This window comes from Anaerosalibacter bizertensis (assembly GCF_009696605.1).
Taxonomy (GTDB): Bacteria; Bacillota; Clostridia; order Tissierellales; family Sporanaerobacteraceae; genus Anaerosalibacter; species Anaerosalibacter bizertensis.
Genome location: NZ_VULR01000004.1, coordinates 57672 through 162490 on the forward strand (window position 1 = coordinate 57672; position 104819 = coordinate 162490).

Here is a 104819-nt window from a genome sequence, read left to right on the forward strand (position 1 = left end):
CCCATAATACCAATTATAATTTTATTGAGAGGATTTGCAATAGGTTTTACAGTAGGTTTTTTAGTTAACGAATTTGGAATAAAGGGATTATTATTTGCGTTATTTTCTATACTTCCACAAAACTTATTTGTAATTCCAGGAATCATTTCAATATCTTCAATTGGAATGGTCAATTCATTAAATAGTATTAGAAGGAAAAGACTTCAATCAACCTATAACCATAAGTTGACCAACTTTATAAATTATTCTGTAATAATATTTATATTTTCTATTATTATAATGATTGGTAGTTTAGTTGAGGCTTATATAACTCCTATTTTCATGAGACTTATAACGGATTATATTTATTGATCCAAATATAATAATTATTTAAAGGATTTTAAGAGATTATGTTGAATTTATAAATTATAGCTATTTTTTTACAGTTATAAAGGAGAAAATTATATGGATGTTTTTATTAACCAATTTTTAGACTATATTAAAAATGAAAAAGAGTTATCTAGAAACACACAGGAATCTTATTTACGAGATATTAACCAATTTAATAATTATTTAAGTAAATATAGTTCCGTAGATTTAATAAATGTAAATAAAACAATTGTAATAACATATTTAGTTTATTTACAGAAGAACAGTAAATCCGCCTCTACTATTTCGCGAAATTTAGCTTCATTAAGGTCTTTTTATCAATATCTATTAAATAATGGTGTAACTAATATAGATCCAACAAATAATCTTCATTCACCAAAACAAGAGAAAAAAGCTCCTAATATACTAACTCTAAAAGAAGTAGATAAGTTATTATCAATACCTAAGCCTAACAAATTTAAAGGAGCTAGAGATAAAGCAATGTTAGAGCTTTTATATGCAACTGGACTTAGGGTATCAGAAATAATATTATTAGATATAGATAATATCAACTTTAAGTTTAGCAATATCACATTAGAAGAAAACTCAGATATAAGAATAATACCATTAGGTAGAACTGCTTTGAATTATTTAAAGATATATATTAATAAATACAGAAATGAAGTATTAAAAGATACTGAAGAAAAAGCCCTTTTTATAAACTATCAAGGAAAAAGATTGACAAGACAAGGGCTTTGGAAAATAATAAAGTATTATACTGATAAAACAAATATTAATAAAAAAATAACACCTAATACTTTAAGGGATTCTTTTGCAGTACATCTTTTGCAGAATGGGGCAGATTTAAAATCTGTTCAAAAAATTTTAGGACATTCTGATATATCTACAACTCAGAAATACTTTTTTGCAATAGATGATAAAAAACTAAAGGAAGTCTATAATAATACACATCCAAGAGCTTAGGGGGGTTAATATGAATTTATTAGAAAAAATAAATGAAAGTGCAAACTATATACTATCTAAAGTTGAATTCAAACCAAGTATAGGAATAATACTCGGTTCTGGATTGGGGGATTTGGCCGAAAAAATAGAGAATCCTGAAGTAATTAAATATGATGATATACCTAATTTTCCTATATCAACTGTAGAAGGTCATAAAGGTAGATTGATATTAGGGGAATTGGAAAATAAAAAAGTTATTGCTATGCAAGGAAGATTTCATTTCTATGAAGGATATCCATTAGAAGATGTTACTTTTCCAATTAGAGTTATGAAGGCTATAGGAATAGAAATTATTATAGTTACTAATGCTGCAGGAGGAGCAAATAAAGATTATAAGCCAGGAGATTTAATGCTTATTACGGATCATATTAATTTTACAGGTAGAAATCCTTTAATGGGGAAAAATATAGATGATTTAGGTCCTAGATTTTTAGATATGACATCTTCTTATGATAAACAACTAATAGAAATTGCTAAAAACTCAGCTAAATCTATAGATGTAGATTTAAAAGAAGGAGTTTATATGTGGTTTACAGGACCAACATATGAAACACCTTCAGAAGTTAGATTGGCAAGAACTCTAGGTGCAGATGCAGTTGGTATGTCAACAGTTCCCGAAGTAATTGTTGCAAGACATGGTGGAATGAAAGTTTTAGGAATTTCTTGTATAACAAATATGGCAGCAGGTATATTAGATAAACCTTTAAATCATGAAGAAGTTGTTGAAACATCTGAAAAAGTTAAAGGGACTTTTGAAAAATTAATAAGGAAAATAGTTAGAAACATTTAGTATAGATTGAGGTGATAGTATGTCTATTAGAATGTATGACATAATTAAGAAGAAAAGGGATGGAAAAGAACTAACAAGGGAAGAAATTGATTTTTTTGTTCAGGGTTATACTAACAATAGAATACCAGATTACCAAGCAGCTTCTCTTTTAATGGCTATATATTTTAACAAAATGAATAAGAGAGAAACTTTAGACTTAACTAAGGCTATGATAAATTCAGGAGAAACTGTTGATTTATCTCAAATCAACGGCATAAAAGTAGATAAACATAGTACAGGTGGTGTAGGTGATAAAACTACTATAGCATTAGGTCCCATGGTAGCAGCATGTGGAGTTCCATTTGTTAAAATGTCAGGAAGAGGATTAGGCCATACTGGAGGTACTTTGGACAAGTTAGAATCAATAAAAGATTTTAAGGTAGAGTTGAGCAAAGAAGACTTTTTTAATATTTCTAATGAGATTAATATTGCTCTTTGTAGTCAAACAGCAAATATTACTCCGGCAGATAAAAAACTTTATTCTTTAAGGGATGTAACTGCTACAGTAGAAAATATTTCATTAATAGCTAGTAGTATAATGAGTAAAAAATTAGCTATAGGATCAGATGCTATTATACTAGATGTAAAAGTTGGCAGTGGTGCTTTTATGAAGGACTTAGATAGTGCTATTCTATTAGCAGAAGAAATGGTAGAGATAGGAATAGGTTTTGGTAGAGAAACCATAGCTTTAATTACTAACATGGACGAACCTTTAGGATATGCAATAGGGAATGGTTTAGAGATAAAAGAAGCGGTTGAAACTTTAAAAGGAAAAGGACCGAAAGATTTTTATGAATTATGTTTATCCTTAGGGTCAAAGTTATTAGTTTTAGCTAAAAAGTCTTCTAATGAGAAAGAAGCTAGAGAAATGTTAATAGAAGTTGTTGAAACAGGAAGTGCTTATGAAAAATTATTAGAACTAGTAGAATATCAACATGGAGATATTAGATATATTGAAAATACAGAATTACTTCCTAAGGCAGAGTATATATTAGAAGTTAAAAGTGATGATGAAGGATATATAAAAAGTATGAATGCTGAAGAAATTGGAAAATGTGCACTAATTCTAGGGGCGGGAAGAGAAACAAAAGAATCTGAAATAGATTTATCAGCAGGGATTGTATTGAATAAAAAAGTTGATGAAAAGGTTAGTAACGGTGATGTACTTGCATATATACATGGAAATGATAAAGAAAAGGTAGAAGAAGTAAAGGAAATGCTAAGAGATATTATAAAGATTGGCAAAAAAAATGAAATGTCAAAAAAGCTAATTTATGGGGAAGTAACAAATAAAAAAACGAAGCTTTATTAAAGCTTCGTTTTTTTATTTTTGTAAAAAATTGATTTGAATAACTTAATATTTAATAGGTTAATATAAGTATAAATATTTAAGATTGGAGGTAGTAATGTGAATTTTTTTAAAAAAAACAGAAAATATATTAGTTTTTACCTAAGTGTATTAATATTTTTATTGCCAATAAGTAAGAGTTTTGCAGAAAGTAAACTTGATATAGATGCTAAGTCAGCCATACTTATAGATTCTTCTTCAGGAGAGATTATATATGAGAAAAAAGCTCATGAGAGACTTCATCCGGCTAGTATCACTAAGATAATGGTTTTATTATTATCTATTGAATCTATTGAAAAAAACGAAATAAATCTTGAAGATGAGGTAACTATATCTGCTAATGCAGCAGGAATGGGTGGAAGCCAGATTTATTTAGAAGAGGGAGAGGTTCAGAGTGTAGAAGAGCTTCTTACAGCTATCTGTTTGCGTTCAGCTAATGATGCAAGTGTAGCGATGGCTGAGTATATATCAGGTAGTGAAGAATCTTTTATAAATAAAATGAATGAGAGAGCCAAAGAACTAGGCATGAAAAATACATCTTTCAAAAATGCAACAGGACTTCCTGCAGAAAACCACTATACATCTGCTTATGATATAAGTATAATGGCAAGAGAACTTTTAAAATACCCTAAAATTCACGAGTGGTTGACAATTTGGATGAAAGAAATGAAGGTAGGAAAAGATAAAGAAATAGTTCAAGGATTAGTAAATACTAATAGGCTTATAAAAGAATATGAAGGCGCCAATGGTATAAAAACAGGTTCTACTCAAGATGCAGGATTTTGCTTGGCAGCTTCAGCAGAGAGAGGAAATTTAAAACTTATTTCAGTAGTATTAGGATGTGAAACCTCAAAGATAAGATTTGATGAAAGTAAAAAGCTCTTAGATTATGGATTTTCAAATTATGATTCTGTTACTATAGGTAGAAAAAATGATATTATAGATAAAGTGGTGGTCCAAAAAGGAAATGTAGAAAAAGCAGATGTTGTTTTAGAAAGAGATGCATATATACTTTTACCCAAAGATTCTAAAGCAAAAGTAGAAAAAGAAATCATATTACCCAAATCTATTAATGCACCTGTAGATAAAGGTAAAAAAGCAGGAGAAATGGTTTTAAGTGTTGATGGAAAAGAGATTCAAAAAATAAACTTATTGATTGATAATACAATAGATAAAGCAGGATTTAAAAATATGTTTAAGAAAAGTTTCAATAAATTTTTAACTCAATAGATATAATTAGCTAGATATATTGTATTTTTTTAGAATTAATTATACAATATATCTAGCTTTATTTTGAGAGTGAGGGTTATATATGGTTTTAGAAAAGTTAATTTCTCTGCCAGGTCTATTAATAGCTATAATATTTCATGAGTTAGCCCATGGATATACTGCTTATAAATTAGGAGATCCTACTGCGAAAGAATCAGGAAGATTGACGATTAATCCATTAAAACATATTGATGTAGTAGGATTTTTATTTATGTTGATTTTTAGATTTGGATGGGCTAAGCCTGTACCTATTAATCCAAGTTATTTTAAGCATAGAAAAAGAGATACTATATTAGTGTCATTAGCAGGTCCTATGACAAATTTTATAATAGCTATAATATCTGCACTAATAATATCTGCTAACTTTATTGAAAATGCCATTATCATAGATATTCTAGTAATAACTTTGTGGTATAATATTATGTTAGGGGTGTTCAACTTATTACCTTTTCCTCCTTTAGATGGTTCAAAAATAATTGCAAGTATTCTTCCTGAAAAGTGGGAATATAAATTTTACAAATATGAAAGGTATTTCTATTTAATATTAGTTTTTTTAATTATAAGTGATACTATAGATAAAATACTAGGACCTTTAATAAATATGAGTCTAAATATTTTATTGAAAATAGTTATTTAAAGGAGTTTTTATATGAAATATAAAGTTGTTCTAAATACTTTTGAAGGGCCTTTAGATTTATTATTGCATTTAATAGAAAAAGCTAAAGTTGATATTTATGATATACCTATTAGTGAAATAACAGATCAATATATGGAATATTTGAATAAAGCTGAAGAAATTGATATGGAAATAACCAGTGAGTTTTTAGTCATGGCCTCTACTTTATTAGAAATTAAATCTAAAATGTTATTACCTTCTGTTAAGGAAGATAATGAAGGAATTCAGATGGAAATGGAAGAAGTAGATCCTAGAATGGAATTGGTAAAAAGATTAGTTGAATATAAGAAATATAAAAAAGCAGCTGAAAAACTTAAGGATTATGAACAAAGACAAAATAAAGTTTTTTATAAACCTAAGGAAGAAATTTCTCAATATATAACAGAAGATGTGGAAGAAGACACAGTATTAGATGATATTGAACTAGAGCAATTAGCAGATATATTAAATAATATACTAAAGAAAAGAAAGATAAAAGCAGAACCTATAGATATTAACGAGATACAAAGAGATGAAATTACTCTTGAAGAGTGCATGGAGGATTTAAAATTTAGATTAAATGTAGAAAGAAAAATTGAATTTAGTCAATTATTTGATGAAAATACCACAAATTCAGAAATTATAATAACTTTTCTATCAATTTTAGAGCTTGCGAAATTAAAGTATATTAGAGTAAAACAAAAGAATAATTTTTCAGATATTATTTTAATTAAAAAACCACTTGAAGGGGTGGCTAGTAATGGATAAAAAAGAAATTAAATCAATTATTGAAGCACTTTTATTTATTTGGGGAGATCCCTTGTCTTTAAAGGATATTTCTTATGTTCTAGAAATAGATGAAAAAAAAACTAAAGAAATAATACATGAAATGATTGATGAGTTTAATTTTGATAGAAGAGGAATTAAGATAATTCAAATAGAAGATAGTTATCAATTAGGTACGAGAGCTGAACATTTTAAATGGATAGAAAAGCTAAGCATACCAAAAACAAAGAAGAATTTATCTAATGCTGCTTTGGAAACATTATCCATAATTGCTTATAGACAACCTATAACAAAAAGTGAAATAGAAGCTATCAGAGGTGTAAGATGCGATAAAGCTTTAGATACTTTACTTGAAAAAGAAATTATTGAGGAGAAAGGCAGATTAGAAAAAACAGGAAGGCCTATAATATATGGTACTACCAAACAATTTTTAAAATATTTTGGATTAGGAAGTTTAAATGAATTACCATCATTGAATGATTTTAAAACCAATAATTAAGGAAAATAATACATTTGTTTGTGTTATTTTCTTTTTTTATGGAAATAATAGTTATTAGCCTTTCACATTATAATGAGGTGAATTTATGAATTGGTTTTTAATTGTTTTAATTATAGTACTGATATTAATAATATTATTATTTTGGCCTTTGTACATAGTTATTGATTTTAAGAAAAAAGAAAATAACACATTTAATATTCAATTAACAGCATTAAAAGGACTAATTAAATATAAAATTTATAATGAAAAAAAAATGTTGAAACGTAAAAAACAAAACAAGAATGTTAAAAACAAAAAATTACAGATAAAAAAGTACTTAGCAAATTATAACCAGTACAAAAAAATAATTTCTTTTTTTTTGAGAAAAGGAAGTTTAAAGAAATTATATTGGGTGACTAGTGTTGGAACAGAAGATGTAGCTTTAACTGGTATATATACGGGAATTCTTTGGGCCATAAAAAATTCTATTATTTCTATTTTTATAAACAAAACAGAAGTTGATGAAATTTATATAAACGTACATCCAGATTTTAATAATAAAAAATTTGAAATTACATTTAATTGTATAATTAAATGTAATTTGGTTTATATTATTATTGTAAGTTTATATGGATTTAGTATAAAAAAGGTGGTGAATAAAGATGCCAGAACATCCAATAGAAGGATTAATGAAAACTACAATGAATAGTATAAAGGAAATGGTAGATGTAAATACAATAGTTGGAGATCCTGTTCAATCACCAGATGGATTAGTTATTATACCTATTTCAAAGGTATCTTTTGGCTTCGCATCTGGCGGAACTGAATTTAATGATATGACTAGAAGAAACAAAAAAGATGATTATAGTACTGAAGAAAAACAATTGCCTTTTGGAGGTGGAGCTGGAGCTGGAGTATCGATTCAACCAATAGCATTCATGGTAGTGGGAAATGAACAGATAAAAATGTTACCAGTAGATGAAGGAAGTAATGCAATAAACAATGTTCTTGATTTAGCAGGAAAACTTGCTACTGATCTTATGAACAAAAATAATACTAACAATGAAATTAATAATATTGAAACTAGTTAAGAAGCAGAAAACATCTGCTTCTATTATTTAATATAAGAGAATAAAAACATATGACTGGAGGGTAAAATTTGAAATTTAAAACTGTTATTATATCTCTTATAATTTTATTTTTAATAAATTCTATATCATACAGTAGTCCTGAAATAGATGCAGAAAGTAGTGTACTTATAGATGTAAAATCTGGTAGAATTCTTTACACTTTAAATCCTCATAAAAAGCTACCAATGGCTAGTACAACAAAAATAATGACAGCTTTAGTTGCATTAGAAAATGGAAAATTAGATGAAAAGATTAAAGTAAAGAAAGAATTTGTGGGAGTAGAAGGATCAAGTATATATATATATGAAGGAGAAGAAATAAGTTTAAAAGATCTATTGTATGGTTTAATGCTTAGATCTGGAAATGATGCCGCCATGTTAATTGCAGATAATGTTGCTGGAGATACAGATAAGTTTATTGAATTAATGAATAACAAAGCAAAAGAGATAGGAGCTTTGAATACAAACTTTACTAATCCTCATGGCTTAGAAGATGAAAACCATTATACAACTGCTTATGATTTAGGACTTATTACAAGAGAAGCATTAAAAAATGATGATTTTAAAGAAATAGTGAGTAGTAAATCATGGACAGCAGATAGAGATAAGAACAATTATTTCTATAATAAAAATAAAACTTTATGGCAATATGAAGGTGGAGATGGAGTGAAAACTGGATATACAAAACGGGCTGGAAGATGTTTAGTTTCAAGTGCTACTAGAAGTGGTATGCAATTGGTTTCTATAGTTTTAAATGATGGAAATTGGTTTAATGATTGCTATAAATTATTAGATTATGGTTTTGATAATTATAAGCCTTATTTTTTATATGATGAAGGACAATTTATAAAAAATATAAAAGTAGAAGATGGCAGTAAAGAATATTTGCCAGTAGTTACAAATACATCTTGTATTTTACCACTTAAGGAGAAAGAAAAAGAAAACATTAAAATAACTATAGATTTACCTGAAAAAATAACTCCGCCTATAAAGGAAGGAAAGGTACTTGGGAAGATATCCGTATATTTAAATGGAAAACTAATATATGCAAGTGATTTAATTTCAAAAGAAGAGGTAAAAGAATTAAATTTCTTTACAAAACTAAAAAAGAGCCTATAGGCTCTTTTTTATTGCCTTAAAATAGTAACAAAATATCTTTAAATTAATATTTTATTAATAAGTGATAAAAGAGGAGGAGGTTTTATGGGTAATCTTTTCAAATGTATAGATGCAGGAACAAAATATTGTCCTTGTATTCTAGCAGAGACTAAGGATTGTGTGTCTTGCTCCCAGTTACAAGGAGGAGAATTTTGTGATTGTGAATGGAACGGATTGTGTATTTTAAATGAGTATTATATGAATAATAAAAAAGCAAAAAAAAACAGGAGAAATTATAAAGGGGCTTTAGTTAATAAGGAAAAAATAGATGACAAATTATATTTGTTGAAAATTGAAACGGATAAAGATCTTGTACAAGAATTAAATAGATCAGGTTCTTATGTATTTATAAGAGGAGAAGGAGAAGAAAGTCATTTTGATGTACCTATGTCTATATTAGACACTGAAGAAAACAAGTATATAAGAATATTATATAAGCTTAGAGGATGTAAGACAAAAACTTTGAACAATAGTAGTGAATATATAATAAGAGGACCTTATTGGAATGGTATATTAGGAATTAAATATTTAAAAGAAATTAAAAATTCTAATTGTCTAATAATATCAAAAGGTATGGGGCAAGCATCTGTAGGTTTAGTAATTAAGGAGATGTTTAGAAATAACAATAAAGTGATATTTGTTTTGGATAAAGGTGATTTAGATAAAGTCTATATAGACAATTTTATAAATGATAAGAAAATAAGAATATTAAAATATGATATAGAGAATGAAAAAGAAAAAATCTTAAAGTTAATTGAAGAAAAAAATATAAAGTTATTATTTAGTGCTGGTTCAGATCTATTACATGAATCAATAGATGAAGTGCTGAAATATGCTAACAAAGATATTAAACTTATGACAACAAATAATTCTAAACTCTGTTGTGGTGAAGGAATATGTGGTTCTTGCACTAACAGGACTAAAGAAGGACAAAGAGTAAAGCTTTGTAAAGGGAAGGTTAATCAAAAAATATTTTATTGATAGAGGTGATTTAATTGGATACTGTAGTTATAATAGGTGGAGGATGGGCAGGATGTGCAGCAAGTATATCTGCTAGAAAAGCAGGAGCAAAAGTAGTTTTAATAGAGAGAACAGACATGCTTCTTGGCTTGGGGAATGTTGGAGGAATAATGAGAAACAATGGTAGATTTACCGCTACAGAGGAAAATATATACTTAGGAGCAAATGAATTATTCGAAATAACGGATAAACTATCAAGACATAAAAACATAGAATTTCCAGGCCACAAACATGGAAGTCTTTATGATGTAACAAAAGTTGAGCCGGAAGTAAAGAAACTTTTGGATTCTTTAGATATAGAAGTTATTACTAGAAAAAGGGTTGTAGATGTTATAATGGATAAGAACACTATTAAAAGTATAGTACTTGATGATGAGAGTATTATTGATGGAGATGCATTTATAGATACTACAGGTTCAACAGGACCTATGGGGAATTGTCTTAAATATGGCAATGGATGTTCTATGTGTATTCTTAGATGTCCTACTTTTGGACCTAGAATAAGTATTAGTCAAAAAGCAGGAGTTAAAGATCTAATAGGAAAAAAAAGTGATGGTAGTTATGGAGCTTTTAGTGGTTCTTGTAAATTGAACAAAGATTCACTAAGCGAAAATATTAGAAAAGAATTAAATGAAAAGGGAGTAGTCATAGTTCCAGTACCTATAGAAAAAATAGATATGAGCAAATTATCTAAAAAAGTATGCCAACAGTATGCCTTAAAAGAATATGCAGAGAATTTAATTTTATTAGATACTGGTCATGCTAAACTTATGACATCTTTTTATCCGCTAGAGGATTTAAGAAAAATTAAAGGGTTTGAGAATGCCCGATATGAAGATCCTTATTCTGGTGGCGTAGGAAACTCTGTAAGATACTTATCTATGGCACCTAGAGACAATACTATGAAAGTAATAGGAGTAGATAATCTATTTTGTGGAGGAGAAAAGTCGGGTTTATTTGTAGGGCATACTGAAGCAATTTCAACGGGAAGTTTAGCAGGACATAATAGTGTTAGATTTATTAAAGAAAATAAACTTTTAGAAATCCCTAGAAATATAGCTATAGGAGATATTATTGCATATGCCAATGAAATGATTAAGGATAAAAAAGGCCTTATGAAAAGATATACTTTTGCTGGAGACAATTATTTTGAAAGAATGAAAAGATTGAGTTTATATACTACTGATAAAGAGATAATAAGAAAAAGAATAGAAGATAGTGGATTACTTAATATTTATGATAGATCTTTTATTTAAATTTGAAAATATACAATAAAGTATTAGAATATAGATAGGCTTTAGATAAGAAAGGAGTTTAAAATGAGATTACAAAAGTACATGGCTCTTTGTGGTATAGCTTCAAGGAGAAAATCAGAGGAAATTATTTTGGAAGGAAGAGTAAAGGTAAATGGGAAAGTTATAAATGAATTAGGAGTGAAGATAGAGCCAGGGAGAGACATAGTAATTGTTGATGGTAAAAATATTAAAATGGAAGAGAAAAAAGTGTATATAATGCTTAATAAACCTATTGGATATGTAACTACCGTTAAAGATGAGTTTAATAGGAATAAGGTTATAGATTTAATTGATGGAGTTGAAGAAAGAATATATCCAGTGGGAAGATTAGATTATGATACATCTGGATTGTTGCTTTTAACAAATGATGGGGAAATGACTTATAAATTAACCCATCCAAGCAATGAAGTTAAAAAAACATATATTGGAAAAGTTAGAGGGGTTCCTACTGAAGCAGAACTTGAAAAGTTTAGAAATGGATTGAAGATTTATAATTATATTACTGCGAAGGCAGAAATTAAGATTCTAAAAAAGAGCAAGGACTCTTCATTATTAGTTATGGAAATACATGAAGGAAGAAACAGGCAGATAAGAAAGATGTGTGCTGCTATAAATCATCCTATAATTAAATTAAAAAGGGTAGCCATTGGTAAGCTGAAATTAGGGGATTTAAAATTAGGAGATTGGAGATATTTAAAAAACAAAGAAGTAGAATATTTAAAAAAACTTTAATATTTTAACTTCGGTAAATATTTAAAACCGAAGTTAAAATATTAAACATTTTTCATAATTATGATTTTGTATTTAAAAGCATCTTATTTCTAATATAATGAAAATAGACAAAACTATATTTTTCAAAAAATACTATATATAACATGGAGTTGACATTAAATGGGTTATAGATATTTTATAAATGCTGTAGAGTTGGCAAAAAAAATAATGAAAGATACTATTTTTCCAGGAGATATTACTATAGATTGCACTGTAGGAAAAGGGAATGATACTCTATTATTAGCTAAATTAGTAGGACCTTTGGGTAAAGTTTATGGATTTGATATTCAATTAAATGCTTTAGATTATACTCAAGAGAAGCTTAAAAAAGAAAATTTAATAGATAGGGTTAAACTTATTTACGATGGTCATGAAAATGTTTTGAATTACATAGAAGATGAAAAAGTTAAACTTGTAATATTTAATTTAGGTTACTTACCAACAGGAGATCATAATGTTGTTACAAAGCCTGAAACAACTATTAAGGGAATAAAAGGTTCTTTAAAGTTATTGTGCAAGAATGGTATTCTTCTTATAGCTAGTTATATAGGCCATAATGGAGGCTTAGAAGAAAAAGAAAGAGTAGAAGAATTTTTAAATAATCTTGACCAAAAAACTTATAGTGTTTTAAAGTTTCAATTTGTCAACCAGATTAACAATCCGCCAATACTATATGGCGTAGAAAAGCTTTAAATAGGAGGGGTAAAGTTGTCAGGTGTAAAAATAACAGAAACTATATTAAGAGATGCTCATCAATCATTAATAGCTACTAGAATGAAAACAGAAGAAATGCTGCCTATTCTCGAAAAATTGGATCGAGTTGGATATTACTCTTTAGAAGTATGGGGTGGAGCTACTTTTGATTCTTGCTTGAGATTTTTAAAAGAAGATCCATGGGAACGACTTAGAGTTTTAAGAAAAAACTTTAAAAATACTAAACTACAAATGTTACTCAGAGGCCAGAATTTGTTGGGATACAAGCATTATCCTGATGATGTTGTAGAAGAGTTTGTAAAAAAATCTATAGAAAATGGTATAGATATAATAAGAATATTTGATGCATTAAATGACACTAGAAATTTAAGAACTGCTGTAGAAGCAACTAAGAAATCAGGAGGACATGCTCAAACAGCAATATCTTATACAGTAAGTCCAGTTCACAATATTAATTATTATGTAAACTTAGCTGTAGAAATGGAAAATATGGGGGCTGATTCAATATGTATAAAGGATATGTCGGGCATATTACTTCCATATGTTGCAGAAGAATTGATTAAACAGATAAAAAAAGAGATTCACATACCTGTCCAAATTCATTCACACTTCACTAGTGGAATAGCAAATCAAACCTATATGAAATCAATAGAAGCTGGTGCAGATATAATAGATACTGCAATTTCTCCATTTGGAATGGGTACAAGCCAACCTGCAACTGAACCTATGGTAGCTTCTTTAAAAAATTCTCCTTATGATCCGGGATTAGACATGGACCTATTATTAGAAATCTCCGAGTATTTTAAAGATATAAAAGAAAAATATATAAATGATGGGGTATTGGACCATAAAGTACTTGAAGTGAATGCTAAGACTTTGAAATATCAAGTGCCAGGAGGAATGCTATCTAATTTAGTATCCCAATTAAAAGCTCAAGGAGCTTTAGATAGGTTTGAAGATGTTTTAGAAGAAGTTCCAAAGGTGAGAGAAGATTTAGGTTATCCTCCATTAGTGACTCCTATGAGTCAAATGGTAGGAACTCAATCTGTATTCAATGTTGTTTTAGGCGAGAGATATAAAATGATACCTAAAGAAGTTAAAAACTATGTTAAAGGACTGTATGGAAAGCCTACTATTCCTATAAAAGATGATATTAAAAAAATAATAATTGGGAATGAAAAAGTTTTTACAGGACGTCCTGCAGACTTATTAGAGCCTGAATTAGATACTTTGAAAGAAAATATTAAAGAGTACATAGAACAAGATGAAGATGTGTTATCTTATGCACTATTTCCTCAAGTTGCATTAGATTATTTTAAGTATAGAGAAGCTAAAAAATATAAAATAGATACAAATTTATTAAATGAAGAATTTAAAACTTACCCTGTATAAAGAATTAAAAAGCCTTAGGGCTTTTTAATTCTTTATAACAATAAAACACTATTACATGAAGTAAAACTTGCAAAATAATAATAATAAACAATAAAAATGAAATAAATCTTGCAAATACTTATTCAATTTGTTATTATTTAAGTAAAGAAATATTTATAATAAGGGGGAAAGTAAGGTGCCTGAGAAAACGTTTAAAATGCTACAAATAAATGAAAAGTGGTGTAAGGGTTGTGGCATATGTGTAGCATTTTGTCCCAAAGATGTTCTTGATATCAAAAGTGGAAAAGTAATAATCAAAGATATAGATGCATGTATTAAATGCGGTCAATGTGAGTTAAGATGTCCAGACTATGCTATTTATTTAGGAGGTGAAGATGATGAAAAATAAAAATGTAAAATTAATGCAAGGTAATGAAGCGTGTGTAGAAGGGGCTCTTGCAGCAGGTATGAGATTTTATGCAGGATATCCTATAACTCCGTCTACAGAAATAGCTGAAATTTCTGCAGCTAAACTTCCTAGGATTGGTGGAAAGTTTATTCAAATGGAAGATGAAATAGCAAGTATGGGAGCTGTAATAGGTGCTTCTTTAACTGGATTAAAATCTATGACCGCAACTAGTGGACCAGGTTTTTCATTGAAACAAGAAAATATAGGATATGCTGCAATGGCGGAAATTCCTTGTGTTATAGTAAATGTTCAAAGAGGAGGACCTAGTACCGGACTACCTACATCACCAGCCCAAGGGGATGTAATGCAAGCTAAATGGGGAACTCATGGAGATCATCCAATGATAGCTTTAAGTCCATCCTCTGTTAAAGAGACTTATGAAGTTACTATTAAAGCTTTCAATTTATCGGAAAAGTATAGAACGCCAGTTATAATATTAATGGATGAAGTAATTGCTCATATGAGAGAAAAAATAGAAATACCTGATAAAGATGAATTGGAAATAATCAATAGGACAAAACCTGGAGATAATTTTGAAAATTATAATCCTTATGAAGTTAAAGAAGGGAAGCTGGTTCCTCCAATGGCAAGTTTTGGTGAGGGCTACAAATTTCATATAACTGGATTGGTTCATGATAAAACAGGTTTTCCAACTAATAAATCAGATGTGGCAGAGGATTTAATAAATAGACTAGTTAAAAAGGTGGAAAAAAACACTAAAGATATAGTAGAATATGAAGAATATTTTTTAGAAGATGCAGACATAGCTATATTAGCCTATGGCGGAACAGCTAGATCAGTTAAAAGTGCTGTAGATATTGCGAGAGAAGAAAACATCAAAGTTGGAATGTTTAGACCTATTACAATTTGGCCTTCTCCTGAAGAGCAAATCCGTAAACTAGCTAAAAAGGTTAAAAAAATAATAGTAGTAGAAATGAATTTAGGTCAATATTATCTTGAAGTTGATAGGATTGCTAATAAGTTAACAGAAGTACATAAATATGGTAGAGTTAATGGAGAATTGATAACTCCTGACGAAATTATATCCTATATTAAGGAGGTATAGAAATTGCCTAGTGAATTAATAAATAATTATTTTAGAACTAATAGTTTACCACATATATGGTGTCCAGGTTGTGGAAATGGTATAGTTACACGTTCAATTGTTGAAGCTATAGATAATTTAAATTTGGATAGAGATAAAGTTTGTATTGTTTCTGGAATAGGTTGTTCATCAAGAGCTTCAGGCTATTTAGACTTTAATACATTACATACAACTCATGGAAGAGCTCTTACATTTGCTACTGGAATAAAGATGGCTAATCCTGATTTAGAAGTTATAGTGATTACTGGAGATGGAGATTGTTCCGCAATTGGAGGAAACCATTTAATACATGCTTCAAGAAGAAATATAGATATTACTACTATAGTTTATAATAATAACATATACGGAATGACAGGAGGACAATACTCCCCCACAACTCCTAAAGGGGATAAAGGCACTACAGCACCTTATGGAAGTATTGATACTGATTTTGATCTTTGTAGTTTAACTGCTGGAGCTGGTGCAACCTATGTAGGAAGAGCTACGGTATTTAATCCAAAACTAATTGTGAAATTAATAGAAAATGGTATAAAGAATAAAGGCTTTTCTTTTATAGAAACTGTAACAACATGCCCAACTTATTATGGAAGGAAAAATAAGAAAGGCAGTGCTGTAGATATGATGAGATATTTAAAGGATAATTCTATTAATATAGAGGCAGCTAAAAATTTAGAAGCTGATAAATTAAAGGATAAAATTATAGTTGGAGAATTATATAAAAACATTAGACCTGAATATACAGATGAATATACTAAAATAGTAGATTCTTTTTAAAAGGAGGGTAATTTCATGGTGCAAAAAGAATTAAGATTAAGTGGTTCAGGAGGCCAAGGATTGATATTGGCAGGTATTATTTTAGCAGAAGCAGCTCTTTCAGATGAAAAAAATGTAGTTCAATCCCAATCCTATGGTCCAGAAGCTAGAGGTGGAGCAAGTAAAGCAGAAGTCATTATTAGTGAGAAAGAAATAAACTATCCTAAAGTAAGAAATTGCGATGTTTTATTAGCATTGACTCAAGTTGCATGTGATAAATATATAGATTCCTTAAAAGAAGGTGGATCATTAATTTTAGATAGTAGTGTAAAAAATAAACCTGATAGGAAAGATATAGATATTTATAATGTGCCAATATTAGAGACTGCGGAAAAAAAATTGCATAAACCAATGGTTGCAAATATGGTAGCATTGGGAAGTTTAAATGGACTTATTAAAATTGTAAATGATAATTCTTTAGAGACTGCTGTATTAAATAGGGTTCCAAAAGGGACTGAAAGAATAAATAAAACTGCATTGGAAGAAGGTCTAAATTTAATAAGAGAATATAAGGGAGAATACTATGAAAGACAATATAGATCTAATGAAATTAATGCAACAGAACTTTGCCAGGCTAAGTAAAGGACAAAAATTAATTGCGGAATATATTATGGAGAATTATGATAAAGCAGCTTTTATGACAGCTGCAAAACTAGGCGAAACAGTAGGAGTAAGTGAATCAACTGTAGTGAGATTTGCAGATACTTTAGGTTATAATGGATATAGAGAATTGCAAAATGAATTGCAAGAGGTTATTAAAAATAAATTGACTACAGTTCAAAGAATATCTTTAGTTGATGACTATTCTAATAAAGAAAATTTATTGAAAAAAGTTTTTAAGAAGGATATGTCTAATATAAATAAAACTATAGATGAAATCGATTATGAAATTTTTCAAGAGGCAGTAAATGAAATTTTAAATAGTGAAAAAGTGTATGTACTAGGATTAAGGAGTTCATCTTTTTTAGCAGGTTATTTAGGATTTTATCTGAATTTTATATTAGAAAACGTAACTGTTGTAACTGCAGGACCTAGTGATATTTTTGAACAATTATTAAAAGTTACTAACAAGGATATAGTTATTGGAATTAGTTATCCAAGATATTCAACCAGAACTTTAGAGGCTTTGAACTACGTTAAAAGAAAAGGTTGTAAAGTTATAGGAATAACAGATAGTTTGATTTCACCTGCTGCTCAAATATCAGATATAACACTTCTTGCTAGCAGCAATATGGTTTCTTTTGTTGATTCATTAGTAGCCCCAATGAGCTTGATAAATGCATTGGTAATTGCTATTGGAATGGAAAAGAAAGACGATATAACTAAATACTTTGAAAGTTTAGAAGATATTTGGAAAAAACATAGTGTATATAACTCTAACAATAAAAATAAGGGAAATATTAAAAACAGATAGAGTTAAATTTCTTATCTACTCTATCTGTTTTTAATATTTTATATCATAATAAATCTTATCATAATTGATAAACTATTATTGCCTAAATTTCTAAAAATATATTATAATAATATTAATACAATATAAAAAGGAGAATAAAAAATGAGAAAACTATATTTAGTAAGACATGGTGAATCTGAATGGAATATTTTAAAAAAAGTTCAAGGACAGAAAGATGTTAATTTAACTAAAAAAGGAGAACAGCAAGCTGAAAAAATTGCAAATAGATTATATAATGAAAATATAGATATAATATATTCTAGTGATTTAAAAAGAGCATTTGAAACCGCGAAAAAGATAGGCCACAAATTAAAATTAGATGTGAACCCAGATAAAAGCTTTAGAGAAATTAATTTTGGAATTTGGGAAGGTATTTCAACAAAAGAGCTTTCTGATAACTATAGTGAAGAACATCTTTTATGGATGAAAGAACCTCATAAATTAAAACTAGAAGGAGCAGAAACTTTAGAAGAGCTACAAAATAGAACAATTAAAGGAGTTAATAGAATATCTAAACTAAACCCAAATAAAAACATTTTAATAGTATCTCATAGTGCTGCAATTAAAACTATTATCTTAGGATTATTAGATATGGATATTAGCTATTATAGTAAGATGTCTTTAAATAATGTTAGTTTAAGTATTATTGAATTTAGAGATTATAATAATGTATTAAAATTATTTAATGATACTTGTCACCTTAGGGAGGAAAAATAATGGAGGAAAAGATAGCAGTAATAGGCGGAGGACCATCTGGAATGGTGGCTGCTGGATTTGCAAGTTCCAGACATAAAAATGTAAAATTATTTGAGAAAAATAATAAATTAGGCAAAAAACTTTTCATAACAGGAAAAGGACGTTGCAATATTACAAATAATACGGATATAGAAAATTTTTTAGACAATGTTACAACTAATAAGGACTTTTTATACAGTGCATTGTACAGCTTTACTAATACAGATATATTATCTCTCTTATCTAATTATAATCTTAAAACTAAAGTTGAAAGAGGGGGCAGAGTATTTCCAGTATCAAATAAATCAAGTGATGTCATAAAAGCTTTTGAAAAATTTTTAACGGAAAAAGATGTAAACATAATTTTAAATAAGGAAGTCAATAAAATTATATACAAAAATGGTTTTTTTGTATTGGAATTTAAAGATGGTTCTAATGAAAGCTTTGATAAAATAATAATTGCAACGGGAGGCAAGTCGTATCCTGTAACTGGTTCTACTGGGGACGGGTATAGGTTTGCAAGATACCTAGGACATTCAATTATAGATTTAAAACCTGCATTGGTACCTTGCGAGGTTCAAGAGAATTGGGTTAAAGATATACAGGGTTTAACTTTAAAAAATATTAGTATTTCTGCTTTTATTGATAATAAAAAAGTTTATGAAAATTTTGGAGAAATGCTCTTTACTCATTTTGGAATAACAGGACCAATAGTTTTAACTATGAGCAATATAATAAATAAATATATAGAACAAAAAAGAAAAATAAACTTTTTTATAGATTTAAAACCTGCTCTTTCATTAGAAAAACTTGATAATCGTATTTTAAGAGATTTTGAAAAATATAATAATAAGCAAGTAAAAAATGGATTAAAGGATCTATTACCCCAAAATCTTATACCAATTGTATTAAAACTATCAGGTATTGCTGAAGAAAAAAGCATTAATCAAATAACTAAAGAGGAAAGAAATAGACTTACAAAAACTATCAAGAACATAGAATTAAATTTTCTGAAATTTAGGCCGTTAGATGAAGCTATTGTTACTTCTGGAGGGGTTTCTACCTTAGAAATAGATCCTTCCACTATGGAATCTAAACTAATTCCTGGATTGTTTTTTGCAGGTGAAGTTATTGACGTAGAAGCATTAACAGGAGGTTATAATTTACAAATTGCATATTCAACTGGCTATTTAGCAGGTATTAACTGTTAGAATAATATCTAATTTTATATCTATACATTATTTATATATATATTACATAAACTTATAATATATAAATTAATGTATAGGAGGCTTCTATGGATAACTTATTTAAAAAGATCGAGTTATTTATTTTAACTTTAGCTATAATGAGCTTAATAGTTTTAGTATGTATACAATTTATAAATATAAAAGATGACAATATAATAAATACAACTAAGTTTAATGATGGCATCAAATATGTTCCTTTAAATAATATGAAAGAAATGGATAGTGGTATTTTAATATTAAAGCTTATAGATAGCGAACAAGAAGATATTAAAGTGTTAGTAAATGGAGAAGTAGTAAGTGATTTTTTAAAGAAAGATGAAATTGAAATAAATGTTTCAAATAATGATTTAATTGAAATAGATGGAACAAGGTATATGGAAAAAAATACAATAAAAGTAATTGGTATCAGTAAAAATATTGAAAGTCCTAAACTAAATACAACTGTGTCTACATCCCAAAGCATAGAAATATTAGGAAAAGTAAAATTAAAATAGCTTGAGAGATTGATATTTTTAATATATAATAAAAAAAGGATAGTGGTATAAATGAGTATTGTTGCTATAAGAGGGGCAATCACTGTAGAAAATAATGATTCCGAAGATATAATAATAAACACAGTAAATTTATTAAAAGAAATAGAGAAAAGAAATCATTTAAATAAAGATAAAGTAATTAGTATCTTATTTTCTTCTACTAGTGATTTAAATAAGGAGTATCCTGCAAAAGCTGCAAGAAATATTGGATATAAAGATTCTGCATTGATGTGTTTTAATGAAATGAAAGTTGAAGGAAGTTTAGAAAAATGTATAAGAGTAATGTTATTGTATAGTTCTAATATAGATCAAAAAGACGTAAAACATGTTTATTTGAAAGGAGCAAAATCTTTAAGACCTGATTTGAATAAATAAAAAGCAGCAAAACCACCAAATGGTGGTTATAGTTTTACATAAGGAGGATTTAAACTATGGATAATAAATGTGACAGTATTTCTATTGCTATAGATGGACCAGCAGGAGCAGGGAAAAGTACAATATCTAAGTTGGTTGCTAAAAAACTAAATATAGAATATGTTGATACAGGAGCAATGTATAGAGCTTTCACTTTAAAATTATTAGAAGAAAAAATAGATTTAACTGATGAGTTTAAAATTTTGGAAGAATTAAAGAATACTTCTATAGATTTTATAGATGGCCATATTTATTTAGATTCCAAAATTGTAGACAAGCAGATTAGAGATAATATTGTTAGTCAAAATGTATCAAATATAGCAAAGATTAAAGAAGTAAGGGAAGGCATGATAAAATTACAGAGAAAAATTGCTGAAGGTAAAGATATTATAATGGATGGTAGGGATATAGGCACTGTAGTATTACCAAATGCAAAATTTAAGTTTTTTATTATTGCTTCTATTGAAGAAAGGGCTAAAAGAAGATATAAAGATTTAATTAAAAAGGAAGAAAAAAATATTTCTTTGGAAAAAGTTAAGAAAGAAATAGAAAAACGTGATAAAATAGATAGCACTAGAGCTATTGCCCCCCTAAAAAAATCTGTAGATGCTATTGAAATAGATACAACTAATAAATCAGTAAATGAATGCGTTAAATTAATAGTTGATATAGTTGAAGGGAGGTAAGAAATGCCATTTTTTTATAGACTCTGTTATTTTATTGGTAACGTTGTTTTTAGAATTATATTTAGATTTAAAGTAACGGGAAAACATAATATTCCTAAAGAAGGAAAAGTTATTTTATGTTCTAACCATATTAGTGATCTAGATCCTCTAATATTAGGTTTAGCTATTCCTAGAAATATACGATTTATGGCTAAAAAAGAGCTGTTTGAAAATAAATTTCTTGGTGGACTAGTAAATGCTTTAGGGGCTTTTCCAGTAGATAGAGAAGCAGCAGATTTGTCTGCAATTAGAAATTCTCTAAATGTTCTAAAAAATGACGAAGTACTAGGGATATTTCCTGAAGGAACAAGGGTAACTGAAGAAAATATCGAAAATGCTAAACCTGGCATTGCTTTAATAAGTATAAAAGCTAAAGCACCGGTGATTCCCATATATATTGAATCTAAATATAAAGTTTTTAGCAAAATCAAAATAAATATAGGTGAACCTATATATTTTAATGAATATTATGGAAAAAAACTTAAAACAGAAGATTACAAAATTCTTAGTCAAGAAATAATGAAATCAATTTACTCTTTAAAATAATTATTTTAGGAGGATATAGAATTGAAAATTATTATAGCTGATAATGCAGGTTTTTGTTTTGGTGTGAAAAGAGCTATGGATATGAGCATGGAAGTATTGAATGAAAACAATGATTCTATTCATTCTTTAGGACCTCTTATACATAATAGACAAGCAGTTGATAAACTAAATAGATTAGGCCTTAGAGTAGCTAATTCAATTGATGAGATAGAAAATGGTAAAGTTATTGTAAGATCCCATGGAATTCCTTATGAAATATATGAAAAAATTAGTAAAATGGATTTAGAATTGATTGACTGTACATGTCCTTATGTTAAAAGTATTCATAAAAAAGTAAATGAATATTGGAGAAAAGGTTATAAGATTGTTATTATTGGAGATAAAGATCATCCAGAAGTTATAGGTATAAATGGATGGTGTAATAATGAAGGTATAGTTATTAATACTGAGGATGAAGCAACAAACTTACCTAATTTAAATAAAATCTGTATAGTTTCTCAAACAACAAATACTTTGGATAAATTTAATACATTATCAAAAATAGTTTCACAAAAATCGAGTAATGTAGAAATATTTAATACTATATGCAATGCTACTAATTTAAGACAAAGTTCTTGCAAAGAAGTTGCCAAAAAAGTTGAAGCAATGATAGTAATTGGCGGATATCATAGTTCAAATACAAATAAATTAGTAGAAATTAGCAAAAAATACTGTCAAAATGTATACCATATTGAAACGGTTAATGATTTATCTTTTAAAGAACTTTCAAAATATGAAGCAATAGGATTAACAGCAGGTGCTTCAACACCTGATTGGATTATTAAGGAGGTAATTGAAAAAATGGAAAATATAAATAATGATGAAATGATGAAAGCCATAGAAGATTCAATGGTTTATTTACAACGTGGAAGTATTGTTAAGGGAAATGTTATTCTTGTTACAGACAATGAAGTGATGGTAAATGTAGGCTATAAGTCTGATGGTATTATAGAAAGAACAGAGCTTTCAAATGATCCCAATATTTCTCCTAAAGAGCTTTTTAAAGAAGGAGATGAAGTTGATGTCTATGTAATTAAATTAGATGATGGTGAAGGAAATGTTGTATTATCAAGTAAAAGAGTAGAAGATGTTAAAAATTGGGATGAAGTTGAAAAAATCTATGAAAATCAAGAAAAAGTAGAATGCAAAGTTATAGAAGTAGTTAAAGGTGGTGTTATAGCATCAGTTAATGGATTAAGAGGTTTTATACCTGCTTCCTTATTATCTGTAAAGTATGTTAGAAACTTAGATGAATATAAAGGAAAAACTCTTTTAGCAAAGATAATAGATTTTAATAGAAATAAAAATAAAATAATATTATCTAGAAAAGAAATAGAAAAAGAAGAAATAGAGGAAATAAAAAATAAAGTATGGGACAGTCTTGAAATAGGTAATATTATAGAAGGAGAAGTAAAACGAATTACAAACTTTGGTGCTTTTGTAGATATAGGTGGCATTGATGGTTTAGTTCATATTTCAGATTTGTCTTGGAATAAGATTAAACATCCTTCTGAAGTAGTAAGCGAAGGAGAAAAAATTAAAGTCGAGGTTTTAGATTTCAATAGAGAAAATAATAGAATTTCTTTAGGTTTAAAACAAATTTTACCTAGACCTTGGGATGTATTTATGGATAGTTGTAAAGTTGGAGATATTGTTAAAGGTGAAATTGTCAATTTATTAGATTTCGGGGCATTTGTAAGATTAGATTCAGGTGTAGATGGTTTAGTTCATATATCTCAAATTTCTAATGAACATGTAAACAGACCTTCTGACAAATTAAAGGTTGGAGAAAAAGTTAAAGTTAAAATTATGGACATAGATGAAGAAAAAGAACGTATTAGCCTTAGTATTAAAGAAGCATTGGAAGAAGACAAAGATGAATATATTATAGAAAATAAAGAAATTGATAGTACAATAGAGGAAAGAATGAAAAATAAATAAAAAAAGTTTGGGGATAATGTATAAAAAAAATTAATTTGTCAAAGATATTAAATGACCTCACAAAATACATCAAGACCCCCTTTACATTAATCTGTGGCTTTATTTGCCACAGTTCTTTTTTATTGCTAAAATGTTAGATATACACAATACTGGAAAGGGGTTTATCTATGGATAAATATGAAATATTTAAACAAGAAGTAGAGAAATTAATAGGCATTAATTTAAATTTATATAAGGAAAAGCAAATGAAAAGAAGAATAACCTCTTTGCTTGCTAGAAATGATTTTAAAGATTTTGATGATTATTTAATAGGTTTAAAAAAAGATGAAAATCTATTAAATGAATTTGTAAATTATCTCACTATAAATGTTTCGGAATTTTACAGAAATCCAAATCAGTGGAAAGTTTTAGAGGATGATATTATTCCAACTTTTATAAAAAAATGGGACAACCCTCCTAAAATATGGAGTAGTGCTTGTTCTACAGGAGAAGAACCATATTCAATAGTAATGTTATTGAGCAAGTTTTTTGATTTGAAAGATATAAATGTTTTAGCAACAGATATAGACTTAGAAGCCATAAATAAAGCTAAAATTGGTATCTATAATAAAAAATCATTAGAAAACTTACCTAAAGAATTTAAAAGAAAATATTTTACACCTTTACAAAATACATATAAGATTAAAGATGAAATAAAACAATGTGTAACATTTAAAAAAATAGATTTATTAAAAGATTCCTTTACTAAAAATGTAGACTTAATTATGTGCAGAAATGTAATGATATATTTTACTGAAGCTGGAAAAGAATTATTATATAAAAAGTTTCATAATAGCTTATCAGATGAAGGAATATTGTTCGTTGGTAGTACTGAACAAATAATATTGCCTAATAAGCATAATTTTGAGCCTGTTAAAACTTTTTTTTATAAAAAAATTAGGGAGTCTAATTAATTCAAGTTATGATATAATATTATCAAAAAGGGGGTACGCTTAATGAATTCAAAAGAATTTATTGAAATTTTATCTAATTCCAATGGAGTTTCTGGTTATGAATACAGAATTAAAGATAAAATTATTTCTGAGTTTAACAAATATTCTGATGAAATAGAAACTGATAATCTTGGTAATGTGATAGCTATAAAAAAAGGCAATTTAAATAAAAATAAAAATAGAATTAAAATTATGCTTGCAGCACATATGGATGAAATTGGTTTAATAGTTACAGATATTGAAAAAGACGGTCTTTTAAGATTTGCAACAATTGGAGGAATAGATCCTAGAACCCTTCTAGGACAGGAAGTCTTAGTCCATGGAAAAAAAGATTTATTTGGTATAATAGGTGCAAAACCTCCACATTTACAAGAAGAGTCTGAAAGAAATAATCCAGTTAAATTAGAAAATATGTATATCGATTTAGGTTTAAAAAAAGAAGACATTTTAGAACTTATAAAAATAGGAGATAGTATCACTATCAAAAGAAATTTAATTAAATTACAAGGTAATAAAGTATCGGGTAAAGCTTTAGATGATAGGGCTGGAGTAGTTGCATTATATGAATGTATTAAAAAATTACATAAACTTAATCATTATTCTGATATATATTTTGTCTCTACTGTTCAAGAAGAAGTAGGTTGTAGAGGAGCTACTACAAGTGCATATAGTATTAACCCAGATATAGGCATTGCAATAGATGTAGGTTTTGGTTCTACGCCTGAACTTCCAAAAGAAGACACTTTAGATATGGGAAAAGGTCCAGGAATTACTTTAGGAGGCAATATTCATCCAGGTCTTAGGAAGAAATTAGTAGAGATAGCTAAGGAATATAATATACCATTTCAATTAGAAGTAGAACCTGGACCAACTGGAACAGACGCAAGAGCCATCCAAATTACTAGACAAGGAATACCTACATTATGTATTTCTATTCCTTTAAGATATATGCATACTTCAGTTGAGGTCATAGATTTAAAAGATATAGAAAATACGGCAAAATTACTTGCATTTTTTGTAGCTTCAATTTCAAATGAAAATTTGGGGGGGTTATTATGCTACTAAAAAAATTAACTGAAGCTTCTGGTGTTTCAGGAAACGAAAAAGAAGTTAGAGATATAATTATTGAAGAAATAAAGGAATATGTAGATAATATACAAGTAGATAAAATAGGTAATATTATTGCTTATAAAAAAGGAAGAAAAGACTCACCAAGATTAATGATAACTGCCCATATGGACGAAGTAGGTTTTATTATAACCGGCATAAATGATTCTGGTCTTTTAAAGTTTACAACTGTTGGAGGAATTGATCATAGAATTCTTGTATCTAAACCTGTAAAAGTAGGTAAGAAAGAAATACCAGGCGTTATAGGAGCTAAGCCAATACACTTGCAAAAAAAAGAGGAACGTCTAAAAACATTAAGTTTAGACCAACTTTATATTGATATAGGCGTTAACAGTAAAGAAGAAGCAGAAGGTTTGGTTTCTATAGGAGATTATGTAACATTTTATAGTGAATATGTAGAGTTTGGAAATGACTTGATAAAAGCAAAAGCTTTGGATAATAGGGTGGGATGTAATCTTCTTATAGATTTACTCAAATCTAATACAGATTTAAGCTTTTATGCTGTATTCACTGTAATGGAAGAAGTTGGTTTAGTAGGAGCTGGTCCGGCTGCTTATACTGTAGAACCTGAAATCAGTATAATTTTAGAAGGAACTCTTTGTTCAGATGATCTAGATACTGAGGAACATTTAATTCCTACTAAATTAAAACAAGGACCTGCTATCTCTTTGTTAGATAGAACTACATTATTTAATATTGATTTCAGAAAATATATAGTTAATATTGCAGAAAAAAATGGTATACCTTATCAATTTAGAAAAACTAGCTTTGGAGGAAATGATTCGGGAAAAATACACCAGGCTAAAAGTGGTTCCACTACAGCAACTATATCAGTACCATGTAGATACATACACTCACCTATATCAGTTATGGCAAAAGAAGATTATAAAAATACCTATAAACTCTTAAAATTTATATTAAGTGAAATTGAAAAGGGGGATTTTTAAATGAACTTTAATAGTGAATTAGCAAAAAAGCTAGTAAATATATATTCACCATCAGGTGATGAAAACAATATTAGAGAATTTATAAAAGATGAAATTAAAGATTTTGTAGACGAAGTTGAAATAGATTCACTGGGAAATTTAATAGCTAGAAAAAAAGGAAAAGGTAAAAAAATAATGCTTGCAGCTCATATGGATCAAATAGGACTTATGGTAACAGATATTGATGATAAAGGATTTTTAAGATTTACAAATATAGGAGGAATTTCCCCTGTACTATCTCTTGGTCAAAAAGTTATTTTTAAAAATGGAACTGTTGGAGTAATATTTGCAGAACCTGTAGATAATATAGGAAAATTAAAACTTGAAAATATGTTCATAGATATTGGAGTACTAAATAAAGAAGAAGCAGAGAAAAAAGTAAGCATAGGAGATATTTGTGTTTATGAATCAGGCTTTTCTGAAAATGATAATGTGATTTTTTCAAAATGCTTAGATGACAGAATAGGATGTTTTGTCCTTATAGAAACTCTAAAAAGAGTGAAAAATAGTGACAATGATTTATATTTTGTATTTACTGTTCAAGAAGAAGTTGGTCTTAGAGGAGCTAGGACTTCTGCTTATAAAATAAATCCAGATTTAGGCATTGCAATTGATGTTACTTCAAGTGGTGATACTCCAAAAGCCAAAAGATTTGCTGTTTCATTAAATAAAGGGACAGCTATTAAAGTAAAAGATAATTCTATACTTACTCATCCTAAGGTAAGAGAACTTATGGCTGAAGTTGCAGAAGAAAATAGTATACCTTACCAAATGGAAGTTTTAGAATTTGGAGGTACAGATTCTGGAGCCATTCATTTAACTAGAGAAGGAATTCCTACTGGCGCAATTTCTATACCTACTAGATATGTTCATTCAACTGTAGAAATGTCTTCTAAAAAAGATATTAATTATTCTGTAGATTTATTAGTAAAATTGTTGGAAAAAACTATTTAAAAATAGGGACTGAATCATCAGTCCCTATTTTTTTACCCTATTTGACAAAATAGCTAAATTAGATACATTTATATAATTTATTATGTCAATAAATGAACTAAAAAACATCTATTATATAAAAAGGAAATAAGAACTTTTTAAAGAATAGTATTATATAGGGTAATAATATTAAGGGGGCGGAATATATGGCAGATATAGATTTAGAAAAAGAACATACTATTTCTGAAGTATCTAAAATAACTGATTATCCTCCGCATGTTTTAAGGTATTATGAAAAAGAGTTTGAGCTTGATATTCCAAGAAATGATTCTAATCACAGATATTACACTTATAAAGAAATAGAATTACTTCAATATATAAAGTCATTACAAGAAAAAGGTTTTAGCAATAAACAAATTAAATTAATAATAAAATCTCCTGAAATTCTTGCTAATAATCAAGAAGAGGCAGTAACTACAACAACATACGGATTGCAAAAAATTGATGTTAATAATTTATCACAAGAAATCAGTAATGAATTAAGTCAAGTAATTACCTCAAAACTTACTGAAGAAATAAAAGTTATTTTAAATTTTAATCAAGAAAATGGAGATAAATTAATTATGGGACTAAAAAATGAGATTGAACAATTGAGAAAAGAATTAACTAGTAAGGAAAGAGATGTTCTAATTTGTGAAAATGCTAAACTAAAATTGAAGGTAAAAGAAAAATCTTATGAAGTGGCAGGATTAAAAGAAAAAGTTAAGAGAATGGAATCTTCTAATAAAGGTTTTTTCAAAAAAATATTTGGCTCTAAGAAAATATAATTTATTAAACATATAACGATTACTTTATAATCCTTATTGTTTATACATTAAAATAGGAAAATGCAATAATTTGTAGGACAAGTTGCAAGATTCTGAAAATACTATTGAATTTTTATTAAATACATGATATGATTTTGTAAAAGGAAAAAGGGGAAGAGGTATATGGGTAAAAAGCCAAATAAAAACACTAAATTAAAATCTAATATAGTGTTAAGAAAATGTGGAGCGGTAAGCTGTATAAACAATATTCAAGGATTCTGTGATTTCGCCAAATGTGAACTATATGAACGATCATTGGCTCAGGAATATTAAGTATAAAAAAATGAGTAGATAAATACCTACTCATTTTTTTATACTATTTTTTATCAGGATAAACTTTTAATGCTTCTTTTAGGATTCCCATAGCTTTTTTAAGATCTTCTACATTTAAACAGTAAGATATTCTTACTTCATCTCTCCCTAAACCTTCAGTTGCATAAAATCCTTCAGCAGGTGCTAACATAACGGTTTCGTTGTCAATGTCAAACTCCCTTAATAACCATATAACAAACTTTTCAGCATCCTTTACTGGCAATTTAGCAATATTATAAAAAGCACCATGAGGCTGTTCACAAACCACCCCATCCATTTCTTTTAATGCACCATAGACAACATCTCTTCTTCTTCTATACTCTTCTTTTGTTTCTTCAATATATTCATCGGCCACATTAATAAAGTTAGCAGCTCCAACTTGTTCAATAGTAGCTACACAAAGTCTACCTTGGCATAGCTTTAATATTTGCTTCATTAAATCTTTGTTCTTAGAGGCGATACAACCAATTCTAGCACCGCAGGCACTAAATCGTTTTGAAACACTATCTGTTAAAATAACCCTATCAGAAATATCTTTTAAATTAGCAAAGCTCATATATTCTAATCCGTCATAAACAAATTCTCTATAAACTTCATCTGCAATTATAAATAAATTATGTTCTTTAGCTATTTCTTCTAACATGTACATTTCTTCTTTTGTATAAATTGTTCCAGTTGGATTTCCTGGGTTTGAGAACATTATTGCTTTAGTTTTTGGAGTAATAAGCTTTTCTATTTCAGTCTTTTCAGGTAAATGGAAACCGTTTTCCGCCTTTGTTGTAATAGGTACAACATTAACACCAGTCATATTTCCAAATCCGTTATAATTTGTGTAGAAAGGTTCTGGTACTAAAACTTCTTCACCATGGTCACATACAGCTAAGAGGGAAAATATTAGAGCTTCACTTCCACCATTTGTTACAAGAATTTCATCTTTATCAAAGTTAATATTGTATTTTTCATAATATCTTCTAATAGCATCTATAAGTTCTGGAGTACCTTGAGATGGCGCGTATGCTAAAACTTCTTCGTCAAATTCTTTAATAGCTTCAAAAAATTCTACAGGAGTTTTAATATCAGGTTGTCCTATGTTTAAATGATAGACTTTCTTCCCTTTAGATTTAGCCTCTTGTGCTATAGGCACTAATTTTCTAATAGGGGATTCTTGCATAACCTCAATTCTTTTAGAAAAATTCATAAAAAATCTCCTCCTTAAAATTGGTTATTGTAGAATTAGTTATTATATATAGCCAATCCTAATATTGGTCTCTTTTGAAGATATGTGCTACTTAAGAGATCAAATTTGACTTATAATATTTGTGCTTAACCTTTATCTATATAATATCATAAAGTAAAAGCAAATAATAGCATGGTATTATTACTTTTATTAATATTGACAAGAAAATTTATAATGACTCTATAAATATGATATAATAATGTGGATAAAATCAAAAGAAGAGAAGAAAGAAATTTGGAGGTATTTAAAATGAAATTTGAAAATAAATTTGAAAATATTAATGATATAGGAAAAGGCAAAAAGTATATGATTTTTACTTATGGATGTCAAATGAATGAACATGACTCAGAAGAAATAGCATGGATACTAGAAAATATGGGATATTCTCCTGCTATTAACAAAGAAGAAAGTAATTTAATTATATTCAATACATGTTCTGTAAGGGAAAATGCAGATTTAAAAGTCTATGGACAACTTGGAGCATTAAAAGCACTTAAAAGAGAAAAACCAGACCTTACTATAGCAGTATGTGGATGTATGAGTCAACAAGAAAGTGTAAGAAACTTTATAATGGATAAATTTAAACATGTAGACATAATATTTGGTACAAATAATATACACAAATTACCTCAACTTATAAATAATCACCTACAAACTGGGGAAACCGTAGTAGATATAGTTGAAGAAAGTCGTGAGATTGTGGAAAGCATAGATTCTCATAGAAAATATGATTTTAAAGCTTTTGTTAATATAATGTATGGGTGCAATAATTTTTGTACCTATTGTATAGTCCCTTATACTAGAGGGAGAGAAAAAAGTAGGAAACCAGAAAGCATACTAAAAGAAATAGAAACATTAGCTGAAAAAGGATATAAAGAAATCACTCTTCTAGGTCAAAATGTCAATTCTTATGGAAAAAATCTTAAGAATCCATATACTTTTGCTCAATTATTGAGAGATATAAATAAGATTGAAGGTATTGAACGAATAAGGTTTATGACATCCCATCCTAAAGATTTATCTGATGAACTTATATATGCTATGAGAGATTGTGATAAGGTATGTAAACATCTACATTTGCCAGTTCAATCAGGTAGTGATAAAATATTAAAGAATATGAATAGAAAATATACTAAAGAAAACTATTTAGAACTTGTTAAAAAAATCAAAACTGAAATACCAGATATTGCACTAACTACAGATATAATTGTAGGTTTTCCTGGAGAAACAGAAGAAGATTTTGAAGAAACTTTAGATTTAGTAAAAAAAGTTAGATACGATTCAGCATATACATTTTTATACTCTAAGAGAGAAGGTACTATTGCTGCAAAGCAAGAAGAACAAGTTCCTGAAGATATAAAACATAAAAGATTTCAAAGGCTTTTAGATACTTTGTATCCTATATCTTATGAAATTAATAGTAGTTATATAGGTCAAACTGTAAAAGTATTAGTTGAAGATATAAGTAAAAATGATGAAACTGTATTAAGTGGAAGAACTGATTCTAGTAAGTTAGTTCATTTTAAAGGCAATAAAGAATTAATTGGAACTTTTGTAGATGTGAAAATTACTAATGTAAAAACTTTCACATTAGAAGGCCATATAGTTTAAAGCCTTTTTTTATAGTGGAGGGATTTATTTTGAAAGATTTAACACCAATGATGAAACAGTATATGAATATAAAAAACAAATATAAAGATTGTATATTATTCTTCAGGCTTGGTGATTTTTATGAAATGTTTTTTGATGATGCTGTTCTAGCATCTAAAGAACTAGAAATTACATTGACTCAAAGAGAAATTGGAAATAAAAAGAAAGCACCTATGTGTGGTGTACCTTATCATGCTGCTGATTCATATATTTCAAAGCTTATAAAAAAAGGTTATAAAGTAGCTATTTGTGAGCAATTGGAAGACCCTTCAGTGGCAAAAGGGATTGTTGAAAGAGATGTAATTAGGGTTATTACACCAGGAACTATTACTGATTTAAAAGCCTTAGATGAAAAGTCTAATAATTTTCTTTCAAGTGTATATATAGGGAATAGGGGAGCAGGAGTATCTTATGTAGATATTTCTACTGGAGAATTTTATACAACCCAATATTTTGGAAATATTAATGATAGCTTAAGTTTTGTAATTGATGAATTAGGTAAAATTTCACCATCTGAATTAATGATAAGTGAAAGATTGTTTCAAAATGAAAAAGCAATGAAGATAATAGAAAATAATATAAATCCACATATAGAAGTATATAAAGAAACTAGATTTAATTTAAATGATTGTAAAGATAAGATAGAAAGCCATTTCGGCAATGGTTCAATTAAAAAATTTAACCTTGATAATAAAGATTATTCTATAATCTCTATATGTATATTGTTATCTTATCTATTTGATACTCAAAAAACTAGTTTAGAGCATATAAATAAGATTTTTCTTTATTCGGTTAAAAACTATATGTTCTTAGATATTAATACAAGGGTTAATTTAGAAATAAATGAAACAATTAGAGGGAAAGAAAAGAAAGGTTCTCTTATGTGGCTTCTAGACGATACCTCAACAGCAATGGGTGGAAGACTTTTAAAAAAATGGCTAGAACAACCTTTGTTAACTAAAGAAAAAATTGAATATAGACTTGAAATAGTGGAAAACTTTGTTGAAGATATTATACTTATGGATGAGGTAAAAGAGGCTTTAAAAAATATTTATGATTTAGAGAGAATCATGGGCAAGATTACTTATGGAAGCTGTAACGCTAGAGACTTAATTTCATTAAAAAATTCATTAAACTCATTACCAAAATTGAAAAAAATACTAACTAATTCAGGAAGTAAAAGATTAATAGATATAGGTAGTAAGATTGATACATTAGATGATATTTTCCATTTAATTAATGATTCTATAGTAGAAGAACCTCCTATTTCAGTAAGAGAAGGAGGAATTATTAAAACTGAGTTTAACGAAGAATTAAAAGAATTTAGGGAGGCAGCCATAAAAGGAAAAGAGTGGTTAGCAAATTTAGAAGAAAGAGAAAAGAAAAAAACAGGGATAAAAACATTAAAAGTTAGCTTCAATAGGGTTTTTGGCTATTTTATTGAAGTATCAAAATCCTATTTAAAATTAGTTCCTGAAAATTATATTAGAAAACAAACTCTAGCCAATTCAGAAAGATATTTTATACCTGAATTAAAGGAAATGGAAGCTAAAATTTTAGGTGCAGAAGAAAGAATGGTAGATTTAGAATACAATATTTTTGTAGAAATCAGGAATAAAATAAAAAATGAAATTGAGAGAATACAAAAAGTAAGTAAAATAGTATCTAAAATTGATGTGCTAAATTCTTTTGCTCAGGTAGCCTATAAAAATGATTATGTAAAGCCTGATTTGAATGATGACGGAATTATAGATATAAAAAATGGTAGGCATCCTGTAGTAGAAAAGATGTTAGAGGAAAATACATTTGTAGCTAATGATACCTACTTAGATACAAATAAAAACAGAACTATGCTTATTACAGGCCCTAATATGGCTGGTAAATCCACATATATGAGACAGGTAGCATTAATAACCTTAATGGCTCAAGTAGGTAGCTTTATACCTGCAGAATCAGGAAATATTGGAATAGTGGATAGAATATTTACCAGAATTGGTGCTTCTGATAATTTGGCTCAAGGTGAAAGTACTTTTATGGTGGAGATGAATGAAGTTTCTAATATTATTCAAAATGCAACCGAAAATAGTCTTATTATACTAGATGAAGTAGGTAGAGGAACAAGTACTTTTGATGGCTTAAGTATTGCTTGGGCTGTAATTGAGTATATTAACGAGAACATTAAAGCTAAAACACTATTTGCTACTCACTATCATGAATTAACTCAATTAGAAGGCAAGCTTGAAGGAATAAAAAACTATACAATTTTAATTGAAGAAAAAGGCGAAGAAATTACTTTTCTAAGGAAGATAGATAAAGGCAGCACAAATAAAAGTTATGGTATAGAAGTAGCTAGACTTGCTGGAATAAATAAAGATATTATAAATAGAGCAGGTGAAATTTTAGACAGTATTGAAGGTAATAAGGAAGTAAAAAATTCTGTGGAAGTTAAGGATGAAGTTAATAATAAAATAAGGGAAGAAGAATTGGAACAATTAGATTTATTTCAGTATAAAGGTGAAAATCTTATAAATAAATTAAAAAATTTAGATGTGATTAAATTGACACCAATGGATGCTATGAATATACTATATAATATAGTTGAGGAAGCTAAAGACCTCTAAGGAGAGGAGAACATGAACAATAAAATAAAGATTTTAGATGAAGCTACTATTGCTAAGATTGCAGCTGGTGAAATTATTGAAAGGCCAGCTTCTATTGTGAAAGAATTAATTGAAAATTCAATAGATGCAGGAGCATCTAATATCGTTATAGAAATTAAAAATGGGGGTAAAACATATATACGTGTTACAGATGATGGTATAGGAATGAATGAAGATGAGGTAGAATTTGCTTTTCTAAGACATTCTACTAGTAAGATTTCAGTTGCTGAAGACCTACTAAATATACATTCATTAGGATTTAGAGGAGAGGCATTGGCAAGTATTTCTACAACTTGTATGATGGAAACTTTGACTCGTAATATAAGTTCTAATAAAGGTATAAGGGTGTTTTTAGAAGAAGGTAAAATTATAAAAAAAGAACCAATTGGATGTCCAGAAGGTACTACAATGATAGCAAAGGATTTATTTTATAATACTCCTGTAAGAAAGAAATTTTTAAAAAGTGATTTAGTAGAGTCAAACCATATAAGTGATGTGATTTATAAGTTAGCATTGGGTAACCCTGGCATTTCTTTTAAGTATATTAAAGATAGCAAAGTAATATTAAAAACTCCTGGAAATAATCAGGTAAAATCAAATATATATTCAGTACTTGGTAAAGATTTTATAGATAATTTATTTGAAATAAGTTATTATGATAGTGATCTATCTATACAAGGTTATATATCTAAAAATGATTTTTATAGAGGAAATAGAGGACATCAATATATATTTGTAAATGGACGATGGATAGAAAACATTGAATTAACTAAAATCATAGAAAACTGCTATAAGTCTCTAATACCTATTAATAGGTTTCCAATCTTTATATTATTTATTGAAATTGAACCAAGTTTAATAGATGTAAATATACATCCAACAAAACAAGAGATTAAATTTTCTAATCAAAACAAAATAAATAATACTTTAAAACAATTAGTAAACAAGAAATTGAAAGATATTATATCTATACCTAAGATTGAAATTAATGATAAAAAAAATGAAAATATAGAAGAAATCAATTTTTTAGATACTACTTTAGCCACTACTAAGGTAGAAAAGTCATTAGATGAACCTGAAACATATGAAAAAGATTTTATAAAAGAAGATGATTTAAGTAGTGAGGATATGCTTAAGTCGATTTATTTCAAGAAAAAACCAGAACAAAATAAAAAGGGTTTTAATATTGAAGTTAATGAATATAGAGCAAATAGTTTAGAAGAAGTATCTGATATAAATAAAAAAGAAGATTTAACAAATATATTTAAAAATACTAAATTAGTAGGTATATTATTTAATACCTATATTATTTTAGAAAATACAGTAGATGATTATTTCTATCTTATAGATCAACATGCAGCTCATGAAAGAATTAAATATGAACAATATAAAAAAGAATATGAAAAAGAAGATATTGCTATTCAAAGATTATTATCTCCAGAAATTATTCAATTGACAAACAAAGAATATTCGATTGTTAAAGATAATTTAGACTTATTTAATAAACTAGGATTTGAAATTGAAGGCTTCGGATTAAATAGTGTGGCATTACGAGGTGTACCTTTAATTTTTGGAAAACCTCAGATAAAAGAATTATTTTTTGATATACTAGATAATATGAAAAGCAATTTAAATACTAGTTATGATGTAAAAATAGAAAAAATAATGAAGATGGCCTGTACAAATGCTATAAAAGGAGGAGATAAAATCACAAAAATAGAAATCGAAGAGTTATTAAATCAACTTGCAAAAGCAAATAGTCCTTATACATGTCCGCATGGGAGGCCAATTATAATAAAAGTGACTAAAAGAGATTTGGAAAAGAAATTTAAAAGAATTATTTAAAGATGAAGGATGATTTTTATGTCAAGTAAGATACCTTTAGTTGTATTAGTAGGACCAACTGGCATAGGTAAAACGGAAATATCTATAAAATTAGCTAAAGAATTAAATGGAGAAATTATTTCGGCAGATTCTGCTCAAATATATAGACATATGAATATAGGAACTGCAAAGATTAAAGAAAAGGAAAAAGAAGGCATTCCTCACTATTTAATAGATATAGTTGATCCTGATAAAGAATTTACTGTAGCAGATTATAAAGAGATGGCTACTAAATGTATAGAAGATATCCATGGTAGAGGAAAGCTCCCAATGGTAGTTGGAGGTACAGGACTATATATAAATTCTTTAGTTTATGATTTGAATTTTATTGATGTAGCTCCAAATGATGATTTTAGAGAAAAATACAATAATTTGGCTGATAAATATGGAAATGAATATATATATAACAAGCTTAAAGAAATAGATCCCGATTCTACAAATAGAATTAATATAAGTGATAGAAAAAGAATAATACGTGCATTGGAAGTGTATAATGAAACAGGAAAGCCTATGTCAAAATATTACAAGAATTTTAGAAAATATAATGAAAATTATGATATAGCGATGGTTGGACTAACTATGAATAGAAAAAGGTTATATCAAAGAATCAATATTAGAGTAGATAAAATGATAGAAGAGGGATTGATAGAAGAAGTAAAAAATATTTTGAATATGAACTATAGTAAAGATCTCAATTCTTTAAAAGCTTTAGGATATAAAGAAATTATTTTTTATTTAAATGGTGAAAAGACTTTAGATGAATCTATAAACTTACTTAAAAGAGATACAAGACGATTTGCAAAAAGACAACTGACATGGTTTAGGAGAGATAGTAGAATTGAGTGGGTAGATTATGAGAATTTTAATAATAAGGATGAAATTATAAATTATATTATAAAGTATATAATTTATAAATTAAATTTAAATAACTAAAGGAGGGGAGAGTGTGAAAGGAAATATTAATCTACAAGATGTTTTTTTAAATAAAGCAAGAAAAGAAAGTATAGATATTACAATTTTTTTAGTTAACGGCTATCAATTGAAAGGCAATGTTAAAGGATTTGACAATTATACAATAATATTAGAAAGTGAAGGTAAGCAACAGCTTATCTATAAACATGCTATCTCTACAATTGTACCAAGTAAGTCTATTAATTATATAAACAAATTTAATGAAGAAGAATAGGCTTAGACAAATGTCTCTGATTGCTCAGAGGCTTTTGTTTTTAAATATTTTAGAAAAGGTGAAGACTATGAATATAGAAAAGGATACAATAAATTTTTTATGTAAACAATTTGACTTAAAAGAAGAAGTTATAAAATATGTAGAAGAAAAAGAGGAATTAATTGCAAAAAAAATTTTTAATATTAATAGAATTAAAGAATATAATCAATATAAAGTAATAGAAGCAATGCAGAGGGCTAAATTAAGCTCTACTGATTTTTATTGGACTACAGGATATGGATATGATGATATGGGAAGAGATAAAGTAGAAGAGATATATTCTTATGTGTTTAATACAGAAGACGCTTTAGTAAGGCCTACAATAGCTTCTGGCACCCATGCAATTACTTTAACTTTATCAGGAATATTAAGGCCTGGAGATGAATTGATATGTATTACTGGAAGTCCCTATGAAACTTTACAAAAGGTTATAGGAGTAAAAGGTGAGGAAAAAGGAACCTTTAGTGAATTTGGAATATCCTATAGAGAAATTCCTCTAGATAAAAATAATAATATAGATGTGGATAAGGTATTAGAAACAATTACAGAAAAAACTAAATTACTTTTAATACAAAGATCTACTGGATATAGTGATAGAAACGCTATAACTATAGAAGAAATAGCTAGATCTATTAAAAAAATAAAAGAAGTTTACAAAGATATAATAATCATGGTAGATAATTGCTATGGAGAATTTGTAGAAAAACAAGAACCTACAGATGTAGGTGCAGATATTATGGCAGGCTCTCTAATTAAAAACCCAGGAGGAGGACTTGCATTATCAGGAGGATATATAGTAGGAAATAAAGAATTGATAGAATTAGTAGCAAATAGAAGTACAGCCCCAGGACTTGGTAAAGATTGTGGGTTAACTTTTGGAATGACAAGAAATATATTACAAGGTTTATTTTTAGCGCCTCTTATTGTATCAGAGGCTGTAAAAGGAGCTTTGCTAATGGCCGCAGTATATAAAAGCTTAGGTTTTAAAGTTGTTCCAGATGTAGATGATCTTAGAAGTGATATTATACAAGGTATAGAATTTAATAGTAAAGAAAGGGTTGTAGAATTTTGTAAAGGTATACAAAGTGCTTCGGCAGTAGATTATTACTTTGCACCAGAACCTTCAGAAATGCCTGGATATGAAGATGAAGTAATAATGGCTGCTGGAGGATTTGTACAAGGTTCTTCTATTGAACTAAGCGCAGATGCTCCTATGAGAGAGCCTTATTATGCATATTACCAAGGCGGTCTTACTTATGAACACTGTAAATTAGGAGTAATGAAATCTTTAAATAATTTATATGAAAACGAGCTATTAAATAAGGATAATCTGATTTAAATCAGATTATCCTTATTTAATAGCTCGATATAATCCTATCACTTTACCTAAAATTTTAACATCTTTTGTAAATATAGGGGATATAGCTTCATTTTCTGGCTGTAATCTTATACAATTCTTTTCTTTAAAAAATCTTTTTACTGTTGCTTCATCATCTAATAACGCAACAATAATATCACCATTCTCAGCACTATTCTGTTGTTTAACTAAAACATAATCTCCATCAAGTATACCTGCACCTATCATACTTTCTCCTTGAATTTCTAACATAAATATAGGGCCTTTTTCGGCTATATCTAGAGGTATAGGGAAGGTTTCTTGTATATTTTCAACGGCAAGTATAGGTTGACCAGCAGTTACTTTTCCTATAATAGGTATGTCAACAGTTTTTTTAGGAGCAAATAAATAATCTTCATCTCTGTCTAAAATTTCGATAGCTCTCGGTTTAGTTGGATCTTTTCTAATATAGCCTTTTTCCTCTAATTTTTCTAAATGGCTATGAACAGTAGAAGTCGATTTTAAGCTAACACCACTACAAATTTCTCTTACAGAAGGAGGATAGCCTTTTCTTTGAATTTCATTTTTTATAAAATATAATATTTCAATTTGTTTCTGACTTAAATCTTCATACAATTTAAACACCTCACATAAGAATAGTATATAAAGTATACTTATATTCAAACATATATCTAAATTATATTAATTATAGCATAAAGAAAAAGACTTTTCAAACAAGAGTTCTTTTTTAGGAAAAAAGTATTGACATGGAACCTGTGTTCGTCTATAATAATAATTAAGGGAATCGAACTTATGTTTTGGAGGGGATTATAGTGAGGAAAAAGGTTAGAATAGTAAATTTCAAAAGATTTTTGCTATCAATTTTTTCTATTTTAACAATGATTGCTCTAATAACAGCTATGTTCTTAAATGATGGAAAAGCTTATAGCAGTGTATATGAAGAAAAATTTAATAAAGTAAAAATTAAAGAAGGGGATACTATATGGGAAATTGCACTAGAAAATAAACCTGAAGATTATGACACAAGAAAAATGGTTTTAGATATAATAGAGCTTAATAATTTAGAAAAAAGAAATATATATCCAGGAGATATTATTAAAGTCCCAATAAAAAATAAAGGTGATTAATCACCTTTATTTTTTTCTTTCTCAATATGAGAATGAGAAAGGGGGTTACTATTTACAGCTTCTCTTAATCTTTCATCATCAATATGTGTATATATTTGAGTTGTAGCAACATTTTCATGTCCTAATATATCTTGTAATGCTCTTATGTCTACATTACCGTATTTATACATTAGGGTAGCGGCAGTATGTCTAAGTTTATGCGTAGAGTAAATAGATGGATCGAGGCCAGTTTTTTCTAAATATTTATCTATCATATGTTGAACAGCTCTAGTGCTAATCCTGTTTTTTCTCTTACTCAAAAATAATGCTTTCTCATCTTTTGCATCTTTAGGTCTAATTTTTATATAATCATTAAGAGCTTCTTTACAAGCATCATTTAAATATATAGTTCTTTCTTTATTTCCTTTTCCTATTACAGTTAAAGTATCTTCTTTAATTTTATGTATATCAATACTTACCAACTCTGATAGTCTAAGACCACAATTTAAAAACAACGTTACAATAGCATAATCCCTTTTTCTAAATAGTTCATTAGGATTATTGCTAATCGTATCTAATAAAGATTTAGCTTGCTCCAAAGTTAAATATACAGGTTGTCTATTGTCAGTTTTCGGAAACTCTAAATTATTTGCTGGATTCTTTTCTATAAGATTGATTTTTGTATGGAGATAGTCAAAAAATGAGCGAATACTTGCAACCTTTCTAGCTTTAGCAGAGTTGCCATTGCCTCTATTTTTATCTACAAAGGAAATAAAAGCATGTAAGTCCTGTATAGTAACCCGTTTAATGAAATCTATATCTATATCATATATTTCGATTTCTTCTAAAGGAGTATTTTTTTCTACTAATCTGTATCTAATTTTTAAAAATCTAAGAAATATCCTTATGTCAAAGAAATATTCTTTAACTGTATTTGGAGATTTGCCTCTTATTGTTTCCATATAATTTAAATAATCTTCTAATATCAATGGAATATCATCCATATTATCACCACTTTCCATAATTTTCACATATGATTAGTCACAAAATGTTTATTTTGTGACTAATCATATAGTTCTACATATAATTTAAAAATCCTTCTTTAAATATAATTATTTTTATAAATCTAATACTTACAACCCTATATTAAATATCTCTTCTCTAAATATAATACAACTTACTATTGTTTCTAGAACTTCAATCCTAATCATACAGAAAAATAATAGTAAGTTAATTATAGAAAAAACTTAGTCATGAGTAAAAAATATGAAAGAATAATACTTAAACACTATATGTTATATATTAATTATAAAGTCTATCGATATATGAAATTAATTTAACCTATATTCTTTTAGCTATAAAACTCCTATTAACAAGCCAGCGATAAGTTTACATAATTATGTTATGTAAACTTATCGCTGGCTTGTCTTATTGTAAAAACTTATAATTAATATCTATTTTAGTTTTTTGCTCAATAATTAGCTTATTTGTTAGATGGTTTTTTAGAAAACTGTCGAATTTGATTTTAGGGACTTACAGAAGGTTTAAAGAGGTCTCTCTATCCTTGCATACAATTATATTCTAATCATACAAAACGCCTCTTAGAACTTAAATTATGAAGAGTTTTTAATCTAACTAGTTAACAAATAAATTATATTATTAATTTATTTGTTTTCTACTATCTTTTTAATTCTGCTTAATCCTTTTTCAATATTTTCTATAGATGTCGCATAAGATAATCTGATATAATCATCATCTCCAAAAGCAATACCAGGAACAACTGCAACCTTGCCTTCTTCTAATAAAAGATTGGCAAAATCTAAAGAACTATTTATTTCTACATTTTTGATTTTTTTGCCTTTAAGTTTTGTGAAGTTAACCATTACATAAAAAGCACCTTTAGGTTTTTTACAGCTTAGTCCGTTAATATTATTTATAGTATGTACCATGAAGTTTCTTCTTTCCTCAAAATGTTTTTTCATTTCTACTATACTAGATTGATCTCCTAATAATCCTTCAACACTTGCATATTGAGAAATTGAACAAGGATTTGAAGTAGTATGACTCTGAATATTACTCATAATCTTTGCGATTTTTTTATCTGCAGCTGCATATCCTATTCTCCACCCTGTCATTGCATAAGCTTTAGACATTCCATTTATAACGATAGCTATTTTTTTAATATCATCATTTATGGAAGCAATGCTTATATGTTCTTTTCCATCATATACTAATTTCTCATAAATTTCATCTGATATTACAAGTACATTATTTTTTACAGCCCAATCTGCAATTTCTTTTAATTCTTCTTCGTTATAAAAAGTACCTGTAGGGTTATTAGGGCTATTCAATATAATTGCCTTAGTTTTATTTGTTAGTGCATTATCTAAATCATTTATAGTATATTTAAAGTCATTTTCTTCTTTAGTTTTTATATATACTGGAATACCACCAGCAATTTTAATTAATTCTGGATAGCTTACCCAATAAGGCACAGATATAATTATTTCATCATTAGGATTTGTAATAGCCATTAAAGCATTATATATAGAGTGTTTAGCTCCGTTAGATATTATAATATTCTCAGGTGTATACGAAAGTCTATTATCTTTTTCAAACTTTTGACATATGGCTTCCTTCAATTCTATAATGCCAGATGCAGGAGTATATCTAGTTAAACCTTGTTTAATAGCATTAATTCCAGATTCAACTATATTATCAGGTGTATTAAAATCCGGCTCTCCTGCTCCAAAGCTAACTACATCTATCCCCTTAGCTTTCATTGATTTTGCCTTTGCTGTAATATCTAAAGTTAAAGATGGGGAAATTTTTAAACCTTTTTCTGATAATTTTAAATTCATGCTTCTACCTCCATTATTTAATACGATTTTATTTCTCATAACTACTATTTCTACATTTAAAGGTTTTTTCCTTTTTTAAATTATTAATTTTTATTAATCATCTATACCGTAAATATCTTTTAATACAGTTTTTATAATATATAAAGAATCTTCAAAGACTGACTTATACATTAGTAATATAACTTTATAATGCTCATATCCATCATCAGTAAGCCTATATCTTCTAATAGAACGCTTATCTGGCTCTTCCCACCATCCAACAACATACCCTTCTTCTTCTAAATCTCTTAACAATGGATATACCATTCCAGGGCTTGGTTCCCATTTGTTATTAAGTCTTAGTTTAATTTCATCAATTATTTCATTTCCATAATAACTTTTTTCTCTTAGTAAATGTAGTATATATAGCTTCACAAAAGAAGTAGTACTAATTTTAGAAGGAAATTGTCTATTTCTTTGACCTCTATAAGTTGACAACTTTAATCATTCCTTTCATTTTTGGTATATTATTAACATTTACATAGTAGTCCCCTAATAAATATTTTCCATTTACAAGTTTTCCATGACAATCTGAACCACCAGTTTTAATCATATCATATTTATTAGCTATATCCATCAGTTTTAAAAATTCCTCTCTTGAATGTTTAGAATGGATTATTTCCATCCCGTCAATACCTAATTTAATACAATAATATATTATTTCTTCCCTTTTAATAAGTCCAGGATGGGCTATAATAGCTATACCACCAATGTCATGTATTAAATTTATTGCATCTTCTATAGTTAGCTTATATCTTTTAACATAAGCTGGTTTCCCTTTATCTAAAAACTTTTCAAAAGCTTGATTAATATTTTTTACATATCCTTTTTTAATTAATGCTCTAGCAATATGAGGTCTACCAATTACATTTTGTTCTGAAAATTCTTCAACATCTGATAAAGTAATATCTATTCCTAATTTATTTAGATTTGCAATAATTTTCTTAGCCCTAATAACTCTTTCATATTGCAGCTTTTTCGTTAGATTTATTATATTAATTGAATTATATTCTATAAAATAACCTAATATATGAACATCTTCATCTTCATGTGTACAACTTAATTCTATACCTGGTATTATATGAAAACTTTCATATAATTTACTTCTTTCCATAGCTCTATAAATTCCTAATGTAGTATCATGATCAGTAATAGCTAAAGCTTTTAAATCTTTTTTTACTGCTAAATCTACAACTTGTTCCGGTGTCAAAAGTCCATCAGAGTAGATCGTATGTACATGTAGATCTGCTATCATATAAGAACACTCCTTTGAAAAATACTAGATACTTATAGTATAACATTTTAAAAGTTAAAAAAACCTGCCTTTTGGCAGGTTTTTCATTACTATCTTGGTTCTACAATTAATTTCATTGCTGTTCTTTCTTCACCGTCAATTTCAATGTCGGTAAATGCTGGTATACAAATAAGATCCATTCCACTTGGAGCAACAAATCCTCTAGCAATAGCAACTGCTTTAACAGCTTGGTTTAATGCCCCTGCTCCTATAGCTTGAATTTCAGCAGCACCCTTTTCTCTTAAAACTCCTGCTAGTGCTCCTGCAACAGAATTTGGACTTGATTTAGTTGCTACTTTTAATACATCCATTAAAATTAGCCTCCTATTTAATAAAATATTTTTATTTAAATAAAATACATCTCTAATATATATTCTACAAATAATAGAAAAATCCTTTATTTATAAGATATTTATAAAAATTCTGAAAAACAAGCTATATCTTAAAATTTTATTAATATAAAAAACCTGCCTTTTGGCAGGTTTTTCATTACTATCTTGGTTCTACAATTAATTTCATTGCTGTTCTTTCTTCACCGTCAATTTCAATGTCGGTAAATGCTGGTATACAAATAAGATCCATTCCACTTGGAGCAACAAATCCTCTAGCAATAGCAACTGCTTTAACAGCTTGGTTTAATGCTCCTGCTCCTATAGCTTGAATTTCAGCAGCACCTTTTTCCCTTAAAACTCCTGCTAGTGCTCCTGCAACAGAATTTGGACTTGATTTTGCTGATACTTTTAATACATCCATTAAAATAGCCCCCTCTACCTATATTATTTTATTTATATATTATATATATTCTTTATTCTACAAATAATAGAAAATTCCTCTTTTATTTTTGAAAAAATTTTAAAAATAATATGTTTTTTTCATTAGCTACCATAACATTCCGTTTATACAAACTATTTAGCATATTCTACAGCTCTAGTTTCTCTAATTACATTTACTTTTATTTGTCCTGGATAGTCAAGTTCAGCTTCAATTCTCTTTACTATTTCTCTTGCAGTATGCATTATTTCATCATCATTTATTAATTCTGGTTTGACCATTATTCTCACTTCACGACCTGCTTGTATAGCATAAGATTTTTCTATACCATCAAAAGAGTTAGCGATTTCTTCTAGTTTTTCAAGTCTTTTAATATATGCCTCTAGGGTTTCTCTTCTAGCACCTGGTCTAGCTGCTGAAATAGCATCGGCAGCTTGGACTAATACAGCTTCTACAGTTTGTGGCTCAATATCACCATGATGAGCCTCTATAGCATGAAGTATTTCCTTAGACTCTTTATATCTTCTAGCTAAATCCACACCAATTGCTACATGCGGACCTTCTACTTCATGATCTACAGCCTTGCCTATATCATGAAGTAGACCTGCTCTTTTAGCTACTCTTATATCAGCACCTAATTCAGCTGCCATGACTCCTGCTAAATGAGAAACTTCTATAGAATGTCTCAATACATTTTGTCCATAACTTGTTCTATATTTAAGCCTACCAAGTAACTTTATAAGCTCATGATGTAAGCCATGAACTCCAGTTTCAAAAGCTGCTTGTTCTCCTTCTTCACGTATAATATTATCTACTTCTTTTTTAGCTTTATCAACCATTTCTTCTATTCTTGCTGGATGAATTCTTCCATCTACAATTAATTTTTCAAGAGCAATTCTAGCTACTTCTCTTCTTATAGGATCAAAACCAGATAAAACTACAGCTTCAGGAGTGTCGTCTATTATTAGATCTATTCCAGTTAATGTTTCTAATGTTCTAATATTTCTACCTTCCCTTCCTATTATTCTACCTTTCATTTCATCATTTGGTAAAGGAACAACGGTAACGGTAGTTTCAGCTACATGGTCAGCAGCACACTTCTGAATAGCACAAGAGATAATTGCTCTTGCTTTTTTTTCTGCTTCTTCTTTTGCTCTATTTTCTGTTTCTTTAATCATTATAGCAGATTCATGAACAATTTCTTTCTTTATATCACTTAGTAAAAGTTCTTTTGCTTCTTCAGAAGTTAATCCAGACAATCTTTCAAGTTCTTCAACTTGCTTATCGTAGAGTTCTTCTATTAAACTTTCTTTTTGTTTTAACTCTCTAGCCTTTCTAGCTATAAGTTCCTCTTTTTTTTCTAAAGACTCACTTTTTCTATCTATGGTCTCTTCTCTATTAACTAATCTTCTTTCTAATCTTTGAAGCTCATTTCTTCTTTCTCTGTTTTCTTTCTCAATATCATTTCTTAGAATATGGATTTCTTCTTTGGCTTCAAGAAGAACTTCCTTTTTCTTAGTTTCTACTTCTCTCTTTCCATCACTTACTATTTTCTCTGCTATTTTCTCTGCATTATTAATTTTACCTTCGGCTATAGTCTTTCTTATATAAAAACCAACGATAATTCCTATAGCAGCACTTATAATTAGTTTAATTGGGTCAATAACACAGCACCTCCATTTCTATTAACTTTTCAAGTTCCATACCACATTCTCAATTAAATGATTCATGATAAAAATACAAACCGAGTAGTCTCGGTTTATAGAGTCTACATTTACGTATTGATATAACTTGCACACGATTTTATTTTATTACTTTTATATAGGTATGTCAAGTAATTAATTGGGAGTGACTTTCTCTACTTTACTTTCTGTTCCTTTTAATTGAACTCTATAAGAGTTTGTACTAACTGATGATAAATGATTATTATGAGTTACCATTATAATTTGCCTATCAAACATTTCAGAAGTTCTTTTTAGAAAATCTGCAACATTAAAAATGAAATCTTCACTAACATGTTTAGCAGGTTCATCTAATATTAATGGTCCCTGTATAAGTGGTTTATGCACCTGAAGAAAGGAAATCCTAAGCGCTAAAGAAATTATATCTACTACGCCTCCTCCTCTAGAAAGCTCTGGCTTAGTTTTTATGATGTTTTTTCCTTCTTTTGTAATAACATAAAATTCAGCATTAGGTTTCCCGTATAATTCTTCAATCTCAATTATAAATTCCATATTAGAGTCAAATATATATTGAAGACAATTAGAAACTATAACTTCAATTTGTTTTTTTGCTTGTTCCCTTGCATATTCAGAAGTTTTTTGAAGTAATATATTGACTTTTTCCAATACTTCTACATTTTTACTAATAGTAGATATATCTGCAGAAATATCTTTTATTTGCTCTAAAATTTTATCTCTTTTTCCAGACTCTCTTGATAAAAAGTTATTCATATATTCTATTTTGTTTTCTAAATCCGAATAATTTCCAATCATTGTCCATCACTTCTTTTCTAATATATCTTTTGGTAACATTTCATTAGCTTGTTTAAACAAATCATTTATTTCTTTAGTTAATTTTTCAATCTCTTCATCTAATTCATTAGGATTAACTCCTAATTCTTTTAATTCTTCAATAATTTCTTCTTGTTGCTTGTTTAATTGTTCCAATCTTGCTTCTGCTTTATATTTTAAAGACTTAGCTTTTTCAAGATCTTTTTTTAACACACCTAGTTCTTTTTCATAATTAGTCATTTCTATCCTCCCTAACTATAATTGTTTATTATTTCTTCTATGGTTTTATTATCTATTTTATGGAAACATACTGGACATACTTCAAATTGTTCTAATAATATTTTATATTCTTCAAGAAGTTTTTTTATTTGTAAATTTTCTTTTTCAATATTCTTCACAGTTGAATCTAATTCAGATTGAATAAATGAAGTTTTATTTTTTATATTTGCTAGAGTTAATAAATTAGATACTTTTGTTTCAAGATTATACAAAATACTATCTGCTTGATCTAATTTTGAGAACTTTTCCAAATAATTAAATCCATAAGTTGTCCTAATATAATTTTCATGAAATTTTTTCTTAATAGTTTTTAATTCCATAAGTCTTTTACTATATTCATATATGCTATAAGTTTTTGATTCTACAATATCAATATTTTCTAACTTATTTACAATATTATTGTTTACTATTATATTTTTTGCTATAGATTTATAGTTTGAATTTATATTTTCTAATCTTCTTTTCTTATATACTTTATCCTCTAATTCTATAATAAATTGACTCGTCTGATTTAAATTTTTAAGGGAATTTATTATATTTACATTATAACAAATACTTTTATTAATATCTAATAAGTGCTTTCGTTTATTATTCATAAAATTATATACTTTTACCTTTACATTTAAATCATTAGCAATATTTTCTACAACATCTACACTATTTAATTCACCAATTAACTTTTTTGTATTAGATATTTGTTTTTCTGTATCAACATATTTTAATTTTATATTTTTTAATTTCCCTACCTTTTCTTGTGATTCTTTTATTTTAATTTTTATTTCTTCCAATATTTTTACTTTTTTTTGTAGTTGTTCCAGATAATCATATTCCTTTAAATTCTCCTCTAATTTATTTAATTGTTCCGTCAGATTTCGTTTAGATAAATTTAAGTTTCTTATATCTTTTAAAGTATCTCCAACGGCATCGTCTACAATATGAACACCTACCAATCTCCCAATTGAATTGGCTCTTGTTGCAGTTTTTTCAGACAATAGGAAAGGTCCTTCTAATTGATCGCTTATATTTATAGAATTAGTTTGTTTGCCATCTAAATATACTTTTCTAATATTGGTTGCTTCTATTATTTCTTTAGGAACATTGGTCCCAAAGCCTTCAAAAATTTGCTCCTTATTTTCACTGTTATAAAGATAATATAAATTTTTACTTTTACTTTTATATCTTTTTATTTTAGTATTATCATTAAATACTATAGTTACACTACAATCATTTTCTCCTTCTCTTATGAAAAAATTCCCAGATGGTTCATTAAAAAGTGCCCATTTTATTCCTCTAATTATAGCACTTTTGCCTTGATCTGAAGGACCAACAATAACATTCAAACGTTCATCAAATTCTAGTTCTGTATATTTGTGAGATTGAAAATTTTCTAAAACTACTTTTTTAATATATTTCATTTTTTAATCATCTCCTAAATTCTTCATTTGAGAAGATGCAATCCTTTTTAATGCTTCTTCTTTTATATTTTCAGAAACACCTTCAGCTGTAGATACTTCCAGTAAGACTTCATTAATATCTAATTTTTCAAAATTAGTAGTTGAATCTATGGATTGTTTAAATTGAACTAATTTTTCATTTTTGAAAATAAAAGTTTCGATTTTTTCTCTATCTAATATCTCTTCTCCAGGCAATGCTGTTTCTAATGGGATAAGCTTTATATCTATATTATTATCTATTTCAATTAAAACTACCTCTGGAGTCCTTTCTATTTCTCTAAGACTATTAGTTATTCGAATTAAGCTACCTGGATTAATGAAGTATTTATTTTCTGATTTTATGATACCAAATCCTGAATGATAATGTCCAGAAAGGGTAATATCTGCTTTAGTAGATTTTATATCATCTATTAATGTGTAGGGTATCCCTTTTATAAAGGGCTTGTTTAACAGCATACCATGCACCATATGAATAGAATAATCAGCTTTGGGATCTACATCTTTTACAATATATTTACACAAACTATTTTTATCATCAATGTTATATGTATATGGCTGGCCTGTTAACTGTACTATGATATTATCTTTTTCTAAAAAAACCACTTCATTTTCATCTATTAAATTTATAATTTCTATAGAATTGAATAAACCTAGCATAGTTCTATTTATAGTATGGGGGTTATGCCCATATATATCATGATTTCCACAAATCATATATATAGGTACTTCAAATTTGTTCAATATAGAAGCAAATTTACTCACAATAGATACAGAAACATCTGGTCTATCAAATAAATCGCCTCCATGTAAAATATAATCCACATTATATTTCTTAGAAATTGATAATATTTCATAAAATTTTTTTTCTAGAGTTTCAACTAAATTATCCTTTCTATTTTTAGGTGTAGTGCCTCTTATATGTGTATCTGTAAAAAACAATATTTTCAAATATAAACACTCCCTTATATTAAAACCTCCTTATAGCTATAAGGAGGTTTTAATATTATTTTACTTATTTTTCTTTTTTTCAGGTTCAGTTACATTATCTTTCTTTTCTTTTGTATTTGTTAAACCATATTTTTCTCTAATCTTGTTTTCTATTTCTAGAGCTATTTTAGGGTTTTCTTTTAGAAAATCCTTGGAATTTTCCCTACCTTGTCCTAGTCTATGTTCACCATAACTATACCAAGAACCAGATTTATTGATAATTTCAGAAGCTGCTCCCACATCTAAAATATTTCCTTCTTTTGATATTCCCTCTCCATACATTATATCAAACTCTGCTTTCTTAAAAGGAGGAGCAACCTTGTTTTTAACAACCCTTACTCTCGTACGATTTCCTATTATATTGTCACCTTGTTTTATTGCTTCTATTCTTCTTACATCTAATCTTACAGAGGAATAGAATTTTAGTGCTCTTCCTCCAGTAGTCGTTTCAGGGTTTCCAAACATTACCCCTACTTTTTCTCTTAGTTGATTTATGAATATGGCAATAGTTTGAGATTTACTTATAGAACCTGATAATTTTCTTAAAGCTTGAGACATAAGCCTTGCTTGCAAACCTACGTGACTATCTCCCATTTCACCTTCTATTTCTGCTTTTGGAACTAGTGCAGCAACAGAGTCTACTACAACAATATCTATAGCACCACTTCTAACTAAAGCTTCTGCAATTTCTAGTGCTTGTTCTCCTGTATCAGGCTGAGATACAATAAGATTATCAATGTCCACACCTAATTTTTTTGCATAAGTAGGATCTAAGGCATGTTCAGCATCTATAAATGCAGCAATGCCACCTCTTTTTTGTGCCTCTGCTATAGCATGAAGAGCCACTGTTGTTTTACCTGAAGATTCTGGCCCAAATATTTCTATTACCCTTCCTTTTGGAAGACCGCCAATTCCTAAGGCTATGTCTAAGTCTAAAGAACCTGTTGGAATTACCTCAATGTTCATATGAACATTTTCCCCTAATTTCATTATAGAACCTTTACCAAACTGTTTTTCTATTTGATTTAAAGCAACATCTAATGCCTTTTGTTTGTCATTATTATCAACCATTTATACCCAGTTAAACTGGATTCACCACCTTTCAAATATTCGAACATAAGTTCCTAATACCTATTTTACATTATTTCAGTGGTATAGTCAATTATTAATTTCAAGTAAATATTTTCTTCCTTCTACAAAGACTTTATTTGCAGCTTTATTTTGTATATCTTGTCTACTGCCTGTAAAAATATTTTTTATAACATAAGATTTATCTTTACTTGCTAAGCCTATATAAACTAACCCAACTGGTTTATCTTTAGTTCCTCCAGTTGGACCTGCAATTCCAGTTATAGATAAAGCCATATCTACATTGGTTTTGTTTAATAGCCCTATAGACATCTCTTTTGCTGTCTCTTCACTTACAGCTCCATAAGTTTTCAATGTACTTTCCTTTACGTTTAACTCTTCAATTTTAGAATTATTGGTATAAGTAACTATTCCTCTTTCAAATACTTGGGAGGCTCCAGGGATAGCAGTAAATCTACTGGAGACTAAACCACCAGTACAAGATTCACAAAACGCTACTGTCATATGATTCTTTTTTAACTGCTTAAAAAAAACTTCTTCTATAGATTCATTATTATAACTATAGATATATTCTCCTAGTCTTTTATCAATTTCTTTTACTAAAGGATCAATTATTAAATCAATCTCTTTCTCATTTTTACCTTTCCCAGTTACTTGTATCTCTACTTGTCCCTGTTTTGCATAAGTAGCAATAGTTGGATTAGATTGTTCAATAACAAGGTCTTTAATCAGTTCTTCTAAAGAAGATTCTCCTATTCCCATGGTTCTTATAGTTTTTGATTTTATAATACTATCTTGTTTTAGCAAAGGAGCTGTATAGTTATTGAACATAGTTTTCATTTCAGTAGGAGGACCAGGCAATAGTATTATTTTTTTATCTTTCCAATTAAAAAAAACACCAGGTGCTGTTCCTATATCATTGTTTAAAACTTTACTATCTTTAATTATATAAGCTTGTTTTATATTGTTATCTGTCATTTTCATATTTCTTTTTTCAAAGTATTTTTTTATTTTTGCAAGATGAACATTATCAAGTTCTAAATCAACACCTAAAGTTTCAGAGACAACTTCTTTTGTTAAATCATCTTCAGTTGGTCCTAGACCTCCTGTATAAATAATTAAATCAGACCTATCAAGCGCTATTTTTGTAATTGTTTTAAGCCTATATACATTATCTCCAACAACAGTGTGATAAAATACATCAATTCCCAATTCAGCTAATTTTCTAGATAAAAAGCTAGCATTGGTATTTACAGTATTTCCAAGAAGTAATTCACTACCAACACTAATGATTTCAGATTTCATTTCTTCAACTCCTATCTATCTTTCTCCAGAATGTAAGACCTTCTTATTTTTATATATATAATCTACTCCTGATAATATTGTGAAGAATACTGCAAGATAAAGCATTATCCTATCAAAAGGAAAATTAATTAATTTGAAAGGATAGTTATTAAATAATATTGCGATTACAGCTACCAATTGGGTTATTGTTTTTATTTTACCTAATTTGCTTGCAGCAATAGTAATTCCTTCTGAAGCAGCAATAACTCTTAATCCTGTTATAGCAAATTCTCTTGCAATAATGACTATAACCATCCATGCAGGTACTTTTGACATTTCTACTAAAGAAATCAAAGCTGCAGAAACCAATAACTTATCAGCTAGTGGATCCATAAATTTACCAAAATTAGTTACCTGATTTCTACTTCTAGCTATATATCCATCTAAAGTATCTGTAAGAGATGCTATTATGAATATTACTGCTGCTATATACTGTCCATTACTTACATCTGTAAGTAAGAAAAACATAAAAATTGGAATTAAAACAACTCTAAATAGTGTTATCTTGTTGGCTAGATTCATTTATAATCGCCCCCATTAAATCATATTCTAAATAGTCAGCAATATTTATATTTATAAAACTACCTATATCTACTTTATCACTGCTATTAAAATAAACAAGTCCATCTATTTCAGGACTATCCATATAAGTTCTTCCTATATATACTCCATCGTCTACTTCTTCTTCAATTAGAACTTTATAAGTTTTTCCAACCTTTTTTCTATTGAAATCTAATGATATACTTTTTTGTAATTTCATTAACTTATCTTTTCTTTGGTTTTTAGTATCTTCATCTATTTGATCTTCAAAATTATATGCAGTTGTTCCTTCTTCCCGGGAATAAGTAAATACACCTAACCTATCAAATTTAATTTTATTAATATAATCATATAATTCATTGAAATCTTCTGCAGTTTCTCCTGGAAATCCTACAATTATTGTAGTTCTAATAACAATGTCTGGGATTTCAAATCTTAATTTTTGTATTAATTTAGTAATATCTTGTTTATTAGTTTTTCTATTCATTCTTTTTAAAACTTTATCACTTATATGTTGAATAGGGATGTCCAAGTATTTAACTACTTTTTCATTTTCTTTAATAGCTTTTATTAGTTCATCATTAAAATTATCAGGATACATATATAAAAGTCTGATCCATTCTATTTTTTCAATTTTGTTTAGTTCTTTCAATAAATATGGTAGTTTATATTCACCATATAAATCGATTCCATAATCTGTTGTATTTTGTGCTATTATTATTATTTCTTTAACCCCTTTATTTGCTAAAGATTTAGCTTCTGAAACAATATCTTCTACCTTCCTACTTCTATATTTACCACGAAGTTTCGGTATTATGCAATAAGAACAATAATTATTACATCCTTCAGAAATTTTTATATAAGCAGTATGATTATAATTTGTTCTCTCTACTTTTTCTATATATTCATTATTTATGTTTCCAACCTTTACAATTCTATTCTTCGTTTTTAATTCTTCAATTAGATTAACTATTTCTTTTATATTTCCTGTTCCTACAATACCATCTACATAAGGTATTTCATCTAATAATTCTTTCCAGTACCTTTCAGCTAAACAGCCTGCCAAAATAATATATTTACAATTTCCATACTCTTTATATTTGCACATTTCCCAAATAATTTCTATAGATTCTTTCTTTGCTTCATTAATAAAGCCACATGTATTTATTATTATTATGTCCGCTTTATCAAGTTCTTTTGTTATAGAATAATTATTATCAATCAAAATACTAGTCATTAAATCTGAGTCTATTTCATTCTTTGAACAACCTAAAGTTACTACAGCTATATTTTCAATATTCACAACTATAAACACCTCTTTATTCTGAATTAAGATTTTCCTTATCAATTAGCACCTTCCTTGGTTTACTACCTTCATATCCACCAACAATTCCTCTTTCCTCCATTTCATCTATAAGACGTGCAGCTCTTGCATATCCAATTCTTAATTTCCGTTGGAGCAATGAAATAGAGGCCTGTTCTTCTTCAATAACTAAATTTATAGCATCAGGAAGCAATTCATCTCCATTATTTTTACTAGAAACCCTTTTATTTTGTATAGAATCTAATATTTCTTCATCATACTCTATATCATTTTGTTCTTTTAAAAAACTTACCACTTCCATAACTTCCTCATCATCAACAAAAGCACCTTGAACTCTCAGCGGCTTAGAAAAATTTGAAGGATAAAAAAGCATATCTCCTTTACCTAACAGTTTTTCTGCGCCTCCCATATCTAAAATAGTTCTAGAGTCTGCTTGAGATGTCACTGCAAAAGAAATTCTGGAAGGTATATTAGCTTTAATAGTGCCGGTAATTATGTCTACTGATGGTCTTTGAGTAGCAACTATTAAATACATTCCTGCAGCCCTTGCCATCTGTGCTAACCTACAGATATAATCTTCAATTTCTTGAGCAGATACCATCATTAAATCTGCTAATTCATCAATGATTATAACTATTTGTGGTAAGGTTTCTGCTTCTTCATTATCCTTAATTTTATTATTATAACTATGAATATCTCTTACATTGTTTTTAGCAAATATTTTATATCTTCTAGTCATCTCCTCTACTGCCCAGTTTAATGCATTTCTAGCTTTCTTAGCCTCTGTTACAACTGGAATCAGTAGATGTGGTATACCATTGTAAACATTTAATTCTACAACTTTAGGATCTATTAAAATTAACTTCACATCATCTGGAGTAGATTTATATAATATACTCATAATAATAGTATTTATACATACACTTTTACCTGAGCCTGTAGCTCCTGCAATAAGTAGGTGAGGCATCTTTGCCATATTAGTTATTATTGGTTTTCCAGCTATGTCTTTCCCTAAAGCCAAAGGAGTCTTTGTATCAATATTTTTATATTCATCTGACATTAGGATTTCCTTTAAAGATACACTTACCTTGTTTTTATTAGGTACTTCTATACCTACTGCTGCTTTTCCAGGTATAGGTGCTTCTATTCTAACATCAGATGTAGCTAAATTTAAAGCTATATCATTAGATAGATTTACAATTTTACTTACTTTAACTCCTGGGGCAGGTTGAAGTTCATAACAAGTAATAGTAGGTCCTTTACTTATTTGAACTATATCTGCTTGAATTCCAAAATTCTCCATAGTTTCTTCTATTTTTTTTGCATTTGTTAAAACTTCTTTTTTGTCATCAGAATCCCTTTCATTACTTCTGTTTTTTAATAACTCTAATGTTGGAAGTTTATAATTATTTATAGATTCTTCAGTATTAGAAATTGTATTTTTTGTTTTAGATTTTTTACTTTCTAGTCCATTGATTTTTTCGTTATTTTTATTATTATAATCCAATATTTTTATTTTTTCATTTCTTTTTTTATTAGATTTTACTTTTTGCTTTTTTTCTACTTTATTTAAAGTATTATTAGTATTATTTTTTTTAGTATTATCTTTTTCAAACTTAGAAAGTTTTAATTTATCATTTATTTTTTTAAAAAAATTTCCTACTTCTATTTCTGTTATTAATAAGAAATTAACTAATATAATAAGCAGCAATATTATATTAGAGCCTAAAGAACCAAATAACTTAAAGAAAATATATCCAAAGAAAGCACCTATAATTCCTCCACCTAATCCACTTTGACTATATTCAAAAGCAAGACTTATTTGTTCTTTAAAGGAGCCTGCTTTTGTTTTATTAATATCTAAAATAGTTATAAAACATAAAAAAATTATTAATAAAAATATTGATTTTTTATCTTCAGATATATCTGTTCTATTGATTATAAGCCATAATCCTATAAATACAATTATTAATGGAAATATATAGCCTCCAAAACCCATTAAAGTTAAATACGTGTTTTTTAATAAAGCCCCTACTAATCCCATTTTATTACTAAATAAACTTAAAATAGAGAGAATTCCTAGGGATATTATAACTATCCCTATTACCTCTCTATTATTTTTGCTTTTTTTCTTTTTCAAACTAACCACCTCTAGAATTATTTCTACAGATGATTTTAAAATCCTCTTTATTTAAAACATCTGAGTAAATAATAATATTATTCCTAAAGCCCATAGATAATAAGAAAAATAATATAATTTTTCATTTTCTAGTAGCTTAATCAATATTCTTATTGAAATAACGCCTACAATTGTAGAAACAATTACTCCCACTACTAAAGGAGCAGAAAATTGGGTTTGGCTTCCTGTATCTATAACCTCTTTTATTCCTAATAATCCAGCACCAAAAGTCGCTGGCAATGCAAGTAGAAAAGAAAACTCTGTTGCTAACTTTCTGTTTAAGCCTCTAAATAAACCACCAGCTATAGTTGAACCAGATCTAGATATACCTGGAGCTATAGCAGCTCCTTGAAAAATTCCTATTAATATAGAGTCAATAAAATTCATATCTTTTATATCTTTATTTCCTCTAGATTTTTTATCAACAAACCATAAAATAAATCCTGTTATTAAAAAAGCAATACTAATAGCTAAAATAGAATTATACAATTTTTCAAAAGTATCTTTGAACACTAAGCCTATTATAGCAGTAGGAATGCTACCTAAAATTATAAGAATAGCCATCTTTTGATATATGTTAGTAACTCTGATTTTTTTGTTTTTTATACCTTGTCCTAACATTTTAAAGAATTCAGCTATTATTTTTATAATATCATTAAAGTACACTATGAAAATAGAAATTAATGTACCAAAATGAAGCATCTCAGTAAAAAATAAATTTCCTTCTTTTATACCAAAGAAATTTTGCAAAACCACCAAATGTCCTGAACTACTAATTGGCAAAAATTCAGTAATACCTTGAAATATTCCTAAAACTATTGCTTGCAAAAAAGTCAAAAAAATCCCCCCTTAAAAGTATTCATTTGCTTATTTTATTATAGCATAATATGGTTTGTTATACTATATTCTTTAATTAATAGAAATCTAGAATAGACTCTTAAGTTTGTTCAATGCTTTACTAAATCCACCAACATCATCTATTAAACCATATTCTACAGCTTCTTGCCCAATAAGTATAGTTCCCACATCATTAGCAATTTCATCAGTCGCATACATTAGCTCCATTAAAACCTTTCTATCTATTTTTGATGTTCTTAATATAAAATCTATAATTCTTTGCTGCATTTTTTCGAAATATCTAAAGGTTTGAGGTCCACTTATTACTAATCCAGTAGTTCTTATTGGATGAATAGTCATAGAAGCAGAAGGAACTATAAAAGAATAATCAGAAGCAGTAGCTAAAGGAACACCTATACTATGACCACCTCCAAGGACTAAAGATACAGTAGGTTTATCGATACTATTTATCATTTCTGCTAATGCAAGACCAGCTTCTACATCGCCACCTATAGTATTTAACATAATAAATATTCCCTTTATATTTGGATCTTCCATAGCTGCAATTAATAGTGGAATTATATGCTCATATTTTGTAGCTTTTTTTTGAGGGGGAGAAACATTATGGCCTTCAATTTCACCTATTATAGTTAGAAATTGTATATTTTTAGGGATATTTTTACTATCTGATTGTTTCTCAGTACCCAACTCTATAATGCTTTCAATTTCTTCTTCATTGTTTTTATCTTTATCATTATTTAAATTTAAAAAGCTCATAAAATACTACCTCCATTTTTATATCAATAATCTCTTTTAGTTTCTGCTTTTTATTTAAAAATATGCTAAATAAATAAAAGTAATAAAAAAATATAATTATCTTTGGGTACCCAAAGATAATTATATTTTTTTATTTATATAATTTAAATTCTTCATGTAAAGCAGTTAAAGCTTTATTGGTATCCTTCTCTTCTATTAGACACCAAATAGTGCTATGTGAGTCAGAGGTTTGCAGTATTTTTATTCCTTTTTTTGATAAAGCTTTAACTATTCTAGCCATCACTCCTGGTATCCCTTGCATTTTATAACCTATGGCGCTTAACTTACAGCAGTTTTTAATTAATTTATAATTATATTTGCCTTTTTTTAATATGGATTCAACTACTTTTAAATCTTCTTTATCAATAGTGAATATTTTTTTATCAATAAAAAAGTTTATAAGATCAATACTTATATTATTAGAAGTCAATTCTTCCATCAATTTTTCAGTATTATCTTCTTCCGTATCCATATAAATTATGACTTGTATTCTATCCTTTTTATATGTTATTGCAGTAATAACTTTTTCATTTTCAAAATTTTTTTTGCCATTTAAGATTAATGTTTCAGTACTTTCTATAGTGGTACCTTGTTTGTCCGAAAAAGTATTTTTTATTTTTATAGGAATATTATATTTTTGAGCTATTTCTACAGCTTTAGGATGTATTATTTTTGCTCCATCTTCAGCTAGTTGATAGACTTCCGAATAACCCATTGTTTCTAAGGAACGAGCATTGGGCACAATATTTGGATCTGCAGTCATTATACCATCTACATCAGAATAAATTTCTACCCATTTACTATCTAGAGCTTTTCCTAAGGCTACAGCACTAATATCGCTACCGCCTCTACCTAAAGTTGTTATTTCTCCCTCTTTAGTAGCACCCTGGAAACCAGCGACTATTACAATATAATTATTCTTTAAACTTTCCCTAATCTTATTAGGTTCAATTTCAATAATTTTAGCTTTTCCAAAATCTTTATTCGTCTTTATCCCTGCTTGATATCCTGTATATACAATAGACTTATATCCATTCTCACTTAAAGCATTAGATAATACTACTGCAGATATGATTTCTCCACAAGATAAAATCATATCTAACTCTCTTTTAGAAATGGAATTTTTATTTATTAAATCAATCAATGAATCAGTAGAATAAGGATTTTCTTTTCTTCCAATTGCAGACACTACTACAACTACATTATAACCTTTTTTATGTTTTTCTATAATTTTAGATACAACTTTTTCTCTGCTTTCTTTCGTAGCTAAGGAAGTTCCACCATATTTTTGAACTATTGTTTTCATTGTAGCTTTCACCTCTAATTCTATTTGTCTCTAGTTTTATAATATGGATCGACTAAAAGTTTGTGACATTTTTTAATAATCTTCTATTTCTACTATTATCATATCATCTCCTACTTTTTTAATTGAATCCCAAGGAATCTCTATTTCTTCTTTTTCTCCAAACAACTTGAATTGCACTCTTTTATCTGGAAGTAACAATGATATAATCTTACCAGTATTTTCATCTATTATGACGTCTGAGTCTGCTATCATCCCTAGTCTTCCGCCATCATTTAAGTTTACAATTTCTTTTCCCCCTAATTCGCTTAACAGCATTTTAATACCTCCAGTTTAGTTTTTTAATATGTTATAGTATTTATATTCTTTTTTTATTTAATATATTACCGTTATCACCTATGATAAAATCTATTATGACTTTTAATATCCTGTATGTCCAAAACCTCCAGTTCCTCTCTCCGTACTATTTAAAGAATCTACTTCTATAAAATTAACTTTTTCGTATTTTGTAAAAACTAACTGAGCTATTCTATCTCCTCTTTTTATAATAAAATCTTCATTACTTAGATTAATAAGAATAACTTTAATTTCACCTCTATAATCACTATCTATAGTACCTACAGCATTAGCCAAAGTAATGCCATGTTTTAGTGCTAAACCACTTCTAGGTCTAACTTGTCCTTCATAACCTGAAGGAATGGAAACAGATATTCCTGTAGGTACTAATATTCTCTCTAAAGGCTTTAAAACTTCTTGTGATTTAATATTTGCATATAAATCAACTCCTGCAGAACCTTCTGTTTTATATTTAGGTAGAGGAAAGGGACTTTTATTTATTATTTTTATTTGCATTTTTATCACCTCAACTATATAAGATTTCTTTTAATTTTTTTTCAACTTGTTCTTTTTTTGATAAATTACCTACATAAATAGTATTAAGTTTATCAAAATTAAATATTTTTTCTACTACAATTTCTATGTCTTCCATATCTACTTCATTTATTTTTTTTACTATTTCATTTGGATGATAGGTTTTATCCATTAACAGCTTACTCCTACCTATTTCAGCCATTCTACTAGAAGTATTTTCTAATCCTAATAAGTAATTGCCTTTCAATTGTTCTTTTGATTTAAATAGCTCTTCTTTTGTAATAAGCTCTTTTTTTGCAATTTCTATATCTTCTTTAACCAATTCTACAGCTTCATATATTTTTTCTGGATTTAAACCTACATATATTGTAAATGTGCCTGTTTTTTCATAAAAAGAAGGATGAGAATAGACAGAATATGCTAATCCTTTGTCTTCTCTTATTCTTTGAAATAACCTTGAACTCATACTTCCACCAAAAATATTATCAAATACAAGAAGAGGATATACATAGTTATTCTTTCGTGATAACCCTTCCATACCAATAAGTAAATTTAATTGTTCAGTGTCTTTTATGAACCCATTTATTTTTTTAGTATAAACATAATTTTGATCTAGTATGATTCTGTCGTTCTTATTATCTTGAATATTAAAGTCTCCAAAATAATCTTCAAGTAATTTCAATGTTTCATTTTCATTTATATTTCCAACAATTGAAATAACAATATTCTCTGGAGTATAATTCTTTTTAAAATAATCTATAATATCTTCTCTATCTATACTTTCTAAACTATCTATAGTTCCTAATATAGGTAGTTCTAAAGATGTACCTTCAAACATAGTTTTTGCTAATAAATCATAAGCAATATCTTCAGGAGAATCTTGATACATTTTAATTTCTTCATATATTACTTTTTTCTCTTTTAATATATCTTCTTCGTTAAATAAACTATTCTTTAGCATATCAGATAATAGATCAATAGCTAATCTCTCATAAGTATTTAAAACTTTTACATAAAGACATGTATATTCTTTAGTTGTAAAAGCATTTAGTTGTCCTCCTATATTATCAATAGATTCAGCAATTTCCTTAGCTGTTCTATTTTTAGTTCCCTTGAAAAGCAAATGTTCAATAAAATGAGAAATGCCACTGTTATGCTTGTCCTCATTTATAGATCCATTTTTTATCCATATCCCTAATGAAATGGAATTTACATAGGGAATGTTTTCCATTACTATGTTAATTCCATTGCTAAGTATTTTATTATTATACATTTTTACCTCCCATTTATCTTATGTTCTTTAATTTATTTTATAACTTGGCCAACCTTAACTATATCATATCCTTCTTCTTTAAGTGTTTGAATAATTACAGGTAACGCTTTTATAGTTTCTTTTGTAGGATGCATCAATACTATAGCAGAATTTTCTGCTTGAGTTAACACTCTATTTATTATTTTATCTTGAGTACTGTCTTCTCGCCAATCTATGGTATCAATACTCCACATAATTATATCATAATTTAATTCTTCTGCTGCTTTAATTGTATTATCATTAAAAGAACCTGCCGGAGGTGCAAAATATTTGCACTCCATATTTAATATATTATTTAAAACTTCATGACATTTTTTAATTTCTCTTAAATTATCATCATAATTTAATTTTCCATAGTCAGCATGAGCATATCCATGGTTTCCTATTTCATGTTTATATGAGTATATATCTTTTAATAATTTTTCGTTCTTTTCTGCCCATTTTCCCGTAACAAAAAAAGTTATTTTAATATCTTCTTTTTCAAATATAGATAGCATTTCAGGTATGTACTCATTGCCCCAATCCACATTACAAGCAAAGGCAATAACTTTTTCGTCTATATTACCTTTATAATAAATATCTTCTTTAAATGTCTCTTCTGAATTTTTATAGTATATATTATAAAATATTATTGCAAATATTGCTAATACTAAAATGGTTATTAACAAACGTAACTTTTGTTTTTTTATATAGAAAATTTTCATGTTTTCCCTCCTTTTTTTATTTAATATATTATATTCATTTTAATTTAATATATTCTATATCATTTATGATAAGATTTACTATGATATTAGTGTATAAAAAAACATGAACCAGCTTCAGGTTCATGTTTTTTTATTTTTTCTTATCTTTTCTATCTTTTTTTTCATCTTCATCTTTTGGTAAAGTAGCTTTTCTAGATAGATTTATTCTTCCTTGATTATCTATTTCTATTACTTTTACAAGTATTTCATCTCCAATAGATAGAACATCTTCTACTTTATTTATTCTTTCTCTTGCTATATTAGATATATGAACTAAACCTTCTTTTCCATTTAATATTTCTACAAAAGCTCCAAATGGAACAATTCTATTTACTTTACCTAAATATACTTCTCCAACTTCCACATCTTTTACTGCTCTGTTCACCATCTCCATAGCTTTATTTCCTTTTTCTTCATCATCCGCCGCTATAAGAACTTTACCTTTTTCATCTATATCAATCTTGACATCTGTTTCATCAATTATTTTGTTAATAACTTTTCCACCTGGTCCAATTACATCTCTTATTTTTTCTGGACTTACTTGCATAGTAAATATCCTTGGAGCATATGGTGACAATTGTTCTCTTGGTTCGGGAATTACAGATAACATTTTATTTAAAATAAATAATCTACCCATTCTTGCTCTTTCCAATGCCTCTTCCAATATTTCTCTTCCTATTCCAGCTATTTTTATATCCATTTGAATAGCTGTAATTCCTTTTGCAGTACCTGCAACTTTAAAATCCATATCTCCTAAAAAGTCTTCTAAACCTTGAATATCTGTCAAAATAACAACTTTATCTTCCGATTTCATAAGTCCCATGGCAATACCTGCAACTGGTGCTTTAATAGGTACTCCTGCATCTAATAATGCTAAAGTACTTCCACATACACTAGCTTGAGAGGAAGATCCATTAGAGCTTAATATCTCAGATACTAATCTTATAGTATATGGGAATTCTTCTTCAGAAGGTATAACTGGTTCTAAAGCTCTTTCTGCTAAAGCTCCATGACCAATTTCTCTTCTTCCAGGCCCTCTAAGCATTCTAGTTTCTCCAACGCTATATGGTGGAAAATTATAATGATGCATATATCGCTTAGATTCTTCTTCATCAATTCCATCAATTATTTGTACATCACTTGAAGCACCTAATGTAGCAATTGTAAGAGCTTGAGTTTGACCTCTTGTAAATAGTCCTGAACCATGAGCCCTAGGCAACAAACCTACATCAATAGATATAGGACGTATTTCATCTACTTTTCTGTTGTCTGGCCTAATTCCTTTTTCTAATATCATTCTTCGAACTTCTTCTTTTTTTATTTCATTTATAACTTCATCTATATCTTTTTCGTTATCTGGATATTTTTCTAGAAAATATTCAAAAATTTCTTCTTTAACTTTATCCATGTTTTCTTCTCTTACTTGTTTATCAGTAGCTTGGATGGCTTCTTTAATTTTTTCTGTAGCAAAATCTCTTACTTGTTTTTCTATTTCTTCTTCAGGTTTAAAAATCTCATATTCTACTTTTTCTTTTCCTACTTCTTTTCTTATTTCCTCTATGAAATTACATATACCTTTTATATGCTCATGAGCAGTTATTATACTCTCTAGCATAATCTCCTCAGATACTTCATTTGCTCCTGCTTCTACCATCATTACGGCATCTTTAGTACCAGATACTACTAAATGTAGTTCAGATTTATCCCTTTCTTCACTGTTAGGATTAATAATAATTTCATCATCTACTAATCCTACTAATACTGAGCCAGTAGGTCCGGAAAACGGAATATCTGATATTGTTAAAGCTATAGAAGAACCTATCATAGCAATAATATCAGGAGTACAATCTTGATCAGTAGATAGAACTGTTGCAATAACTTGTACATCATTTCTATAGCCCTTTGGAAATAATGGCCTTATAGGCCTATCAATAAGCCTTGAAGTTAGAATTGCTTTTTCGCTGGGTCTTCCTTCTCTTTTTATAAATCCTCCAGGAATTTTTCCAACTGAATAAAGCCTTTCTTCAAAATCCACACTCAATGGGAAAAAATCTATTCCTTCTCTTGGTTCCTTAGAAGCAGTAGCCGTTACTAGTACAACAGTATCCCCATATCTGACTACACAAGCTCCATTTGCCTGTTCAGCAACTTTACCTATAGTTACAGACAGTTTTCTGCCTGCTAACTCGTATTCAAAAACTTTTTCCATGCTTTACCTCCTTTTATTCCTATAAAAAAACAATTAACAATAATATTATAACCTATTTTTTATAAAAAATTTTATTAGCTAACAAACATAATTTAAGTCTAATAAATCAATAGAGCGGGAATCCCGCTCTATACTATCTTCTTATTCCTAATTTTTCAATAAGATTACGATATCTTTCAATATCTGACTTTTTTAAATATTTTAATAAACCTCTTCTTTGACCAACCATCTTCAATAAACCTCTTCTTGAATGATGATCCTTCTTATGATCTTTAAGATGTTCATTTAAAGTATTAATCCTATGAGTCAATATAGCGATTTGAACTTCTGGTGAACCTGTATCACCTTCGTGTATCTTATAATCTTCAATAATTTTTGCTTTTTCTTCCTTAGTCAATGCCAATGGAAGCACCTCCTCAAATTTTATTTTCGCCTTTAGCTAAGTAAATCGTCGAGGATACGATAAACTTAGCTAAAGGTAACGAAACTAGATTAATTTTATCATATACTTATTGAATTGTAAACATAATTAATTGTTTTTTATATTCTCTACATCTTTTAACATTTGATCTATAAGTTCTTCTTTTTTATTAAACTTAATTTCCTCTCTATGGAATTGTAAAAATTTTATAGAGATTTTTTCACCATATATGTCTTGATTGAAGTCCAATATATAACTTTCTACACTGATATCATAATCATTGAAAGTAGGATTTTCACCTACATTTGTTAGACTTAAATATTCTTTTCCATTAACCATAGTAATAGTTTTATATACTCCAAACCTAGGAATTAAATATCCTTCATCTAGTTTAAGATTTGCTGTAGGAAACCCCAGTCCCTTTCCTCTTTTATTCCCAGCTACTACTTTTCCTTCCATCTCATAAGGCCTTCCTAAAAAGTCATTAGCTTTTTTAATATTTCCTTCTCTCAAAAGTTTTCTTATTAAAGTACTACTTATAACTTCTTCTTCACCATAAACGGGTTCTACTACTATAACTTCAAAACCTAACTCTTTGCCTAACTCTTTTAAATAATTGCTATCTCCTTTTGCTTTATATCCAAATCTGTAATTAAAACCTACTACTACTAGCTTGACATGTAATTTATCGATTAATATATCCTCTACAAATTGTTTTGGACTAAGTCGCATTATATCTTCATTGAAATTCATTGAATAAATCATTTCAACACCAATAGATTCTAACAGTTCAATCTTTTGATTGTTTGAAGTAAGCATATTAGGTTTCTTATCTTTATTTATTACATTCTTAGTATGAGTTGTAAAAAGTAGTACTGAGGTCTTCAGTTCTTTTTTCTTACCTTCATGTACCATAGTTTTAATAAGTTGTTGATGCCCTATATGAAGTCCATCAAAATTACCTAAAGCTACAGCTGTTGCTCCTTTTACTCTCTCATTTTTATCATAACTTATCATTTCCATAATTTATCACCTTTATAATAATACTTTATCCATTTTTAAAATATATTTTTCATTTCTATTTATAACTTTTCCTACACCTATGAATGTGTTATCACAATAAATACGTAAGAACTCATCTAATTCAATCCCTTTTGGTATATCATCTTGTTTTAACTCTAATTTTTCACCATTAGATAACTTTTTCCAAAAAAAACTTGGAAAATTAAGGTGTTTGAAATCCTTCAAACCTTTATCCATAGGTATTAAAATATCTTCAATTTTTTTATCATTATACTTATCATAAATACTATCTAAGCTAACTGATTCTTTTATATTAAATGGATAAACTTCTTCTCTTATTAAATAAGACATATATCCATATGTACCTAGAAGTTGTCCTATATCATCACATAAAGTTCTTATATATGTTCCTCTAGAACATCTAACTCTAAATAATATTTTATTATTATCTACTATATTTAATATAGATATATCATATATATGCACCTTTCTCTTTTCTCTTTCTACTTCTATGCCTTCTCTAGCCAACTCATATAATTTTTTCCCTTTATGTTTCAAAGCTGAATACATAGGTGGAAGTTGATATATTTCACCTTTAAAACAATCAAAAGCTTTAATGATTTCTGATTCCGTTACAATTTTGTTTGATTGTTTTAAAACTATTCCATCTTCATCTTGGGTATCAGTTTTATAACCTAATGTAAGTTCTCCAACATATACCTTATCTGAATTTAATAAGTATTCACTAATCCGTGTAGCCTTACCTATGCATATAGGTAAGACTCCACTAGCATTTGGATCCAGTGTACCTGTATGGCCTACTTTTCTTATACCCAATATTTTTCTAACTTCTCTAACTATATCATGAGAAGATAAACCTTTAGGTTTAAATATGTTTAAAATTCCATTCATGGCATCACCTTAAATAACATTATATATTTCATTCAGTATTAATTTTTTTGCATTTTCTATATTGTCATATATGGTGCAACCTGCAGCTCTTTTATGTCCGCCTCCATTAAATCTTAAGGAAATATTAGAAACATCAACTTTCTTTTTAGATCTTAAACTAACTTTTATCTCCTCTTTATTGACTTCTTTTAAAATACATGCTACTTCTACATTTTCAATATCTCTAATAAAGGATACAATACCTTCTGCATCTTCTAAGGTAGCTCTACAAGTTTTTAACATATCTTGAGTTACTTTAACTATAGCGATTTTACCTTTTTTTAATATATCCAACGTATTTAAAGATTCTATGAAAAGTCTAGTTCTTTCTAATGTCCTACTTTGATATATGTTCACTATAATATTATTCAAATCAATATCTTTACTTAATAAATCTGCTGCAACTAAATGAGTATATTTTGTTGTACTATCATACATGAAACTTCCTGTATCTGTGCTTATAGCAACATAAAGACATGTGGATATATCTTCGTCCATTTCAACATCCATTTCTTTTATAATTCGATATACTATTTCTCCTGTAGCACTAGCAGTCGGTAAAACAATATTTAAATCTCCAAAATTCTCATTGGTTATATGGTGATCTATATTAATAAGCTTTTTAGCCTTTAAAGCCATATCTTTTGCTATGCCCAATCTGTCAATATCTCCACTATCTAAAGCTATGAAAAGATCTATATCTTTTTCTGTGTTCAATTCTTTAAAAAGGTGCATATTAGGTAAAAATTGATAATCTTTCGGTATATTATCAACTTTTATAATATGCACATTTTTATTCAACTTTTCAATAGCCCTACCTAAAGCTAGTAAGGAGCCAATATTGTCACCATCCGGCTGTATATGGCTTGCTAAATAAATATTGTTACTAGCTTTAATATATTCTATACATTTCTCTATTAGTAGGTCTAACTCTTTATTCATCTGTATTACCTCTTTTATCTTTCTCATTAACTTTATCTATAAGCTTTGACATATATATGCCATGTTCAATAGATTCATCTAATTGAAAAACAGGTTCTGGAACGTATCGCAAGTCTATTTTATTGCCTATTTCTTTCCTTATAAAACCTTTGGCACTTTCTAAGCCTTTTATTGTGTCTTTTTTTTCTTTTTCTTTTCCTAAGACACTTATATAAACTTTAGCATATCTTAAGTCCCTGGTAACTTCAACATGTGTAACACTTGTCATAGGTGAAATCCTAGGGTCTTTTAAATCATTAGATATTATATATGAAATTGCTTTTTTTACTTCTTCAGAAATCCTGTTTATTCTTTTATTGTTCATAAAGGAATACACCCCTATCTTTCTACTTCTTTTAAAATATATGCTTCTATAATATCTCCTTCTTTTATATCATTGTAATTTTCAAGACTTAAGCCACCTTCATAACCTGATTGAATTTCTTTAGCATCATCTTTAAAACGTTTCAAAGATGATATGTCGCCTTCATAAATTACTACATCTTCTCTTAATAATCTAATTTTAGAATTTCTTGTTATCTTGCCTTGTAAAACATAAATACCTGCAACCATGCCTACATTAGGTACCTTAAATGTAGCTCTTATTTCTGCTCTTCCAATAACTTCTTCTTCGATAGTAGGATCTAATAACCCTCTCATAGCTGATTCTATATCTTCTATAGCATCATATATAACTCTATAAGTTCTTATATCTACACTTTCTCTTTTAGATATATCTATAGCAGTTAAAGTAGGTCTTACATTAAATCCTATTATAATAGCATTAGAAGCAGAAGCTAACATAACATCACTTTCTGTAATTCCACCAACTCCACCATGAATAACATTTACTCTAACTTCATCAGTTTCTAACTTAGATAAAGATTGTTTTACAGCTTCCATAGAGCCTTTTACATCAGCTTTTATTATTACATTTAATTCTTTAACTTCACCTAATTGTATCTTCTCAAAAAGATCATCTAGAGAAACTTTTTGAGAAGATTTTAGCTGTTCTTCCCTTATTTTTTCTTTTCTAGCTTGTGTATAATTTCTTGCCTTCTTTTCATTTTCTACTACATATAAATGTTCTCCAGCTTCCGGAACTTCAGATAAACCTAATATCATAACTGGTATAGATGGAGTTGCTTTTTTAACCCTTTTTCCCTTATCGTTCAACATTGCTCTTACTCTTCCATGAGCAGTTCCAGATACTACTATATCTCCTACTTTTAGCGTACCTTTTTGAACTAATACAGTTGCAACAGGCCCTCTACCTTTATCAAGCTCAGCCTCTACTATTATGCCCACTGCCTTTCTATTAGGATTTGCTTTTAATTCTTGCATCTCTGCTACTAATAATATCATCTCTAATACATCGTCAATACCTTCCTCGTTACGAGCAGAAACTGGAACACATATAGTATCTCCTCCCCAGTCTTCTGGAACTAAACCATATTCTACTAACTCTTGTTTGATTCTATCTGGATTTGCTGTAGGTTTATCCATTTTATTTATTGCAACAATTATAGGTACATTAGCAGCTTTAGCATGATTTATAGCTTCAACAGTTTGTGGCATAACTCCATCATCTGCAGCAACTACTAAAATAGCTATATCGGTAACTTGAGCTCCTCTTGCCCTCATAGTTGTAAATGCCTCATGACCAGGTGTATCTAGAAATACAATTTTTTCTCCATCTATATTTATAGTCGATGCTCCAATATGCTGAGTTATTCCACCAGCTTCTCTTTCAGTTACTGCTGTCTTTCTTATAGCATCTAATAGAGAGGTTTTTCCATGATCTACATGACCCATAACTGTTACTATAGGTGGTCTTGGTTTTAAATCTTTAGGATCATCCTCAAAATCTAGATGAAAACCAATCTCCTCATCATCCTCTTCAACAGATGACTTTTTAATGGAAATTCCAAATTCTTCAGCAATAATACTCGCAGTATCAAAATCCACAGATTGATTTTGATTTGCCATAATTCCTAAAGAAATAAGTTTAGTAATAACTTCACTAGGAGTCACTTCTAATTTTTCTGCTAAATCTTTAACTATTATATTTTCTTCTATTTCTATAACCCCATTTTCATTTTTTTCTTCCATATCTTTGTCTTCCTTCTCTGCATTGCTAGTATTCTTACTATTATTTATCTCTGAATCACTTTCTGTTCTCAGCAATTCTTTTATTAAATCTGCTTCTTCTTTTTCTACAGTACTCATATGGCTATTTATATCTAAATTTAAATCTGCAACTTTCTCTATTAATTCTTTACTAGTTATTTTTAATTCTTTTGCCAATTCATATACTCTGACTTTTGTCAAACTATACACCCCCTAAATTAGTTAAAGGTGACTTTATATCTAATTGTTATGATTTTTTAAGTATTATATTTGTTAATTCTTCAAATATTTCTTCTGGAATCTCACATCCTAATACTTTAGAAAGTTTTTTGGTTTTTTTAATAGAGTTTAAACATTCTAAATCATTACAAATATAAGCTCCTCTTCCATTCTTTTTACCTGTTAAGTCCAGTATTACACCTTCTTCTTTATTTTTGACTACTCTGATTAAATCTTTTTTATTTTTTTTATCTCCACAACTTATGCATTTTCTTAGAGGTATTTTTTTACTTTTCAACTAAATCACCCCTATTCTCCTATTTCTTCTTTATATTGGCTTTCACTTTTAATATCTATTTTCCAATTAGTAAGTTTTGCTGCAAGCCTAGCATTTTGTCCTTCTTTGCCTATTGCTAAAGATAATTGAAAATCTGGTACTACAACTAATGCAGATTTCTCTCTTTCATCAATCTCAACTTTTAATACTTGTGAAGGACTTAGGCTATTAGAAATAAATTCATCTACATTTTTACTCCATACAACTATATCAATTTTTTCACCATTTAACTCTTCAACTATAGCCTTTACTCTACTTCCCTTAAAACCCACACAAGCTCCTACTGGATCTACATTATCATCTTTAGAATAAACTGCAAGTTTTGTTCTAGAACCTGCTTCTCTAGATATTGCATATATGTCTACTACTCCATCATGAATCTCTGGAACTTCTAATTCAAAAAGTCTTTTTACCAATCCAGGATGAGATCTTGAAAGTATTATTTGCGGACCTTTCGTAGTCTTTTTCACTTCTAAAATGTAAACTTTTATTCTACCACCTTGTTCATAATTCTCATTTTCAATTTGCTCTGAAGGTGGAAGTACACCCTCAGTTTTGCCTAAATCAATGTAAACCATATTTTTACTTACTCTCTGAATCATTCCAGTAACTATTTCATTTTCCCTATTTACAAATTCCTTATAAATGACTTCTCGTTCTGCTTCTTTTATTTTCTGCATAACTACTTGTTTTGAAGTTTGAGCTGCGATTCTCCCAAAATTCTTAGGTGTAATTTCTATCTTAACTATATCATCAACTTCATATTTACTATCAATTTCTTTAGCTTCATCTAAGCTGATTTCTAAAAACTCATCAGATACATCTTCTACTATAGTTTTGTTTGAATATACCTTTACTGAACCAGTAGTTCTATCTATTTCCACTTCTACATTTTGAGATGAACCAAAGTTTTTTTTGTATCCTGATATAAGTGCAGATTCTAAAGCATCAAATATTATGTCTTTCGATATCCCCTTCTCCTTTTCTATCTCCTCAAGAGCCTGTATAAATTCGGCTTTCATTTTTTTCAAAACCTCCCTCAAAATATAACAGCTAAATTAACTTTAGATATAATCTTTCTAGGAATCTCAATCTCCCCTAATTCAGAATCAATTATTTTAATAAAATCTCCATCAAAATATAACAGTTCTCCTACAAGCTTTTTCTTACCTTGAAAATTCTTATACAAGCTAACTTCCACATCTTCCCCTAAGTTTCTATTCAAATCTTTATCTGTTTTAAGTGGTCTATCAAGACCTGGAGATGAAACTTCTAAATAATATGCAATATCGATAGGATCGTATTCATCTAACTTTTCACTTACAACTTGACTTACTTTTTGGCAATCATCTATTGTTATTCCACCTGGTTTATCAATAAAAATCCTTAAAAAATAGCTACTTCCTTCTTTAACAAATTCTACATCAACCAGTTCAAAACCGAATTCGCTAATTGTGGGCTCACTAATTTTATGTATCAAGTCTACTATATCTTTTCTTTTCATAATATCACCTCCATTATTTTAACTTATACTTTTTTAAAATTTTTCTATAATTATTAATTGTAAATACATTTCACAATCCTATTTTTTCATAAATATATTTATTTATACTCAATATCTAGTATCTAAATAAAGTAAAGAGTGGGAACTCCCACTCTTTACTTTATCAAATATCATAAGTATTGTCATTAATATTATAACATCTTCAGATAAAAAATCAAATATTAAATAAATTAAGCTGATTTCTCTCAGGTATATCATTAAGACATTTATGCCTTTTTAAAGCTTCTATCACTGTCTTTCCTACCTTAGCTCTATTCATTAGATCTTCTACTGAAATAAATTCACCAGATTCTCTTTCCTTAGCTATATTTTTAGCTGCAGTTTGACCTACTCCCGGTAAACATTTTAAGGGTGGGATAATTCCCGAATCTCCTATTAAAAACTTATCACTATCTGATTTATATAAATCAACTTTTTCAAACTTATATCCTCTAGAATACATTTCAAGAGCTACTTCAAGAACAGTTAATAGATTCCTTTCTTTTGCAGTTATATCTTGAGAGGATTCTAACTCCTCCATCTTGTTCCTAACTGTAGATATGCCTTCTAATATTAAATCTGCATCAAAATCACTAGCTTTAGTTGTAAAATAAGTTGCATAAAAAGCTTCTGGGTGATAAACCTTAAAATAGGCAATTCTAAAAGACATCATAACATATGCTACAGCATGGGCTTTAGGAAACATATATTTTATCTTTTTACATGATTCTATATACCAGTTAGGAATATTCATTTCTCTCATATAATTTTCATCTTCTTCAGTTAAACCTTTACCTTTTCTAACTTTCTCCATGATTTTAAATGATCTTTTTTTATCTAACCCTTCATATATTAAAAACAACATAATATCATCTCTAGTAGAAATAACATCACTAAATTCAGCTATCTTATTCTTAACTATTAATTGAGCATTATTCAACCATACATCTGTTCCATGAGAAAGCCCACTAATTTGGACTAATTCAGCAAATGTAGTTGGTTTAGTGTCTACAAGCATCTGCCTAACAAACCTAGTACCAAATTCTGGTATACCCAAAGTTCCTACTTCTGTATTTATATCTTCTTTAGTAACTCCTAAAGATTTAGTACTAGTAAATAGTTCCATAGTCTTTTCATCATCTAATGGTATACTTTCAGGCTTAACACCAGTTATATCTTCTAACATTTTAATTATTGTAGGAACATCATGGCCTAATATATCTAACTTTAATATTCTTCCACTAATAGAATTGTAATCAAAATGGGTAGTTATTACTCCAGACTTTTTATCATCCGCCGGATACTGTATCGGTGAAAAATCATATATATCCTTATATTTTGGAACTATCATAACTCCTCCTGGATGTTGCCCTGATGTTCTTTTTACTCCAGTTAAACCTTTAACCAATCTATTTATTTCTGCTGGATGAGCATAAACATCCTTTTCATCAAAATATTTTTTTACAAATCCATAAGCCGTTTTCTCTGCAATCGTTCCTATTGTACCAGCTCTAAATACATATCCTTCACCAAAAAGTTCTTCTGTATATTTATGGGCTATAGGTTGATATTCACCTGCAAAGTTTAAATCTATATCTGGTTCTTTATCACCTTCGAACCCTAAAAAAACCTCAAAAGGTATATCATGACCATCTTTCTTTAGTTCAGCATTACATTTTGGACATTTTTTATCTGGTAAATCAACTCCAGAACCTACAGATCCATCTTCAAAAAAATAACTATATTGACATTCTGGACACACATAATGAGGAACCAAAGGATTTACTTCAGTAATTCCACTCATAGTTGCAACAAAAGAAGAGCCAACAGATCCCCTTGAACCTACCAAATAGCCATCTTCTAAAGATTTCCATACTAATTTTTGAGCAATTATATACATAACAGCATAACCATTTTTTATAATAGAATTTAGCTCTTTATCCAATCTTTCCTTAACTATGTTGGGTAATGGATTTCCATATATACTTATAGCCCTATTATAAGTTATATCTTTTAATTGTTCCTCTGCACCCTCAATAACAGGTGGAAAAGTTCCATCTGGAATTGGCAGTATATCTTCGCATATATCAGCAATATAATTAGTATTTTTTATAACTACTTCTTTTGCTTTTTCTTCTCCTAAATAATTAAACTCCTCAAGCATTTCATCTGTACTTCTAAAATAAAGTGGTGGCTGATTATCTGCATCTGAAAAGCCTTGTCCGTTCATTAATATTCTTCTATATACTTCATCCTCTTTATTAAGAAAATGTACATCTCCAGTTGCAACAACAGGCTTTTTATATATTTCCCCTAATTCAACTATATTTCTATTTATATTCTTTAATTCTTCTATATCTTTCACCATGCCATTTCTCACTAAATGCATATTATTACCTATAGGTTGTACTTCTAAATAATCATAAAAATTAACAATTTGTCTAATTTGATTGTTATCACTGCTATTTAATATACTTTTATAAAGCTCTCCTGCCTCACAAGCACTTCCTAATATAAGACCTTCTCTATATTTAATCAATAGTGATTTAGGTATTCTAGGTCTTCTATAAAAATAATTTAAATGAGACTCAGAAACTATTTTATAGAGATTTTTTAAGCCTGTATAATTTTTTACTAATATAATTATATGATATGTTTGTCCCTTATAAGCATTTTCAGTATCTTGTAATTTAGTATTAATCTCATAGAGTTTAGTTATTCCTTTTTTCTCTAAAATCTCTAAACATTTTAAAAATATATCAGCAGTAGCTTCAGCATCATCTACTGCTCTATGATGGTTTTCTAAATTAACCTTTAGATATTTAGCGATGGTATTAAGCTTGTGATTTTTAAGCTGTGGAAATAAACTTCTTGTTAATTCTAAAGTATCTAAAACTGGATTATCTATTTCCATACCTATTCTAGAAAAATTTTCTCTCATAAAACCTACATCAAAAGAAGCATTATGAGCAACTAAAACAGTTTCTTTAATAAACTTATGGAATTTAGGAAGTACTTCTTCTATCGTAGGTTCATCTTTAACCATTTCATCAGTTATTCCAGTTAATTTTATGATTTTTTCTGGAATTGGTCTTTCTGGATTTATCAATTGACTAAATCTATCAACTACTTTTCCGTTTTTTATCTTTACTGCACCTATTTCTGTAACTTTATCATTCATAGGAGAAAACCCAGTAGTTTCTATATCAAATACTACATATTCGCAATCAATATCTTCATCTTTGTAATTTATAACTATAGAACCAATATCATTCACAAGATAGCCCTCAACTCCATATATAACTTTTAAACCATATTTTTTATAGGCTTCCATTCCTTCTGGAAATCCTTGTACCACTCCATGATCTGTAATAGCAATAGCTTTATGTCCCCAATCACTTGCCTGTTTAGCTAACTCTGAAAATTTAGTTAAACCATCCATAGCACTCATTTGAGTATGTAAGTGGAGTTCTACTCTTTTTTGCTCTGAATTATCTTCTCTTCTAGGCGGCTCCATCAAATTTAAAGCTCTAATCATCAATACTGAACTTCTAGAATAGTTATCATATACTACTTCTCCCCTGATCCTTACATATGTTCCTTCTTTTACATAATTTTCAAATCCCTCTTTGTCCTTCTTTTTTAAAAAAGCTTTTGCCGTAATAGAATTTGTAAAATCAGTTATATTAAAAATAAAAAGGGTCTTCCCACCTTTTATTTCTCTAGATTCAACTTCAAATACTTTTCCTTCCAAGGTTACAACACCTGAATTTATGTTTATATCTCTTATTTTTGATATGTCACCATCAATTTTTCCACCATAATTATATGAATAATTTTGTTTTAACTCCTTATTATTTGAGCTTTCTTTTTTGCGTTCATAGTTCGATAACTTTAAAAAATTTTTTGATAAAGTTTTTTCTTCTTTTTTCTTTTGAATGAAAAAATCTTCTTTATCTATATTACTTATATCGCTTTTTTTAATATCAGAATCTATCTTTACTTTAATTTCAGTCTTAAATTCATTGTTTATCTTTTTCTCTATTTTATCTTCTATTCCATTTTTCTTTAAAGTATATAATGAAATCTCATTTTCAGAATTTAATATTAGTGAATCATCAATTAAAGTCCATTTCACATCATTTATCCATGCACTACTAGATGGTATTTCGCTTTTTATAATATGAACAATATTAAACCAATAGTCTTCCATTATAAATTGAAAGTCATTTTCCTTTATATCGTATAAAACACTAATATTTACATTATCAAATTTATAGAACTTTCTACTTAAAGATCTTCTTAATACATCTATTTCTTCTTCCTTAATTAATTTATTAGAAATTAACTTCAAATAAATATCCTTATTTTTTATATCTAATAAAACTTCATTTATATAAGCTTCATTTAAATTTTCTAAATTTAAATGAAGCTTATTTTTCAATAATATTTTTTCTAGTTTCTTTTGATTATCCATATACTTAAAAGGAACCTCCAAACATAAAGTTTATAATTAAATATTTTCAACTTCTTTTACAAGTTCATCTATTAGCTTTTCTTCGCTAACTTTTTTTATTATTTTACCTTTTTTGAAAATCAATCCACAGCCATTACCTCCAGCTATCCCAATATCTGCCTCTCTAGCTTCTCCAGGTCCATTTACTGCACATCCCATAATAGCTAGCTTAATTGGTTTATCTACATGATCAAGCCTGCTTTGGACTTCTTCTACTAGTTGAACTAAATTTATTTGAGTTCTTCCACAAGTAGGACAAGATATTATTTGTATTCCATCTTCTAATAAATTTAAAGATTTCAGTATTTCTCTTCCTACTCTAACCTCTTCTACTGGATCTCCTGTTAAAGAAACCCTTATAGTATCACCCACTCCCATTGCCAACAAAGCTCCTATTCCTACAGAAGACTTTACAGTCCCATTCCATATTGGTCCAGCCTCTGTTATACCTAAATGAAAGGGATAGTCTACATATTCAGCCATCTTTAAATAGGATTTAATGGTTAAAGGTACACTAGTGGCTTTTAAAGAAATCTTTATATTTGTATAATTCATATCTTCTAAAATCTTTATATGTTCTAAAGCACTGTATACCATAGAATTTTCATTAACCCCATCATATTTCTCTAAAGCTCTTTTACTTATAGAACCAGAGTTAACGCCTATTCTAATAGGTATATTCCTTTCTTGACAAGCCTTTACTACTTCTTTTACCCTTCTTATAGAACAAATATTTCCTGGATTTATTCGTAATCCATCAATTCCATTATCAACAGATTCAATAGCTAACCTATAATCAAACTGTATGTCTCCAATTATTGGAATTGTTGTTTCTTTTTTTATCTCTTTTATAGCTTTTGCTGCTTCTATATCAGGAATAGCTACTCTCACAATATCACATTTAGCTTTTTCAAGGTCTATGATTTGATTGATTGTAGATTTTATATCTCTAGTATCTGTATTAGTCATAGACTGTACAGATATAGGATTATCTCCACCAATTTCAACATTTCCAACTTTTAGTTCCATAGTTTTTCTTCTACTCATATTTTCACCTTCTAAGTAATAATTTATTTTTTTAGAATGATTAAAAAAACCTAACTATATCAGAATAAGTAACAAAAACCATTAATATTATTAGCAAAACAAAACCAATAAAATGTATAAATCCTTCTTTTTCCGGATTTATAGGCTTTCCTCTAAACAATTCAATTAACATAAATAATATTCTACTACCGTCTAAAGCTGGAAGTGGCAATAAATTAAAAAATCCTAAATTGACACTTATAAAACCAGTTATATATAAAACGTTTATAAAACCATATTTTGCAGCTTCTCCTACAGTATATATAACACCTACTGGTCCTGATAAATCTCCCTTCTTAACCTGACCTGTAAAAAGCATTTTAAGAAACTGGAACATAAGTCCTAGTACCATTCCTGTTTTTTCAATACCGCCTTTTATAGCAGAACTAAAGCTCTTTTTCATTTGAGGTACTATACCAATAACATATCTATCTATCTCTTTATCAAATTCAGGTCTTAGGAGAAACTCTTTCTTTTCTGAACCTCTTAAAACAATAACCTCCATATCTTCTGTGGATTTTTCATCACTTATTTTCTCAACTACAGTTTTCCAAGATTTTGTTTCTGTATTATTTACACTTATAATTCTGTCACCAGCTTTTAAACCCACATTATACGCTGGTGAATCTACTATAACCTCATCTATAATAGTAGTAGGCATACCTGTTCCATAAGAAACAATAGTAAAAACTATTATAGCTAAAATAAAGTTCATAATAGCTCCTGCTGCTACTACCAAGATTCTAGAACCTATTGGTTTTTTATTGAAGCTTTTCGGATCATTTGATGATTCATCTTCCCCTTCCATTCTTACATATCCACCTATAGGTAGAACTCTTATAGAATAATCTGTTTCCCCTTTTGTTTTATGGAATAGTCTCGGCCCCATGCCTATAGAAAATTCATGCACTTTTATTCCTACCATCTTTGCCGTAATAAAGTGTCCAAACTCATGAAATAATATTACTATCATGAATACAAATATTGCTGCTAAAGCTGTATTCAACTAATACACCACCTATCTTTTTAAAGTATCAAATATTTAACACAATAATATACTACTGGAGCTGTAAAAAGTATACTATCAAATCTATCCAATATACCTCCATGTCCAGGCATTATATATCCATAATCCTTAATACCAGTTACTCTTTTTATTTTCGAAGCAGTTAAATCACCAATTTGTGCCATAATAGAAGCTATAATTGACAATAAAATATTTTTCCATAATGGAGTTAAATAAAAATACTTAGAAAAAATTGTTGTTAATAAAATACTACCCAAAATACCACCTATGGAACCTTCTATAGTTTTATTAGGACTTAGTTTAGGACAAAGCTTTTTTTTACCAAATAGATTCCCTACAATATATGCAAAAGTATCAGTTCCCCAGGCAGTAATGAAAATAAGCCATATATATATACTTTTATCTAAATATGTTATATGAAACATTAAAAAAGGGACATATAGCATTCCTAATAAAGTCATTCCTATATCTATTATATTTAAATCCTTTCTTACTATTAATAAAAATAACATTATTATTGTTGAAATAAAAATAAGAAAATCCAAGCTCATCAAACTAGGTTTAATATTAATTAAAAATAAACCTAAAGCAAAAATATACCCTAAAGCTCTTATAGGCTTAAACTCTTTTTTATTCATAGCGTTATAAAATTCATAAATCCCAACAATCGATATGAATAAAACACCAATATTTAATACTAAGCCACCTTTTGATGCTATTAATATTAATAATATGACTCCAATTAATCCACTTATGCTTCTAATTATTAATTCTTTCACTTAAATTCCCCCATATCTTCTATCCCTTTTTTGATAGTCTATAATGGCTCGATAAAAATGTTCTTCTCTAAAATCAGGCCAATAAATATTGTAAAAACAAAATTCTGTATAAGCTATTTGGTATAATAAAAAATTGCTTATTCTCAATTCCCCACTAGGTCTTATAAGTAAATCTGGATCTGGTTGATTTTTAGTATAAAGATATTTATTAAAAGTATTGACATTTAACTCTTCTATATCCATTTTACCCATTTCTACATCTTTTAAAATATTTTTTGTTGCTTCAATTATTTCATCTCTTCCTCCATAGTTCAAAGCAATATTTAAAGTCATTTTATCATTATTCTTAGTCTTTTCTATAGCTTTTTCTACTTCAATTCTTGGTAATAAAGGTAATTTAGATATATCACCTAGAGCTTGGACCTTTATATTATTTTTATGCAAAGTATTAAGTTCTGCTCTTAAATATTGAACCAGTAGCTTCATAAGACCATTTATTTCTTTTTCTGGTCTTTTCCAATTTTCTGTAGAAAAAGCGTATAATGATAAATATTTTATACCTATCTTTGCAGCCACTTCAACAATTTCTTTAACCCTTTCCATACCTTCTTTATGTCCAGCTGTTCTTGGCAAAAATCTTTTTTTAGCCCATCTACCATTGCCATCCATGATAATAGCTACATGGTTAGGTAAGTTACTTACGTCAATTTTTTCTTTTAAACTTTCAATTGTTTTTTCCTTATTTTCCATATAGATTGCCTCCAATAGTTTTAACTTGTAAAAATACCCCTTCTATTATAGAAGGGGTATTTTGGTGATTTCGATAGTTTTTAGACTTCCATTAACTCTTCTTCCTTCTTTTCAGTTAACTTGTCAATTTCATCAATGTATTTATCAGTAATATTTTGAGTTTCAATTTCTGCTTGTTTTCTTTCATCTTCACTTATCTCTTTGTTTTTTTCCATCTTTTTTAATCTATCATTTGCTTCTCTTCTTGTGTTTCTAATAGCAATCTTTGCATTTTCTGCACTTTTTCCTACAAGTTTTACTAGGTCTTTCCTTCTTTCCTCTGTCAATTGAGGAATAGGGAGTCTAATTAATTTACCATCATTAGAAGGGTTCAATCCTAAATCAGATGTTAGTACTGCTTTTTCGATTTGAGGAATAGTGTTAGCATCCCAAGGTTGTATAACCAACATTCTTGGTTCAGGAGCTGAAATACTAGCTAATTGATTTAATGGAGTTAATACTCCATAATAGTCCACACTTATTTTATCTAACAATGCTGGATTAGCTCTCCCAGCTCTAATACCTGTTAAATCTTCTTTATAAACACTAACAGTTTTTTTCATCTTTTCTTCAGCTTCCTTATGAACATCTAAATACATATACTTAATCCTCCTTTATTTCTGTGCCAATTTTTTCACCTAAAACAACATTCAAAATGTTATCAGGGCTATCGATACCAAATACAATCAAAGGAATTTTATTGTCCATACATAAAGATGTAGCAGTAGAATCCATTACACCTAATCCTAGATTTAAAACATCTATGTATCTTAAATGTTCGAATTTTTTAGCAGATATATTCTCATGAGGATCTGAGTCATATACACCATCAACGCCCTTTTTAGCAAGCAGCATAACATCCGCCTCAATTTCTGCTGCTCTCAGCGCCGCTGCAGTATCAGTAGTGAAATATGGATTTCCTGAACCTGCTGCAAATATAACTACCCTTCCTTTTTCTAAATGTCTTATAGCCCTTCTTCTAATATAAGGTTCTGCAATTTGTCTCATTTCTATTGCAGTTTGAACTCTAGTTATTACGCCCATTGTTTCTAGGGCATCTTGCAATGCTAGTGCATTTATAACAGTGCCTAACATCCCCATATAATCGGATGTAGTTCTATCCATGCCTTTGCTACTTCTTCCTCTCCAAAAATTGCCTCCTCCTACAACTATAGCAACTTCTACTCCTATCTCATTTAATCTTTTAATTTCATTGGAGATTTTTGTAATTGTGTTCTCATCGATTCCAAAGCCTTTTTTCCCTGATAAAGCTTCTCCACTTAATTTTAAAACTACTCTCTTATACTTCGCTTTAGTCATGGTAACACTCCCTGCTTTATATATTTCTACATCAATATACTTTTTCCTTCCTTTATAGGAATTTTTATTTAAATGGAGAACATAATTATGTTCTCCATTTAAATTAATTCTTCATTTGTTTTGCAACTTCTTCAGCAAAATCTTCTTCTCTTTTTTCTAGACCCTCTCCAACTTCAAATCTTACGAATCTTCTTATTTTTATATTTTCTCCAATTGTTGTTATTTGTTCATTTAAAAGATCTTTAACTTTTACACTTGGATCTTTTATAAAAGGTTGTTCTAATAGACAAATTTGCTCGAAAAATTTACCTAGTCTTCCTTCTACTATTTTTTCTGCTACATGCTCTGGTTTCCCTTCATTAACTACTTGATGAATTAATATTTCCTTTTCTTTTTGAACTTCTTCTTCCGGTACATCTTCTTTTGAAACATATTTTGGATTTGCAGCTGCAACTTGCATTGCCATATCATGAACAAATTCTTGGAAATTTTCATTTTTAGCTACAAAGTCTGTTTCAGTATTTACTTCTATTAAAACTCCAATTCTTCCACCATGTATATATGAATCAACAAGACCTTCTGCAGCTATTCTACTAGCTTTTTTAGCAGCCTTTGATAATCCTTTTTCTCTTAACAATTCTATGGCTTGTTCTATATTTCCTTCGGTTTCTTGTAAAGCTTTTTTGCAATCCATCATCCCTACACCTGTTCTCTCTCTTAACTCTTTAACTAATGCAGCTGATATAGCCATATTATCCCTCCTTATCTTATTAAATAAAAAGGTAAGAGTAGTAAGGGAACCTATCCCTTATATGACCCTTACCAGTTTATATTTACTCTTCAGTTTCTTCTATTTGTTCTCCTTGTCTGCCTTCGATTACTGCATTTGCAATCGTTCCTGTAAGTAATTTTACAGCTCTAATGGCATCGTCATTCCCTGGTATTACGTAGTCTATTTCATCAGGATCACAGTTAGTATCAACTATTGCTACAACTGGTATTCCTAATATCTTCGCTTCATTTACTGCAATTCTTTCTTTTCTTGGATCTACAACAAATAATACATCAGGAAGACCACCCATATTTTGAATACCACCTAAAAACTTTTCAAGTCTTTCAGTTTCATGCTTAAGTTGCATTACTTCTTTTTTAGGTAATACTTCAAAAATACCTTCTTCTTCCATTTCTTTCAATTCATGTAGTCTATCAATTCTCTTTTTTATAGTTTTATAGTTAGTTAACATACCACCTAACCATCTTTGATTTACATAATACATGCCACATCTTTTAGCTTCAGATTCAATAGCTTCTTGGGCTTGTTTCTTAGTTCCCACAAATAATACTTTCCCACCATTTGCAGATACATCCTTAACAAACTCATAAGCCTCTTCTACCTTTTTAACTGTTTTTTGTAAATCAATAATATATATTCCATTTCTTTCTGTAAATATATATTCTGCCATCTTTGGATTCCATCTTCTAGTTTGATGTCCAAAATGAACACCTGCTTCTAAAAGACTTTTCATAGTAACAACTGACATTATAAGTTCACCTCCTAGTTTTATTCCTCCATTCCCTTCATCTTTCTAAGGAACCTTTAAATTAGGCACTTCCCTAAAAATTAGAGAATGTGTGTAATCACTTTAGTAGTATAACACAGAGTTTCCAATTATTCAACATATATTTAGTATTTTTTATATTATTTTCTCATCTTTAATATTATATCAATTTCTCTTACTCCCCTATTTAATTTTTTAGCTATTTCCTTATTAGTTAGTCCAATATTTTTTAGCTCAAATATTTTAGCTATCTCTTCATTTTCTTCTGTATATTTATCTTCTTTAAATAAATATTCTTCTTCCTTTGTTCTATATTGTTCATTATCATTTAAATTTTCAAATTTATTTTCTATTTTATCTATAGATGAGTTAACCAACATTTCAAATTCTTCCATTATTTTTATTGACATTTCTTCATGCTTTTTAATATCTAAATACATTTCTTCAATATACTTATATTTTTTATCCTTCCTTTTTTCTTCTCTCATAATATATGTAAAAGAAATTATAACTAATAATATTCCTATTAATAATAAAATTGTATAAACCATAGTCTACTCCTTACTATATCTTAATATCTATATTATGTCCTATGTAAGATTTTTTACCGTCTTTTTTTTATTCTTTCTTTTTTTAGAAGAATGGTCTTTATTATTCTTTTTTTTACTGTCTTTTATATTTATATTAGTCATCTCACTTTTGTTTGGATTTCCAACTCTATTCAAATCTTTTTTAATTTTATTTTGTTCATAAGTAAAATTTTGTTGGGTCTGAGTTTCACATTTCTTATTTTCAATATGTTTTAACTGAGATAATTCTTGTGACTTTGGCAACAAACTATTATAATCTATAGGTCTAATTGCCATTTTATATCACTCCTTTAATAAGGGCCAATTTTTATTTCACCTTCATCTTCATAAAATGTACAGTTACTCATTTCATCCCTTATAAACATAACACTATCTCCTATTACAATTTTTACCCCTGGATATATGATGCCTTCTACTTTAATTCGACCTCTAGATACATTGTTAATCTCATTTTTTATTAATTTAAGTTCTTTATTTGATTTGTCTAAATTTGTTTTTAAAGTTTTTTCAACCTTCTTTAACTTTACATACAACTTTTTTTTCTCTTCTGACTCATTAAACTTAAGTGCATTTTCTAATACGTTCAGTGATTTTTCAATTTTATTTAAATTTTTTCTAATTGTAAAAACTTCTTCTTCTAGTTTCTCATATTTAATCTTATTTTCAGGCTCTACTCCTACTTCTAAGACAGTCGAAGTTGCCATTCTTGACCCTATAGTTTTAGCTCTTATTTCTTTTCTTGCTCTACAAATACCACCTACAAGTAAACCTTTTTTTCCAATTGCATTTACAGTTCCATTACAAATTACCTCACTATGCATTATTGCTTCTGCTGTTAAATCTCTTCTACATGATATGAATGAATTTTCTATGAATTTAGCAACTACATTCCCCTTACTAGATATTTTTCCAATATTATATCCTTGTACCCCTTTTCTAATTAGAATATCTCCTAAACTTTCTATATTGGCTCCTTCTACTACACCAAAGATTTCAATATCACCTTCTGCTTTTAACTGAAAACCGTTTATAACATTCTCTTTTACCTTTACTGAGCCATTAAATTCTATATTGCCAGTAGAATTATCTACAGAAGAAATTTCCAATACGTTTGATACAGTTAACCTACCATTTACCAATTTAACTTGTCCTCTACCTGTAGAAACTAAGTATAAACCATTATCTGTTTTTTTTATGTTCTTCCCATATTTAAAGGAAGGGACTCTCCCTTTCTTATACGGAATATTTTCACCTGTAACACTTCGTCCATTTTTTCCTCCAAAAGGTAAAATTATTTCAGCTAATACATCCCCTTTATTTACATTATTAACTAAATCTAAATCCCTATAATCTACGGTTCCATCTTTTTTTAATTTTGGAATTACTTTTTTATTTTCATCAAAATAATATTTAATATATCCATCTTTCTCTTCTACAGGAGGGATGCCCTCTGCAATGCAAACCCTTTCATTATATATTTTATTATCTATAATATCCTTTATAATGCTGCTCTTTAATCCAAATTTAATTTTCTCTTTTACAATAGAAATTACTTCGTCATAATCAAAACTTAGATTCGTATCTTTACATATTAAAGTTATATACCCTTCTAAGCCATTCCTACTAATTTCTATAAATATATTTGATAATTTTTCTTTCATATCACATTCCACCATAATCACCCCGTTTAGTTAGCTTTAATTCCCTCTTTAAATAAAAAATTTTTAATCTCTAATATTGATTTACTATGTATTTGTGAAATTCTTGATTCAGATAATCCTAAAATATGACCAATTTCTTTATACGTCAATTCATCATAATAATATAGAGAAATTACTAATTGTTCTTTATCAGGTAAATGTTCTATAGCTTTCACTAGAATCTCTTTAACTTCTTTTTTCTCTATAATATCCTCTGGTCCATCTTCCTTACTTTTAACATAAATGCCCCCTTCATTTTTTCCTTTTAAAGTATCTTCTAAAGAAATTACATTAAATGTAGAAATATCTGATAGTAAATCTTCTATTTCATTTATACTCATATTCATATGTTTTGCTAACTCTTTATTAGTAGGAGAATGTCCTAATTTATTTTCTAATTCTAGCATTGCATTCTGTACATCTTTAGATTTTTTTCTTAAAGATCTTGGTATCCAATCAAGTTTTCTTATATTATCGATAATTGTCCCTTTAATTCTTATTTGGGCATAAGTTTCAAATTTAATATTTTTACTTAAATCAAATTTTTCTATACTATCTATAAGACCCAGTACTCCATATCCTATTAAATCTTCAAAATCAATTTTACTTCCGTAAAAATTATACATTCTTCCAGCAACAATCTTTACTAATGGAATGTACTCAACAATCAATTGCTCTTTTATTTTTTTATCATTAGTTTCCTTGTACTTTTTCCATAGTTCCTCAGTAGTCATAGATATACCTCCCACTAGGAAAAACTAGATATTTTTTATCCCATGCCCTATAGTTTTTACTAATAAAGAACCATCTTCTGCATTTAATTCTATAGTCCTTCCATAGTTTCCACCAGTATCTTCACTGACGATAGGTATTTTTAATTCCTTTAATTTTTCTTTAGTTGCTATTGTATTCCTTTCTCCGATCTTTAAAATATTACTTTTTGAATTAAATGAAAACATTTGAGAACCTCCTGCAATTTTAGCCACTAAAAAAAACCTATCAGCTCCAATTGAAATCATCTTCTCTAGCAATAGTTCGATTCCTGTATCGGCAAATTTTGCCTTATTGCTATTGTTTTTTATTTCCTTACTTGAAGGCAACATTATATGTGCTAATCCAGCAACTTTAGATCTTTTATCATATAGTGTAATCCCAACACAAGACCCTAAACCTAGTGTAGTTAATATTCCTGGAGCTTTTATAACTTTTAAATCTGCCATACCAACTTTTACCACTTCCATTTCAGCATACTCCTAAACTTTTTAATAGTTTTTTAAATGAATCTATCTCAGGTATCATAAATAAATTTCCAGTTACCTTTTTGTCTCCTTCTTGAAATTGAGTCTCAATAAAAAGAACATGATCTGCAATATATCCATATTGAATTGCAGGAACACTTAGTATAGCACCAGCCATATCTGTAGCTAAAGATGGAACAGATATGGTCAACTTAAGGCCAGTTAAAGCACTTAAAGAGTTTATATATGATGAAGCTAGAATATTACCTATTTCAGATAAAGCTGACATATCCATTTCGTCCAATTCCATAGAATTATTCTTCTTATTAAATAAAATATTAGTTAAATTTTTTCCAGACTCTAAACTTAAAACAAACATTATATTTCCTATTATTTCTCCACTCATTTCAAAGTAGATACCAACTACAGGGACCTCTTCTCCACCTAGTATTTTAGGAACATCCTTAAAATCTAGTATTTTAACTTGTGGCACAGCCATATCTACTTTTTTAGATATCATAGTTGCTAAAGCAGTAGCCGCATTTCCAGAACCAATATTTCCAAGTTCTTTTAAAACATCAATAGTAATATCATCTACATCAAATGCCATATTAACACCCCGTCTGCTCTATATCCAATAGCTTTTCTAAGTCTAAAATTATTATCAATCTTTTATCGTCTTTACCAATGCCTTTTATATAGTCATTAAACTTTTTTTCTCCTGTTGCTGATGGCTTGTCTATATTTTCATCATTAATTTCTAAAACTTCTGAAGATGAATCTACTATAAGCCCTACAACTATATCATTTGAAGATGTAATTATTATTCTTGAATTTTGATCACTAGGTTTAGATTCTAAGTTTAGTTTTTTTCTCAAATCTAAAATAGGTATAACTTCTCCTCGTAAATTAATCACTCCAACAACATATTCAGGGGCATTAGGAACACGAGTGCAACTTTGAAATTTTTCAATAGAAAGTACATTATCAATATTTAAACCATAGTCTTCATTGTCTAATTTAAATAAAACATATTTATTTTCTAGGTATTTATTTTCAGTTTCTAAAACCATATAGCTCCTCCTTTCTAAGGTTCTAAAATAATGAATTCACATCTAATATTAAAGAAATTTTTCCATTCCCTAATATAGTAGCTCCTGCCAAATACTTTATATTAGATAAAAATTTCCCTAAAGGCTTAATTACTATTTCCTGTTGACCTATTAAATCGTCTACAATTAAACCTGCCTGTTTATCACCTTTTCTAACAATTACCACTGTAAGCTCGTCCATATTTTTATCTTCTATTCCGACTAAACTATTCAATCTCACTATAGGCAATGTTTTGTCCCTATATAATATTATCTCTTGTCCTTGAACCTTTCTGATCTTTTCACTTTCTAAAATAGTTATCTCTGAAATTGAACTTAAAGGTATAGCATATATTTCTTCACCAAGCTTTACTAACAATCCTTGTATTATAGCCAAAGTTAATGGTATTCTTATAATAAATCTAGTTCCCTTTCCTTGAGATGTTTCAACTTCTATAGAACCATTTATAGATTCAATCTTACTTTTTACTACATCTAACCCTACTCCTCTACCCGAAACATCAGATACAATATCAGATGTACTAAATCCAGCTTTAAATAATAATTCAACAGATTCTTCTTTAGTCAAAATCTCTGCATCTTGCTCAGTTATTATTTCTTTTTCTATAGCTTTTTTCTTTACCTTTTCATGGTCAATACCTGCTCCATCATCTTCTACTTCAATAACTACATTATTTCCATCAGGATATGCTTTTAATTTTACAGTTCCCTCTTTATCTTTTCCAAGTTTTATTCTTTCATCAGGATGTTCTATTCCATGGTCTATAGAATTTCTTATAAGGTGTATCAAGGGATCTCCTATCTCATCAATAACAGTCCTATCAACCTCTGTTTCCTCGCCTGACATTTCTAAATTTATTTCTTTGTCTAACTCCTTAGATAAATCTCTAACCATTCTTGGAAATCTATTAAACACTCTTTCAATAGGCACCATCCTAACCTTCATTACTGCATCATGGAGGTTAGTAGTAATCCTTTCCAAGTACTCTATGGCTTCATTCATATCTTCTTTGCTAGTTGTACCACTCATATCCTCCATTCTAGTTTTTATTATTATCAATTCACTTACTAAATTCATTAGAGTGTCTAGTCTATCAATATCTACTCTAACCGTTTTGCCAACTCTGTTAGTTTTTGCCATATTATTGGAAGTACTTTTCCTATTTACATTGTTTTTATCAATGCTTTTTTTAGATTTTTCTTTTTTATTTACTTGTTTTTTAGTTAAATCCATTTCTACTGGGCCTATATTCACTTCATCTATTTCAGAAATTTTTTCTATTTCCTCTTTAATTTCCTCTTTTTTATGATCTGTAACAATAACTAAAGAAAATTCTAAATCAAATTTCTCATCTTCAATGTCTTCAACGCTAGGATATGAATATATTATTTCAGAAAAGCTTTCTATAGTATTAAAAATAATAAAAGCTCTAGCAGACTTTAACATACAATCTTCACTTAGCCTTATATATATTTTATATGAATCTAAACCTTTCTCCTTAGCTTGTTTAGCTGCATTAATAACATATTCATCATATTTTTCTGTTCCTTTAAACTCATTTTTTTCATTCGATTGTTCTTTATCACCATTAAGCAAATCTTTTAACTTTCCTATTAACTCTAAATGGTCATTTCCATCTTCTTTTCCATTTTCACTTACATAGTTTGCAGAAAACTCTAAAGAATCAAGACATTCAAATAATATATCTACAATCTCAGTATTTATTTTAATCTCATCACTTCTAATAGCTTGGAGTACATCCTCCATATCATGGGTCAGATTTGCCATATTAGTAAATCCCATAGTACCTGCCATTCCTTTTAAAGTATGAGATATTCTAAAAAGCTCATTTAATAAATCTTTATTATCTGTATCTTTTTCTAATTCTAATAATATATCATTCATGCTTTCCAAGTGTTCTTTAGATTCTTCTACAAAAATATCTAAATACTGATTAATATCTAAATCCACATACTACACCCCCACCCATTTAATAATCTCATCTTTAATCTTATCTAATGGCAAAATTAAGTCTATATTTCCTGTATTTATTGCAGACTTAGGCATACCAAATACTACACAACTTTCTTCACTCTCGGCAATAGTATGCCCATTACTTTTTTTTAATTGGCTAATTCCTTCTGCTCCATCTGAACCCATTCCAGTCAAAATTATACCTGTTTTTTTTATTCCATTAAGTTTTGAAACAGATTTTAATAACACATCTGCAGTAGGCCTTAAACCAGAAATAGGAGGACTTTTATCTAATTTAATAAAAAAATCCCTTTTATTTTGTTCTACGCTCATATGAAAATCTCCTGGAGCTATATAACAATATCCTCTTTTCAATTTCTCCCCATTTTCACCTTCTTTCACTTTTATTTGAGAAATCGAATTTAATCTATTGGCTAATGATCTAGTAAAACCAGCGGGCATATGTTGAACTACTACTATAGAAGCATTGATATTATAAGGTAATTTAGGAATAATCTCTTGTAATGCTTTAGGTCCTCCTGTAGAAGTACCAATTGCAACAATGCTATCATAGGGTTTATCAGTATAATCTGTCCTTTTTATTGTATTCTCTTTGACTTCTTCTATATTCCTATTATATACCCCAACTTTTTTTACTTTTGTTTTAGAAGCCATTTTAACTTTTTCAATTAATTGATTTTTTTCATCTTTATTACCAATACTAAAAACATTTCTTGGTTTTGTTATGAAATCAACTGCTCCAATTTCTAAAGCTTTAAGGGTTAAATCAGCACCTTTAACAGTTAAACTACTGAGCATCACTACAGGTATTTGGTGCTTTTCTACAATGCTTTTTAATGTGGATATACCATCCATGACAGGCATTTCAATGTCTAATGTTATTAAGTCTGGTTTAAGTCTTGGAATTTTCTCCAATGCCTCTTTACCATCTTTTGCAGTTCCTATAACTTTAATTTCTCTATCTTCTTCTAAAATATCTGTGATTATTTTCCTTATGAGAGCTGAGTCATCTACAATTAATACTTTTATCAACTATATCATCCCTTTTTCTCTTAATATCCTCTCTTCTTTGAATATAAACTTAACAATACTTTCTCTATTTTCTTTTTCAATGTCTAAAAATTTCACTCCTATTGAATATTCAAAATCTAAGTTATTAGTAAAATCTTCCACTCTAATAACTTCTGCATCTGTAATAATTAAAATATCATTTAATTTAAAAGAACATTCAATCCTGTCTCCTATAGAGTGCCTAAAATTACACATTAATTTCATCCCATTGCCGCTAATGTCTTTTGTTAAACATTTTTCTTCAATATTCTTTGTTTTATTACCTACCATAAACTTATAACATTTTTTAACTGGTAAATTTATATTAAATCTATAGAAATTTCTTTGTTGTGTCCTTTTAACTTTTCCTATTTTCTCAACGTTTAACGTATATACTCCTTTAGGAGTTCTGCTAACTACCTTAGCTTTAAAGTTGTATCTTCCTTTGTTTTCTCTTATGTATGCAATTTCAATTACTTCTCCTATATATAATGAAACTATAGCTCCCTTTTGAATGGGACCACTAATCATATATTTATTATCACCTAATATATCCAACACCTGGCTAGGATAACTAACTCTTTCATCACCTTGTTTTTTTAATATCTCTATTCTATCACCAACTTCAAAAGATTCATTGTCTACCTTCATTTATTTAAATCACCTTCTCCTAAGAAAAATTCTTTGAATCTTTGGGAAAAGCTTTTAGTTTTTAAAAACTTAGATTTTTCTGTGTCAATAAATTTTAAAGCAATATTATTAATTTTTTTAGAAACAGAGCTATTAGGTTTATCTAGTACAAAAGGTCTTTGCTTTTTAACAGCATTTGCAACAATGGAACTTTTATTTAAATAGTCTAAAAACTCAACATCCCTATTTAAAAATCTATTAGAAACTCCATTTAATTTATTGTAAACTTCTTCTGCCTCTTTTTTGCTTCCTGCCATATTTATAACTGTTTTTATATCTCCTATATACCCATAAAGAACTACAGTTTTTAAAAGAGCATATCCATCCATTAAAGATGTAGGATCTGGAGTAATTAATAAAACTAAATCATCTGCTAATAGTAGGAACTTAATTACATTTTCAGATATCCCCGCACCTGTATCCATTATTATAAAGTCAAAATAGTTTTCAAGCTTTTCTATTTCATTTATAAATCGATTTAAATTTTCACCATTTAGTAAATGAAATTCTGTAATTCCAGATCCTCCAGATATTATTTTGATTCCATCTGGCCCTTCAGTCATTATATCAAAAATACTTTTCCCCTGTAAAAATATATCTGAAATATTATATTCTAAACAAGTTCCAGTAATAAGATCTACATTGGCTAATCCCAAATCTCCATCCACTATAACCACTTTGTATCCCAATTTTCTTAAAGATATTGCTAAATTTACAGTGAAATTAGTTTTTCCTACTCCACCTTTTCCACTAGTTACTCCTATAAATTTAGCTTTTCTGGCTTTACTTTCATTTATGTTTTCCTTTTTAGAATATTTTCCCATAATTTTTCTTAGTTTTTCAGCTTGATCAGCCATATTAATTCTCCTCAATTAAATGTTCCACTACTTCTCTCACATTTACTTTTTCTATATCATCTGGTACATCCTGTCCTGTAGTAAAATATGATAGTGGATTATCTGTATAAAATTTTGCATTTAATATATTTCCATATCCATTTACTTCATCAAGTTTTGTGAATATAATTTTATAATCATCGATAAATTTATATTGATTTATAATTGACTTTAATGTAATAAAGTCTGTAGTTGCACTTAAAACTAAAAAGACTTCCTTATTATTTACACTATCTATTAATTTTTTAGTTTCCTTCATTTGAAACTCATCTTTATGGCTTCTGCCAGCAGTATCAACTAATATAATATCTTTATTCTTAAATTCAGCCACAGCTTTATACATTTCATCCGATTGATAGACAACTTTCACAGGCAACTCTAATATTTCACTATAAGTTTTTAATTGTTCTACTGCTGCTATTCTATAAGTATCCGTAGTAATAAGACCTATATCATAGTTTTTATTAATTATTAACCTTGCTGCTATTTTAGCTAAAGTAGTAGTTTTTCCCACGCCTGTTGGACCTATTAGGAATATAATCTTTGGAATATTTTCTATATCTATAGGCTCTACCCTCCCAATTGATTCTTTTAAATTGAATTCAATGATTTTTTTTACTTCTTTCTCAGTTTTTTCTTTAATATTTATTTGCTCATCTATTGTTTTTATTATACTAGTAGCAACTTTATAATTCACCCCATTATTTACTAGTATCCTTCTATATTTTTCTAAATTAACATTGAAAGCCTGTCCAGTATTATTGGATTTAAATGCCATATCCTCTACAAGATTTCTAAGTGCTCTTAACTCACTATTTATACCACTAATACTTTCTTCTCTTTTAATTTTATTGATTTTTTTGTGAGAATTATCTTTAGCTGCAATAATCTCAACTACAGGTTTTTTAAAAAAACCTAAAAATCCTTTCTGTCTTATTGTTCTAGTATTCAATATTACAGCCTCAGAACCTAGATCTTTTTTCAATTTGGCCAGAGCATCCTGGGTATCTTCCCCTATATATTTTTTTACTTCCATCTATAATTTCACCATCCCTAAAGATTGAACTTCTATAGAAGGTTCAATTTCATTATACGATAAAACAACTAAATCTCTAGTAATTTGTTCTGTCAATCTTTTAAAGTATAGCCTTACTATAGGGGCTGTTAATATAATTGGCTGTTCTCCAATAGAAGTCAAGCTTTGAACAGATTTCAAAGTATTATTAAGTATCTTTTGTGCAATATTAGGTTCTATAGATAGATAAGATCCCGTTTCATTTTTACTTATTGAATTCATAATAAGCTCTTCCACTCCGCTATCAAGGGTTATAACCTTAAGTTGGTTATTTTCTACATATTTATTTGTTATGTATCCAGACAATTTTTGTCTTACATATTCAGTTAACAAATCTATGTCTTTAGTTATAGAACCATAATCTGCTAATGTCTCTAAAATTGTCACCATATCTCTAATACTTATTTGTTCTCTGAGTAAATTAGAGAGTACTTTCTGAACATCACCAATAGATAAAATATTAGGAACCAATTCTTCCACAACTGCTGGATAGTCTTCCTTTACATTATCAATTAATAATTTCACATCTTGTCTACCTATTAATTCGTGGGCTCTTTCTTTAATTATCTCTGTTAAATGGGTAGCTATAACAGAAGGTGGATCAACAACAGTATATCCTAAAACTTCAGCTTTTTCTCTCTCTTTATCTACGATCCATTTAGCTGGCAAACCAAAAGCAGGTTCAACCGTATCAATTCCTTCTATTTCATCTTCTACCATTCCAGGATTCATAGCTAGATAATGATCAAATAAAACTTCCCCTTTAGAAACTTCAACACCCTTTATTTTTATTATATATTCATTTGGATTAAGTTGAATATTATCCCTAAGTCTTACTATAGGAACTACTAATCCTAACTCCATAGCTATCTGTCTTCTAATCATAACTATTCTATCTAAAAGGTCACCTCCTTGGTTTGCATCTGCAAGAGGTATTAACCCATATCCAAATTCTAATTCTATATCATCCACTCTCAATAAGGACATAACATTTTCAGGTTTTCTCAGCTCTTCAGCTTCAGTTTCTTCTACTGGCTCCTCTTCTCTAACTTCTTTAATTTCTTTTCTCATAGTATATCCTAAAAATACAAACAAAGATGCTAATATTATATATACAATAGTTGGTAAGGGAGTAAATATACCTAAAAGCGCAAGTACACCTGCTATAACAAACATTAATTTTGGATCATTACCAAATAACTGCTTAATTAAATCTTGTCCTAAATTAGATTCAGAAGCCGCCCTAGTAACTACTAATCCTGTTGATGTAGATATAAGAAGTGCTGGTATCTGACTTACAAGTCCATCACCTACAGTTAATAATGTATATTTAGATAATGCCTCATTAAAAGGCATTCCCTTTGAAACCATGCCTATAATAAATCCAGCTCCAATATTAATAAAAGTTATAATCAGCCCTGCAATTGCATCTCCCTTTACAAATTTACTAGAACCATCCATAGCACCATAAAAATCTGCATATCTTTGTATATCTTTTCTTCTATCTCTTGCTTCTTCCTCAGTTATAAGTCCAGAATTTAAATCTGCATCAATGGCCATTTGTTTTCCTGGCATAGCATCTAATGTAAATCTAGCTGCTACCTCTGATACCCTTTCCGAACCTTTAGTAATAACTACAAACTGAACTATAACTATAATTAAAAACACAATAAATCCTACTACTACATCTCCTTGTATAACAAACTGTCCAAAAGCTTCGATTACCCTTCCCGCATCTCCATCTTTTAAAATACTCCTGGTCGTAGAAATATTAAGAGCTAATCTATAAACTGTAGATATTAGCAATAAAGATGGAAAAACAGAAATTTCCAATACATCTTTTGTATACATGGAGATTAATAACAATAGCAATGATAGTGAAATATTTAAACTTAAAAGTATATCTAATATCCATGTAGGAACTGGTATTATAATTATAATAACTATTGCAATTATTCCTATAGCTACAACAAGATCACCAAATTTCATTCTAATTGTCCCCCTAAAACTTATCTTTTAAACTATATACATAGGCTAATACTTCTGCCACTGTTTCATATAACTCTTCAGGTATAATATCTCCAACATCTACTGTTTCATAAATAGCTCTAGCTAATGGTTTGTTTTCTACAATAGGAATAGAATTTTCTTTCCCTGTTTTTTTTATATTTTCTGCTATTATATCTACACCTTTAGCTACTACAATTGGAGCAAAATTTAATTCTTGATCATATTTTAAAGCAACTGCAATATGAGTAGGATTAGTAACAATTACATCTGCTTTTGGAACTTCTTGCATCATCCTATTAAAAGCCATTTTTCTTTGTTTCTCTTTAATTTTAGACTTTACCAAGGGATCTCCTTCTGTTTGTTTAAACTCTTCTTTTAATTCTTCTTTACTCATCATTAGATTTTTTTCATAGTCCCACCATTGATAGAAATAATCTAATGCGGAAACAACCAATAACACTCCTAAAATTCTTATACCAAATTGAAAAGATAGATTTGAAAAGTTTTTTAATATTTGAATAGGAGCCATACTAGGTAAATTCACTAAAATTCCAATTCTCTTTTTAATAAAAGAATAGGCTACATATCCTATTAAAAGTATTTTTATTATAGACTTTCCTAACTCAACAAATGCTTTTTTGGAAAAAATTCTTTTAAACCCTTCAATAGGATTAATCCTACTGAATTTAGGCTCTAAAGGTTTTGTTGTAAATAAAAATCCTACTTGTAAATAATTAATTATTAAACTTGCAAAATAAGTTGTTATTAATATAGGAGAAGAAACTTTCAAAAAAACTGCTATTATAGACAAAAACTTAATTCTAATATTGTCCTGGGTAAATATATCGTCTAAATTTTGAAAAGAAGAAAATAAATATTTCATTAGTTCAATTAAATTTTTTAATATAAATTTACCAAGTATGTTAAAAGCTAGAAAAGAAATAAGTAATATAAACACAGAACTTATTTCTTTACTTTGAAATACTTGTCCTTCTTCTCTAGCTTCTCTACGTTTTTTAGGCGTAGCTTTTTCAGTTTTTTCTCCTTCTGCAAAAAGTTGTAACTGTATTTTAAACTCCATATAGATCATTCCTTAACTAAGGGCTTTTTAAAAAATTATATATTTCTTTAAGCATATCTTTAAATACATACCCTGTAAGCACATTAAATATAGGTATTGTAGCAGCTATAACAAGCATTCCTACTATGATCTTTAAAGGCATTCCTACAACAAATACATTCATTTGAGGAATAGTTCTGGACAAAACACCTAAAAGTATATCCATAAGAAGTATTGTGATAACTATTGGGCTTGCTATTTTAAATCCTAAGCTAAAAGTTTTTGCTAAAATATTTACCAATTGTTTCACAGTAGCTTCACTTATTACAAGTTCACCTATAGGAATATACTCATAACTATCTATTAAAGCCTTTATAGCAAGATGATGTCCATTAGTTAGTAAAAATAATAAAAAAGCTAATATATAGTAGAAATTTCCCATAACCGGTATTTGTACCTTGTTTTGAGGATCAATTACATTTACCATTCCAAATCCAATTTCCATATCGACTATTTGGCCTAAAATATAAAAAACACTAAAAAAAGCATAACTTATATAACCGATTATTATACCTACCATTAACTCCTTAATAATAAGTAATGTGAAGCTTCCATCTAGTTCTCCTACAGACCCTACTTTAAAATTTGAAGTTAACAACAAAGAAAATATAAAAGAAAAACTTAACTTTAACTTATTTGGCACATTTTGAGAACTAAAGAGTGGTGAAAAAAGAAATATACCTGAAACTCTGACGAAAACTAACAAAAATAATTCATACCTGCCAGTTAAAATATTCAAAATATCATTCATTTTATACACCTATTCTACTTTATATATAAGTTAACATTAGTTAATAATTTTGTAGTAAATTCTGTTACTACTTTCAAAATCCAAGGGCCAAATATTATTATAGATAATAGCACAGCAATTATTTTAGGCACAAAAGCTAAAGTAGCTTCTTGTATCTGGGTAACAGCCTGAAAAATACTAACTACTAAGCCTACAATTAAACTAAACCCTAACATAGGTGCTGAAACTATCAAAATAGTCCTTATGGCTTCTTGTGCTATCTTTAATACATCTGATTCATTCATTCAAAATCACCTCAACTATTTAAAACCAATGACAAGGGATTTGGCAATTAAATTCCATCCATCAACTAAAATAAATAAAAGTATTTTAAATGGCAATGAAATAATAACTGGTGGTAACATCATCATTCCCATAGACATTAATGTACTTGAAACTACCATGTCGATTACCAAAAAAGGTATATATATTATAAATCCAATTTGAAATGCTGTCTTCAACTCACTTATTATAAAAGCTGGAATAAGTACTCTACTAGGTATCTGATTTAGTTTGTCCACATTTTTTAACTCTGCCATCTCCATAAATAATTTTATGTCATTTCCTCTAGTTTGTTTAAACATAAATTCTCTTATAGGCTCCATAGTATTTTCATATGCTACTTCTTGATCAATTTCTTCTTTAAGAAATGGCTGTATAGCTTCAGAATTAATCTGACTTCCAATTGGAGCCATTATAAAAAATGTTAGGAATAGTGCTAATCCAATTAGTACCTGATTAGGTGGTGTTTGTTGAAGTCCTAAAGCATTCCTTATAAAAGACAATACTATTATAATTCTAGTAAAACTAGTCATCATTATAAGTATAGATGGTGCCAGTGTAAGCACTGTAAGTAATATTAATATTTGTATAGATTTAACATAATCTTGTGGTCCTTCTAGATTAAAAGTTTTTCCAAAAAGAGAATCTTCAGGTTGTGCATAGGTTGTGCTAGAAAAAAACAACATACATACTAATAGGATGATTAAAAGTTTAATCGTCTTCTTCATTTTTATCTTCATCCCTATCTATTTTTCTATTAACTAATTTAAACTTGTCAAGTATTTTTTTAAATTCATTTTCCAAGCCAACATTGTCATTATCTACTTTTATATTATCATATAAATCTTTATCTAGAGCTTTAGCTTCTTTAACTTTAGAATAAAAGGATTGCATCTCCATTTTATCTATAAGAATTGTGTCGTTGTTATTTATAGATAAAATATATATAAAATTTGCTACTTTAGCTATAACTATCCTATTATTAGATCCTATATTAACTGAATCAATAATTTCTACATATTTACTTTTAAAAAATGGCTTAGATCTTTTAGCCAAAAATTTTGTTCCATAAAAAGTAGCAAATAATACTAATATAAATATAACAACATAGATTATAGTTTTGAAAAACAATTGTACGTAATTAAAGCTTCTCTCGCTATAAGACGCTGCCAAAACTATCTCTGGTAAAAAAAAAGTTAAAAACATTATAAAAGTTTTTCTATTCATTTTAACCTAGTACCTTTTTTACAGCCTCAATAACCCTATCTGCTTGGAAAGGCTTAACTATAAAGTCTTTAGCTCCTGCCTGTATAGCTTCTATAACCATAGCTTGCTGTCCCATAGCAGAACACATTACTATCTTTGCATCTGAATCAATTTTTTTAATTTCTTTAACAGCTTGAATTCCATCCATTTCTGGCATAGTAATATCCATAATCACTAAGTCTGGTTTTAATTCTTCATATTTTTCTACTGCTTTCAATCCATTTTCTCCTTCTCCTACTACTTCAAAACCATTTTTAGTCAAGATATCTTTTATCATCATTCTCATAAATGAAGCGTCATCTACTATTAATATTTTTTTAGACATTTAAATTCCTCCTTATCTACTCTGCTTTTTTATTAACTATTTTTATAAGAATTTACAATCTCAGTTATTCTAATTCCAAAATTATCGTCTATTACTACTACCTCACCCCTAGCTATAGACTTTCCATTTGCATAAATATTTAAAGGTTCTCCTACAAGTTTATCTAATTCAATTATTGTTCCAGGCCCATATTCTAATATTTCATCAATTTTTTTAGTAGTTCTACCTAATTCAGCCGTTATTTCTACAGGAATTTCTGCTACTAAGTCTATCGATTCATTATAACTTGTATTAGATTTCTCATTAAAGGTTTCAAAAACAGGTTTTTTTACAACTACTGCTTCTTCTTTTGTATCATTATCAATTATTTTTCCAGTTGTATTTTCTTCCTTTCCTTTTAATGAAATTGTCTTAGGAGGTTCTTCATTTATTTCAAAGTCCCTATCTATTTCGTATGCCTCTTGAGTAATTGAAGTTTCATCTTCATTTCCTAATAAAATATTTACTATTTCTTTTGCAAAATCTATAGGCACAAGTTGCATTATCTCACTATCTATTACATCACCAACTACCATTCTAAAAGATATTTTGACTAATGGTTGATCACCTTTTAAAATATCAATTCTTTCTTTCCCTTCATTAAAAGTTATTTCATAAGATTTAGGTGGTTCTATATCAATTTTCCTAAAAAACATTTCTGATAGAGAAGTGGAAGCAGAACCCATCATTTGATTCATAACTTCACTTACAGCACTTAAATCTAGCTCTGTCAGTTCTCTTTCTAAATCAATCTCATCTTTTCCCATCATTATATCTGTAATTATCTTTACATCATCTACCTTAAGTATTAATATATTTGCTCCTTCTAATCCTTCTTTATAAGTAACATCTATAGCAACAAAAGGTATTTGATATGCATCTGCTAATTTGTCAATAGTTGTTATGGTTACCTTTGGTGTCGTAATAGTAACTTTTTGATTTAATAGTGTAGATAAAGTAGTAGCGGCAGTTCCCATGCTAATATTTCCGATTTCACCAAGTGCATCTTTTTCCATATCTCCAATTTCTTCAGAAATTTCTTCTTCCTTATCTGGACCTTTAAGCAAAGCATCTATTTCTTCTTGAGAAAGCATATCATTATTCATTGTTATTTTCACCATCCTTTACTACCTTGACTATTTTTACTGCCATTTTATTGTTGGAAACTCCAGGAGTTCCTAAAAACTTTACCTTAGAGCCTATCTTCATCTTTATCAGATTATCATTATCATCCAATCTAATAACATCTCCAGATTGTAAATTTAATATATCTTTTACATTAATGGTACTAGAACCTAATTCAGCCCTTATAGGAACCAATGTTTGTAGTATTCTTTTTCTCATGATTTTCATATCTTCCTCAGATATATCTTTTTTAGCATTAGAAAACCAAAACTTTGTACTTAATTTATCTAATATAGGTTCCAAAACTATGTAGGGAATACATACATTGAACATACCTTCTACTGAACCTATAGATATGTTTAAAGTAATTAACGCTACTGTTTCATTAGGTGGAACTATTTGAGCAAATTGAGAATTTACTTCAATTTTTTCTAAAGAAGGTTTTAATTCAATTACATTTTCCCATGCCTCTTTTATTAAATCCATGATTTTGATCATCATTTTCTGAAGAAGGGAAATTTCTATTTCAGTAAACCCTCTTATCTCATCTGTTTCTTCTCCATCTCCTCCCAACAACCTATCTATAATAGTAAATACTGTATTGGTAGATATATCTATTAATACTTGTCCATTTAAAGGTTCAAAATTAATTATACTTAAAAATGCTGGATTAGAGATAGCATTGCTAAATTCACTATATGCATATTGATCCACCGTCAAAATTGATATTTTAACTGGGGCCCTTAAATATCCAGATAAAAAAGTTTGGAGAAGTCTTGCAAAATTTTCGTGAATAATTTCCAAAGTCCTCAATTGATCTTTAGCAATCTTTTGTGGATTTCTAAAATCATATTTTTTAACTTTATTAGAAATTTCCTCTTCTTGTATTTCTTCTACATCAACCTCACCAGAGTTTACTGCTTGAAGTAGGGCATCTATTTCACTTTGTGATAGTACTTCAGCCAATTGCATATACCTCCCCTACTGTATTATTAAATCGTTGAAAAACACATTTGTGATACTTTCATTATTAAATAACTTTATTAAGTTTTCTTTTATTTCATTTTGTAAAGCTATTTGGCCTTCTTTTCCCTGAAGCTCATTTTCTTCCTTACTTCTAATAATCTTATTTATTTCATTTCTCATTAAAAATTGTTTCCCTTCTAATTCTTCATAAGTGTTTTTGTTGTTAATCTCTATAGTTGCTTTTATTTTTACGATTTTTTTACTATCTTTTATATTGCAATACATTTCTTCTAAAGTTATATAATTTTTTTCCGCGTCTTTGTTTTTATTTTTATCTCCATTGTTTTTATAACTGGAAAATCCTAAAGCAAAGCCAGCAATAGCAAATAATAATAGTACAACAATAACAACTATAAGTATTATTTTTTTAGTATCCATTTTTTCACCTCATTACGATTTTATATTATGTTTTATGGCTCCCATTTTTCATAAGATGATTTTAGTATAACTATATCTACTCTTCTATTTTTAGCTTTATTTTCCTTCGTGTCATTTGGAGCTACTGATCTATAATAGCTATAACCTGAAGAAGATATTCTATCTCCATTTACCCCTTCATCTTCTACTAAGTATCTTAATACATTTGTAGCTCTAGTGGACGATAGTTCCCAATTAGTAGGATATGTAGTAGAATGTATAATAGGGTCAGAGTCTGTATGACCTTCTACCTTTATATGTTTTTCTTTAAACTCTTCTCTATTTAACAATTCAGCCATATAATGAAGTATTTGTTTTGACTCCGATTTTATCTCAGCCTTCCCTGAATCAAAAAAAACACTGTCCATAAATCTTATGACTAATCCTCTTTCTTCAATTGTCAGTGTAATCTCTTCTTTTAATCCAATGCTTTTCGCATATTCTTCAATAACATCTTTAAGCTTTTCCAGCTCCTCTTCATCTATATTAGTGTTCATATCTCCTTCTAATTTCTCTGGAATATCCATAGCTGAACCACTTTCTAAAACCCCTGAACCCCCTTGAAAAGAACTCATAATAGTCCTAAATTTTTGAGCATCAATCTCTGAAAAAGAAAATAATAGTACAAAAAAACAAAGCAGTAGGGTAACCATATCACTATAAGTAGTTAGCCAATCTTGAGTAGACTTTTTATCTTCTTTTTTCCTTTTTCTCATTATGCTTCCTCACTTTCAAGTTGACTTTTATAGTCATCCCTAAGTTCTGGGGGAACAAATGTCTTTAATTTTTCTTCAATAATTCTTGGATTCTCACCAGCCTGTATAGATAAAAGCCCTTCAACCATTAATTCTTTTACTAATATTTCTCTTTTGCTTCTAATTTTCAATTTATTTGCCATAGGTAAAAAAACAACATTGGCAAAAAATGAACCATAGAAAGTTGTGACTAAAGCTACAGACATACTTGGACCAATATTAGATGGATCATCAAGTTTCTGTAACATATTTATAAGTCCTATTAGAGTACCTAGCATACCATAAGCTGGAGCAAAGGAACCCATAGTCTCAAATATACTTTGTCCCTCTGTATGTCTCTCTTCAAGAAAGACAAGTTCTGTTTCAAGTATATTCCTTACTAATTCAGGATCAGTTCCATCCACTATTAACATTATTCCTTTTTTTAAAAATTCATCATCAACCTTTTCTCCAAACTCTTCTAAAGACAACAATCCTTCTTTTCTAGCTACATTAGCTAATTGAATTATCTCCACTATAACATTATCTGGAGAAATTTCTTTCTGCAAAAAAGCATTTTTTACCACCTTAGAAGTTCCTAAAAAACTCTTTATAGGGTAACTTATAAGGGTAGAAGCTAAGGTTCCACCAAGAACTATTAAAATAGACGGAATATCTATAAAAGAACCTATCTCTCCAGATATAAAAATCCCCCATATTATAAATATAAAACCGCTTATTAATCCAACGACAGTTGCTATATCCAACAGTTACACCTCTTTCCCTATTCTTATCATTTTATATATTTTATTGTTTTTGTTTTAAAATCTATAACTTTCTCTATAATATCATCTACAGATTCTTTCACAACTACCTTTCTACCTGTAGTCAGTGTAATAACCGTATCAGGAGTTTCCTCTATGAATTCTATTAGATCACTATTTATAACAAATTCTTTTTCATTTAATCTTTTAACTTTTATCATAAAATCTCCACCTTGTACAATATAGTTATAATCAAATTACAGTTTTCCACTGTAATAATTATCAATTTCTTAGATACTAATATAGTCTTCTTTTCTAATCATTAAATACATTTCTTTGGCTTCTTATCTTAGCCATAAGCCTAGTTTAATTTGGCCTGAACCATGACAATATTGTATAATTAATTTATGGATTTGGAGGTTGATGAAACTCCTCCTAGGACGCCTTTAGGCGACTACCTGTAAAAAAGAGTATCTATCCATTCTCATAAGATTACATTATTTGGCTGGTTGAGGCCAGTTAACACTGGTTCCTCGTGTCACATGCAAGGTTGTGTACTTATTTGAGAAGGAATGG

Annotated in this window: 109 protein-coding genes (1 of these 109 only partly in view); 40 read left to right on the forward strand and 69 right to left on the reverse strand. The window is 28.5% G+C overall.

The genetic code is table 11. The features are described 5' to 3' along the window. From spoIIM to FYJ27_RS04200, 33 genes are all read left to right on the forward strand, one after another. A protein-coding gene (spoIIM, locus tag FYJ27_RS04040; RefSeq protein WP_154483512.1) for a stage II sporulation protein M crosses the window boundary here: on the forward strand, nt 1-351 show its 3' portion. The gene continues 285 nt to the left of window position 1, outside the view; 351 of the gene's 636 nt are visible here — the last part of the coding sequence; the start codon falls outside the window, past its left edge; the stop codon is at nt 349-351. Nucleotides 352-444: 93 nt separating this feature from the next. Continuing rightward, nucleotides 445-1332, forward strand: coding sequence for a tyrosine recombinase (locus FYJ27_RS04045; RefSeq protein ID WP_154483515.1), 888 nt, complete (start codon nt 445-447; stop codon nt 1330-1332). 10 nt (nt 1333-1342) lie between these two features. Beyond that, the gene (locus tag FYJ27_RS04050; RefSeq protein WP_154483518.1) at nt 1343-2161 is read left to right on the forward strand and encodes a purine-nucleoside phosphorylase; all 819 of its coding nucleotides are present in this window, start codon (nt 1343-1345) and stop codon (nt 2159-2161) included. Nucleotides 2162-2180: 19 nt separating this feature from the next. Further along, a complete protein-coding gene (locus tag FYJ27_RS04055; RefSeq protein ID WP_154483521.1) occupies nt 2181-3512 on the forward strand; it encodes a pyrimidine-nucleoside phosphorylase in 1332 nt (443 codons plus the stop codon). Between the two features lie 96 nt (nt 3513-3608). After that, nucleotides 3609-4778: a D-alanyl-D-alanine carboxypeptidase family protein gene (locus tag FYJ27_RS04060; protein ID WP_216383734.1), complete on the forward strand. Its 1170-nt coding sequence runs from the start codon at nt 3609-3611 to the stop codon at nt 4776-4778. Nucleotides 4779-4860: 82 nt separating this feature from the next. Further along, nucleotides 4861-5454 carry a site-2 protease family protein gene (locus FYJ27_RS04065; protein WP_154483524.1) on the forward strand — a complete coding sequence of 198 codons (594 nt, stop codon included), beginning with the start codon at nt 4861-4863 and terminating at the stop codon, nt 5452-5454. A gap of 12 nt (nt 5455-5466) precedes the next feature. Then, nucleotides 5467-6240, forward strand: coding sequence for a segregation and condensation protein A (locus tag FYJ27_RS04070; protein ID WP_154483527.1), 774 nt, complete (start codon nt 5467-5469; stop codon nt 6238-6240). After that, nucleotides 6233-6757 (forward strand): SMC-Scp complex subunit ScpB, encoded by a 525-nt coding sequence (scpB, locus tag FYJ27_RS04075; RefSeq protein ID WP_154483530.1) that lies wholly within the window; start codon nt 6233-6235, stop codon nt 6755-6757. The genes FYJ27_RS04070 and scpB overlap by 8 nt, the downstream gene beginning before the upstream one ends. 85 nt (nt 6758-6842) lie before the next feature. After that, the gene (locus FYJ27_RS04080) at nt 6843-7445 is read left to right on the forward strand and encodes a DUF2953 domain-containing protein (protein ID WP_154483533.1); all 603 of its coding nucleotides are present in this window, start codon (nt 6843-6845) and stop codon (nt 7443-7445) included. Further along, nucleotides 7399-7827: a GerW family sporulation protein gene (ytfJ, locus tag FYJ27_RS04085; RefSeq protein ID WP_154483536.1), complete on the forward strand. Its 429-nt coding sequence runs from the start codon at nt 7399-7401 to the stop codon at nt 7825-7827. Before FYJ27_RS04080 ends, ytfJ begins: the two co-directional genes overlap by 47 nt. A gap of 68 nt (nt 7828-7895) precedes the next feature. Next, nucleotides 7896-8984: a D-alanyl-D-alanine carboxypeptidase family protein gene (locus tag FYJ27_RS04090; RefSeq protein ID WP_154483539.1), complete on the forward strand. Its 1089-nt coding sequence runs from the start codon at nt 7896-7898 to the stop codon at nt 8982-8984. Nucleotides 8985-9068: 84 nt separating this feature from the next. Continuing rightward, entirely contained in the window at nt 9069-10004 is a 936-nt protein-coding gene (locus FYJ27_RS04095) for a sulfide/dihydroorotate dehydrogenase-like FAD/NAD-binding protein (RefSeq protein WP_154483542.1), read from the forward strand. A 14-nt stretch (nt 10005-10018) separates the two neighbouring features. Next, a complete protein-coding gene (locus FYJ27_RS04100) occupies nt 10019-11299 on the forward strand; it encodes an FAD-dependent oxidoreductase (RefSeq protein ID WP_154483545.1) in 1281 nt (426 codons plus the stop codon). 63 nt (nt 11300-11362) lie between these two features. Beyond that, complete coding sequence (locus FYJ27_RS04105; protein WP_154483547.1) at nt 11363-12070, forward strand: pseudouridine synthase; 708 nt, start codon at nt 11363-11365, stop codon at nt 12068-12070. Nucleotides 12071-12229: 159 nt separating this feature from the next. Next, nucleotides 12230-12802 (forward strand): tRNA (mnm(5)s(2)U34)-methyltransferase, encoded by a 573-nt coding sequence (locus FYJ27_RS04110; RefSeq protein WP_154483549.1) that lies wholly within the window; start codon nt 12230-12232, stop codon nt 12800-12802. 15 nt (nt 12803-12817) lie between these two features. Then, nucleotides 12818-14215, forward strand: a complete 1398-nt coding sequence (locus FYJ27_RS04115) for an oxaloacetate decarboxylase subunit alpha (protein WP_154483551.1) — start codon at nt 12818-12820, stop codon at nt 14213-14215. Nucleotides 14216-14390: 175 nt separating this feature from the next. Beyond that, nucleotides 14391-14603, forward strand: a complete 213-nt coding sequence (locus FYJ27_RS04120) for a 4Fe-4S dicluster domain-containing protein (RefSeq protein ID WP_226807373.1) — start codon at nt 14391-14393, stop codon at nt 14601-14603. Continuing rightward, nucleotides 14593-15729, forward strand: coding sequence for a 2-oxoacid:acceptor oxidoreductase subunit alpha (locus FYJ27_RS04125; RefSeq protein WP_154483553.1), 1137 nt, complete (start codon nt 14593-14595; stop codon nt 15727-15729). Before FYJ27_RS04120 ends, FYJ27_RS04125 begins: the two co-directional genes overlap by 11 nt. A 3-nt stretch (nt 15730-15732) precedes the next feature. Further along, nucleotides 15733-16542, forward strand: coding sequence for a 2-oxoacid:ferredoxin oxidoreductase subunit beta (locus tag FYJ27_RS04130; RefSeq protein WP_154483555.1), 810 nt, complete (start codon nt 15733-15735; stop codon nt 16540-16542). A 15-nt stretch (nt 16543-16557) separates the two neighbouring features. Further along, complete coding sequence (locus tag FYJ27_RS04135; RefSeq protein ID WP_154483557.1) at nt 16558-17163, forward strand: 2-oxoacid:acceptor oxidoreductase family protein; 606 nt, start codon at nt 16558-16560, stop codon at nt 17161-17163. Further along, the gene (locus FYJ27_RS04140) at nt 17105-17995 is read left to right on the forward strand and encodes a MurR/RpiR family transcriptional regulator (protein WP_154483559.1); all 891 of its coding nucleotides are present in this window, start codon (nt 17105-17107) and stop codon (nt 17993-17995) included. The genes FYJ27_RS04135 and FYJ27_RS04140 overlap by 59 nt, the downstream gene beginning before the upstream one ends. A 141-nt stretch (nt 17996-18136) precedes the next feature. Beyond that, nucleotides 18137-18751 (forward strand): histidine phosphatase family protein, encoded by a 615-nt coding sequence (locus FYJ27_RS04145; RefSeq protein WP_154483560.1) that lies wholly within the window; start codon nt 18137-18139, stop codon nt 18749-18751. Further along, complete coding sequence (locus FYJ27_RS04150; protein ID WP_154483561.1) at nt 18751-19980, forward strand: BaiN/RdsA family NAD(P)/FAD-dependent oxidoreductase; 1230 nt, start codon at nt 18751-18753, stop codon at nt 19978-19980. The genes FYJ27_RS04145 and FYJ27_RS04150 overlap by 1 nt, the downstream gene beginning before the upstream one ends. An 86-nt stretch (nt 19981-20066) precedes the next feature. Then, nucleotides 20067-20513, forward strand: a complete 447-nt coding sequence (locus FYJ27_RS04155; protein WP_154483563.1) for a hypothetical protein — start codon at nt 20067-20069, stop codon at nt 20511-20513. 51 nt (nt 20514-20564) lie between these two features. Beyond that, nucleotides 20565-20927: a chorismate mutase gene (gene aroH, locus FYJ27_RS04160; protein WP_154483564.1), complete on the forward strand. Its 363-nt coding sequence runs from the start codon at nt 20565-20567 to the stop codon at nt 20925-20927. A gap of 56 nt (nt 20928-20983) precedes the next feature. Continuing rightward, nucleotides 20984-21652, forward strand: a complete 669-nt coding sequence (gene cmk, locus FYJ27_RS04165; protein ID WP_154483566.1) for a (d)CMP kinase — start codon at nt 20984-20986, stop codon at nt 21650-21652. A 3-nt stretch (nt 21653-21655) separates the two neighbouring features. After that, nucleotides 21656-22237: a lysophospholipid acyltransferase family protein gene (locus tag FYJ27_RS04170; protein WP_154483568.1), complete on the forward strand. Its 582-nt coding sequence runs from the start codon at nt 21656-21658 to the stop codon at nt 22235-22237. Nucleotides 22238-22258: 21 nt separating this feature from the next. Next, nucleotides 22259-24217, forward strand: coding sequence for a bifunctional 4-hydroxy-3-methylbut-2-enyl diphosphate reductase/30S ribosomal protein S1 (locus FYJ27_RS04175; protein WP_154483570.1), 1959 nt, complete (start codon nt 22259-22261; stop codon nt 24215-24217). Between the two features lie 167 nt (nt 24218-24384). Beyond that, nucleotides 24385-25170 (forward strand): CheR family methyltransferase, encoded by a 786-nt coding sequence (locus tag FYJ27_RS04180; RefSeq protein WP_154483572.1) that lies wholly within the window; start codon nt 24385-24387, stop codon nt 25168-25170. Nucleotides 25171-25212: 42 nt separating this feature from the next. Continuing rightward, a complete protein-coding gene (locus FYJ27_RS04185; RefSeq protein ID WP_154483574.1) occupies nt 25213-26274 on the forward strand; it encodes a M42 family metallopeptidase in 1062 nt (353 codons plus the stop codon). Continuing rightward, the gene (locus tag FYJ27_RS04190) at nt 26265-27284 is read left to right on the forward strand and encodes a M42 family metallopeptidase (protein WP_154483576.1); all 1020 of its coding nucleotides are present in this window, start codon (nt 26265-26267) and stop codon (nt 27282-27284) included. Before FYJ27_RS04185 ends, FYJ27_RS04190 begins: the two co-directional genes overlap by 10 nt. After that, on the forward strand, nt 27285-28277 hold the full coding sequence (locus FYJ27_RS04195) for a M42 family metallopeptidase (protein WP_154483578.1): 993 nt from the start codon (nt 27285-27287) through the stop codon (nt 28275-28277). 185 nt (nt 28278-28462) lie between these two features. Continuing rightward, nucleotides 28463-29083 carry a MerR family transcriptional regulator gene (locus FYJ27_RS04200; protein WP_154483580.1) on the forward strand — a complete coding sequence of 207 codons (621 nt, stop codon included), beginning with the start codon at nt 28463-28465 and terminating at the stop codon, nt 29081-29083. 355 nt (nt 29084-29438) lie between these two features. Here FYJ27_RS04200 and FYJ27_RS04205 read toward each other — a convergent pair whose 3' ends face one another. After that, nucleotides 29439-30632 (reverse strand): pyridoxal phosphate-dependent aminotransferase, encoded by a 1194-nt coding sequence (locus tag FYJ27_RS04205; protein WP_154483582.1) that lies wholly within the window; start codon nt 30630-30632, stop codon nt 29439-29441. 288 nt (nt 30633-30920) lie between these two features. On the opposite strand from FYJ27_RS04205, the gene miaB reads away from it, so the two are divergent. The 6 genes from miaB (at nt 30921) to FYJ27_RS04235 (ending at nt 39429) form a co-directional block, all read left to right on the forward strand. Further along, nucleotides 30921-32282, forward strand: coding sequence for a tRNA (N6-isopentenyl adenosine(37)-C2)-methylthiotransferase MiaB (gene miaB, locus FYJ27_RS04210; protein ID WP_154483584.1), 1362 nt, complete (start codon nt 30921-30923; stop codon nt 32280-32282). 29 nt (nt 32283-32311) lie between these two features. Beyond that, nucleotides 32312-34942 carry a DNA mismatch repair protein MutS gene (mutS, locus tag FYJ27_RS04215; RefSeq protein WP_154483586.1) on the forward strand — a complete coding sequence of 877 codons (2631 nt, stop codon included), beginning with the start codon at nt 32312-32314 and terminating at the stop codon, nt 34940-34942. A 12-nt stretch (nt 34943-34954) separates the two neighbouring features. Continuing rightward, a complete protein-coding gene (gene mutL, locus FYJ27_RS04220) occupies nt 34955-36826 on the forward strand; it encodes a DNA mismatch repair endonuclease MutL (protein WP_154483588.1) in 1872 nt (623 codons plus the stop codon). 18 nt (nt 36827-36844) lie between these two features. Then, complete coding sequence (gene miaA, locus FYJ27_RS04225) at nt 36845-37798, forward strand: tRNA (adenosine(37)-N6)-dimethylallyltransferase MiaA (RefSeq protein ID WP_154483590.1); 954 nt, start codon at nt 36845-36847, stop codon at nt 37796-37798. 13 nt (nt 37799-37811) lie between these two features. Beyond that, nucleotides 37812-38051 carry an RNA chaperone Hfq gene (gene hfq / locus FYJ27_RS04230; protein ID WP_226808218.1) on the forward strand — a complete coding sequence of 80 codons (240 nt, stop codon included), beginning with the start codon at nt 37812-37814 and terminating at the stop codon, nt 38049-38051. A 67-nt stretch (nt 38052-38118) separates the two neighbouring features. Beyond that, nucleotides 38119-39429 carry a methionine gamma-lyase family protein gene (locus FYJ27_RS04235; protein WP_154483592.1) on the forward strand — a complete coding sequence of 437 codons (1311 nt, stop codon included), beginning with the start codon at nt 38119-38121 and terminating at the stop codon, nt 39427-39429. 12 nt (nt 39430-39441) lie between these two features. Here the strand turns inward: FYJ27_RS04235 and lexA are convergent, their stop codons facing one another. Further along, nucleotides 39442-40062: a transcriptional repressor LexA gene (gene lexA / locus FYJ27_RS04240; protein WP_154483594.1), complete on the reverse strand. Its 621-nt coding sequence runs from the start codon at nt 40060-40062 to the stop codon at nt 39442-39444. A 197-nt stretch (nt 40063-40259) separates the two neighbouring features. On the opposite strand from lexA, the gene FYJ27_RS04245 reads away from it, so the two are divergent. After that, nucleotides 40260-40574 carry a LysM peptidoglycan-binding domain-containing protein gene (locus FYJ27_RS04245; protein ID WP_154483596.1) on the forward strand — a complete coding sequence of 105 codons (315 nt, stop codon included), beginning with the start codon at nt 40260-40262 and terminating at the stop codon, nt 40572-40574. On the opposite strand, the gene FYJ27_RS04250 is transcribed toward FYJ27_RS04245, so the two are convergent. From FYJ27_RS04250 to FYJ27_RS04585, 67 genes are all read right to left on the reverse strand, one after another. After that, entirely contained in the window at nt 40571-41557 is a 987-nt protein-coding gene (locus FYJ27_RS04250) for a tyrosine recombinase XerC (protein WP_226808613.1), read from the reverse strand. The genes FYJ27_RS04245 and FYJ27_RS04250 overlap by 4 nt on opposite strands. Before the next feature lie 660 nt (nt 41558-42217). After that, on the reverse strand, nt 42218-43414 hold the full coding sequence (locus FYJ27_RS04255; protein ID WP_154483600.1) for a pyridoxal phosphate-dependent aminotransferase: 1197 nt from the start codon (nt 43412-43414) through the stop codon (nt 42218-42220). Between the two features lie 93 nt (nt 43415-43507). Further along, nucleotides 43508-43891, reverse strand: coding sequence for a PadR family transcriptional regulator (locus FYJ27_RS04260; RefSeq protein WP_154483602.1), 384 nt, complete (start codon nt 43889-43891; stop codon nt 43508-43510). Continuing rightward, nucleotides 43878-44708 carry a PHP domain-containing protein gene (locus FYJ27_RS04265; protein WP_154483604.1) on the reverse strand — a complete coding sequence of 277 codons (831 nt, stop codon included), beginning with the start codon at nt 44706-44708 and terminating at the stop codon, nt 43878-43880. The genes FYJ27_RS04260 and FYJ27_RS04265 overlap by 14 nt, the downstream gene beginning before the upstream one ends. Before the next feature lie 89 nt (nt 44709-44797). Continuing rightward, nucleotides 44798-45058, reverse strand: coding sequence for a stage V sporulation protein S (locus FYJ27_RS04270; RefSeq protein WP_154483606.1), 261 nt, complete (start codon nt 45056-45058; stop codon nt 44798-44800). Nucleotides 45059-45239: 181 nt separating this feature from the next. Next, a complete protein-coding gene (locus FYJ27_RS04275) occupies nt 45240-45500 on the reverse strand; it encodes a stage V sporulation protein S (RefSeq protein ID WP_042681832.1) in 261 nt (86 codons plus the stop codon). Between the two features lie 152 nt (nt 45501-45652). Further along, nucleotides 45653-47182, reverse strand: a complete 1530-nt coding sequence (gene rny, locus FYJ27_RS04280; RefSeq protein ID WP_326831034.1) for a ribonuclease Y — start codon at nt 47180-47182, stop codon at nt 45653-45655. 174 nt (nt 47183-47356) lie between these two features. Further along, a complete protein-coding gene (locus FYJ27_RS04285) occupies nt 47357-48013 on the reverse strand; it encodes an AAA family ATPase (RefSeq protein ID WP_154483608.1) in 657 nt (218 codons plus the stop codon). A gap of 6 nt (nt 48014-48019) precedes the next feature. Beyond that, nucleotides 48020-48271, reverse strand: a complete 252-nt coding sequence (locus FYJ27_RS04290; RefSeq protein ID WP_154483610.1) for a hypothetical protein — start codon at nt 48269-48271, stop codon at nt 48020-48022. A gap of 11 nt (nt 48272-48282) precedes the next feature. After that, nucleotides 48283-49725: an AAA family ATPase gene (locus tag FYJ27_RS04295; protein WP_154483612.1), complete on the reverse strand. Its 1443-nt coding sequence runs from the start codon at nt 49723-49725 to the stop codon at nt 48283-48285. Nucleotides 49726-49728: 3 nt separating this feature from the next. Then, nucleotides 49729-50712: a metallophosphoesterase family protein gene (locus FYJ27_RS04300; RefSeq protein WP_154483614.1), complete on the reverse strand. Its 984-nt coding sequence runs from the start codon at nt 50710-50712 to the stop codon at nt 49729-49731. Nucleotides 50713-50772: 60 nt separating this feature from the next. Further along, nucleotides 50773-51822, reverse strand: coding sequence for a recombinase RecA (recA, locus tag FYJ27_RS04305; RefSeq protein ID WP_154483616.1), 1050 nt, complete (start codon nt 51820-51822; stop codon nt 50773-50775). Nucleotides 51823-51909: 87 nt separating this feature from the next. Beyond that, nucleotides 51910-53145, reverse strand: coding sequence for a competence/damage-inducible protein A (locus tag FYJ27_RS04310; protein ID WP_154483618.1), 1236 nt, complete (start codon nt 53143-53145; stop codon nt 51910-51912). Nucleotides 53146-53160: 15 nt separating this feature from the next. Further along, nucleotides 53161-53706: a CDP-diacylglycerol--glycerol-3-phosphate 3-phosphatidyltransferase gene (gene pgsA, locus FYJ27_RS04315; protein WP_154483620.1), complete on the reverse strand. Its 546-nt coding sequence runs from the start codon at nt 53704-53706 to the stop codon at nt 53161-53163. After that, nucleotides 53675-55072 (reverse strand): 30S ribosomal protein S12 methylthiotransferase RimO, encoded by a 1398-nt coding sequence (gene rimO, locus FYJ27_RS04320; RefSeq protein ID WP_154483622.1) that lies wholly within the window; start codon nt 55070-55072, stop codon nt 53675-53677. The genes pgsA and rimO overlap by 32 nt, the downstream gene beginning before the upstream one ends. Next, nucleotides 55044-57197 carry an FtsK/SpoIIIE family DNA translocase gene (locus tag FYJ27_RS04325; RefSeq protein WP_326831031.1) on the reverse strand — a complete coding sequence of 718 codons (2154 nt, stop codon included), beginning with the start codon at nt 57195-57197 and terminating at the stop codon, nt 55044-55046. The genes rimO and FYJ27_RS04325 overlap by 29 nt, the downstream gene beginning before the upstream one ends. Nucleotides 57198-57239: 42 nt before the next feature. Continuing rightward, the gene (gene uppP / locus FYJ27_RS04330) at nt 57240-58064 is read right to left on the reverse strand and encodes an undecaprenyl-diphosphatase UppP (RefSeq protein WP_154483624.1); all 825 of its coding nucleotides are present in this window, start codon (nt 58062-58064) and stop codon (nt 57240-57242) included. A gap of 87 nt (nt 58065-58151) precedes the next feature. Then, nucleotides 58152-58841 carry a ClpP family protease gene (locus FYJ27_RS04335; RefSeq protein ID WP_154483626.1) on the reverse strand — a complete coding sequence of 230 codons (690 nt, stop codon included), beginning with the start codon at nt 58839-58841 and terminating at the stop codon, nt 58152-58154. Nucleotides 58842-58971: 130 nt separating this feature from the next. Further along, the gene (gene dapG, locus FYJ27_RS04340) at nt 58972-60186 is read right to left on the reverse strand and encodes an aspartate kinase (RefSeq protein ID WP_154483628.1); all 1215 of its coding nucleotides are present in this window, start codon (nt 60184-60186) and stop codon (nt 58972-58974) included. 72 nt (nt 60187-60258) lie between these two features. Next, nucleotides 60259-60501: a YlmC/YmxH family sporulation protein gene (locus tag FYJ27_RS04345; RefSeq protein ID WP_154483630.1), complete on the reverse strand. Its 243-nt coding sequence runs from the start codon at nt 60499-60501 to the stop codon at nt 60259-60261. A gap of 102 nt (nt 60502-60603) precedes the next feature. Beyond that, on the reverse strand, nt 60604-61035 hold the full coding sequence (gene dut, locus FYJ27_RS04350; protein WP_154483632.1) for a dUTP diphosphatase: 432 nt from the start codon (nt 61033-61035) through the stop codon (nt 60604-60606). Nucleotides 61036-61045: 10 nt separating this feature from the next. After that, entirely contained in the window at nt 61046-62326 is a 1281-nt protein-coding gene (locus tag FYJ27_RS04355; RefSeq protein WP_154483634.1) for a M16 family metallopeptidase, read from the reverse strand. Between the two features lie 32 nt (nt 62327-62358). Continuing rightward, nucleotides 62359-63069 (reverse strand): polysaccharide deacetylase family protein, encoded by a 711-nt coding sequence (locus tag FYJ27_RS04360; RefSeq protein WP_154483635.1) that lies wholly within the window; start codon nt 63067-63069, stop codon nt 62359-62361. A gap of 130 nt (nt 63070-63199) precedes the next feature. After that, nucleotides 63200-65317 (reverse strand): polyribonucleotide nucleotidyltransferase, encoded by a 2118-nt coding sequence (locus FYJ27_RS04365; RefSeq protein ID WP_154483636.1) that lies wholly within the window; start codon nt 65315-65317, stop codon nt 63200-63202. A gap of 133 nt (nt 65318-65450) precedes the next feature. Continuing rightward, nucleotides 65451-65720, reverse strand: coding sequence for a 30S ribosomal protein S15 (gene rpsO / locus FYJ27_RS04370; protein ID WP_154483637.1), 270 nt, complete (start codon nt 65718-65720; stop codon nt 65451-65453). Nucleotides 65721-65846: 126 nt separating this feature from the next. After that, nucleotides 65847-66761, reverse strand: coding sequence for a bifunctional riboflavin kinase/FAD synthetase (locus FYJ27_RS04375; protein WP_154483638.1), 915 nt, complete (start codon nt 66759-66761; stop codon nt 65847-65849). A 12-nt stretch (nt 66762-66773) separates the two neighbouring features. After that, nucleotides 66774-67673 carry a tRNA pseudouridine(55) synthase TruB gene (gene truB / locus FYJ27_RS04380; RefSeq protein WP_154483639.1) on the reverse strand — a complete coding sequence of 300 codons (900 nt, stop codon included), beginning with the start codon at nt 67671-67673 and terminating at the stop codon, nt 66774-66776. Between the two features lie 9 nt (nt 67674-67682). Further along, nucleotides 67683-68654 carry a DHH family phosphoesterase gene (locus FYJ27_RS04385; protein ID WP_154483640.1) on the reverse strand — a complete coding sequence of 324 codons (972 nt, stop codon included), beginning with the start codon at nt 68652-68654 and terminating at the stop codon, nt 67683-67685. Next, entirely contained in the window at nt 68647-69018 is a 372-nt protein-coding gene (gene rbfA / locus FYJ27_RS04390) for a 30S ribosome-binding factor RbfA (RefSeq protein WP_154483641.1), read from the reverse strand. Before rbfA ends, FYJ27_RS04385 begins: the two co-directional genes overlap by 8 nt. A 14-nt stretch (nt 69019-69032) precedes the next feature. Continuing rightward, the gene (gene infB / locus FYJ27_RS04395) at nt 69033-71033 is read right to left on the reverse strand and encodes a translation initiation factor IF-2 (RefSeq protein ID WP_412030650.1); all 2001 of its coding nucleotides are present in this window, start codon (nt 71031-71033) and stop codon (nt 69033-69035) included. Between the two features lie 37 nt (nt 71034-71070). Next, on the reverse strand, nt 71071-71340 hold the full coding sequence (rnpM, locus tag FYJ27_RS04400) for an RNase P modulator RnpM (RefSeq protein ID WP_154483643.1): 270 nt from the start codon (nt 71338-71340) through the stop codon (nt 71071-71073). Between the two features lie 11 nt (nt 71341-71351). Next, nucleotides 71352-72401 carry a transcription termination factor NusA gene (gene nusA, locus FYJ27_RS04405; RefSeq protein ID WP_154483644.1) on the reverse strand — a complete coding sequence of 350 codons (1050 nt, stop codon included), beginning with the start codon at nt 72399-72401 and terminating at the stop codon, nt 71352-71354. Nucleotides 72402-72418: 17 nt separating this feature from the next. Further along, entirely contained in the window at nt 72419-72883 is a 465-nt protein-coding gene (rimP, locus tag FYJ27_RS04410) for a ribosome maturation factor RimP (RefSeq protein ID WP_154483645.1), read from the reverse strand. 214 nt (nt 72884-73097) lie between these two features. Next, on the reverse strand, nt 73098-77399 hold the full coding sequence (locus FYJ27_RS04415) for a PolC-type DNA polymerase III (protein ID WP_154483646.1): 4302 nt from the start codon (nt 77397-77399) through the stop codon (nt 73098-73100). 36 nt (nt 77400-77435) lie between these two features. Then, complete coding sequence (ispG, locus tag FYJ27_RS04420) at nt 77436-78485, reverse strand: flavodoxin-dependent (E)-4-hydroxy-3-methylbut-2-enyl-diphosphate synthase (protein ID WP_154483647.1); 1050 nt, start codon at nt 78483-78485, stop codon at nt 77436-77438. A gap of 40 nt (nt 78486-78525) precedes the next feature. Further along, nucleotides 78526-79530, reverse strand: a complete 1005-nt coding sequence (gene rseP, locus FYJ27_RS04425; protein ID WP_154483648.1) for an RIP metalloprotease RseP — start codon at nt 79528-79530, stop codon at nt 78526-78528. Between the two features lie 20 nt (nt 79531-79550). Beyond that, nucleotides 79551-80330: a phosphatidate cytidylyltransferase gene (locus tag FYJ27_RS04430; RefSeq protein WP_326831032.1), complete on the reverse strand. Its 780-nt coding sequence runs from the start codon at nt 80328-80330 to the stop codon at nt 79551-79553. Continuing rightward, entirely contained in the window at nt 80331-81080 is a 750-nt protein-coding gene (locus tag FYJ27_RS04435; RefSeq protein WP_154483649.1) for an isoprenyl transferase, read from the reverse strand. 80 nt (nt 81081-81160) lie between these two features. Then, nucleotides 81161-81718, reverse strand: coding sequence for a ribosome recycling factor (gene frr, locus FYJ27_RS04440; protein WP_154483650.1), 558 nt, complete (start codon nt 81716-81718; stop codon nt 81161-81163). A 4-nt stretch (nt 81719-81722) separates the two neighbouring features. After that, nucleotides 81723-82439 (reverse strand): UMP kinase, encoded by a 717-nt coding sequence (gene pyrH, locus FYJ27_RS04445; RefSeq protein WP_154483651.1) that lies wholly within the window; start codon nt 82437-82439, stop codon nt 81723-81725. Between the two features lie 103 nt (nt 82440-82542). After that, on the reverse strand, nt 82543-83190 hold the full coding sequence (tsf, locus tag FYJ27_RS04450) for a translation elongation factor Ts (protein ID WP_154483652.1): 648 nt from the start codon (nt 83188-83190) through the stop codon (nt 82543-82545). 82 nt (nt 83191-83272) lie between these two features. Beyond that, nucleotides 83273-83980 carry a 30S ribosomal protein S2 gene (gene rpsB, locus FYJ27_RS04455; protein ID WP_154483653.1) on the reverse strand — a complete coding sequence of 236 codons (708 nt, stop codon included), beginning with the start codon at nt 83978-83980 and terminating at the stop codon, nt 83273-83275. 158 nt (nt 83981-84138) lie between these two features. Beyond that, on the reverse strand, nt 84139-84549 hold the full coding sequence (locus tag FYJ27_RS04460; protein WP_154483654.1) for a hypothetical protein: 411 nt from the start codon (nt 84547-84549) through the stop codon (nt 84139-84141). Between the two features lie 39 nt (nt 84550-84588). Continuing rightward, nucleotides 84589-84864, reverse strand: a complete 276-nt coding sequence (locus FYJ27_RS04465) for a hypothetical protein (RefSeq protein WP_154483655.1) — start codon at nt 84862-84864, stop codon at nt 84589-84591. Nucleotides 84865-84878: 14 nt separating this feature from the next. After that, a complete protein-coding gene (locus FYJ27_RS04470; protein ID WP_195839073.1) occupies nt 84879-86249 on the reverse strand; it encodes a DUF342 domain-containing protein in 1371 nt (456 codons plus the stop codon). 26 nt (nt 86250-86275) lie between these two features. Next, nucleotides 86276-87022 carry a FliA/WhiG family RNA polymerase sigma factor gene (locus FYJ27_RS04475; protein ID WP_154483657.1) on the reverse strand — a complete coding sequence of 249 codons (747 nt, stop codon included), beginning with the start codon at nt 87020-87022 and terminating at the stop codon, nt 86276-86278. A 24-nt stretch (nt 87023-87046) separates the two neighbouring features. Then, nucleotides 87047-87529, reverse strand: a complete 483-nt coding sequence (locus FYJ27_RS04480) for a chemotaxis protein CheD (protein ID WP_154483658.1) — start codon at nt 87527-87529, stop codon at nt 87047-87049. A gap of 1 nt (nt 87530) precedes the next feature. Continuing rightward, the gene (locus FYJ27_RS04485; RefSeq protein WP_154483659.1) at nt 87531-88136 is read right to left on the reverse strand and encodes a chemotaxis protein CheC; all 606 of its coding nucleotides are present in this window, start codon (nt 88134-88136) and stop codon (nt 87531-87533) included. Between the two features lies 1 nt (nt 88137). After that, entirely contained in the window at nt 88138-88599 is a 462-nt protein-coding gene (locus FYJ27_RS04490; protein ID WP_154483660.1) for a chemotaxis protein CheW, read from the reverse strand. Between the two features lie 22 nt (nt 88600-88621). After that, a complete protein-coding gene (locus FYJ27_RS13020) occupies nt 88622-90610 on the reverse strand; it encodes a chemotaxis protein CheA (protein ID WP_326831033.1) in 1989 nt (662 codons plus the stop codon). A gap of 3 nt (nt 90611-90613) precedes the next feature. Continuing rightward, the gene (locus tag FYJ27_RS04500; protein WP_229775466.1) at nt 90614-91666 is read right to left on the reverse strand and encodes a protein-glutamate methylesterase/protein-glutamine glutaminase; all 1053 of its coding nucleotides are present in this window, start codon (nt 91664-91666) and stop codon (nt 90614-90616) included. Further along, entirely contained in the window at nt 91667-92335 is a 669-nt protein-coding gene (locus FYJ27_RS12705; RefSeq protein WP_229775467.1) for a flagellar brake protein, read from the reverse strand. Continuing rightward, nucleotides 92332-93231: a MinD/ParA family protein gene (locus tag FYJ27_RS04515; protein ID WP_154483661.1), complete on the reverse strand. Its 900-nt coding sequence runs from the start codon at nt 93229-93231 to the stop codon at nt 92332-92334. Before FYJ27_RS04515 ends, FYJ27_RS12705 begins: the two co-directional genes overlap by 4 nt. A 1-nt stretch (nt 93232) precedes the next feature. Beyond that, on the reverse strand, nt 93233-94306 hold the full coding sequence (flhF, locus tag FYJ27_RS04520) for a flagellar biosynthesis protein FlhF (RefSeq protein ID WP_154483662.1): 1074 nt from the start codon (nt 94304-94306) through the stop codon (nt 93233-93235). Next, entirely contained in the window at nt 94307-96334 is a 2028-nt protein-coding gene (flhA, locus tag FYJ27_RS04525) for a flagellar biosynthesis protein FlhA (protein WP_154483663.1), read from the reverse strand. 13 nt (nt 96335-96347) lie between these two features. Beyond that, the gene (flhB, locus tag FYJ27_RS04530; RefSeq protein WP_229775468.1) at nt 96348-97436 is read right to left on the reverse strand and encodes a flagellar biosynthesis protein FlhB; all 1089 of its coding nucleotides are present in this window, start codon (nt 97434-97436) and stop codon (nt 96348-96350) included. A 16-nt stretch (nt 97437-97452) separates the two neighbouring features. Then, the gene (gene fliR, locus FYJ27_RS04535; RefSeq protein ID WP_154483665.1) at nt 97453-98226 is read right to left on the reverse strand and encodes a flagellar biosynthetic protein FliR; all 774 of its coding nucleotides are present in this window, start codon (nt 98224-98226) and stop codon (nt 97453-97455) included. 14 nt (nt 98227-98240) lie between these two features. Next, the gene (gene fliQ, locus FYJ27_RS04540) at nt 98241-98510 is read right to left on the reverse strand and encodes a flagellar biosynthesis protein FliQ (protein WP_154483666.1); all 270 of its coding nucleotides are present in this window, start codon (nt 98508-98510) and stop codon (nt 98241-98243) included. A 15-nt stretch (nt 98511-98525) separates the two neighbouring features. Next, entirely contained in the window at nt 98526-99275 is a 750-nt protein-coding gene (gene fliP / locus FYJ27_RS04545; RefSeq protein ID WP_154483667.1) for a flagellar type III secretion system pore protein FliP, read from the reverse strand. Beyond that, nucleotides 99259-99774, reverse strand: a complete 516-nt coding sequence (locus FYJ27_RS04550; RefSeq protein ID WP_154483668.1) for a flagellar biosynthetic protein FliO — start codon at nt 99772-99774, stop codon at nt 99259-99261. Before FYJ27_RS04550 ends, fliP begins: the two co-directional genes overlap by 17 nt. Before the next feature lies 1 nt (nt 99775). Then, on the reverse strand, nt 99776-100138 hold the full coding sequence (locus FYJ27_RS04555; RefSeq protein ID WP_154483669.1) for a response regulator: 363 nt from the start codon (nt 100136-100138) through the stop codon (nt 99776-99778). 32 nt (nt 100139-100170) lie between these two features. Continuing rightward, the gene (gene fliY, locus FYJ27_RS04560) at nt 100171-101283 is read right to left on the reverse strand and encodes a flagellar motor switch phosphatase FliY (RefSeq protein ID WP_154483670.1); all 1113 of its coding nucleotides are present in this window, start codon (nt 101281-101283) and stop codon (nt 100171-100173) included. Continuing rightward, on the reverse strand, nt 101276-102274 hold the full coding sequence (fliM, locus tag FYJ27_RS04565) for a flagellar motor switch protein FliM (protein WP_268234880.1): 999 nt from the start codon (nt 102272-102274) through the stop codon (nt 101276-101278). Before fliM ends, fliY begins: the two co-directional genes overlap by 8 nt. 9 nt (nt 102275-102283) lie before the next feature. Then, a complete protein-coding gene (locus FYJ27_RS04570; RefSeq protein ID WP_154483672.1) occupies nt 102284-102706 on the reverse strand; it encodes a flagellar basal body-associated FliL family protein in 423 nt (140 codons plus the stop codon). 32 nt (nt 102707-102738) lie between these two features. Beyond that, entirely contained in the window at nt 102739-103461 is a 723-nt protein-coding gene (locus FYJ27_RS04575; RefSeq protein WP_154483673.1) for a flagellar motor protein MotB, read from the reverse strand. Further along, on the reverse strand, nt 103461-104246 hold the full coding sequence (locus FYJ27_RS04580) for a flagellar motor protein (RefSeq protein WP_154483674.1): 786 nt from the start codon (nt 104244-104246) through the stop codon (nt 103461-103463). Before FYJ27_RS04580 ends, FYJ27_RS04575 begins: the two co-directional genes overlap by 1 nt. A 26-nt stretch (nt 104247-104272) precedes the next feature. Further along, nucleotides 104273-104464, reverse strand: a complete 192-nt coding sequence (locus FYJ27_RS04585) for a flagellar FlbD family protein (RefSeq protein ID WP_154483675.1) — start codon at nt 104462-104464, stop codon at nt 104273-104275. Between the last annotated feature and the right edge of the window lie 355 nt (nt 104465-104819).

What these genes read in the sequence shown, in the direction of transcription:
- FYJ27_RS04045 (WP_154483515.1), top strand. Translation starts at nt 445, where the DNA reads ATGGATGTTTTTATTAACCAATTTTTAGACTATATTAAAAATGAAAAA.
- FYJ27_RS04050 (WP_154483518.1), top strand. Translation starts at nt 1,343, where the DNA reads ATGAATTTATTAGAAAAAATAAATGAAAGTGCAAACTATATACTATCT.
- FYJ27_RS04055 (WP_154483521.1), top strand. Translation starts at nt 2,181, where the DNA reads ATGTCTATTAGAATGTATGACATAATTAAGAAGAAAAGGGATGGAAAA.
- FYJ27_RS04065 (WP_154483524.1), top strand. Translation starts at nt 4,861, where the DNA reads ATGGTTTTAGAAAAGTTAATTTCTCTGCCAGGTCTATTAATAGCTATA.
- FYJ27_RS04070 (WP_154483527.1), top strand. Translation starts at nt 5,467, where the DNA reads ATGAAATATAAAGTTGTTCTAAATACTTTTGAAGGGCCTTTAGATTTA.
- scpB (WP_154483530.1), top strand. Translation starts at nt 6,233, where the DNA reads ATGGATAAAAAAGAAATTAAATCAATTATTGAAGCACTTTTATTTATT.
- FYJ27_RS04080 (WP_154483533.1), top strand. Translation starts at nt 6,843, where the DNA reads ATGAATTGGTTTTTAATTGTTTTAATTATAGTACTGATATTAATAATA.
- ytfJ (WP_154483536.1), top strand. Translation starts at nt 7,399, where the DNA reads ATGCCAGAACATCCAATAGAAGGATTAATGAAAACTACAATGAATAGT.
- FYJ27_RS04095 (WP_154483542.1), top strand. Translation starts at nt 9,069, where the DNA reads ATGGGTAATCTTTTCAAATGTATAGATGCAGGAACAAAATATTGTCCT.
- FYJ27_RS04105 (WP_154483547.1), top strand. Translation starts at nt 11,363, where the DNA reads ATGAGATTACAAAAGTACATGGCTCTTTGTGGTATAGCTTCAAGGAGA.
- FYJ27_RS04110 (WP_154483549.1), top strand. Translation starts at nt 12,230, where the DNA reads ATGGGTTATAGATATTTTATAAATGCTGTAGAGTTGGCAAAAAAAATA.
- FYJ27_RS04125 (WP_154483553.1), top strand. Translation starts at nt 14,593, where the DNA reads ATGAAAAATAAAAATGTAAAATTAATGCAAGGTAATGAAGCGTGTGTA.
- FYJ27_RS04135 (WP_154483557.1), top strand. Translation starts at nt 16,558, where the DNA reads ATGGTGCAAAAAGAATTAAGATTAAGTGGTTCAGGAGGCCAAGGATTG.
- FYJ27_RS04140 (WP_154483559.1), top strand. Translation starts at nt 17,105, where the DNA reads ATGAAAGACAATATAGATCTAATGAAATTAATGCAACAGAACTTTGCC.
- FYJ27_RS04145 (WP_154483560.1), top strand. Translation starts at nt 18,137, where the DNA reads ATGAGAAAACTATATTTAGTAAGACATGGTGAATCTGAATGGAATATT.
- FYJ27_RS04150 (WP_154483561.1), top strand. Translation starts at nt 18,751, where the DNA reads ATGGAGGAAAAGATAGCAGTAATAGGCGGAGGACCATCTGGAATGGTG.
- FYJ27_RS04155 (WP_154483563.1), top strand. Translation starts at nt 20,067, where the DNA reads ATGGATAACTTATTTAAAAAGATCGAGTTATTTATTTTAACTTTAGCT.
- aroH (WP_154483564.1), top strand. Translation starts at nt 20,565, where the DNA reads ATGAGTATTGTTGCTATAAGAGGGGCAATCACTGTAGAAAATAATGAT.
- cmk (WP_154483566.1), top strand. Translation starts at nt 20,984, where the DNA reads ATGGATAATAAATGTGACAGTATTTCTATTGCTATAGATGGACCAGCA.
- FYJ27_RS04170 (WP_154483568.1), top strand. Translation starts at nt 21,656, where the DNA reads ATGCCATTTTTTTATAGACTCTGTTATTTTATTGGTAACGTTGTTTTT.
- FYJ27_RS04180 (WP_154483572.1), top strand. Translation starts at nt 24,385, where the DNA reads ATGGATAAATATGAAATATTTAAACAAGAAGTAGAGAAATTAATAGGC.
- FYJ27_RS04185 (WP_154483574.1), top strand. Translation starts at nt 25,213, where the DNA reads ATGAATTCAAAAGAATTTATTGAAATTTTATCTAATTCCAATGGAGTT.
- FYJ27_RS04190 (WP_154483576.1), top strand. Translation starts at nt 26,265, where the DNA reads ATGCTACTAAAAAAATTAACTGAAGCTTCTGGTGTTTCAGGAAACGAA.
- FYJ27_RS04195 (WP_154483578.1), top strand. Translation starts at nt 27,285, where the DNA reads ATGAACTTTAATAGTGAATTAGCAAAAAAGCTAGTAAATATATATTCA.
- FYJ27_RS04200 (WP_154483580.1), top strand. Translation starts at nt 28,463, where the DNA reads ATGGCAGATATAGATTTAGAAAAAGAACATACTATTTCTGAAGTATCT.
- FYJ27_RS04205 (WP_154483582.1), bottom strand. Translation starts at nt 30,632, where the DNA reads ATGAATTTTTCTAAAAGAATTGAGGTTATGCAAGAATCCCCTATTAGA.
- miaB (WP_154483584.1), top strand. Translation starts at nt 30,921, where the DNA reads ATGAAATTTGAAAATAAATTTGAAAATATTAATGATATAGGAAAAGGC.
- mutL (WP_154483588.1), top strand. Translation starts at nt 34,955, where the DNA reads ATGAACAATAAAATAAAGATTTTAGATGAAGCTACTATTGCTAAGATT.
- miaA (WP_154483590.1), top strand. Translation starts at nt 36,845, where the DNA reads ATGTCAAGTAAGATACCTTTAGTTGTATTAGTAGGACCAACTGGCATA.
- FYJ27_RS04235 (WP_154483592.1), top strand. Translation starts at nt 38,119, where the DNA reads ATGAATATAGAAAAGGATACAATAAATTTTTTATGTAAACAATTTGAC.
- FYJ27_RS04250 (WP_226808613.1), bottom strand. Translation starts at nt 41,557, where the DNA reads ATGGATGATATTCCATTGATATTAGAAGATTATTTAAATTATATGGAA.
- FYJ27_RS04255 (WP_154483600.1), bottom strand. Translation starts at nt 43,414, where the DNA reads ATGAATTTAAAATTATCAGAAAAAGGTTTAAAAATTTCCCCATCTTTA.
- FYJ27_RS04265 (WP_154483604.1), bottom strand. Translation starts at nt 44,708, where the DNA reads ATGATAGCAGATCTACATGTACATACGATCTACTCTGATGGACTTTTG.
- FYJ27_RS04270 (WP_154483606.1), bottom strand. Translation starts at nt 45,058, where the DNA reads ATGGATGTATTAAAAGTAGCAACTAAATCAAGTCCAAATTCTGTTGCA.
- FYJ27_RS04275 (WP_042681832.1), bottom strand. Translation starts at nt 45,500, where the DNA reads ATGGATGTATTAAAAGTATCAGCAAAATCAAGTCCAAATTCTGTTGCA.
- FYJ27_RS04285 (WP_154483608.1), bottom strand. Translation starts at nt 48,013, where the DNA reads ATGATTGGAAATTATTCGGATTTAGAAAACAAAATAGAATATATGAAT.
- FYJ27_RS04290 (WP_154483610.1), bottom strand. Translation starts at nt 48,271, where the DNA reads ATGACTAATTATGAAAAAGAACTAGGTGTGTTAAAAAAAGATCTTGAA.
- FYJ27_RS04295 (WP_154483612.1), bottom strand. Translation starts at nt 49,725, where the DNA reads ATGAAATATATTAAAAAAGTAGTTTTAGAAAATTTTCAATCTCACAAA.
- recA (WP_154483616.1), bottom strand. Translation starts at nt 51,822, where the DNA reads ATGGTTGATAATAATGACAAACAAAAGGCATTAGATGTTGCTTTAAAT.
- FYJ27_RS04310 (WP_154483618.1), bottom strand. Translation starts at nt 53,145, where the DNA reads ATGAAATCTGAAATCATTAGTGTTGGTAGTGAATTACTTCTTGGAAAT.
- pgsA (WP_154483620.1), bottom strand. Translation starts at nt 53,706, where the DNA reads ATGAATCTAGCCAACAAGATAACACTATTTAGAGTTGTTTTAATTCCA.
- FYJ27_RS04335 (WP_154483626.1), bottom strand. Translation starts at nt 58,841, where the DNA reads ATGAGCTTTTTAAATTTAAATAATGATAAAGATAAAAACAATGAAGAA.
- dapG (WP_154483628.1), bottom strand. Translation starts at nt 60,186, where the DNA reads ATGAAAACAATAGTTCAAAAATATGGTGGAACTTCCTTAGCTACGAAA.
- FYJ27_RS04345 (WP_154483630.1), bottom strand. Translation starts at nt 60,501, where the DNA reads ATGCTGTTAAGCGAATTAGGGGGAAAAGAAATTGTAAACTTAAATGAT.
- dut (WP_154483632.1), bottom strand. Translation starts at nt 61,035, where the DNA reads ATGCAAATAAAAATAATAAATAAAAGTCCCTTTCCTCTACCTAAATAT.
- FYJ27_RS04355 (WP_154483634.1), bottom strand. Translation starts at nt 62,326, where the DNA reads ATGTATAATAATAAAATACTTAGCAATGGAATTAACATAGTAATGGAA.
- FYJ27_RS04360 (WP_154483635.1), bottom strand. Translation starts at nt 63,069, where the DNA reads ATGAAAATTTTCTATATAAAAAAACAAAAGTTACGTTTGTTAATAACC.
- FYJ27_RS04365 (WP_154483636.1), bottom strand. Translation starts at nt 65,317, where the DNA reads ATGGAAAAAGTTTTTGAATACGAGTTAGCAGGCAGAAAACTGTCTGTA.
- FYJ27_RS04375 (WP_154483638.1), bottom strand. Translation starts at nt 66,761, where the DNA reads ATGGAAATGATAAGTTATGATAAAAATGAGAGAGTAAAAGGAGCAACA.
- truB (WP_154483639.1), bottom strand. Translation starts at nt 67,673, where the DNA reads ATGAATGGAATTTTAAACATATTTAAACCTAAAGGTTTATCTTCTCAT.
- FYJ27_RS04385 (WP_154483640.1), bottom strand. Translation starts at nt 68,654, where the DNA reads ATGAATAAAGAGTTAGACCTACTAATAGAGAAATGTATAGAATATATT.
- rbfA (WP_154483641.1), bottom strand. Translation starts at nt 69,018, where the DNA reads ATGAACAATAAAAGAATAAACAGGATTTCTGAAGAAGTAAAAAAAGCA.
- nusA (WP_154483644.1), bottom strand. Translation starts at nt 72,401, where the DNA reads ATGAAAGCCGAATTTATACAGGCTCTTGAGGAGATAGAAAAGGAGAAG.
- rimP (WP_154483645.1), bottom strand. Translation starts at nt 72,883, where the DNA reads ATGAAAAGAAAAGATATAGTAGACTTGATACATAAAATTAGTGAGCCC.
- FYJ27_RS04415 (WP_154483646.1), bottom strand. Translation starts at nt 77,399, where the DNA reads ATGGATAATCAAAAGAAACTAGAAAAAATATTATTGAAAAATAAGCTT.
- ispG (WP_154483647.1), bottom strand. Translation starts at nt 78,485, where the DNA reads ATGAGTAGAAGAAAAACTATGGAACTAAAAGTTGGAAATGTTGAAATT.
- FYJ27_RS04435 (WP_154483649.1), bottom strand. Translation starts at nt 81,080, where the DNA reads ATGGAAAATAAGGAAAAAACAATTGAAAGTTTAAAAGAAAAAATTGAC.
- frr (WP_154483650.1), bottom strand. Translation starts at nt 81,718, where the DNA reads ATGTATTTAGATGTTCATAAGGAAGCTGAAGAAAAGATGAAAAAAACT.
- pyrH (WP_154483651.1), bottom strand. Translation starts at nt 82,439, where the DNA reads ATGACTAAAGCGAAGTATAAGAGAGTAGTTTTAAAATTAAGTGGAGAA.
- tsf (WP_154483652.1), bottom strand. Translation starts at nt 83,190, where the DNA reads ATGGCTATATCAGCTGCATTAGTTAAAGAGTTAAGAGAGAGAACAGGT.
- rpsB (WP_154483653.1), bottom strand. Translation starts at nt 83,980, where the DNA reads ATGTCAGTTGTTACTATGAAAAGTCTTTTAGAAGCAGGTGTTCATTTT.
- FYJ27_RS04460 (WP_154483654.1), bottom strand. Translation starts at nt 84,549, where the DNA reads ATGGTTTATACAATTTTATTATTAATAGGAATATTATTAGTTATAATT.
- FYJ27_RS04465 (WP_154483655.1), bottom strand. Translation starts at nt 84,864, where the DNA reads ATGGCAATTAGACCTATAGATTATAATAGTTTGTTGCCAAAGTCACAA.
- FYJ27_RS04470 (WP_195839073.1), bottom strand. Translation starts at nt 86,249, where the DNA reads ATGAAAGAAAAATTATCAAATATATTTATAGAAATTAGTAGGAATGGC.
- FYJ27_RS04475 (WP_154483657.1), bottom strand. Translation starts at nt 87,022, where the DNA reads ATGACTACTGAGGAACTATGGAAAAAGTACAAGGAAACTAATGATAAA.
- FYJ27_RS04480 (WP_154483658.1), bottom strand. Translation starts at nt 87,529, where the DNA reads ATGGAAGTGGTAAAAGTTGGTATGGCAGATTTAAAAGTTATAAAAGCT.
- FYJ27_RS04485 (WP_154483659.1), bottom strand. Translation starts at nt 88,136, where the DNA reads ATGGCATTTGATGTAGATGATATTACTATTGATGTTTTAAAAGAACTT.
- FYJ27_RS04490 (WP_154483660.1), bottom strand. Translation starts at nt 88,599, where the DNA reads ATGGTTTTAGAAACTGAAAATAAATACCTAGAAAATAAATATGTTTTA.
- FYJ27_RS12705 (WP_229775467.1), bottom strand. Translation starts at nt 92,335, where the DNA reads ATGAAGGTAGACAATGAATCTTTTGAAGTTGGTGATAGAATAGAGATA.
- FYJ27_RS04515 (WP_154483661.1), bottom strand. Translation starts at nt 93,231, where the DNA reads ATGGCTGATCAAGCTGAAAAACTAAGAAAAATTATGGGAAAATATTCT.
- flhF (WP_154483662.1), bottom strand. Translation starts at nt 94,306, where the DNA reads ATGGAAGTAAAAAAATATATAGGGGAAGATACCCAGGATGCTCTGGCC.
- flhA (WP_154483663.1), bottom strand. Translation starts at nt 96,334, where the DNA reads ATGAAATTTGGTGATCTTGTTGTAGCTATAGGAATAATTGCAATAGTT.
- flhB (WP_229775468.1), bottom strand. Translation starts at nt 97,436, where the DNA reads ATGGAGTTTAAAATACAGTTACAACTTTTTGCAGAAGGAGAAAAAACT.
- fliR (WP_154483665.1), bottom strand. Translation starts at nt 98,226, where the DNA reads ATGAATGATATTTTGAATATTTTAACTGGCAGGTATGAATTATTTTTG.
- fliQ (WP_154483666.1), bottom strand. Translation starts at nt 98,510, where the DNA reads ATGAATGAATCAGATGTATTAAAGATAGCACAAGAAGCCATAAGGACT.
- fliP (WP_154483667.1), bottom strand. Translation starts at nt 99,275, where the DNA reads ATGAAGAAGACGATTAAACTTTTAATCATCCTATTAGTATGTATGTTG.
- FYJ27_RS04550 (WP_154483668.1), bottom strand. Translation starts at nt 99,774, where the DNA reads ATGAATAGAAAAACTTTTATAATGTTTTTAACTTTTTTTTTACCAGAG.
- FYJ27_RS04555 (WP_154483669.1), bottom strand. Translation starts at nt 100,138, where the DNA reads ATGTCTAAAAAAATATTAATAGTAGATGACGCTTCATTTATGAGAATG.
- fliY (WP_154483670.1), bottom strand. Translation starts at nt 101,283, where the DNA reads ATGAATAATGATATGCTTTCTCAAGAAGAAATAGATGCTTTGCTTAAA.
- fliM (WP_268234880.1), bottom strand. Translation starts at nt 102,274, where the DNA reads ATGCAATTGGCTGAAGTACTATCACAAAGTGAAATAGATGCCCTACTT.
- FYJ27_RS04570 (WP_154483672.1), bottom strand. Translation starts at nt 102,706, where the DNA reads ATGGATACTAAAAAAATAATACTTATAGTTGTTATTGTTGTACTATTA.
- FYJ27_RS04575 (WP_154483673.1), bottom strand. Translation starts at nt 103,461, where the DNA reads ATGAGAAAAAGGAAAAAAGAAGATAAAAAGTCTACTCAAGATTGGCTA.
- FYJ27_RS04585 (WP_154483675.1), bottom strand. Translation starts at nt 104,464, where the DNA reads ATGATAAAAGTTAAAAGATTAAATGAAAAAGAATTTGTTATAAATAGT.